The 115,343-nt window shown below is 51.7% G+C and carries 90 protein-coding genes; 60 read left to right on the top strand and 30 right to left on the bottom strand.

Annotated elements, in window-relative coordinates; translation table 11 throughout:
* Positions 1-138: 138 nt before the first annotated feature.
* Both yfhL and RGV86_RS06855 read right to left on the bottom strand, forming a co-directional pair.
* Positions 139-399, bottom strand: coding sequence for a 4Fe-4S dicluster ferredoxin YfhL (yfhL, locus tag RGV86_RS06860; RefSeq protein ID WP_001196294.1), 261 nt, complete (start codon positions 397-399; stop codon positions 139-141).
* Between the two features lie 55 nt (positions 400-454).
* Positions 455-1,303, bottom strand: coding sequence for a MurR/RpiR family transcriptional regulator (locus RGV86_RS06855; RefSeq protein WP_001013782.1), 849 nt, complete (start codon positions 1,301-1,303; stop codon positions 455-457).
* Between the two features lie 208 nt (positions 1,304-1,511).
* On the opposite strand from RGV86_RS06855, the gene yfhb reads away from it, so the two are divergent.
* Positions 1,512-2,147, top strand: a complete 636-nt coding sequence (yfhb, locus tag RGV86_RS06850; protein ID WP_032225975.1) for a phosphatidylglycerophosphatase C — start codon at positions 1,512-1,514, stop codon at positions 2,145-2,147.
* 57 nt (positions 2,148-2,204) lie between these two features.
* The gene (gene tadA / locus RGV86_RS06845; protein ID WP_024165055.1) at positions 2,205-2,708 is read left to right on the top strand and encodes a tRNA adenosine(34) deaminase TadA; all 504 of its coding nucleotides are present in this window, start codon (positions 2,205-2,207) and stop codon (positions 2,706-2,708) included.
* Here tadA and mltF read toward each other — a convergent pair.
* Entirely contained in the window at positions 2,705-4,261 is a 1,557-nt protein-coding gene (mltF, locus tag RGV86_RS06840) for a membrane-bound lytic murein transglycosylase MltF (RefSeq protein WP_085461025.1), read from the bottom strand. The two genes, tadA and mltF, sit on opposite strands and share 4 nt — an antisense overlap.
* Positions 4,262-4,518: 257 nt before the next feature.
* On the opposite strand from mltF, the gene purL reads away from it, so the two are divergent.
* The 5 genes from purL (at position 4,519) to glnB (ending at position 13,085) form a co-directional block, all read left to right on the top strand.
* Complete coding sequence (gene purL / locus RGV86_RS06835; RefSeq protein ID WP_000970149.1) at positions 4,519-8,406, top strand: phosphoribosylformylglycinamidine synthase; 3,888 nt, start codon at positions 4,519-4,521, stop codon at positions 8,404-8,406.
* 650 nt (positions 8,407-9,056) lie between these two features.
* Positions 9,057-10,484, top strand: coding sequence for a two component system sensor histidine kinase QseE/GlrK (gene qseE / locus RGV86_RS06830; RefSeq protein WP_024212405.1), 1,428 nt, complete (start codon positions 9,057-9,059; stop codon positions 10,482-10,484).
* 164 nt (positions 10,485-10,648) lie between these two features.
* Entirely contained in the window at positions 10,649-11,362 is a 714-nt protein-coding gene (qseG, locus tag RGV86_RS06825; RefSeq protein ID WP_085461024.1) for a two-component system QseEF-associated lipoprotein QseG, read from the top strand.
* Positions 11,352-12,686, top strand: coding sequence for a two-component system response regulator GlrR (gene glrR, locus RGV86_RS06820; protein ID WP_000018522.1), 1,335 nt, complete (start codon positions 11,352-11,354; stop codon positions 12,684-12,686). The genes qseG and glrR overlap by 11 nt, the downstream gene beginning before the upstream one ends.
* Before the next feature lie 60 nt (positions 12,687-12,746).
* Positions 12,747-13,085: a nitrogen regulatory protein P-II gene (gene glnB, locus RGV86_RS06815; RefSeq protein WP_000717694.1), complete on the top strand. Its 339-nt coding sequence runs from the start codon at positions 12,747-12,749 to the stop codon at positions 13,083-13,085.
* Between the two features lie 43 nt (positions 13,086-13,128).
* On the opposite strand, the gene hmpA is transcribed toward glnB, so the two are convergent.
* Positions 13,129-14,319: an NO-inducible flavohemoprotein gene (hmpA, locus tag RGV86_RS06810; protein WP_085461022.1), complete on the bottom strand. Its 1,191-nt coding sequence runs from the start codon at positions 14,317-14,319 to the stop codon at positions 13,129-13,131.
* A 327-nt stretch (positions 14,320-14,646) separates the two neighbouring features.
* Between hmpA and glyA the strand changes: the two genes are divergently transcribed.
* Positions 14,647-15,900, top strand: coding sequence for a serine hydroxymethyltransferase (gene glyA, locus RGV86_RS06805; RefSeq protein ID WP_000919159.1), 1,254 nt, complete (start codon positions 14,647-14,649; stop codon positions 15,898-15,900).
* Positions 15,901-15,963: 63 nt separating this feature from the next.
* Here glyA and RGV86_RS06800 read toward each other — a convergent pair whose 3' ends face one another.
* A complete protein-coding gene (locus RGV86_RS06800; protein WP_010344299.1) occupies positions 15,964-17,157 on the bottom strand; it encodes an ROK family protein in 1,194 nt (397 codons plus the stop codon).
* A 117-nt stretch (positions 17,158-17,274) separates the two neighbouring features.
* Here RGV86_RS06800 and RGV86_RS06795 point away from each other — a divergent pair, with 117 nt between their 5' ends.
* The 6 genes from RGV86_RS06795 (at position 17,275) to RGV86_RS06770 (ending at position 26,204) form a co-directional block, all read left to right on the top strand.
* Positions 17,275-20,556, top strand: a complete 3,282-nt coding sequence (locus RGV86_RS06795) for a tetratricopeptide repeat protein (RefSeq protein WP_085461021.1) — start codon at positions 17,275-17,277, stop codon at positions 20,554-20,556.
* A 96-nt stretch (positions 20,557-20,652) separates the two neighbouring features.
* Positions 20,653-21,636: a substrate-binding domain-containing protein gene (locus tag RGV86_RS06790; RefSeq protein ID WP_001124876.1), complete on the top strand. Its 984-nt coding sequence runs from the start codon at positions 20,653-20,655 to the stop codon at positions 21,634-21,636.
* Between the two features lie 22 nt (positions 21,637-21,658).
* The gene (locus tag RGV86_RS06785) at positions 21,659-23,170 is read left to right on the top strand and encodes a sugar ABC transporter ATP-binding protein (RefSeq protein WP_000493438.1); all 1,512 of its coding nucleotides are present in this window, start codon (positions 21,659-21,661) and stop codon (positions 23,168-23,170) included.
* Between the two features lie 24 nt (positions 23,171-23,194).
* Complete coding sequence (locus tag RGV86_RS06780) at positions 23,195-24,193, top strand: ABC transporter permease (RefSeq protein WP_001276660.1); 999 nt, start codon at positions 23,195-23,197, stop codon at positions 24,191-24,193.
* Positions 24,194-24,225: 32 nt separating this feature from the next.
* Entirely contained in the window at positions 24,226-25,320 is a 1,095-nt protein-coding gene (locus RGV86_RS06775; RefSeq protein WP_179143915.1) for a zinc-dependent alcohol dehydrogenase family protein, read from the top strand.
* Positions 25,321-25,331: 11 nt separating this feature from the next.
* Positions 25,332-26,204 carry an aldose 1-epimerase gene (locus tag RGV86_RS06770; RefSeq protein ID WP_085461020.1) on the top strand — a complete coding sequence of 291 codons (873 nt, stop codon included), beginning with the start codon at positions 25,332-25,334 and terminating at the stop codon, positions 26,202-26,204.
* 47 nt (positions 26,205-26,251) lie between these two features.
* Here the strand turns inward: RGV86_RS06770 and RGV86_RS06765 are convergent, their stop codons facing one another.
* The gene (locus tag RGV86_RS06765) at positions 26,252-26,674 is read right to left on the bottom strand and encodes a DoxX family protein (protein ID WP_085461019.1); all 423 of its coding nucleotides are present in this window, start codon (positions 26,672-26,674) and stop codon (positions 26,252-26,254) included.
* 256 nt (positions 26,675-26,930) lie between these two features.
* Between RGV86_RS06765 and RGV86_RS06760 the strand changes: the two genes are divergently transcribed.
* Positions 26,931-28,070 (top strand): 3-phenylpropionate MFS transporter, encoded by a 1,140-nt coding sequence (locus tag RGV86_RS06760; protein ID WP_000244206.1) that lies wholly within the window; start codon positions 26,931-26,933, stop codon positions 28,068-28,070.
* Here the strand turns inward: RGV86_RS06760 and csiE are convergent, their stop codons facing one another.
* The 3 genes from csiE to suhB form a co-directional block, all read right to left on the bottom strand.
* Positions 28,071-29,345, bottom strand: a complete 1,275-nt coding sequence (gene csiE / locus RGV86_RS06755; RefSeq protein WP_000983033.1) for a stationary phase inducible protein CsiE — start codon at positions 29,343-29,345, stop codon at positions 28,071-28,073. It lies immediately after the preceding gene.
* A 190-nt stretch (positions 29,346-29,535) separates the two neighbouring features.
* Positions 29,536-30,390, bottom strand: coding sequence for an alpha/beta hydrolase (locus RGV86_RS06750; protein WP_085461018.1), 855 nt, complete (start codon positions 30,388-30,390; stop codon positions 29,536-29,538).
* 144 nt (positions 30,391-30,534) lie between these two features.
* Positions 30,535-31,338 (bottom strand): inositol-1-monophosphatase, encoded by an 804-nt coding sequence (gene suhB / locus RGV86_RS06745; RefSeq protein WP_000553455.1) that lies wholly within the window; start codon positions 31,336-31,338, stop codon positions 30,535-30,537.
* A 118-nt stretch (positions 31,339-31,456) separates the two neighbouring features.
* Between suhB and trmJ the strand changes: the two genes are divergently transcribed.
* The 11 genes from trmJ (at position 31,457) to sseB (ending at position 40,450) form a co-directional block, all read left to right on the top strand.
* Positions 31,457-32,197: a tRNA (cytosine(32)/uridine(32)-2'-O)-methyltransferase TrmJ gene (gene trmJ, locus RGV86_RS06740; protein ID WP_000940019.1), complete on the top strand. Its 741-nt coding sequence runs from the start codon at positions 31,457-31,459 to the stop codon at positions 32,195-32,197.
* A gap of 270 nt (positions 32,198-32,467) precedes the next feature.
* Positions 32,468-32,956 carry a Fe-S cluster assembly transcriptional regulator IscR gene (gene iscR, locus RGV86_RS06735; RefSeq protein WP_001241355.1) on the top strand — a complete coding sequence of 163 codons (489 nt, stop codon included), beginning with the start codon at positions 32,468-32,470 and terminating at the stop codon, positions 32,954-32,956.
* Positions 32,957-33,196: 240 nt separating this feature from the next.
* Positions 33,197-34,411, top strand: a complete 1,215-nt coding sequence (gene iscS, locus RGV86_RS06730) for a cysteine desulfurase (RefSeq protein WP_001295373.1) — start codon at positions 33,197-33,199, stop codon at positions 34,409-34,411.
* A 27-nt stretch (positions 34,412-34,438) separates the two neighbouring features.
* Positions 34,439-34,825: a Fe-S cluster assembly scaffold IscU gene (gene iscU, locus RGV86_RS06725; protein WP_000331707.1), complete on the top strand. Its 387-nt coding sequence runs from the start codon at positions 34,439-34,441 to the stop codon at positions 34,823-34,825.
* Positions 34,826-34,841: 16 nt separating this feature from the next.
* A complete protein-coding gene (gene iscA / locus RGV86_RS06720) occupies positions 34,842-35,165 on the top strand; it encodes an iron-sulfur cluster assembly protein IscA (RefSeq protein WP_000028953.1) in 324 nt (107 codons plus the stop codon).
* Positions 35,166-35,260: 95 nt separating this feature from the next.
* A complete protein-coding gene (hscB, locus tag RGV86_RS06715) occupies positions 35,261-35,776 on the top strand; it encodes a co-chaperone HscB (RefSeq protein WP_085461017.1) in 516 nt (171 codons plus the stop codon).
* A gap of 16 nt (positions 35,777-35,792) precedes the next feature.
* Positions 35,793-37,643: a Fe-S protein assembly chaperone HscA gene (hscA, locus tag RGV86_RS06710; RefSeq protein ID WP_001196584.1), complete on the top strand. Its 1,851-nt coding sequence runs from the start codon at positions 35,793-35,795 to the stop codon at positions 37,641-37,643.
* 1 nt (position 37,644) lies between these two features.
* A complete protein-coding gene (gene fdx / locus RGV86_RS06705; RefSeq protein ID WP_001124469.1) occupies positions 37,645-37,980 on the top strand; it encodes an ISC system 2Fe-2S type ferredoxin in 336 nt (111 codons plus the stop codon).
* Positions 37,981-37,991: 11 nt separating this feature from the next.
* Positions 37,992-38,192 carry a Fe-S cluster assembly protein IscX gene (iscX, locus tag RGV86_RS06700; RefSeq protein WP_085461016.1) on the top strand — a complete coding sequence of 67 codons (201 nt, stop codon included), beginning with the start codon at positions 37,992-37,994 and terminating at the stop codon, positions 38,190-38,192.
* Positions 38,193-38,249: 57 nt separating this feature from the next.
* Positions 38,250-39,533 carry an aminopeptidase PepB gene (gene pepB / locus RGV86_RS06695; protein WP_032225961.1) on the top strand — a complete coding sequence of 428 codons (1,284 nt, stop codon included), beginning with the start codon at positions 38,250-38,252 and terminating at the stop codon, positions 39,531-39,533.
* A gap of 140 nt (positions 39,534-39,673) precedes the next feature.
* Complete coding sequence (gene sseB, locus RGV86_RS06690) at positions 39,674-40,450, top strand: enhanced serine sensitivity protein SseB (RefSeq protein WP_032225987.1); 777 nt, start codon at positions 39,674-39,676, stop codon at positions 40,448-40,450.
* A 31-nt stretch (positions 40,451-40,481) separates the two neighbouring features.
* Here sseB and timP read toward each other — a convergent pair whose 3' ends face one another.
* Both timP and sseA read right to left on the bottom strand, forming a co-directional pair.
* A complete protein-coding gene (gene timP, locus RGV86_RS06685) occupies positions 40,482-40,607 on the bottom strand; it encodes a small toxic inner membrane protein TimP (RefSeq protein WP_249940739.1) in 126 nt (41 codons plus the stop codon).
* Between the two features lie 602 nt (positions 40,608-41,209).
* Positions 41,210-42,055, bottom strand: a complete 846-nt coding sequence (gene sseA / locus RGV86_RS06680) for a 3-mercaptopyruvate sulfurtransferase (protein WP_000108601.1) — start codon at positions 42,053-42,055, stop codon at positions 41,210-41,212.
* A gap of 205 nt (positions 42,056-42,260) precedes the next feature.
* On the opposite strand from sseA, the gene yfhM reads away from it, so the two are divergent.
* The 14 genes from yfhM to RGV86_RS06610 all read left to right on the top strand — a co-directional run bounded on the left by yfhM (position 42,261) and on the right by RGV86_RS06610 (position 68,910).
* The gene (yfhM, locus tag RGV86_RS06675; RefSeq protein WP_085461015.1) at positions 42,261-47,219 is read left to right on the top strand and encodes an alpha2-macroglobulin; all 4,959 of its coding nucleotides are present in this window, start codon (positions 42,261-42,263) and stop codon (positions 47,217-47,219) included.
* Positions 47,220-49,532, top strand: coding sequence for a peptidoglycan glycosyltransferase PbpC (pbpC, locus tag RGV86_RS06670; protein WP_085461014.1), 2,313 nt, complete (start codon positions 47,220-47,222; stop codon positions 49,530-49,532).
* A 148-nt stretch (positions 49,533-49,680) separates the two neighbouring features.
* On the top strand, positions 49,681-50,112 hold the full coding sequence (gene ndk, locus RGV86_RS06665; RefSeq protein WP_000963837.1) for a nucleoside-diphosphate kinase: 432 nt from the start codon (positions 49,681-49,683) through the stop codon (positions 50,110-50,112).
* A 149-nt stretch (positions 50,113-50,261) separates the two neighbouring features.
* The gene (rlmN, locus tag RGV86_RS06660) at positions 50,262-51,416 is read left to right on the top strand and encodes a dual-specificity RNA methyltransferase RlmN (RefSeq protein ID WP_000003318.1); all 1,155 of its coding nucleotides are present in this window, start codon (positions 50,262-50,264) and stop codon (positions 51,414-51,416) included.
* A gap of 284 nt (positions 51,417-51,700) precedes the next feature.
* Positions 51,701-52,708, top strand: coding sequence for a cytoskeleton protein RodZ (rodZ, locus tag RGV86_RS06655; protein ID WP_085461013.1), 1,008 nt, complete (start codon positions 51,701-51,703; stop codon positions 52,706-52,708).
* A 26-nt stretch (positions 52,709-52,734) separates the two neighbouring features.
* Positions 52,735-53,853, top strand: a complete 1,119-nt coding sequence (gene ispG / locus RGV86_RS06650; RefSeq protein ID WP_000551807.1) for a flavodoxin-dependent (E)-4-hydroxy-3-methylbut-2-enyl-diphosphate synthase — start codon at positions 52,735-52,737, stop codon at positions 53,851-53,853.
* 110 nt (positions 53,854-53,963) lie between these two features.
* Positions 53,964-55,238 carry a histidine--tRNA ligase gene (gene hisS, locus RGV86_RS06645; protein WP_032225951.1) on the top strand — a complete coding sequence of 425 codons (1,275 nt, stop codon included), beginning with the start codon at positions 53,964-53,966 and terminating at the stop codon, positions 55,236-55,238.
* Between the two features lie 17 nt (positions 55,239-55,255).
* Positions 55,256-55,876: an ancillary SecYEG translocon subunit YfgM gene (yfgM, locus tag RGV86_RS06640; protein ID WP_000409213.1), complete on the top strand. Its 621-nt coding sequence runs from the start codon at positions 55,256-55,258 to the stop codon at positions 55,874-55,876.
* 10 nt (positions 55,877-55,886) lie between these two features.
* Complete coding sequence (gene bamB / locus RGV86_RS06635) at positions 55,887-57,065, top strand: outer membrane protein assembly factor BamB (protein ID WP_001177079.1); 1,179 nt, start codon at positions 55,887-55,889, stop codon at positions 57,063-57,065.
* A gap of 117 nt (positions 57,066-57,182) precedes the next feature.
* Positions 57,183-58,655, top strand: coding sequence for a ribosome biogenesis GTPase Der (gene der, locus RGV86_RS06630; RefSeq protein WP_024165069.1), 1,473 nt, complete (start codon positions 57,183-57,185; stop codon positions 58,653-58,655).
* Positions 58,656-58,717: 62 nt separating this feature from the next.
* Positions 58,718-58,933, top strand: a complete 216-nt coding sequence (locus RGV86_RS06625) for a zinc ribbon domain-containing protein (RefSeq protein WP_000422358.1) — start codon at positions 58,718-58,720, stop codon at positions 58,931-58,933.
* 210 nt (positions 58,934-59,143) lie between these two features.
* Positions 59,144-61,324, top strand: coding sequence for an intimin-like inverse autotransporter SinH (gene sinH / locus RGV86_RS06620; protein WP_032225949.1), 2,181 nt, complete (start codon positions 59,144-59,146; stop codon positions 61,322-61,324).
* 55 nt (positions 61,325-61,379) lie between these two features.
* Positions 61,380-62,345 (top strand): SinI family autotransporter-associated protein, encoded by a 966-nt coding sequence (locus RGV86_RS06615; protein ID WP_000683616.1) that lies wholly within the window; start codon positions 61,380-61,382, stop codon positions 62,343-62,345.
* A 115-nt stretch (positions 62,346-62,460) separates the two neighbouring features.
* A complete protein-coding gene (locus RGV86_RS06610) occupies positions 62,461-68,910 on the top strand; it encodes an adhesion domain-containing protein (protein WP_309508395.1) in 6,450 nt (2,149 codons plus the stop codon).
* A gap of 69 nt (positions 68,911-68,979) precedes the next feature.
* Here the strand turns inward: RGV86_RS06610 and xseA are convergent, their stop codons facing one another.
* Positions 68,980-70,356, bottom strand: a complete 1,377-nt coding sequence (gene xseA / locus RGV86_RS06605) for an exodeoxyribonuclease VII large subunit (RefSeq protein WP_000937959.1) — start codon at positions 70,354-70,356, stop codon at positions 68,980-68,982.
* A 161-nt stretch (positions 70,357-70,517) separates the two neighbouring features.
* Here xseA and guaB point away from each other — a divergent pair, with 161 nt between their 5' ends.
* Positions 70,518-71,984: an IMP dehydrogenase gene (guaB, locus tag RGV86_RS06600; protein WP_001299507.1), complete on the top strand. Its 1,467-nt coding sequence runs from the start codon at positions 70,518-70,520 to the stop codon at positions 71,982-71,984.
* Positions 71,985-72,052: 68 nt separating this feature from the next.
* On the top strand, positions 72,053-73,630 hold the full coding sequence (gene guaA / locus RGV86_RS06595) for a glutamine-hydrolyzing GMP synthase (protein WP_000138300.1): 1,578 nt from the start codon (positions 72,053-72,055) through the stop codon (positions 73,628-73,630).
* 92 nt (positions 73,631-73,722) lie between these two features.
* On the opposite strand, the gene RGV86_RS06590 is transcribed toward guaA, so the two are convergent.
* The 3 genes from RGV86_RS06590 to RGV86_RS06580 all read right to left on the bottom strand — a co-directional run bounded on the left by RGV86_RS06590 (position 73,723) and on the right by RGV86_RS06580 (position 75,297).
* A complete protein-coding gene (locus tag RGV86_RS06590; RefSeq protein ID WP_309508396.1) occupies positions 73,723-74,262 on the bottom strand; it encodes a DUF5384 family protein in 540 nt (179 codons plus the stop codon).
* 15 nt (positions 74,263-74,277) lie between these two features.
* Positions 74,278-74,796 (bottom strand): outer membrane lipoprotein, encoded by a 519-nt coding sequence (locus tag RGV86_RS06585; protein WP_010344568.1) that lies wholly within the window; start codon positions 74,794-74,796, stop codon positions 74,278-74,280.
* A 309-nt stretch (positions 74,797-75,105) separates the two neighbouring features.
* Positions 75,106-75,297 (bottom strand): YfgG family protein, encoded by a 192-nt coding sequence (locus RGV86_RS06580; protein WP_000075999.1) that lies wholly within the window; start codon positions 75,295-75,297, stop codon positions 75,106-75,108.
* A gap of 17 nt (positions 75,298-75,314) precedes the next feature.
* Here RGV86_RS06580 and RGV86_RS06575 point away from each other — a divergent pair, with 17 nt between their 5' ends.
* Entirely contained in the window at positions 75,315-75,467 is a 153-nt protein-coding gene (locus RGV86_RS06575; RefSeq protein WP_000019880.1) for a hypothetical protein, read from the top strand.
* Between the two features lie 181 nt (positions 75,468-75,648).
* On the top strand, positions 75,649-77,892 hold the full coding sequence (locus tag RGV86_RS06570; RefSeq protein WP_085461011.1) for a bifunctional diguanylate cyclase/phosphodiesterase: 2,244 nt from the start codon (positions 75,649-75,651) through the stop codon (positions 77,890-77,892).
* Positions 77,893-77,936: 44 nt separating this feature from the next.
* Here RGV86_RS06570 and ppx read toward each other — a convergent pair whose 3' ends face one another.
* The 4 genes from ppx to purM form a co-directional block, all read right to left on the bottom strand.
* Complete coding sequence (ppx, locus tag RGV86_RS06565) at positions 77,937-79,478, bottom strand: exopolyphosphatase (RefSeq protein WP_001121374.1); 1,542 nt, start codon at positions 79,476-79,478, stop codon at positions 77,937-77,939.
* Between the two features lie 4 nt (positions 79,479-79,482).
* Positions 79,483-81,549 (bottom strand): polyphosphate kinase 1, encoded by a 2,067-nt coding sequence (ppk1, locus tag RGV86_RS06560; protein ID WP_010344570.1) that lies wholly within the window; start codon positions 81,547-81,549, stop codon positions 79,483-79,485.
* 170 nt (positions 81,550-81,719) lie between these two features.
* On the bottom strand, positions 81,720-82,358 hold the full coding sequence (gene purN, locus RGV86_RS06555; protein WP_001028605.1) for a phosphoribosylglycinamide formyltransferase: 639 nt from the start codon (positions 82,356-82,358) through the stop codon (positions 81,720-81,722).
* Positions 82,358-83,395 carry a phosphoribosylformylglycinamidine cyclo-ligase gene (gene purM, locus RGV86_RS06550; protein ID WP_010344571.1) on the bottom strand — a complete coding sequence of 346 codons (1,038 nt, stop codon included), beginning with the start codon at positions 83,393-83,395 and terminating at the stop codon, positions 82,358-82,360. Before purM ends, purN begins: the two co-directional genes overlap by 1 nt.
* A 323-nt stretch (positions 83,396-83,718) precedes the next feature.
* Between purM and upp the strand changes: the two genes are divergently transcribed.
* The 3 genes from upp to RGV86_RS06535 all read left to right on the top strand — a co-directional run bounded on the left by upp (position 83,719) and on the right by RGV86_RS06535 (position 86,516).
* Positions 83,719-84,345 (top strand): uracil phosphoribosyltransferase, encoded by a 627-nt coding sequence (gene upp, locus RGV86_RS06545; RefSeq protein ID WP_001295473.1) that lies wholly within the window; start codon positions 83,719-83,721, stop codon positions 84,343-84,345.
* A gap of 85 nt (positions 84,346-84,430) precedes the next feature.
* The gene (uraA, locus tag RGV86_RS06540; RefSeq protein WP_000198328.1) at positions 84,431-85,720 is read left to right on the top strand and encodes a uracil permease; all 1,290 of its coding nucleotides are present in this window, start codon (positions 84,431-84,433) and stop codon (positions 85,718-85,720) included.
* Positions 85,721-85,814: 94 nt separating this feature from the next.
* The gene (locus RGV86_RS06535; protein ID WP_071599018.1) at positions 85,815-86,516 is read left to right on the top strand and encodes a DnaA inactivator Hda; all 702 of its coding nucleotides are present in this window, start codon (positions 85,815-85,817) and stop codon (positions 86,514-86,516) included.
* A 137-nt stretch (positions 86,517-86,653) separates the two neighbouring features.
* On the opposite strand, the gene arsC is transcribed toward RGV86_RS06535, so the two are convergent.
* Complete coding sequence (gene arsC / locus RGV86_RS06530; RefSeq protein WP_000166470.1) at positions 86,654-87,013, bottom strand: arsenate reductase (glutaredoxin); 360 nt, start codon at positions 87,011-87,013, stop codon at positions 86,654-86,656.
* A 20-nt stretch (positions 87,014-87,033) separates the two neighbouring features.
* A complete protein-coding gene (bepA, locus tag RGV86_RS06525) occupies positions 87,034-88,497 on the bottom strand; it encodes a beta-barrel assembly-enhancing protease (RefSeq protein ID WP_085461010.1) in 1,464 nt (487 codons plus the stop codon).
* A gap of 212 nt (positions 88,498-88,709) precedes the next feature.
* Here bepA and RGV86_RS06520 point away from each other — a divergent pair, with 212 nt between their 5' ends.
* Positions 88,710-89,771: an AI-2E family transporter gene (locus RGV86_RS06520; RefSeq protein WP_000892038.1), complete on the top strand. Its 1,062-nt coding sequence runs from the start codon at positions 88,710-88,712 to the stop codon at positions 89,769-89,771.
* A 75-nt stretch (positions 89,772-89,846) separates the two neighbouring features.
* Here the strand turns inward: RGV86_RS06520 and bcp are convergent, their stop codons facing one another.
* Both bcp and RGV86_RS06510 read right to left on the bottom strand, forming a co-directional pair.
* Complete coding sequence (gene bcp, locus RGV86_RS06515) at positions 89,847-90,317, bottom strand: thioredoxin-dependent thiol peroxidase (protein ID WP_309508397.1); 471 nt, start codon at positions 90,315-90,317, stop codon at positions 89,847-89,849.
* Positions 90,317-90,889 (bottom strand): glycine cleavage system transcriptional repressor, encoded by a 573-nt coding sequence (locus tag RGV86_RS06510; RefSeq protein WP_000176182.1) that lies wholly within the window; start codon positions 90,887-90,889, stop codon positions 90,317-90,319. The genes bcp and RGV86_RS06510 overlap by 1 nt, the downstream gene beginning before the upstream one ends.
* Positions 90,890-91,035: 146 nt before the next feature.
* On the opposite strand from RGV86_RS06510, the gene dapA reads away from it, so the two are divergent.
* From dapA to ypfH, 6 genes are all read left to right on the top strand, one after another.
* Positions 91,036-91,914 (top strand): 4-hydroxy-tetrahydrodipicolinate synthase, encoded by an 879-nt coding sequence (gene dapA, locus RGV86_RS06505; RefSeq protein WP_010344577.1) that lies wholly within the window; start codon positions 91,036-91,038, stop codon positions 91,912-91,914.
* Between the two features lie 16 nt (positions 91,915-91,930).
* On the top strand, positions 91,931-92,965 hold the full coding sequence (bamC, locus tag RGV86_RS06500; protein WP_010344578.1) for an outer membrane protein assembly factor BamC: 1,035 nt from the start codon (positions 91,931-91,933) through the stop codon (positions 92,963-92,965).
* Between the two features lie 212 nt (positions 92,966-93,177).
* Positions 93,178-93,891 (top strand): phosphoribosylaminoimidazolesuccinocarboxamide synthase, encoded by a 714-nt coding sequence (purC, locus tag RGV86_RS06495; RefSeq protein ID WP_001295467.1) that lies wholly within the window; start codon positions 93,178-93,180, stop codon positions 93,889-93,891.
* Positions 93,892-94,058: 167 nt separating this feature from the next.
* On the top strand, positions 94,059-94,922 hold the full coding sequence (gene ypfJ / locus RGV86_RS06490) for a KPN_02809 family neutral zinc metallopeptidase (protein ID WP_001267512.1): 864 nt from the start codon (positions 94,059-94,061) through the stop codon (positions 94,920-94,922).
* Between the two features lie 14 nt (positions 94,923-94,936).
* Entirely contained in the window at positions 94,937-96,952 is a 2,016-nt protein-coding gene (gene tmcA, locus RGV86_RS06485) for a tRNA cytosine(34) acetyltransferase TmcA (protein WP_085461009.1), read from the top strand.
* 73 nt (positions 96,953-97,025) lie between these two features.
* Positions 97,026-97,724 carry an esterase gene (gene ypfH / locus RGV86_RS06480; protein WP_085461008.1) on the top strand — a complete coding sequence of 233 codons (699 nt, stop codon included), beginning with the start codon at positions 97,026-97,028 and terminating at the stop codon, positions 97,722-97,724.
* 128 nt (positions 97,725-97,852) lie between these two features.
* Here the strand turns inward: ypfH and RGV86_RS06475 are convergent, their stop codons facing one another.
* From RGV86_RS06475 to RGV86_RS06465, 3 genes are read right to left on the bottom strand one after another with little or no spacing between them, the layout of a single operon-like run.
* On the bottom strand, positions 97,853-98,053 hold the full coding sequence (locus RGV86_RS06475; RefSeq protein WP_000383836.1) for a YpfN family protein: 201 nt from the start codon (positions 98,051-98,053) through the stop codon (positions 97,853-97,855).
* A 27-nt stretch (positions 98,054-98,080) separates the two neighbouring features.
* Positions 98,081-99,208: a succinyl-diaminopimelate desuccinylase gene (dapE, locus tag RGV86_RS06470; protein ID WP_001277782.1), complete on the bottom strand. Its 1,128-nt coding sequence runs from the start codon at positions 99,206-99,208 to the stop codon at positions 98,081-98,083.
* 3 nt (positions 99,209-99,211) lie between these two features.
* Positions 99,212-99,568 (bottom strand): ArsC family reductase, encoded by a 357-nt coding sequence (locus tag RGV86_RS06465; protein WP_032225932.1) that lies wholly within the window; start codon positions 99,566-99,568, stop codon positions 99,212-99,214.
* Positions 99,569-99,946: 378 nt separating this feature from the next.
* Between RGV86_RS06465 and ypfM the strand changes: the two genes are divergently transcribed.
* A complete protein-coding gene (gene ypfM / locus RGV86_RS06460; protein ID WP_001386977.1) occupies positions 99,947-100,006 on the top strand; it encodes a protein YpfM in 60 nt (19 codons plus the stop codon).
* 98 nt (positions 100,007-100,104) lie between these two features.
* Here ypfM and acrD read toward each other — a convergent pair whose 3' ends face one another.
* The gene (acrD, locus tag RGV86_RS06455; protein WP_001263108.1) at positions 100,105-103,218 is read right to left on the bottom strand and encodes a multidrug efflux RND transporter permease AcrD; all 3,114 of its coding nucleotides are present in this window, start codon (positions 103,216-103,218) and stop codon (positions 100,105-100,107) included.
* Between the two features lie 163 nt (positions 103,219-103,381).
* Positions 103,382-105,082 carry a nitrate/nitrite two-component system sensor histidine kinase NarQ gene (gene narQ, locus RGV86_RS06450; RefSeq protein ID WP_024212552.1) on the bottom strand — a complete coding sequence of 567 codons (1,701 nt, stop codon included), beginning with the start codon at positions 105,080-105,082 and terminating at the stop codon, positions 103,382-103,384.
* 205 nt (positions 105,083-105,287) lie between these two features.
* Here narQ and aegA point away from each other — a divergent pair, with 205 nt between their 5' ends.
* The 3 genes from aegA to RGV86_RS06435 all read left to right on the top strand — a co-directional run bounded on the left by aegA (position 105,288) and on the right by RGV86_RS06435 (position 109,079).
* On the top strand, positions 105,288-107,267 hold the full coding sequence (gene aegA / locus RGV86_RS06445) for a formate-dependent uric acid utilization protein AegA (RefSeq protein WP_001078905.1): 1,980 nt from the start codon (positions 105,288-105,290) through the stop codon (positions 107,265-107,267).
* A 67-nt stretch (positions 107,268-107,334) separates the two neighbouring features.
* Positions 107,335-107,910, top strand: coding sequence for a GDP-mannose pyrophosphatase NudK (gene nudK, locus RGV86_RS06440; protein WP_010344584.1), 576 nt, complete (start codon positions 107,335-107,337; stop codon positions 107,908-107,910).
* 125 nt (positions 107,911-108,035) lie between these two features.
* Positions 108,036-109,079, top strand: coding sequence for a DUF1176 domain-containing protein (locus RGV86_RS06435; RefSeq protein WP_085461007.1), 1,044 nt, complete (start codon positions 108,036-108,038; stop codon positions 109,077-109,079).
* An 89-nt stretch (positions 109,080-109,168) separates the two neighbouring features.
* Here the strand turns inward: RGV86_RS06435 and tkt are convergent, their stop codons facing one another.
* Complete coding sequence (gene tkt / locus RGV86_RS06430; RefSeq protein ID WP_000087340.1) at positions 109,169-111,178, bottom strand: transketolase; 2,010 nt, start codon at positions 111,176-111,178, stop codon at positions 109,169-109,171.
* Between the two features lie 19 nt (positions 111,179-111,197).
* Positions 111,198-112,148, bottom strand: coding sequence for a transaldolase (tal, locus tag RGV86_RS06425; protein ID WP_001003728.1), 951 nt, complete (start codon positions 112,146-112,148; stop codon positions 111,198-111,200).
* Between the two features lie 285 nt (positions 112,149-112,433).
* On the opposite strand from tal, the gene maeB reads away from it, so the two are divergent.
* Together maeB and eutS are read left to right on the top strand one after the other, a co-directional pair.
* The gene (gene maeB, locus RGV86_RS06420) at positions 112,434-114,713 is read left to right on the top strand and encodes an NADP-dependent oxaloacetate-decarboxylating malate dehydrogenase (RefSeq protein ID WP_085461006.1); all 2,280 of its coding nucleotides are present in this window, start codon (positions 112,434-112,436) and stop codon (positions 114,711-114,713) included.
* Between the two features lie 290 nt (positions 114,714-115,003).
* Positions 115,004-115,339, top strand: coding sequence for an ethanolamine utilization microcompartment protein EutS (gene eutS, locus RGV86_RS06415; RefSeq protein ID WP_000356956.1), 336 nt, complete (start codon positions 115,004-115,006; stop codon positions 115,337-115,339).
* Positions 115,340-115,343: the final 4 nt, after the last annotated feature.

Here is a 115,343-nt window from a genome sequence, read left to right as displayed (position 1 = left end):
AATGATAATTAAGTGTCTGCGCAGATATTATAGAAATTCATTCAACGAATGTTTTTATTAATGACATCATGAAAATAAATATAATAATTTCGTTTTTACACGAGTGAATAAGTAATATCCTGCTCCAGAGGCAAAATACTAAATCTTATCCGCATGATGCATCAGCACAAATTTGTCCCACAACTGTTCTTCTGTTTCAACATGCGCCGGATCTTTCACAATAGTATTGGGGATCGGGCACACTTTCTGGCAGGTTGGCGTCTCGTAGTGACCTACGCATTCGGTACACTTATCGCTGTTAATCTCGTAGATATGTTCACCCATCGAAATCGCCTCATTCGGGCATTCGGGTTCACACATATCACAATTGATGCATTTTTTAGTGATTAACAGCGCCATAAGGAAACTCTCAAAACAACACAAACCGGGCGGGCATTATACGCGCATTCTTTACTCAAACCAGTTTTTTCACCAGCGCCTCACTATGACGAATACGTTCAGGTGCCAGTTCCAGATCCTGCTGGATCAGCGCAATGAACAGCAAATCCGTTAACATTCCCTGAGCATGACATGCGGAGATCGAAGCACTGTTTGTCGCTTGTTCTTCGGCAATGGTATACAGGCAATGAGAAGCGCGCTGTTGCAGGGCATTGGGGGTAAAACCGGTGATTGCCAGCACTTTTCCACCCACTCGTAGCATTTCATCTGCTGCCAGGTTTAACTCCCGCCGTACACCTGTGTATGAGATGGCTAATAACAAATCGTCCGGTGACGAAGCTTGCACTGTAGCAAGCAACGCGTGCATATCACGCTCAGCGGCAGCATTAAAACCAATCTTCATCAGCTTCCAGGCAAAATTCTGCGCCACCAGACCGGAAGCGCCGATACCAGTCAGAATAACCCGTCGCGCAGAACGAAGCATCGACACGCATTCATGTAGCTTCTCCTCACTATTGACGTTCAGTGTTGCGTACATGGCAGCCGTGTTTTCTTTAATCAGTTTTTCGCCAACCAGTCGTAACGGATCATTACCGCGAATTTGGTTATGAATGGGTACGGAAGGTGATTCCGGTTGGCTTGCCAGAGCTTCGCTTAACGCCAATTTAAGTGCCGGAAAACCTTTATAGCCAAGTTTTTGCGCGAACTTCACTACGCTTGACTGACTGACTCCGGCTTCGTTGGCCAGTTGTTGGGAACTAAGGTGGCGGGCAGTGTCCGGTTGTAGCAGGAGATAATCCGCCAGCTTTTTATCACTCTGGGCAAGCCCCTGGTAACGCTGACGGATACGAAGTAGGCCGTTCATATCTTTCCTCGCGATGAATTAATGGCGACAACAGGCAATATGAGACACAAGCGAGAGAATATTATATTCCATCAAAGTTAATTGCCATGAATTAAAAATTCCAGTCAACCATTATGCGATAGATTGTTGCCGGAAAAGTGATGATCTATCTGTTAGGCTATCTGGTAGTGAAAATTAATCAGGATGTATCAGTCCAGAGGGGTGTGGTTTGGCAACTCACGAGCGTCGTGTGGTGTTTTTTGACTTAGATGGAACATTGCATCAACAGGATATGTTTGGCAGTTTTCTGCGCTACTTACTGCGCCGACAGCCGCTGAATGCGTTACTTGTTCTGCCGCTGTTGCCGGTCATTGTCATTGCATTATTAATCAAGGGGCGAGCGGCACGTTGGCCGATGAGTCTGCTGCTATGGGGTTGTACCTTTGGTCATAGCGAAGCACGTTTACAGGCGTTACAAGCCGATTTCGTGCATTGGTTTCGCGACAATGTCACTGCTTTCCCGCTAGTGCAGGAACGTCTGACCAGCTATCTGCTAAGCTCCGATGCTGATATTTGGTTGATTACCGGTTCCCCTCAGGCTTTGGTCGAAGCGGTTTATTTCGATACGCCGTGGCTGCCACGCGTTAATCTTATCGCCAGTCAGATCCAGCGCGGCTATGGTGGCTGGGTGCTGACCATGCGCTGTCTCGGTTATGAAAAAGTCGCGCAACTGGAACGCAAAATCGGCACACCGCTGCGGCTGTACAGTGGCTATAGCGACAGTAATCAGGACAATCCGCTACTCTATTTTTGTCAGCATCGCTGGCGGGTAACGCCTCGCGGTGAACTCCAGCAACTGGAATAGAGTAAAGCATAGCGTCCGTGTATAATGCGCCGCGCTTTTATAACCGGAGTTTTCTTTTTGTCTGAAGTCGAATTTAGCCACGAATACTGGATGCGTCATGCGCTGACGCTGGCGAAACGTGCCTGGGACGAGCGAGAAGTGCCGGTCGGCGCGGTATTAGTGCATAACAATCGCGTAATCGGCGAAGGATGGAATCGTCCGATTGGCCGTCATGATCCTACTGCACATGCAGAAATCATGGCGCTGCGGCAAGGAGGGCTGGTGTTGCAGAATTATCGCCTGATCGACGCCACGTTGTATGTCACGCTGGAGCCATGCGTGATGTGCGCCGGAGCGATGATTCACAGCCGCATTGGTCGCGTAGTCTTTGGCGCTCGTGATGCGAAAACTGGTGCCGCCGGATCATTAATGGATGTGCTGCACCATCCTGGTATGAATCATCGAGTGGAAATTACGGAAGGAATACTGGCAGATGAGTGCGCGGCGCTACTCAGCGATTTTTTCCGAATGCGCCGCCAGGAAATCAAAGCGCAGAAAAAAGCGCAACCTGCTACAGATTAATTTCGTTTCTCTTCACTTCCCTTCCTGGAAAACAGTAGAGAAGGGGAGTGTGTCAGATAATTAGATGACGACTGCGAAAGAAACGAGAGAAAGGGAAATTTTCCCTTTCCTAATTCAGCAGGTGATACCGCCGGATAATCCTGCGCCAGTTGCATCGCCGCTTCTGTAGCCTGCTTCTCTTTCTCTTGCAGATAACCCACCAGGCTAATCTGATACTTACGAATATTTTCGACATAAGCATAGGCTTCATGCCCACGCGCGTAGCCGTAAGTCAGCTTGCTGTAATAGGGTTTCTGGCTAAGTAAAGGCAGACGCTGTTTGACATCGGCCCAACTGTCAGGATTGCCTTTGGTTTTTGCCGTCAGGGCGCGGGCGTCCAGCATATGTGCATAGCCCATATTATAGGCGGCGAGCGCAAACCAGATCCGCTCATTTTCTGGCACGCTCTCTGGCACTTTACTCATCATATTCTGTAAGTAACGCGCGCCGCCGCTGATGCTTTGTTCGGCATCAGTGCGGTCGGTAATGCCCAGGCTTTGCGCGGTATTTTTGGTTAACATCATCATGCCGCGTACACCGGTCGGCGAAGTGGCCTGTGCATCCCAGTGCGATTCCTGATAAGCAATCGCGGCCAGCAAACGCCAGTCAATTTCTTCGGCGTATTTCTCAAACAGCGGCTTTAACTGCGGCAGTACTGCATCAACGGCGCGTAAAAATGTGCGCGTATCAACGTAATCAAAATCATCGCCATGTCCGAGATATTTCTCTTCAATACGCGCCAGTGTGCCGTCCTCATTCATTTCATTGAAGAAGTCGAGCAGAGCCGCAGAAAGCGTATTATCGTTATCTAATTGACTAAACCAGGTTACCGGTTGTTCATCGGTGATATCCAGTGCCACAGCAAGTTCCGGGTGAACGCGCTGAAACAGGCTGATAGCGACAGAATCGGCAATGGTGTAATCCAGCTTACCTTCGATAACATCTTCCATTAACTCCACAGAACCTTTTCTGTCGTCCACTTTCCAGCTTAATTCCGGGAACTTAGTCTCTTTCAGTTTTTGCAGATCGTTAATGACAACATGCCCGGGAGCGACGGACAACTGTTCCGCCGTCAGATTGCCCAGCGTCCGTGGTCGATACTGACCTACTTTATAGACCAGTTGTTGTGAAACGGAATAATAGGTTGGGCCAGGCTGATAATTTTTAACCCTTTCGCTGTTATAGACCAGTCCCGCCGCCAGCAGATCGGCATCACCGTTATCGAGATCGTCAAACAACTGGCTGATGTTCTGCCGTACGGTGACTTTCAGTTTTACGCCGAGGTAATCGGCAAACTGTTTTGCCAGTTCGTAATCCAGGCCAAAAGGTTTACCGTTGATTTCGTTATATGTCAGGGGAGTATGAATGGTGCTCACGCGCAACTCTCCCCGCGCTTGAATGGCGGCGATACGATTGTCGGCTTTACCAAACCAGGGAATGGATGGCCAGAGAGCGACCGCGAGAAGCAGTGCCAGAATGCCGATGAACAGATAATTAATCTTTAATTTTTTCAATTAGTTAATTCTCTGTGTCGTGCGCGTCCCAGCCTGAAAGATCGTAATGCTATTGAAAGGTTTACTCATAAATGAGCGGCATTTTGCGTAAACTTGCGCCAGTTGGCAACTTATTACAGAGATTGGCGGCACGCGTTGCTAATTCATGAGGGCGATTTTATTTCCACGCAAACGGTTTCGTCAGCGCATCAGATTCTTTATAATGACGCCCGTTTCCCCCCCTTGGGTACACCGAAAGCTTAGAAGACGAGAGACTTATGATGGAAATTCTGCGTGGTTCGCCTGCATTGTCGGCATTCCGAATCAACAAACTGCTGGCACGTTTTCAGGCTGCCAGGCTCCCGGTTCACAACATTTACGCCGAGTATGTCCATTTTGCTGACCTCAATGCGCCGTTAAACGATGATGAGCACGCACAACTTGAACGCCTGCTGAAATATGGCCCGGCACTCGCCAGCCACGCCCCGCAAGGTAAACTCCTGCTGGTGACCCCGCGTCCAGGCACCATCTCTCCCTGGTCTTCGAAAGCGACCGATATCGCCCATAACTGCGGGCTGCAACAGGTAAACCGCCTTGAGCGCGGCGTTGCTTACTATGTAGAAGCCGGTACGCTGACCAATGACCAATGGCAGCAGGTTACCGCTGAACTGCACGACCGCATGATGGAAACGGTCTTTTTCGCTTTAGATGATGCAGAGCAGCTGTTTGCTCATCATCAACCGACTCCGGTTACCAGCGTTGATTTGCTGGGGCAGGGGCGTCAGGCGCTAATCGACGCTAACCTGCGTCTTGGCCTGGCACTGGCGGAAGATGAAATTGACTATCTGCAGGATGCTTTCACGAAGCTTGGTCGTAACCCGAACGACATAGAGCTTTATATGTTCGCCCAGGCGAACTCTGAGCACTGCCGTCATAAGATTTTTAACGCAGACTGGATTATTGACGGTGAACAGCAGCCGAAATCGCTGTTCAAGATGATCAAAAACACCTTCGAAACCACGCCGGATCACGTTCTCTCTGCTTATAAAGATAACGCCGCCGTAATGGAAGGTTCTGAAGTGGGCCGCTACTTTGCTGACCACGAAACAGGTCGCTACGACTATCATCAGGAACCGGCGCACATCCTGATGAAAGTAGAAACCCACAACCACCCGACGGCGATTTCTCCGTGGCCGGGCGCGGCGACTGGTTCCGGCGGCGAAATCCGTGATGAAGGCGCAACCGGACGCGGCGCGAAGCCGAAAGCCGGCCTGGTCGGTTTCTCCGTATCCAACCTGCGTATCCCTGGCTTTGAACAGCCGTGGGAAGAAGATTTCGGTAAGCCTGAACGTATTGTTACTGCACTGGATATCATGACCGAAGGCCCGCTGGGCGGCGCGGCGTTTAACAATGAATTTGGTCGTCCGGCACTGAACGGCTATTTCCGTACGTATGAAGAAAAAGTGAACAGCCACAACGGCGAAGAGCTGCGCGGTTATCACAAACCGATCATGCTGGCGGGCGGGATCGGCAATATTCGCGCCGATCACGTACAAAAAGGTGAGATCAACGTCGGCGCGAAGCTGGTCGTTCTCGGCGGCCCGGCAATGAACATCGGCCTTGGCGGCGGCGCGGCGTCTTCCATGGCGTCTGGTCAGTCTGATGCCGACCTCGATTTTGCTTCCGTACAGCGCGATAACCCGGAGATGGAGCGTCGTTGCCAGGAAGTGATCGACCGTTGCTGGCAGTTGGGTGATGCCAACCCAATTCTGTTTATCCATGACGTTGGCGCGGGCGGTCTTTCTAACGCTATGCCGGAACTGGTGAGCGACGGCGGACGCGGTGGTAAATTCGAACTGCGCGATATTCTGAGCGATGAACCGGGCATGAGCCCGCTGGAAATCTGGTGTAACGAATCCCAGGAACGCTACGTGCTGGCGGTTGCAGCCGATCAGTTACCGCTGTTTGACGAATTGTGTAAACGTGAACGTGCGCCATACGCGGTGATTGGTGAAGCGACCGAAGAACTGCATCTTTCTCTGCACGATCGTCATTTTGATAATCAGCCAATCGATCTGCCGCTGGACGTGCTGCTTGGCAAAACGCCGAAGATGACCCGCGATGTACAAACGCTGAAAGCGAAGGGCGATGCGCTGGCTCGTGAAGGGATCACCATTGCTGACGCGGTGAAACGCGTGCTGCATCTGCCGACTGTGGCAGAGAAAACCTTCCTTGTGACCATTGGCGACCGCAGCGTAACCGGCATGGTGGCGCGCGATCAGATGGTGGGTCCGTGGCAGGTGCCGGTCGCTAACTGCGCGGTCACTACCGCCAGCCTCGACAGCTACTACGGTGAAGCGATGGCAATTGGCGAACGTGCGCCGGTTGCGCTGCTGGATTTCGCCGCCTCTGCCCGTCTGGCAGTTGGTGAAGCGTTAACCAACATCGCCGCTACGCAGATTGGCGATATCAAACGCATCAAACTTTCCGCCAACTGGATGGCGGCTGCAGGTCATCCTGGCGAAGATGCGGGTCTGTATGAAGCCGTAAAAGCGGTGGGTGAAGAGCTTTGCCCGGCGCTGGGCCTGACGATCCCGGTGGGTAAAGACTCCATGTCGATGAAAACCCGCTGGCAGGAAGGTAACGAAGAACGCGAAATGACGTCGCCGCTGTCACTGGTCATTTCTGCATTTGCCCGCGTGGAAGATGTGCGTCACACCATCACGCCGCAGCTTTCTACCGAAGATAACGCACTGCTGCTGATTGATTTGGGCAAAGGCAATAACGCGCTGGGCGCAACGGCGCTGGCGCAGGTTTATCGTCAGCTTGGCGACAAACCGGCAGATGTGCGTGACGTCGCGCAACTGAAAGGCTTCTATGACGCGATTCAGGCGCTGGTTGCACAGCGTAAACTGCTTGCGTACCACGACCGCTCTGACGGTGGCCTGCTGGTGACGCTGGCGGAAATGGCGTTTGCCGGTCATTGCGGTATTGAAGCGGATATCGCCACTCTGGGTGACGATCGCCTGGCGGCGTTGTTTAACGAAGAGCTGGGGGCAGTGATTCAGGTACGTGCCGCTGACCGTGAAGCGGTCGAAGCCGTACTGGCACAGTATGGCCTTGCTGATTGCGTCCATTATGTCGGCCAGGCGGTATCTGGAGACCGTTTTGTGATTACCGCCAACGGGCAGGCTGTATTCAGCGAAAGCCGTACTACGTTGCGTGTCTGGTGGGCAGAAACCACCTGGCAGATGCAGCGCCTGCGTGACAACCCGGAGTGTGCCGATCAGGAGCATCAGGCGAAATCTAATGACGCCGATCCGGGGCTGAATGTGAAATTGTCGTTCGATATCAACGAAGATGTGGCAGCACCGTTTATTGCCACTGGTGCGCGCCCGAAAGTTGCCGTACTGCGTGAGCAGGGCGTGAACTCGCATGTGGAAATGGCGGCAGCGTTCCACCGTGCGGGCTTCGATGCTATCGACGTGCATATGAGCGACCTGCTGGCTGGACGCACTGGCCTGGAGGATTTCCACGCCCTGGTCGCGTGCGGTGGTTTCTCCTACGGTGATGTGCTGGGTGCCGGTGAAGGTTGGGCGAAATCAATCCTGTTCAATAATCGTGTACGCGATGAGTTTGCAACCTTCTTCCACCGTCCGCAAACGCTGGCGCTGGGGGTATGTAACGGTTGCCAAATGATGTCTAATCTGCGTGAACTGATCCCGGGTAGCGAGTTGTGGCCACGTTTTGTGCGTAACACCTCCGATCGCTTTGAAGCGCGTTTCAGCCTGGTAGAAGTAACCCAAAGCCCGTCGCTGCTGTTGCAGGGGATGGTGGGTTCACAGATGCCGATTGCCGTTTCTCACGGTGAAGGGCGTGTTGAAGTACGCGATGCGGCGCATCTGGCAGCACTGGAAAGTAAAGGGCTGGTGGCACTGCGCTATGTCGATAACTTCGGCAAGGTCACCGAAACTTACCCGGCTAACCCGAACGGTTCCCCGAACGGTATTACGGCGGTTACGACTGAAAGCGGTCGAGTTACCATTATGATGCCGCACCCGGAACGTGTTTTCCGTACTGTCAGCAACTCCTGGCATCCTGAAAACTGGGGCGAGGATGGTCCATGGATGCGCATTTTCCGCAATGCACGTAAGCAGTTGGGTTAAGGTATCGGGCAATATGCGCATCGCCTGATGCGCTATGCTTACCTGGTTGGCTCGGTTAGTTTTGCAATATATTGAATTCGCAAGATTTTGTAGGCCGGATAAAGCGTTTACGCCGCATCCGGCATTACACAACCACTTAGCCAACAGTTATAAGCTCCCAGCTCCGGGAGCTTTTTTGTGTCTGTAAATCACGACAATGTGTGAGTTATCGTGTCGCTTATAGGTGACACTTAACTTATTGATTTAATTTAAAACGAATAATTTTAGCTTCAGATGTCTCTTTTAAGCGACACAGTGGCTGATTTATAGCCAAACAGTGGGGCAGCCATTAATCCATCAAACTCACGCTTTATCAGTACGTTATCAAACCATTTTATTTATTGGCACAGTTACTGCATAATAATAACCAGTGGCTCATTCATCCGCTTATGTCAGCCCCTTCGGGACGTGCTACATAAAATTAGAATGACGCACAACAAGGTGCCTGCCGTCCAACTTCTGATATCAGCTTAGCTATATCAACCATCGGGCGAAACGTCGAGTTAGGCACCGCCTTATTCCACAACAAAGCCGGGTAATTCCCGGCTTTGTTGTATCTGAACGTCCCCTCGGTTAGCATCACTCTATTCGCGTCTGACGAGAGTAACACCTTGAAACGCTGGCCCGTTTTTCCCCGCTCATTACGACAACTGGTAATGCTGGCATTCTTGCTCATTTTGCTCCCTCTGTTGGTACTGGCATGGCAAGCCTGGCAAAGCCTGAATGCGCTTAGCGATCAGGCGGCGCTGGTTAACCGCACTACGCTTATCGATGCCCGGCGCAGTGAAGCGATGACCAACGCGGCGCTGGAGATGGAGCGTAGCTACCGTCAGTATTGCGTGCTGGACGACCCTACGCTTGCGAAGGTTTATCAAAGCCAGCGCAAGCGTTACAGCGAAATGCTCGATGCCCACGCAGGTGTGCTGCCGGACGATAAACTTTACCAGGCATTGCGTCAGGATTTGAATAATCTGGCTCAACTTCAGTGTAACAACAGCGGTCCTGATGCTGCCGCCGCCGCGCGTCTGGAAGCCTTCGCCAATGCCAATACCGAAATGGTACAAGCCACTCGCACTGTGGTGTTCTCTCGCGGGCAGCAGTTACAACGCGAAATCGCCGAACGTGGGCAATATTTTGGTTGGCAGTCGCTGGTGCTATTTCTGGTGAGTCTGGTGATGGTGTTGCTTTTCACGCGGATGATTATCGGCCCGGTGAAAAATATTGAACGGATGATCAACCGTCTGGGGGAGGGGCGCTCACTGGGCAATAGCGTTTCGTTCAGTGGACCGAGTGAATTACGCTCGGTTGGGCAACGTATTCTTTGGTTAAGCGAGCGCCTGTCATGGCTGGAATCCCAGCGGCACCAGTTCTTACGTCATTTATCTCATGAATTAAAAACGCCGCTGGCGAGTATGCGCGAGGGCACGGAATTACTGGCTGACCAGGTTGTCGGGCCGCTTACGCCAGAGCAAAAAGAGGTGGTGAGCATTCTTGATAGCAGTAGCCGCAATTTGCAAAAACTGATCGAACAACTGCTTGATTACAACCGTAAACAGGCGGACGGCGCGGTGGAGCTGGAGAACGTAGAGCTGGCACCGCTGGTAGAGATGGTGGTTTCCGCTCACAGCTTGCCAGCACGGGCTAAAATGATGCATACCGACGTCGATCTCAAAGCAACAACTTGCCTGGCGGCGCCAATGTTGCTGATGAGCGTACTGGATAATCTTTACTCCAATGCGGTGCACTACGGGGCTGAATCCGGTAACATTTGCCTTCGCAGTAGTTTACATGGTGCGCGGGTTTATATTGATGTCATCAATACAGGCACGCCCATTCCGCAAGAGGAGCGCGCCATGATCTTCGAACCCTTTTTTCAGGGAAGCCACCAGCGAAAAGGGGCGGTGAAGGGCAGCGGTCTGGGATTAAGCATTGCCAGGGATTGTATTCGCCGTATGCAGGGGGAACTGTATCTGGTCGACGAGAGCGGGCAAGATGTTTGTTTCCGCATTGAATTACCGTCGTCGAAAAACACGAAATAATGTTAAGAGCCTATCCCATCAGGCTATTTTATTTGCCAGTTTGGCTCCGGGCGGTGCTCGAAATCCTCACGTACTACGTGTACGCTCCGGTTTCTCCGCGCTGTCCGTGTCCAAACTGCCTGCAACGATTACGCCTACTGGGAAAGGCTCTAAGTCTGGTGAATATGCGACACATTTTTCAACGATTATTGCCCCGACGGCTGTGGCTGGCGGGGTTGCCTTGTCTGGCGTTGCTGGGTTGTGTGCAGAGTCACGATAAGCCAGCCATAGATACGTCAGCACAAGAAAAAATTCCGGTTTATCAACTGGCTGATTATCTTTCTACCGAATGTAGCGACATCTGGGCGCTGCAAGGTAAATCAACCGAAACTAATCCTCTTTACTGGCTACGGGCGATGGATTGCGCCAACCGTTTAATGCCAGCGCAGTCGCGCCAGCAAGCCCGTAAGTATGGCGATGGCAGCTGGCAAAATACCTTTAAACAGGGGATTTTGCTGGCCGACGCTAAAATCACGCCGTATGAGCGTCGCCAGATGGTCGCGCGCATAGACGCGTTAAGCACCGAGATCCCGGCGCAGGTTCGCCCGCTGTATCAACTCTGGCGCGACGATCAGGCGTTACAATTGCAACTGGCACAAGAGCGCCAACGCTACAGTAAACTCCAGCAGTCCAGCGACAGCGAGCTGGATACTTTGCGCCAGCAGCATCACTTTCTACAGCAACAACTGGAACTCACCACTCGCAAGCTGGAAAACCTGACCGATATTGAACGTCAGCTCTCGACCCGCAAACCGACCGGAAATTTCGCGCCGGACACACCGCACGAGAGCGAAACGCCCGCACCATCTACCAGTGAGGTCACCCCTGATGAGCCATAAACCTGCGCATTTATTATTGGTCGATGACGATCCGGGATTGCTGAAACTGCTTGGCCTGCGCTTGACCAGCGAAGGCTACAGCGTGGTCACGGCGGAAAGTGGCGCTGAAGGATTACGGGTACTGAATCGCGAAAAAGTAGATTTAGTCATCAGCGACCTGCGGATGGATGAAATGGACGGTATGCAACTGTTTGCTGAAATCCAGAAAGTGCAGCCGGGAATGCCAGTAATTATTCTTACCGCGCATGGTTCCATTCCCGATGCCGTTGCCGCGACACAGCAGGGCGTGTTCAGTTTCCTCACCAAACCTGTTGATAAAGACGCGTTGTATCAGGCAATTGACGATGCACTGGAACAATCCGCGCCAGCCACAGACGAACGCTGGAGTGAGGCGATTGTTACCCGCAGTCCACTGATGTTGCGTTTGCTGGAACAGGCGCGGCTGGTGGCGCAATCAGATGTTAGCGTTTTGATTAACGGTCAGAGCGGCACCGGGAAAGAGATTTTCGCCCAGGCTATCCACAACGCCAGCCCGCGCAACAGCAAACCATTTATTGCTATTAACTGTGGCGCATTGCCCGAGCAGTTGCTGGAGTCGGAGCTGTTTGGTCATGCACGCGGCGCGTTTACCGGCGCTGTCAGCAATCGCGAGGGCTTATTCCAGGCGGCGGAAGGCGGTACGTTATTTCTCGATGAGATTGGCGATATGCCCGCGCCTTTGCAGGTCAAACTGCTGCGCGTGTTGCAGGAGCGCAAAGTACGCCCGCTGGGCAGCAACCGCGATATTGATATCGACGTGCGGATTATTTCCGCCACTCACCGCGACCTGCCAAAAGCGATGGCGCGCGGGGAGTTCCGCGAAGATCTCTATTACCGCCTCAACGTTGTCAGCCTGAAAATTCCGGCACTGGCGGAGCGCACGGAAGATATTCCGCTACTGGCAAATCACTTGTTGCGCCAGGCGGCAGAGCGACATAAACCCTTTGTCCGCGCGTTCTCCACTGATGCAATGAAACGCCTGATGACCGCGAGCTGGCCAGGCAATGTGCGTCAGTTGGTCAACGTGATTGAACAGTGCGTGGCGCTGACCTCATCCCCGGTAATTAGTGATGCGCTGGTGGAACAGGCGCTGGAGGGCGAAAACACGGCGCTGCCCACCTTTGTTGAGGCGCGTAATCAGTTTGAACTCAACTATTTGCGCAAGCTGCTGCAAATCACTAAAGGCAACGTCACCCACGCGGCGAGAATGGCGGGGCGCAACCGGACAGAATTTTATAAACTGCTTTCCCGACACGAGCTGGATGCAAACGATTTCAAGGAATGAATCGGCGTAATGTGTTACGTTTAGCAGATCAGAAGACAGGCGACCTTTTCAAGGAATAGCATGAAAAAGATTGATGCGATTATTAAACCCTTCAAGCTGGACGATGTCCGCGAGGCACTGGCTGAAGTCGGCATTACCGGCATGACGGTCACCGAGGTGAAAGGTTTTGGCCGCCAGAAAGGCCATACCGAGCTGTATCGCGGCGCGGAATATATGGTGGATTTTCTGCCGAAGGTGAAAATTGAGATTGTCGTACCAGACGACATTGTCGATACCTGTGTAGATACCATTATTCGCACTGCGCAAACCGGCAAAATCGGTGACGGTAAAATTTTCGTCTTTGACGTGGCACGGGTTATTCGTATCCGTACCGGTGAAGAGGACGACGCGGCGATTTAAACCGCGTCAGGGTTGCCGGATGTTTCCATCCGGCAATATCAAATCACAGCACCTTATGCGGGCCAAAGCATTCGTAATGAATGTTTTCCTGCTTCACGCCCAGATCCACTAACTGTTTCGCGGCAAACTGCATGAAAACCACCGGACCGCAGAGATAGAACTGCATGGACGGATCGCTGAACGCACCTTCCAGTTTGCTCAAATCCATCAGACCTTCGCTATCAAACTGACATTTCGCGCGATCGGCCTCACTCGGCTGACGATACCAGGTGTGTGCGGTAAAGCGCGGCAGTGATTGCCCCAGCTCCTTAACTTCATCAGCAAAGGCGTGAACATCGCCATTTTCTGCCGCATGGAACCAGTTCACTTGTGCTGTGTGGCCTGCTTTTGCCAGCGTATCGAGCATAGCCAGCATTGGCGTTTGACCGACACCGGCAGAGATTAAGGTTACCGGTGTGTCGTTTGTCACATCCATAAAGAAATCACCCGCCGGAGCCACCAGCTTCACGACATCGCCAACATTGGCGTGATTGTGCAGCCAGTTGGATACCTGCCCACCCTCTTCGCGTTTCACCGCAATACGATAGCCTTTGCCATCCGGCTTGCGGGTCAAAGAGTATTGGCGAATTTCCTGATGCGGGAAACCTTCCGGTTTCAGCCAGACACCGAGATATTGCCCCGGACGGTATTCTGCCACTGCGCCACCGTCGACCGGTTCCAGTTCGAAGCTGGTGATAAGCGCACTGCGCGGCGTTTTAGCCACAATGCGGAAATCGCGTGTACCTTCCCAGCCACCGGCTTTGCTGGCGTTTTCGTTATAGATTTCCGCCTCGCGATTGATAAATACATTTGCCAGCACGCCATAGGCTTTCCCCCACGCGTTCAGCACTTCCTGACCCGGGCTGAACATTTCGTCCAGCGTCGCCAACAGGTGTTCGCCAACGATGTTGTATTGTTCCGGTTTGATCTGGAAGCTGGTGTGTTTCTGCGCGATTTTTTCTACCGCTGGCAGCAGCGCAGGCAGGTTTTCAATATTACTGGCGTAGGCGGCAATGGCGTTAAACAGGGCTTCACGTTGATCGCCATTACGCTGGTTACTCATGTTAAAAATTTCTTTGAGTTCTGGGTTATGAGTAAACATACGGTCGTAGAAATGGGCGGTTAACTTTGGCCCCGTTTCCACCAGTAAAGGGATGGTGGCTTTTACTGTAGCGATGGTTTGAGCGTCAAGCATATGGTCTTCCTTTTTTTGCATCTTAATTGATGTATCTCAAATGCATCTTATAAAAAATAGCCCTGCAATGTAAATGGTTCTTTGGGGTTTTTCATTAAGAATGTGATGAAGTGAAAAATTTGCATCACAAACCTGAAAAGAAATCCGTTTCCGGTTGCAAGCTCTTTATTCTCCAAAGCCTTGCGCAGCCTGAAGGTAATCGTTTGCGTAAATTCCTTTGTCAAGACCTGTTATCGCACAATGATTCGGTTATACTGTTCGCCGTTGTCCAACAGGACCGCCTATAAAGGCCAAAAATTTTATTGTTAGCTGAGTCAGGAGATGCGGATGTTAAAGCGTGAAATGAACATTGCCGATTATGATGCCGAACTGTGGCAGGCTATGGAGCAGGAAAAAGTACGTCAGGAAGAGCACATCGAACTGATCGCCTCCGAAAACTACACCAGCCCGCGCGTAATGCAGGCGCAGGGTTCTCAGCTGACCAACAAATATGCTGAAGGTTATCCGGGCAAACGCTACTACGGCGGTTGCGAGTATGTTGATATCGTTGAACAACTGGCGATCGATCGTGCGAAAGAACTGTTCGGCGCTGACTACGCTAACGTCCAGCCGCACTCCGGCTCCCAGGCTAACTTTGCGGTCTACACCGCGCTGCTGGAACCAGGTGATACCGTTCTGGGTATGAACCTGGCGCATGGCGGTCACCTGACTCACGGTTCTCCGGTTAACTTCTCCGGTAAACTGTACAACATCGTTCCTTACGGTATCGATGCTACCGGTCATATCGACTACGCCGATCTGGAAAAACAAGCCAAAGAACACAAACCGAAAATGATTATCGGTGGCTTCTCTGCATATTCCGGCGTGGTGGACTGGGCGAAAATGCGTGAAATCGCTGACAGCATCGGTGCTTACCTGTTCGTTGATATGGCGCACGTTGCGGGCCTGGTTGCTGCTGGCGTCTACCCGAACCCAGTTCCTCATGCTCACGTTGTTACTACCACCACTCACAAAACCCTGGCGGGTCCGCGCGGCGGTCTGATCCTGGCGAAAGGTGGTAGCGAAGAGCTGTACAAAAAACTGAACTCTGCCGTTTTCCCTGGTGGTCAGGGCGGTCCGTTGATGCACGTAATCGCCGGTAAAGCGGTTGCTCTGAAAGAAGCGATGGAGCCTGAGTTCAAAACTTACCAGCAGCAGGTCGCTAAAAACGCTAAAGCGATGGTAGAAGTGTTCCTGGAACGCGGCTACAAAGTGGTTTCCGGCGGCACTGATAACCACCTGTTCCTGGTTGATCTGGTTGATAAAAACCTGACCGGTAAAGAAGCAGACGCCGCTCTGGGCCGTGCTAACATCACCGTCAACAAAAACAGCGTACCGAACGATCCGAAGAGCCCGTTTGTGACCTCCGGTATTCGCGTGGGTACCCCGGCGATTACGCGTCGCGGCTTCAAAGAAGCAGAAGCGAAAGAACTGGCTGGCTGGATGTGTGACGTGCTGGACAGCATCAATGATGAAGCCGTTATCGAGCGTATCAAAGGTAAAGTTCTCGACATCTGCGCACGTTACCCGGTTTACGCATAAGCGAAACGGTTAATCTGTTGAAAAAAGGCTTCCTCCGGGAAGCCTTTTTACGTTATCACACCATCAAATCTGTCGTAACTGCGCCTCAACATACAAATAGCCAATCCCCAGCACCTGTTGTGCGCGGCTTAATTGCCCGAAGCCAATCTGTGTCGCTTTTACGCTCGGCCCTTCGTCGCGGTCGAACGGGTTAAATCCCGTCTGGCGAATTATGGTATTAAGCCAGTTCTCGCCAAAGGCGCAACTGCGACCATACAACCAAATCTGATTAATATTGAGGATGTTGAGGAAGTTATACAGACTCAATCCTATAGCGTTGGCAGAGCGGTCAACCCAACTGGTGACCCACGGTTCTCCGCTCTGCCAGGCAGCGATTAATTGCGCGGTAGTCAGTTTTTCGGGATCAAGCTGAGTATTAACCGGTTGTGATTTTAGCCATACCCGCGCCTGCTTTTTAAATGCGCTTAACGAGGCGACGGTTTCCAGACAGCCATAACGCCCGCAGTCGCAGGCGACGCCATCCGGGTTAACGATGGTGTGACCAATCTGTCCGCTGCCATACAGACTGCCGCGATAAATTTGCTCGTTAATCACGAACGACGAGCCAATGCCGTAATCAACGTTGATTACGCAGAAATCCCGTCCCTGCGAATTATTTTGCCATTTCTCCGCCAGCGCCAGCATCACACAGTCATTATCGACCATCACCCGAATGCCGAGCTTCTCTTCCAGCAGATACTTCACCTCAACCGGCGTAGTCCACGGCGCTTGCGGCATGGTTTGCGACACACCGGTCACTGGATCAACCTGACCGTGGATTGCCAGCGCCAGATTGATGGTACGACCCGGCCACAATTTACGGTGGCGATGCCAGCATTTTTCGATTTCGGACAGCAGAGCCTGCGGCGTCGGTGCATCAATCTGTAAATATTCAAATACACCTTTCGGACTTAAACAGGCATTAGCGACCTGGCACTCAATGCTGGTGGGCGTAACGTTCAGGCACAGCGTCCAGTCGCCATCCGGCGCAATCAGCCATGTGCCGCTACTATGCCCGCGCGTCTGGCTTTCATCGTCGATATTCACCACCCGCTTTTCGTTTTCCAGCTCCTGCAAAATGTTACTGACCGCCGGAATCGAAATTTGCGCCAGCCGGGCGAGCGTCGATTTATTGGCGCGTTTTTGCCGGTACAGCAGTTCCAGAATCACGCATTTGTTATGGTGGCGGATCTGTTGATTGTTAATGCAGGCTCTCATCTTCACTAAACCTTGTTTAGTTAATTGCGTGATTATTCCGCGAAAACATTGCCAGATTGTTCAATACACTGCCACAAATCTTTTAATTCAGTATGTCTTGTTAATATTGAGGGCACCATGACTCCAGTAAAAGTGTGGCAAGAGCGCGTTGAGATCCCGACCTATGAAACCGGGCCGCAGGATATACATCCCATGTTCCTGGAAAATCGCGTTTATCAGGGATCGTCCGGCGCGGTTTATCCCTACGGCGTGACCGATACGTTGAATGAGCAGAAAACCCTGAAATCCTGGCAGGCAGTGTGGCTGGAAAACGACTACATCAAAGTGATGATCCTGCCGGAGCTGGGCGGTCGGGTGCATCGCGCGTGGGATAAAGTGAAACAGCGCGATTTTGTCTATCACAATGAAGTCATTAAACCTGCGCTGGTGGGGCTGCTAGGGCCGTGGATTTCCGGCGGGATTGAGTTTAACTGGCCGCAACATCATCGCCCGACGACCTTTATGCCCGTCGATTTCACCATTGAAGCCCATGAAGACGGCGCACAGACTGTATGGGTTGGCGAAACGGAGCCGATGCACGGTCTACAGGTGATGACCGGCTTCACGCTGCGCCCTGACCGTGCGGCGCTGGAAATCGCCAGCCGCGTCTATAACGGCAACGCCACGCCGCGTCATTTCTTGTGGTGGGCCAACCCGGCAGTGAAAGGGGGGGAAGGGCATCAGAGCGTTTTCCCGCCCGATGTGACTGCGGTGTTTGATCACGGCAAACGGGCAGTGTCTGCTTTTCCCATCGCCACCGGCACCTACTACAAAGTGGACTACTCCGCCGGCGTGGACATTTCGCGTTATAAAAACGTGCCTGTTCCTACCTCATATATGGCAGAAAAATCGCAGTACGATTTTGTTGGTGCGTGGTGTCACGATGAAGATGGCGGTTTATTACACGTTGCCAACCACCACATTGCGCCGGGTAAAAAACAGTGGAGCTGGGGACACAGTGAATTTGGTCAGGCATGGGATAAGAGTCTGACCGACAATAACGGTCCGTATATCGAGCTGATGACCGGCATTTTTGCCGATAACCAGCCCGATTTTACCTGGCTTGATGCTTACGAAGAGAAGCGTTTTGAGCAGTATTTCCTGCCTTACCATTCTCTGGGCATGGTGCAAAACGCCTCCCGCGATGCGGTAATTAAATTACAGCGTAGCGAGCGGGGGATTGAGTGGGGGCTGTATGCCATCTCCCCGTTGAACGGATACCGACTGGCGATCCGTGAAATAGGCAAGCGCGAAGCGTTACTTGATGATGCCGTTGCCCTGACGCCAGCGACCGCCATCCAGGGTGTGTTGCACGGTATTGATCCGGACAGAATGACCATCGAACTTTCCGATGCGGATGGCAATATTGTACTGAGTTATCAGGAACATCAGCCACAAGAGTTGCCGCTGCCGGACGTCGCCAAAGCACCACTGGCAGCACAAGGCATTACCAGTACAGATGAAGCCTGGTTTATCGGTCAGCATCTGGAGCAATATCATCACGCCAGCCGTTCACCGTTCGATTACTACCTGCGCGGCGTGGCGCTGGACCCGCTGGATTATCGCTGTAACCTGGCGCTGGCGATGCTGGAATATAACCGTGCCGATTTCCTGCAAGCGGTGGCGTATGCCACTCAGGCGCTGAAACGCGCACATGCGCTGAACAAAAACCCGCAGTGTGGGCAAGCCAGTTTGATCCGCGCCAGTGCGTATGAGCGTCAGGGACAATATCAACAAGCCGAAGAGGATTTCTGGCGAGCGGTCTGGAGCGGCAACAGTAAAGCGGGGGGCTATTACGGTCTGGCACGGCTGGCGGCGCGTAATGGCAACTTCGATGCAGGGCTGGATTTTTGCCAACAAAGTCTGCGCGCCTGCCCAACCAATCAACAAGTGCTGTGCCTCCATAATCTGCTGCTGGTGTTAAGCGGTCGTCAGGACAATGCGCGTTTACAGCGTGAGAAACTGCTGCGCGATTACCCGCTGAACACCACCTTGTGGTGGCTGAACTGGTTCGATGGTCGTACCGAGTCTGCCCTCACGCAGTGGCGTGGTCTGTGTCAGGGGCGTGACGTTAACGCCCTGATGACCGCCGGGCAACTGATTAACTGGGGAATGCCCGCTCTGGCGGCAGAGATGCTGAACGCTCTGGACTGCCAGCGAACGCTGCCGCTTTATCTGCAAGCCAGTTTGTTGCCGAAAGCTGAGCGCGGCGAATTGATTGCGAAAGCCATTGACGTGTTCCCGAAGTTTGTTCGTTTCCCTAATACGCTGGAAGAAGTCGCGGCACTGGAGAGTATTGAAGAGTGCTGGTTCGCCCGTCATTTACTGGCCTGTTTCCACTACAACAAGTGCAGTTATGGCAAAGCGATAGCGTTATGGCAACGTTGCGTAGAGATGACGCCGGAGTTTGCCGACGGCTGGCGCGGGTTAGCGATCCATGCGTGGAATAAGCAGCATGATTATGAACAGGCCGCCCGTTATCTTGATAATGCTTATCAACTTGCGCCGCAGGATGCACGTCTGCTTTTCGAACGGGATTTGCTGGATAAGTTAATCGGAGCCGCACCGGAGAAACGGCTGGCGCGTCTGGAAAATAATCTGGCAATTGCCCTGAAACGCGACGACATGACCGCAGAACTGCTCAATTTGTGGCATCTCACCGGTCAGGCAAACAAAGCGGCGGACATTCTCGCCACGCGCAAATTCCACCCGTGGGAAGGCGGGGAAGGGAAGGTGACCAGTCAGTTTATCCTCAACCAGTTGTTACGCGCCTGGCAACATCTTGATGCCAGAGAGCCGCAGCAGGCCAGCGAACTGCTTCATGCCGCGCTGCATTATCCGGAGAATTTGAGCGAAGGCCGACTACCGGGGCAGACTGATAACGACATCTGGTTCTGGCAGGCAGTATGCGCCAAAGCACAGGGTGATGAAGTTGAGGCGACGTGTTGTTTACGCCTGGCGGCGACCGGCGATCGCACCATCAATATCCACAGTTATTACAACGATCAGCCAGTTGATTATCTCTTCTGGCAAGGGATGGCGCTGCGACTGCTGGGTGAAAAGCAAACTGCACAGCAACTGTTTACTGAAATGAAACAGTGGGCGCAAGAGATGGCGAAAACCAGTATCGAAGCGGATTTCTTCGCTGTTTCACAACCTGATTTATTGTCGCTGTATGGCGATTTACAACAGCAGCATAAAGAAAAATGCCTGATGGTGGCGATGCTGGCGGCAGCGGGATTAGGGGAGATTGCGCAATATGAATCTGTTCGCGCTGAATTGACGGCGATTAATCCGGCCTGGCCGAAAGCAGCATTATTCACTACCGTGATGCCTTTTATTTTTAACTACGTTCACTAAACCCTATTAACTGTAATCTTTGAGCGGCACGCGCTGCCGCTCATCACTAAATAATTAAAATAAGCTGTTGTAAATAAAAACCCTACAGGAGGCTCTATGCCTAAAAAAATGAGAACAACCCGTAATATAATTTTAATGGCTACGCTATTAGGTAGCGCCCTATTTGCCAGGGCTGCGGAAAAAGAAATGACCATTGGCGCAATATATCTTGATACTCAGGGATATTATGCCGGTGTGCGTCAGGGTGTTCAGGATGCAGCAAAAGATTCTTCAGTACAGGTTCAGTTAATAGAAACTAACGCCCAGGGCGATATTTCGAAAGAAAGTACATTTGTTGATACGCTTGTGGCGCGTAATGTCGATGCCATTATTTTGTCTGCTGTTTCTGAAAATGGCAGCAGTCGCACCGTTCGTCGCGCCAGTGAGGCGGGTATTCCGGTGATTTGCTACAACACCTGTATTAATCAAAAAGGTGTCGATAAATATGTCTCGGCGTATCTGGTCGGTGATCCGCTGGAATTTGGTAAAAAACTGGGTAACGCTGCCGCCGATTATTTTATTGCCAATAAAATTGACCAGCCAAAAATTGCCGTCATCAATTGCGAAGCCTTTGAAGTTTGTGTGCAACGTCGTAAAGGATTTGAAGAAGTATTAAAAGCCCGGGTTCCCGGCGCACAAATTGTCGCTAATCAGGAAGGGACTGTTTTAGATAAAGCGATTTCCGTTGGTGAAAAACTGATTATCTCCACGCCGGATCTCAACGCCATTATGGGGGAATCGGGCGGTGCGACACTCGGTGCGGTAAAAGCGGTACGTAATCAAAATCAGACCGGAAAAATTGCTGTTTTCGGTTCGGATATGACCACTGAAATTGCTCAGGAACTGGAAAACAACCAGGTGCTGAAAGCGGTGGTGGATATTTCCGGTAAGAAAATGGGCAATGCTGTTTTCGCGCAAACATTGAAAGTTATCAATAAACAAGCCGACGGTGAAAAAGTGATTCAGGTGCCTATCGACCTCTATACCAAAACGGAAGACGGTAAACAGTGGCTGGCAACGCACGTTGATGGTCTGCCCTAATAGCTGATTCGCAGAGGTTCCTATGTTCACGGCAACAGAGGCAGTTCCGGTAGCAAAAATGGTGGCAGGAAATAAGCGTTATCCCGGCGTCGTTGCGTTGGATAACGTTAACTTCACGCTCAATAAAGGCGAAGTTCGCGCGTTGTTAGGTAAAAACGGCGCGGGCAAATCGACCCTCATTCGAATGCTTACCGGCAGCGAACGTCCGGACAGCGGTGATATCTGGATTGGCGAGACGCGACTGGCAGGTGACGAAGCTACGCTGACTCGCCGTGCCGCTGAACTGGGGGTACGTGCGGTTTATCAGGAATTAAGTCTGGTGGAAGGGCTGACGGTGGCGGAAAACCTCTGTCTCGGTCAGTGGCCCCGCCGCAACGGCATGATTGATTATCCGCAAATGGCGCAGGATGCCCAACGTTGCTTACAGGCGCTGGGTGTTGATGTTAGCCCTGAACAACTTGTTTCAACGCTAAGCCCGGCGCAAAAGCAACTGGTGGAAATTGCGCGGGTGATGAAGGGCGAGCCGCGCGTGGTCATTCTTGATGAACCTACCAGTTCACTTGCCAGTGCGGAAGTTGAACTGGTGATCAGCGCCGTGAAAAAGATGTCGGCACTGGGCGTGGCGGTGATTTATGTCAGCCACCGGATGGAAGAAATTCGCCGCATCGCTTCCTGTGCCACAGTCATGCGCGATGGTCAGGTGGCGGGCGATGTAATGCTCGAAAATACCTCCACGCGTCATATTGTGTCGCTGATGCTCGGGCGCGATCACGTTGATATTGCGCCGGTTGTCGCTCAGGACATTGCAGAGCAGGCCGTGCTGGAAGTCCGCGCGTTACGCCACAGACCCAAACTTACGGAGATCAGTTTTTCCCTGCGTCGTGGCGAAGTGCTTGGCATTGCTGGCCTGCTGGGGGCTGGGCGCAGTGAGTTGCTGAAAGCGATTGTTGGGCTGGAAGCGTATGAGCAGGGCGAAATTGTTATCAACGGCGAGAAAATCACGCGCCCCGATTACGGTGACATGCTGAAACGCGGCATTGGCTATACCCCAGAAAATCGCAAAGAAGCGGGGATCATTCCCTGGCTGGGCGTTGATGAAAATACGGTGCTGACCAATCGGCAAAAAATCAGCGCGAACGGCGTGCTGCAATGGTCCACCATCCGTCGCCTGACCGAAGAGGTGATGCAGCGGATGACGGTCAAGGCTGCCAGTAGCGAAACGCCTATTGGCACGCTTTCTGGCGGCAATCAGCAAAAAGTGGTGATTGGTCGTTGGGTCTATGCCGCCAGCCAGATTTTATTGCTCGACGAGCCAACGCGCGGCGTCGATATCGAAGCCAAACAGCAGATCTACCGGATTGTCCGCGAGCTGGCCGCCGAAGGGAAAAGCGTGGTGTTTATCTCCAGTGAAGTGGAGGAATTGCCGCTGGTGTGCGACCGCATCTTGTTATTACAGCACGGTACGTTCTCGCAGGAGTTTCACTCGCCGGTCAATGTGGATGAGCTGATGTCCGCCATTCTGTCTGTGCACTGATGAATTTTACCGAGGAACCTGAAGATGTCTGCTTCGTCATTACCATTGCCGCAGGGCAAGAGCGTCTCGCTCAAACAATTTGTCAGTCGCCATATTAATGAGATCGGTTTGCTGGTGGTGATTGCCATTCTTTATCTGGTCTTCTCCCTGAACGCGCCTGGCTTTATCTCATTGAATAACCAAATGAACGTGCTGCGTGATGCCGCCACCATCGGGATCGCCGCCTGGGCGATGACGCTGATTATTATCTCCGGTGAAATTGATGTCAGCGTTGGGCCAATGGTGGCCTTTGTCTCGGTGTGCCTGGCATTTTTGCTGCAATTTGACGTTCCGCTGGCGGTGGCGTGTCTGCTGGTGTTGCTGTTAGGCGCGCTGATGGGAACGCTGGCCGGGGTGCTACGCGGCGTGTTTAACGTGCCAAGTTTCGTTGCCACGCTGGGGCTGTGGAGCGCCCTGCGCGGAATGGGCTTGTTTATGACGAACGCCCTGCCCGTGCCAATTGACGAAAACGAGGTGCTGGACTGGCTGGGCGGGCAATTTCTCGGCGTGCCGGTATCCGCGCTGATCATGATGGTGTTGTTTGCGCTGTTTGTGTTCATCAGCCGTAAAACCGCTTTCGGACGCTCGGTGTTTGCTGTTGGCGGTAATGCCACAGCGGCACAGTTGTGCGGCATTAACGTTCGTCGGGTGCGCATTCTTATCTTTACTCTTTCGGGAGTATTGGCGGCAGTCACCGGGATTTTGTTGGCAGCCCGCCTCGGTTCCGGTAACGCAGGCGCCGCAAACGGTCTGGAGTTTGATGTCATTGCTGCGGTCGTGGTCGGCGGTACGGCACTTTCCGGCGGTCGTGGCTCGCTGTTCGGTACGCTGCTTGGCGTACTGGTGATTACGCTAATCGGTAACGGTCTGGTGCTGCTCGGGATTAACTCCTTTTTCCAGCAGGTGGTGCGCGGCGTCATCATCGTGGTGGCGGTGCTGGCGAATATCTTGCTGACCCAGCGAAGCACTAAAGCGAAACGCTAAACCTTAACGCCCCTGGCGCGGGTGCGGCAGGGATGAAAATTAATCGTATTGTTAATGAGGGATTTATGAAAACGATGCTGGCAGCTTATTTACCAGGAAATTCCACCGTCGATCTGCGGGAAGTTGCGGTGCCAACGCCGGGGATTAACCAGGTACTGCTCAAAATGAAATCCTCCGGAATTTGCGGGAGCGATGTCCACTATATCTATCATCAACACCGCGCCACGGCGGCGGCGCCCGATAAACCGTTATACCAGGGATTTATCAACGGTCATGAACCGTGCGGGCAGATTGTAGCGATGGGGCAGGGTTGCCGCCATTTTAAAGAGGGCGACCGTGTGCTGGTGTATCACATTTCTGGCTGTGGTTTTTGCCCGAACTGCCGTCGCGGTTTTCCTATTTCTTGTACTGGCGAAGGAAAAGCCGCTTACGGCTGGCAGCGTGATGGTGGTCATGCCGAATATCTGTTGGCGGAAGAAAAAGACCTGATTCTCCTGCCGGACGCGTTGAGCTACGAAGATGGTGCGTTTATCAGTTGCGGCGTTGGCACGGCGTATGAAGGGATCTTGCGCGGCGAAGTCTCTGGCAGCGATAACGTGCTGGTGGTCGGTCTGGGGCCTGTCGGCATGATGGCGATGATGCTGGCGAAAGGTCGTGGTGCGAAACGGATCATCGGCGTTGATATGCTGCTGGAACGTCTGGCGATGGCGAAACAGTTAGGCGTGATGGATCATGGTTATTTAGCAACCACCGAAGGTCTGCCGCAGATTATTGCTGAACTCACCCACGGCGGCGCAGATGTTGCGCTCGATTGTTCCGGTAATGCCGCAGGTCGTTTGCTGGCATTGCAATCCACTGCCGACTGGGGACGCGTGGTCTACATCGGAGAAACCGGAAAAGTGGAGTTCGAGGTTAGCGCCGACCTGATGCATCATCAACGGCGGATTATTGGCTCCTGGGTAACCAGTTTATTCCATATGGAAAAATGCGCCCACGATTTGACCGACTGGAAACTATGGCCGCGTAACGCCATTACCCACCGCTTCTCGCTGGAACAGGCTGGTGATGCCTATGCGCTGATGGCAAGCGGCAAATGCGGCAAAGTCGTGATTAACTTCCCGGATTAAGGAGTTAGCGAATGGCCATCTATACCTTATCTCACGGGGCGCTAAAGCTGGACGTTTCTGACCAGGGTGGTGTCATTGAAGGTTTCTGGCGCGATACGACGCCACTGCTACGTCCCGGTAAAAAAAACGGTGTGGCAACTGATGCCTCCTGTTTTCCGCTGGTGCCGTTTGCAAACCGGGTGAGCGGCAACCGTTTTGTCTGGCAGGGGCGTGAGTATCAACTGCAACCGAATGTTGAGTGGGATGCGCACTATCTGCACGGCGATGGTTGGCTGGGTCAGTGGCAATGCGCATCGCGCAGCGATGATAGCTTGTGCCTGGTGTATGAACATCGCAGTGGTGTTTATCACTATCGGGCAAGTCAGGCGTTTCATTTGACGGCAGATGCATTGACGGTCACGCTCTCTGTCACCAATCAAGGGGCAGAATCTTTGCCGTTTGGTACGGGCTGGCATCCTTATTTTCCGTTGTCGCCGCAAACGCGGATTCAGGCACAGGCGAGCGGTTATTGGCTGGAGCGGGAACAGTGGCTGGCGGGCGAGTTTTGTGCGCAGTTACCGCAGGAACTGGATTTCAACCAGCTCGCGCCGCTGCCGCGCCAGTGGGTGAACAATGGTTTTGCCGGCTGGAATGGTCAGGCACGCATTGAGCAGCCGCAGGAGGGTTACGCCATCATCATGGAAACGACGCCACCCGCGCCATGCTATTTCATCTTTGTTTCCGACCCGGCGTTTGATAAAGGTTATGCGTTTAATTTCTTCTGTCTGGAACCAATGAGTCATGCGCCAGATGACCATCATCGCCAGGAAGGTGGTGACCTCATTGCGCTTGCACCGGGGGAATCGACAACCTCAGCGATGTCGTTGCGGGTGGCGTTGCTGTAATTTATAAAATGCCGGATAAGGCGTTCACGCCGCATCCGGCATCTTTCCTAACGGCGATCGAGAGAAATTGCCCCCGGCCCGGTAATTGCCAGCAGCAGGAATGCGCCAGCGATACTGATATTCTTCCAGAAATTAATCATATTTGGTCCGACCGCATCTCCGGTCATATCCCAGTAATGGTGACCAATCACCGCCGTGCCCAGCGTGTAGAAAATAAACAGTACCGCCAGCGGACGGGTGAAAAAGCCAAGCACGATTAATATCGCGGCAGGCACTTCCATAATTACCGCAATAAGGGCCGCAAGCGTTGGCATCGGCGCACCCAGCGAGGCCATATATTGTACCGTACCGTCAAAGCCCATCATTTTGGGAAAACCAAAAATAATGAAAATTAAGATGACGGCAATACGAGCAATTAATAACAACACGGGGCGGGCGGCGCCAAAATCAAAATAACGTAGTGTGTTCATAACCAATCCCTTTGCAAGATAATGTGATTTAAACGTAATACACACACTCGCACCTCGCCACGCCTCAGCAGATGAGAAATTTGGTAATTATCCAGGTCAGCATCCAGCGCATTTTCTGTAGGTGATATTTTGTTAGCGGTATTAACGATAATTTTTTCCAGAATGGTGTACTGGAAGTGGCCCTGATTTTCTTATTTTTCAACTTGCAACAACATTCGATTAACCTCAGACTTACGCCTCCTGACGGGAGGGACTCATGGTTTTGCAATCCACGCGCTGGCTGGCGCTCGGTTATTTCACATACTTTTTTAGCTACGGTATTTTTCTACCTTTCTGGAGCGTCTGGCTTAAGGGGATTGGCTTAACGCCAGAAACTATCGGCCTGTTGTTGGGGGCAGGGCTGGTTGCCCGTTTTCTCGGTAGTTTGCTCATCGCGCCCCGCGTCAGCGATCCTTCTCGCCTGATTTCTGCACTTCGTGTACTGGCGTTGTTGACACTGCTGTTCGCCGTCGCCTTCTGGGCTGGCGCACATGTGGCGTGGCTGATGCTTGTGATGGTCGGTTTTAACCTCTTTTTCTCACCGCTGGTGCCGTTAACTGACGCGCTGGCGAATACCTGGCAAAAGCAGTTTCCGCTTGATTACGGCAAAGTGCGACTTTGGGGCTCAGTGGCGTTTGTCATTGGTTCGGCGCTGACGGGCAAACTGGTCAGCGTGTTTGATTATCGGGTGATTCTCGCGATGTTGACGCTGGGCGTGGCATCCATGCTACTTGGTTTTCTGATTCGCCCGACCATTCAACCGGAAGGGGAGAGCCGCCAGCAGGAGAGCACGGGGGGGCCGGCCTGGCTGGCGCTGGTTCGCCAGAACTGGCGCTTTCTGGCCTGCGTTTGTCTATTGCAGGGGGCGCACGCAGCATATTACGGTTTTAGCGCCATATACTGGCAGGCGGCGGGTTACTCGGCTTCGGCGGTGGGCTATTTATGGTCGCTTGGTGTGGTGGCGGAAGTCATTATCTTTGCGCTGAGTAACAAACTTTTCCGTCGCTGTAGCGCCCGCGATATGTTGTTGATTTCGGCGATTTGCGGGGTAGTACGTTGGGGCATTATGGGGGCAAGCACTGAGCTACCGTGGCTGATAGTGGTGCAAATTCTGCATTGCGGCACCTTTACCGTGTGCCACCTGGCCGCCATGCGCTACATTGCCGCTCGTCAGGGAAGCGAGGTTATCCGTTTACAGGCGGTTTATTCTGCCGTCGCGATGGGCGGCAGTATCGCTATCATGACCGTTTTCGCCGGTTTCCTGTATCAATATCTCGGACATGGCGTGTTTTGGGTGATGGCGCTGGTGGCGCTTCCGGCAATTTTTTTGCGCCCGAAAGTAGTTCCCTCATGCTGATTATTCCAGCATTTTACGGATCTGCTCCTGTTGGTGTGCGGTCAGGATCTGATTCGTATGAATCAGCGGCGGCGAAAAGAGCGGCAAAGGGATGGTATAAGGGGTAATAATCAGCACCGTATTTTTCGGGGCGCCATTTCGTAAAAATGTCTTCACCGATATATGCTTAATATTGAGTGGCAATAGTGTAAGTTCGCGCAATTGCTGCTCAATATTCGCTTCTCTTTCACTGTCATTGCCCGTCAACAAAATAATCTTTTTTTCGTTAATTTCATTTGCTTGCATCAGCCATGCGCCGAAAATCACCGCTACCAGGCCACTTTCCTCATCGGAAAAACGGACATTGTATTCATTTTCAAACCCGGTTAGCGCCGCGCGAGTTGTACGAACCAGGCGTGGGTAAAGTCGGCTGAACTCTTCTGGCAAGGTGTTATCAATACCGATGGCAAACAAACTACGACGTAATGCCTGAGCGAGATGAGTATAAAGCTGATCGCATAACCCCTGTTCATCATAGAAACGAACATTTCCCTGCTCACGAAAACGTTGTACCAAACGAACAATGGCCAGACGTAATTGCCGATCGCGCTGATGAGCATCCTGCAGCGGGTTGGGAACTTGCAACATGGAAAAGAGCAACGCCATAAACAACGGTTCATCTGGTGGAACAGGCTGGCGTGCCCGGCGTTGCCAGTGGCGACCAATTTCCTGTGCTACCTGAAACTCAAGACAGGACTCAGCCCATCGACGTTGCAGCGGGTTAAAATGTGGCGAGATCCCGGCGTGATGTTGTAGCAGGCAATATTGCAGATACAGGCACAGAAAATGAACATCACGTGCTTCAAAGCATTTTTGCAACCGTCGTGCACAGAGATTAACTAAAGCTTGTAGGTTGGTATCGTCGTAAAAGTTACGAGCAATCCCACGGCGCTTCAGTTCTTCCTTTAAGGCCGGAGTGAAACGGTTAGTGATGAATGATGGACATAAACGGAAACCGCGTCGTAGCCAGTGAAATAAACATAAACGTTGGTTAAGTACTGTACCTTCGACCCGGTAGCTACCGTCATAGCCAGTGGTGAGCGTGAGCTGGTGATAGCGGAGGATTTCCCGTCCTGTTTCGCTGATATCGCGAACCGCAATATTATCATCCACACCATTAAGCTCGCTGAGAGTGGCCGTGGTGGCGGTCAACCACGGCTGAAATAGTGTCAGCAAGATCTGGCAGCGGCGCTGGGGAGCAGAAAGGACAGATGGTGGAGCAAGTGTAGGCATCATCTGTAGATCTCCCATAAGCATAATTGATAAGAATAGCTAAAGTTTGCTTAGGGAAATGGTGAATGGAATGCTAATTATCAGAAATGCTGGCAGACATCACAGAATTTTTATCGATTTAAACCGATATGATCAGTTTAATACCATGTGTTAATGTGATTTATTGCTGTTTTATCTTGTTTTATTCTTGAGGTTAATTTTCCGGATTCAATGTACTGAGGATAAAATCCACCATCTGCTCGCGGTAAACATCACCATGACGTTCCGAAAAGGCATCAATGTGTTCGCCGTCAGGGATTAGAATCAGGCGTTTTGGCTCTTTCGCCAGGCCATACAATTTTTCACTGTGCTGCCACGGGATAACATGATCGGCTTTACCGTGAATCAGTAAAAGCGGGATCGGGCTGACGCTGGCGATGTAATTTTCGCCGCTATAACTCTCATCAAGTAAATAGCCACTGCCAGGGATCATTTGGTTGGCGATGGTCGAATAAGAGGCAAACGTGGAGTCGAGGATCACCGCACGTATGCCCTCACGTTCTCCCTGACCAATAACATCAAGAATATTTGCCCCGCCAATACTCTGCCCGAACAGCACCAGCCGTTGTGGGTTTACATCACTGCGATGGCGCACCACGCTGATGGCGCTTAGCGTATCGTCCAGTAATCCAGCCTGGGACGGCGTGCCTTTTGATTTACCAAACCCGCGATAGTCAAACATAAAAACATTGAAATTGCGCTCGGGTAACCAACTGACTAGCGGCCAGTGGGCGGACATGTTTCCGGCATTGCCGTGAGCATGAATGATGGTTGCGATGGCGTTGTCAGCGGAACCCGTCGAAGAGGGGATAAACCAGCCTTGCAGACGAGTACCGTCCTTAGCCGTAAATTCGACGGATTCTGCAGACCAGGGTTCAGGGCCGTAAATTTTGTCGTCAGGATAATAGAAGAAGTTGATGGCTACGCGTGGTACTAAATAAATACAGAAGGCAACAACAAAGAGGATAAACAGAATTTTGAGAACGCGTTTGTTCACGGGCAGTGCCATAACCTTTCCTTGCAACTTCTTTATAATCCATTAATCGGCGAAAGATGGTGGGAGAGTGGCGAAAGAAAGTAAAGTGGTGAGGAAGTATTTCGGAATAGCGCCTGAAAGGCGAGGGCGGGTGAGTGATACCACCCGCCAGAGTCATTAACGCTTCAGAGCGTCGCTTAACTCGTCACGCATATTTGACAGCATGGCTTTTACTACGCGCGGGTTACCTGCAACGATGTTACCGGTCAGCATGTAGTTATGACCACCGGTGAAATCGCTAACGATCCCGCCTGCTTCACGAACCAGCAGTTCGCCTGCGGCGAAGTCCCACGGGCGCAGACCAATTTCGAAGAAACCGTCAACGCGACCAGCGGCTACGTAAGCCAGATCCAGCGCCGCAGAACCGGTACGACGGAAGTCAGCGCATTCGCTAAACAGTTTGCCAACGATATTGATGTAGGTGGTTGCGTACTGTTTCGCTTTGAAAGGGAAGCCGGTTGCCAGAATAGTACCGTCGAGATCGCGAGCGGTGCTGCCGCGCAGACGATAGCCGTTTAACTGTGCGCCCTGACCGCGAGTCGCGGTGAACAGTTCGTTACGCATAGGATCATAAACCACAGCAACTTCGGTGCGGCCTTTGATACGAACAGCGATAGATACCGCGAAGTGCGGCAGACGTTTGATAAAGTTGGTGGTGCCATCCAGTGGATCGATAACCCATTGAACATCCTGATCAGTACCCTCAAGTTCACCGCTTTCTTCGGTGATGATGGTGTGCTGTGGGTAAGATTTACGAATCGTGTCGATAATCACCGCTTCGGCAGCTTTATCTACGTTGGTCACGAAATCGTTACTGCCTTTCTGGCTCGCTTCTACAGCGTCCGGGGTTTCATAGTTTTTGGCAATTAAATTACCCGCCTTGCGCGCTGCGCGCACGGCGATGTTCAGCATCGGATGCATCGGTCTCTCTCACTGGATGTTAAAGAACGGGAAAACGGCGCAGAGTATAGCAGCGAGATCGGCATCTGTCTTCGTTTTATGATAAGATGCGCAAATAATCTTTAGACGAAGAAAGACAATGCTGCAAAATATTCGAATTGTGCTGGTGGAGACGTCACACACCGGCAATATGGGTTCCGTTGCCCGTGCCATGAAAACAATGGGATTAACCAATCTGTGGTTGGTTAATCCACTGGTGAAACCTGACTCTCAGGCCATCGCGCTGGCAGCGGGTGCCAGTGATGTGATTGGTAATGCTCACATCGTCGATACGCTCGACGAAGCGTTAGCCGGTTGTAGCCTGGTGGTTGGCACCAGCGCACGTTCCCGCACGCTGCCGTGGCCGATGCTCGACCCGCGCGAATGTGGTCTGAAAAGCGTCGCTGAAGCGGCAAATACGCCGGTGGCGCTGGTTTTTGGTCGCGAGCGTGTCGGTTTGACCAATGAAGAGTTGCAGAAATGCCATTATCATGTCGCCATTGCCGCGAACCCGGAATACAGTTCGCTGAACCTGGCGATGGCGGTTCAGGTTATCGCCTATGAAGTGCGTATGGCCTGGCTGGCGACTCAGGAAAACGGTGAGCAAGTTGAGCATGAAGAGACGCCGTATCCGCTGGTCGATGATCTGGAGCGTTTTTATGGTCATCTGGAACAAACGCTGTTGGCAACTGGTTTTATCCGTGAAAACCATCCGGGACAGGTGATGAATAAGCTGCGCCGTCTGTTTACCCGTGCGCGCCCGGAGAGTCAGGAGTTGAATATCCTGCGCGGGATTCTGGCTTCTATTGAGCAGCAGAATAAAGGTAACAAGGCCGAATAACAGCCGTCGCCTGATGCGACGTTTAACGCGTCTTATCAGTCCTGGAAGTGTACAGAACCGTAGGTCGGATAAGGCGTTCACGCCGCATCCGACAATGGGTACAAATACCGCGATAGTAAAATGGCACTGAAGGTTAAATACCTGACTAAATCAGTCAAGTAAATAGTTGACCAAATTACTCGGGAATGTCAGACTTGACCCTGCTATGCAATACCCCCACTTTTACAATAAAAAACCCCGGGCAGGGGCGAGTTTGAGGTGAAGTAAGACATGAGACTGACATCTAAAGGGCGCTATGCCGTGACCGCAATGCTGGACGTTGCGCTCAACTCCGAAGCAGGCCCGGTACCGTTGGCTGATATTTCCGAACGTCAGGGAATTTCCCTTTCTTATCTGGAACAACTGTTTTCCCGTCTGCGTAAAAATGGTCTGGTTTCCAGCGTACGTGGACCAGGCGGTGGTTATCTGTTAGGCAAAGATGCCAGCAGCATCGCCGTTGGCGAAGTGATTAGCGCCGTTGACGAATCTGTAGATGCTACCCGTTGTCAGGGTAAAGGCGGCTGCCAGGGCGGCGATAAATGCCTGACCCACGCGCTGTGGCGTGATTTGAGCGACCGTCTCACCGGTTTTCTCAACAACATTACTTTAGGCGAACTGGTTAATAACCAGGAAGTGCTGGATGTGTCTGGTCGTCAGCATACTCACGACGCGCCACGCAGCCGCACACAAGACGCGATCGACGTTAAGTTACGCGCTTAATTTAACCGTCCTGTTTCGTGTTGCATCTGCGTTGACTGCACATACTCACTCCGGTCACTTACTTATGTAAGCTCCCGGAGATTCGTAAGTTTGTCAACTTGCTGAAACCCGAAACAGTTAGGTTAAAGATAACAAGATATTAGAATCAGGCCGGGGCGTATCGCGCTCCGTAAACACGGTCGTACATCCAGCCGGTAGCCTGATTCCTTGCATTGAGTGATGTACGGAGTTTATAGAGCAATGAAATTACCGATTTATCTCGACTACTCCGCAACCACGCCGGTGGACCCGCGTGTTGCCGAGAAAATGATGCAGTTTATGACGATGGACGGAACCTTTGGTAACCCGGCCTCCCGTTCTCACCGTTTCGGCTGGCAGGCTGAAGAAGCCGTAGATATCGCCCGTAATCAGATTGCCGATCTGGTCGGCGCTGACCCGCGTGAAATCGTCTTTACCTCTGGTGCAACCGAATCTGACAACCTGGCGATCAAAGGTGCAGCCAACTTTTATCAGAAAAAAGGCAAGCACATCATCACCAGTAAAACTGAACATAAAGCGGTACTGGATACTTGTCGTCAGCTGGAGCGCGAAGGTTTCGAAGTCACCTACCTGGCACCGCAGCGTAACGGTATTATCGACCTGAAAGAACTCGAAGCGGCGATGCGTGACGACACTATTCTCGTTTCCATCATGCACGTAAATAACGAAATCGGCGTGGTGCAGGATATCGCGGCTATCGGCGAAATGTGCCGTGCTCGTGGCATTATCTATCACGTTGATGCAACCCAGAGCGTGGGCAAACTGCCTATCGACCTGAGCCAGTTGAAAGTTGACCTGATGTCATTCTCCGGTCACAAAATCTATGGCCCGAAAGGTATCGGTGCGCTGTATGTGCGTCGTAAACCGCGCGTACGCATCGAAGCGCAAATGCACGGCGGTGGTCACGAGCGTGGTATGCGTTCCGGTACACTGCCTGTTCATCAGATCGTCGGTATGGGCGAAGCCTATCGCATCGCAAAAGAAGAGATGGCGACCGAGATGGAACGTCTGCGCGGTCTGCGTAACCGTCTGTGGAACGGCATCAAAGATATCGAAGAAGTTTACCTGAACGGTGACCTGGAACACGGCGCGCCGAACATTCTCAATGTCAGCTTTAACTACGTTGAAGGTGAGTCGCTGATTATGGCGCTGAAAGACCTCGCGGTTTCTTCAGGTTCCGCCTGTACGTCGGCAAGCCTCGAACCGTCCTACGTGCTGCGCGCGCTGGGGCTGAACGACGAGCTGGCACATAGCTCTATCCGTTTCTCTTTAGGTCGTTTTACTACTGAAGAAGAGATCGACTACACCATCGAGTTAGTTCGTAAATCCATCGGTCGTCTGCGTGACCTTTCTCCGCTGTGGGAAATGTACAAACAGGGCGTGGATCTGAACAGCATCGAATGGGCTCATCATTAATCGGTATCGGAATCAGGAGAATTTATAATGGCTTACAGCGAAAAAGTTATCGACCATTACGAGAATCCGCGTAACGTGGGTTCCTTTGACAACAACGACGAGAACGTGGGCAGCGGCATGGTGGGTGCACCGGCCTGTGGCGACGTGATGAAGTTGCAGATTAAAGTCAACGATGAAGGTATCATTGAGGACGCGCGTTTTAAAACTTATGGCTGCGGTTCCGCTATCGCTTCCAGCTCCCTGGTGACCGAATGGGTGAAAGGGAAGTCTCTCGACGAAGCACAGGCGATCAAAAACACCGATATTGCAGAAGAACTTGAACTGCCACCGGTGAAAATTCACTGTTCTATTCTGGCAGAAGACGCGATCAAAGCCGCCATTGCGGACTATAAAAGCAAACGTGAAGCAAAATAAGAGTTGAGGTTTGGTTATGTCGATTACACTGAGCGACAGTGCAGCAGCGCGAGTAAATACCTTTCTGGCTAACCGTGGTAAAGGGTTTGGCCTGCGTCTGGGCGTGAGAACCTCCGGGTGTTCAGGTATGGCTTATGTACTGGAATTTGTTGACGAACCGACGCCGGAAGACATCGTGTTTGAAGACAAAGGCGTGAAAGTTGTGGTCGATGGCAAAAGCCTGCAATTTCTGGACGGTACGCAACTGGACTTCGTAAAAGAAGGCCTGAACGAAGGGTTTAAATTCACCAACCCGAACGTAAAAGATGAATGTGGTTGCGGCGAAAGCTTCCACGTCTGATGCGCATACCGATAACCCCACCGTGGTCGCCTGCGCGTGGGGTTTGTTTTACCTGATTCGCCGCCATCGCGGCGGATCGCAGCCCTGAGAATGTTATGGATTACTTCACCCTCTTTGGCTTGCCTGCCCGTTATCAACTCGATACCCAGGCACTGAGCCTGCGTTTTCAGGATCTACAACGTCAGTATCATCCTGATAAATTCGCCAGCGGAAGCCAGGCGGAACAACTCGCCGCCGTACAGCAATCCGCAACCATTAACCAGGCATGGCAAACGCTGCGTCATCCATTGGTGCGGGCAGAATACCTGCTTTCATTGCACGGTTTTGATCTCGCCAGCGAGCAGCATACTGTGCGCGACACCGCGTTCCTGATGGAACAGTTGGAACTGCGTGAAGAACTGGACGAGATCGAACAGGCGAAAGACGAAGCGCGGCTGGAAAGCTTTATCAAACGCGTTAAAAAGATGTTTGATACGCGCCATCAGTTGATGGTTGAACAGTTAGACAACGAGACGTGGGACGCGGCGGCGGATACCGTGCGTAAGCTGCGTTTTCTCGATAAACTGCGAAGCAGTGCCGAACAACTCGAAGAAAAACTGCTCGATTTTTAATTTCTGGAAGCTAAACATGGCCTTATTACAAATTAGTGAACCTGGTTTGAGTGCTGCGCCGCATCAGCGTCGTCTGGCGGCTGGTATCGACCTGGGCACAACCAACTCGCTGGTGGCGACAGTACGCAGCGGTCAGGCCGAAACGTTAGCCGACCATGAAGGCCGTCACCTGCTGCCGTCTGTTGTTCACTATCAACAGCAAGGGCATTCGGTGGGTTATGACGCGCGTACTAACGCAGCGTGTGACACCGCCAACACCATTAGTTCTGTTAAACGCCTGATGGGGCGCTCGCTGGCTGATATCCAGCAACGCTATCCACATCTGCCTTATCAATTCCAGGCCAGCGAAAACGGCCTGCCGATGATTGAAACGGCGGCGGGGCTGCTGAACCCGGTGCGCGTTTCTGCGGACATCCTCAAAGCACTGGCGGCGCGGGCAACTGAAGCCCTGGCAGGCGAGCTGGATGGTGTAGTTATCACCGTTCCGGCGTACTTTGACGATGCCCAGCGTCAGGGCACCAAAGACGCGGCGCGTCTGGCAGGGTTGCATGTTCTGCGCTTACTTAACGAACCGACCGCTGCGGCTATCGCCTACGGGCTGGATTCCGGTCAGGAAGGCGTGATCGCCGTTTATGACCTTGGCGGCGGGACGTTTGATATTTCCATTCTGCGCTTAAGTCGCGGCGTGTTTGAAGTGCTGGCGACCGGCGGTGATTCCGCGCTCGGCGGCGATGATTTCGACCATCTGCTGGCGGATTACATTCGCGAGCAAGCGGGCATTCCTGATCGTAGCGATAACCGCGTTCAGCGTGAACTGCTGGATGCCGCCATTGCAGCCAAAATCGCGCTGAGCGATGCGGACTCTGTGACCGTTAACGTCGCGGGCTGGCAGGGCGAAATCAGCCGTGAACAATTCAACGAACTTATCGCACCGCTGGTAAAACGTACCTTGTTGGCCTGTCGTCGGGCACTGAAAGATGCAGGTGTTGAAGCTGATGAAGTGCTGGAAGTGGTGATGGTTGGCGGTTCTACTCGCGTGCCGCTGGTGCGTGAACGGGTAGGCGAATTTTTCGGTCGTCCGCCGCTGACTTCCATCGATCCGGATAAAGTCGTCGCCATTGGTGCGGCGATTCAGGCGGATATTCTGGTGGGTAACAAGCCGGATAGCGAAATGCTGCTGCTCGACGTAATTCCACTGTCGCTGGGGCTTGAAACCATGGGCGGCCTGGTGGAGAAAGTGATCCCGCGTAATACCACTATTCCGGTGGCTCGCGCACAGGATTTCACCACCTTTAAAGATGGCCAGACCGCGATGTCTATCCATGTGATGCAGGGTGAGCGTGAACTGGTGCAGGACTGCCGTTCACTGGCGCGTTTTGCGCTGCGTGGTATCCCGGCGTTACCGGCTGGCGGCGCGCATATTCGCGTGACTTTCCAGGTCGATGCCGACGGTCTTTTAAGCGTGACGGCGATGGAGAAATCGACCGGCGTTGAGGCGTCTATTCAGGTCAAACCGTCTTATGGTCTGACCGACAGTGAAATCGCCTCGATGATCAAAGACTCAATGAGCTATGCCGAGCAGGACGTAAAGGCCCGTATGCTGGCAGAACAAAAAGTCGAAGCGGCGCGCGTGCTGGAAAGCCTGAACGGCGCGCTGGCTGCTGATGCCGCGCTGTTAAGCGCCGCAGAGCGTCAGGTCATTGACGATGCTGCCGCTCACCTGAGTGAAGTGGCGCAGGGCGATGACGTTGACGCCATCGAACAAGCGATTAAAAACGTAGACAAACAAACCCAGGATTTCGCCGCTCGCCGCATGGACCAGTCGGTTCGTCGTGCGCTGAAAGGCCATTCCGTGGACGAGGTTTAATATGCCAAAGATTGTTATTTTGCCTCATCAGGATCTCTGCCCTGATGGCGCTGTTCTGGAAGCGAATAGCGGTGAAACTATTCTTGATGCTGCGTTGCGTAACGGTATCGAGATTGAACACGCCTGTGAAAAATCCTGCGCTTGCACCACCTGCCACTGCATCGTTCGTGAAGGTTTTGACTCGCTGCCGGAAAGTTCTGAGCAGGAAGACGACATGCTGGACAAAGCCTGGGGACTGGAGCCGGAAAGCCGTTTAAGCTGCCAGGCGCGTGTCACTGACGAAGATTTAGTGGTCGAAATTCCGCGTTACACTATCAACCATGCGCGTGAGCATTAACAGAGGTTAGTATGGGACTTAAGTGGATCGATAGCCGCGAAATTGGCGAAGCACTGTACGATGCGTATCCCGATCTCGACCCGAAAACGGTTCGATTCACCGATATGCATCAGTGGATTTGCGAGCTGGAAGATTTCGACGACGACCCGCAGGCATCTAACGAGAAAATCCTCGAAGCGATTTTGTTAGTCTGGCTGGACGAAGCTGAGTGAATAAACGGGCTGCCTGGGGTAGCCCGTTTTGCTGTTAAACAAATAAGGATAACTAAAATGACAGAAGCGATGAAAATTACCCTCTCTACCCAACCTGCCGACGCGCGCTGGGGAGAAAAAGCGACTTACAGCATTAATAATGATGGCATTACCCTGCATTTGAACGGGGCTGACGATCCGGGCCTTATCCAACGTGCAGCGCGCAAAATTGACGGTCTGGGCATCAAACATGTTCAGCTAAGCGGTGAAGGCTGGGATGCGGATCGTTGTTGGGCATTCTGGCAAGGTTACAAAGCTCCGAAAGGCACGCGTAAAGTAGAGTGGCCGGATCTGGACGATGCCCAACGCCAGGAACTGGATAACCGCCTGATGATCATCGATTGGGTGCGTGACACCATCAACGCACCGGCGGAAGAACTGGGGCCATCACAACTGGCACAGCGTGCTGTTGATCTGATCAGCAACGTCGCAGGCGATCGTGTGACTTATCGGATCACCAAAGGCGAAGATCTACGCGAACAAGGCTATATGGGGCTGCACACCGTCGGACGCGGTTCAGAACGTTCGCCGGTATTGCTGGCGCTGGATTACAACCCGACTGGCGATAAAGAAGCGCCGGTGTACGCGTGCCTGGTAGGCAAGGGCATCACCTTTGATTCCGGTGGCTACAGCATCAAACAAACCGCGTTTATGGACTCAATGAAGTCAGACATGGGCGGTGCGGCAACGGTTTCTGGGGCACTGGCATTTGCCATTACGCGTGGTCTGAACAAGCGTGTGAAACTGTTCCTCTGTTGTGCGGATAACCTGATCAGCGGCAACGCGTTCAAGCTGGGCGATATCATTACCTATCGCAACGGTAAAAAAGTCGAAGTAATGAACACCGATGCGGAAGGGCGCCTGGTGCTGGCAGATGGCCTGATTGACGCCAGTGCGCAGAAACCGGAACTGATTATTGATGCCGCGACCCTGACCGGAGCGGCGAAAACCGCGCTGGGTAATGATTATCACGCGCTGTTCAGTTTCGACGATGCGCTTGCCGCTCGCTTGCTGGCGAGTGCCTCACAAGAGAACGAACCGTTCTGGCGTCTGCCGTTGGCAGAATTCCACCGCAGCCAGTTGCCGTCAAACTTTGCTGAACTGAACAATACCGGCAGCGCGGCGTATCCGGCAGGTGCAAGCACGGCGGCGGGCTTCCTGTCGCACTTTGTTGAGAACTATCAGCAAGGTTGGTTGCATATCGACTGTTCGGCGACTTACCGTAAAGCGCCGGTTGAACAGTGGTCTGCGGGCGCAACAGGGCTGGGTGTACGCACGATTGCTAATCTGTTAACGGCGTAATCGTTTATGCCGGATGCGGCGTAAACGCCTTATCCGGCCTACAAAATACCGAAAATTCAATAAATTGTGATGCCTTGTAGGCCTGATAAGCGTAGCGCATCAGGCATTTTTGCCCCGAACGTTGAATGATTGTGGTTCTTATGTCCGAAATTAAAAACGAACTTGAAGACCTGCTGGAAAAAGCAGCAACCGAACCGGCACACCGCCCGGCTTTTTTCCGTACTCTACTGGAATCCACCGTCTGGGTGCCAGGTACAGCGGCGCAGGGCGAGGCTGTGGTGGAAGATAGCGCGCTTGATTTACAACATTGGGAAAAAGAAGACGGCACCAGCGTCATTCCTTTTTTCACCTCGTTAGAAGCACTTCAACAGGCGGTTGACGGCGAACAGGCATTTGTCGTAATGCCCGTTCGCACGCTGTTTGAGATGACCCTTGGTGAAACGCTCTTTCTCAATGCCAAACTGCCTACCGGTAAAGAATTTATGCCGCGTGAAATCAGTTTGTTGATCGGTGAAGAAGGGAATCCGCTGAGCAGTCAGGAAGTACTGGAAGGTGGTGAATCGCTGATATTATCGGAAGTCGCAGAGCCGCCAGCACAAATGATTGATTCACTCACTACCTTATTTAAAACCATTAAGCCGGTGAAGCGCGCTTTCATTTGTTCAATTAAAGAGAGCGAAGAGGCACAGCCTAATTTGCTTATTGGCATTGAAGCCGATGGTGATATCGAAGAAATTATTCAGGCGGCGGGAAGTGTAGCGACCGATACATTACCTGGCGATGAACCTATTGATATTTGCCAGGTGAAAAAAGGGGAAAAAGGAATTAGCCACTTTATTACCGAACATATTGCGCCATTCTATGAACGTCGCTGGGGTGGATTTCTGCGTGATTTTAAACAGAATCGGATAATCTAAAATATGCCGCCCAAAAGGGCGGCATTCGGGCTTACTTGCTGCTCTGAAGGATGTTAGCCACCAGTAAATTATTACCAGAGAGACTCCGGTTATTATTTACTTCGGAAAACAGCGCACCAGAAACAATAAGTACGATACAAAAGCACCGTATCTTCATTGTGCGGTCCATGCGAAGACCGCATCACGACAGCACCACTGGCGATATTGCCGCGATAGCAAGCACTGAGACGCGCTTGCCTTAACGGTCGCGGAACATCCTTTCCTTAAGCCAGCGCCCGCTTGCGAGACGGCGGAAAGGGCCGCAGTGGATAATACACTAACAGAACAATAATAACTCTCTTTTGCTTGACAAAAAGAGAGTTACTGGCGAGTATTGTCTCCGCTGAGACGCGCTTGCATTACTACGGTAATACAACCTGCTGGAAAGGCCGCGAACCAAACCGGCAACAAATAACCGCCTGATTTTGGCGGTTTTTTGTTTTTTTAAGAAAAGTGAATTTACACGTTTAAGTAATATCTTTTACCGGTTAGTATTTTAAATATTGAGCGGGATTTGTTTATATTTGTCTGAATTCGGACTAATAAGCCAAATGAATTCAAAACCTATCCTTTTTTATCTACTTGACATCGTTGAAGCTTAACGCGAGTATTAAGTAGACGAGATACACTTGCAGTAATACAACCTGCTGGAAAGGCCGCGAACCAGACCAGCAACAAAAAACCGCCAAATTCGGCGGTTTTTTGTTGCCTGTAGAAAGCTTATTTCACTGGCTCGACCGGTAAATCTGCTCGCGCCCCCCATTCACTCCATGCGCCGTCGTACAGTTTCACGTTTGGCACATCCAGCGTAGCAAGTGCCAGCAACACAACGGCGGCCGTTACACCAGAGCCGCAGCTGACAATAATCGGTTTGTCATAGCTGATACCGTAACCAAAAAATATCGCATCGAGTTCATCTGTCGTCTTCAGTTCACCTTCACGCACCAGCTCCGTCCAGGGAACATTTAGCGCACCAGGAATATGCCCGCGACGTAAACCAGGGCGAGGTTCATCAATTTCAGCGTTAAAACGCGCAGCTGGACGGGCATCAATAATTTGTGCCGTTTTTTCATGGCTTGCCAGCAATACATCGGTTACTTTCACCACGGCTTCCGGGTTAAAGGCGGTGTTAAACTCTCCTTCTGGCAGTTCTACTTCGCCTTCTTCTAACAGCAGGTCATCACGCTGCCAGCCCGCCAGTCCACCACCAAGAATCGACACTTTCTCCACGCCAAAGGTGCGCAGCATCCACCATGCTCGCGGGGCTGAGAAAAGATTACCTTCGTCATAGACAATCAGATGTTTGTCCTGATTAACACCTAACTCACGCATCGCTACGGCGAACGTTTCCGGGCGCGGCAGCATGTGCGGAAACGGGGAGGTGTGATCGGAAAGAGCTTCGATATCGAAAAATACTGCGCCGGGGATATGCCCATTGAGATACTCCTGGGCAACGTTACGATCTTCCTGTCCGGGCGGTGCCATGCGGGCATCAATAATCTGAATTTCAGGATCATCAATATGTTCGGCGAGCCAGTCGGCTCCTACAAACCATGTCGTGGACATAGGCATCTCCATTTTTGCCGGGGTAGGCTAAATTGTCGGACGTTTAGTGAAAAGCGACAAGCAAAAGAGGCTGATTTGGCTGCCTGAGCCACATTTATCACCAAAATTCAGATTCTGTGGACGTGATACTGAATTACATAACGCTAATTCTCACGCATAATAATTATTCGACGTTGCTAACGGGCCATTGTGGCAGGGATGATAAATGAAAAAGTTACGCATAGCCGCCTGCATGTTAATGCTGGCGCTGGCAGGGTGCGACAACAACGATAACGCGCCAACAGCGGTGAAAAAAGATACCCCTTCTGAAGCTGCTAAAGGTACATCTTCGGAAAACGCGAGTTCTGCAAAACTCTCTGCACCGGAGAGGCAAAAGCTGGCACAACAGAGTGCCGGTAAGACACTGACATTGCTTGATCTCTCTGAGGTTCAACTCGATGGTGCAGCCACGCTGGTGCTGACTTTCTCTATCCCCCTCGACCCGGATCAGGATTTCTCGCGTGTTGTTCATGTCGTCGATAAAAAGAGCGGTAAAGTGGATGGTGCCTGGGAGCTGTCAGATAATCTTAAAGAGCTGCGTTTACGCCACCTCGAACCTAAACGTGATTTGATCGTGACTATTGGGCAGGAAATGAAGGCGCTCAATAACGCAACCTTCAGTAAAGATTACGAAAAAACGATCACCACCCGCGATATTCAACCCAGCGTCGGTTTTGCCAGCCGTGGTTCGCTGCTGCCTGGAAAAGTCGTTGAAGGACTGCCGGTAATGGCGCTCAACGTTAACAATGTCGATGTTAACTTCTTCCGTGTTAAACCCGAATCTCTGCCAGCATTCATTAGCCAATGGGAATACCGCAATTCGCTGGCGAACTGGCAATCTGACAAATTGCTGCAGATGGCGGATCTTGTTTACACCGGACGTTTTGATCTCAATCCTGCGCGTAATACCCGTGAAAAATTATTGCTGCCGCTGGGTGATATCAAACCGCTTCAGCAGGCGGGCGTGTATCTGGCTGTGATGAATCAGGCCGGACGTTACGATTACAGCAATCCTGCAACGCTATTTACGTTAAGCGACATTGGCGTATCGGCTCACCGGTATCACAATCGTCTGGATATCTTTACCCAAAGCCTGGAAAACGGCGCGGCTCAGCAAGGAATTGAAGTTTCGTTATTAAATGAGAAAGGGCAGATTCTGACTCAGGCGACCAGTGATGCACAGGGTCATGTACAGCTGGAAAACGATAAAAACGCTGCATTACTGCTGGCGCGTAAAGACGGTCAGACAACTCTGCTCGATTTAAAACTTCCGGCGCTGGACTTAGCGGAATTTAACATTGCTGGTGCACCGGGTTATAGCAAACAGTTCTTTATGTTTGGTCCGCGCGATCTTTATCGCCCGGGTGAAACAGTAATCCTCAACGGCTTACTGCGTGATGCAGACGGTAAAGCTCTGCCGGATCAACCCATCAAGTTAGACGTGATTAAACCTGACGGGCAGGTACTGCGTAGTGTCGTTAGTCAGCCGGAGAATGGCCTCTATCACTTTACCTGGCAACTGGATAGCAGTGCGGCAACCGGCATGTGGCATATTCGCGCTAACACTGGCGATAACCAGTATCGGATGTGGGATTTCCACGTCGAAGATTTTATGCCAGAGCGCATGGCGTTGAATCTGACTGGCGAGAAAACCCCGTTAGCGCCGAAAGATGAAGTGAAATTCTCCGTAGTGGGTTACTACCTTTATGGTGCGCCCGCGAACGGCAATACATTACAAGGGCAGCTTTTCCTGCGCCCTCTGCGTGAAGCGGTTTCTGCATTACCCGGCTTCGAATTTGGCGATATCGCTGCCGAAAACCTTTCCCGCACGCTGGATGAAGTTCAGTTGACGCTGGATGATAAAGGGCGCGGCGAAGTATCTACAGAAAGCCAGTGGAAGGAAACGCATTCCCCATTGCAGGTTATTCTCCAGGGGAGTTTGCTGGAATCGGGTGGTCGCCCGGTGACGCGCCGTGCTGAACAGGCTATTTGGCCTGCCGATGCATTGCCGGGGATCCGCCCGCAGTTCGCCTCGAAATCGGTTTACAATTACCGTACTGACACGACTGTAAAACAACCCATTGTTGATGAAGGCAGCAACGCCGCTTTTGATATCGTTTATAGCGATGCGCAGGGCGTGAAAAAAGCCGTGTCGGGCTTGCAGGTGCGTCTGATTCGCGAACGCCGTGATTACTTCTGGAACTGGTCAGAAGATGAAGGCTGGCAGTCTCAGTTTGATCAAAAAGATCTGATCGAAAATGAACAAACGCTGGATCTTCAGGCGGATGAAACCGGTAAGGTCAGTTTTCCGGTAGAGTGGGGCGCTTATCGTCTGGAAGTCAAAGCGCCGAATGAAGCGGTCAGTAGTGTGCGTTTCTGGGCTGGCTATAGCTGGCAGGACAACAGCGACGGTGGCGGTGCGGTGCGTCCAGATCGCGTCACGATGAAACTGGATAAAGCCAGTTATCGCCCTGGCGATACCATTAAGTTGCATATTGCCGCGCCAACGGCGGGTAAAGGCTACGCGATGGTTGAGTCCAGTGAAGGGCCGCTGTGGTGGCAAGAGATTGATGTTCCGGCACAAGGGCTGGATCTGACGATTCCGGTCGATAAAACCTGGAATCGTCATGATCTTTATTTGAGTACGCTGGTGGTGCGTCCTGGCGATAAATCTCGCTCCGCGACGCCAAAACGTGCGGTTGGTGTGTTGCATTTGCCGCTTGGCGATGAAAACCGTCGTCTTGATCTGGCGCTGGAAACACCGGCAAAAATGCGCCCCAATCAGCCATTAACTGTGAAAATCAAAGCCAGCAATAAAAATGGTGAGATGCCAAAACAGGTGAATGTGCTGGTGTCTGCCGTTGATAGCGGTGTGTTGAATATTACTGATTACGTTACGCCAGATCCGTGGCAGGGGTTCTTCGGTCAGAAACGCTATGGCGCAGACATATACGATATTTACGGTCAGGTCATTGAAGGACAGGGACGCCTGGCAGCACTGCGTTTTGGTGGCGATGGCGATGAACTGAAACGTGGTGGTAAGCCACCGGTCAATCACGTCAATATTGTCGCGCAACAGGCACAGCCGGTAACGCTCAACGAACAGGGCGAAGGTACGGTTACACTGCCGATTGGCGATTTTAACGGTGAATTGCGCGTCATGGCGCAAGCCTGGACGGCAGATGACTTCGGCAGCAACGAAAGCAAAGTGATTGTTGCTGCACCGGTGATAGCCGAACTGAACATGCCGCGCTTTATGGCGAGTGGCGACACTTCGCGTCTGACGCTGGATATCACTAATCTTACTGATAAACCGCAAAAAATGAACGTTGCCCTGACCGCCAGCGGCTTGGTTGAACTGGTAAGCGATTCACCCGCACCTGTTGAATTAGCGCCAGGCGTGCGAACCACGCTGTTTATCCCGGTGCGAGCATTGCCGGGTTATGGCGATGGTGAAATTCAGGCGACTATCAGTGGCCTGAATTTGCCAGGAGAAACCGTTGCCGATCAGCATAAGCAGTGGAAAATTGGCGTCCGTCCGGCATTCCCGGCACAAACAGTCAATTATGGTACGGTGTTGCAGCCTGGTGAAACATGGGCGATTCCGGCTGGCGGACTGCAAAACTTCTCGCCTGTTACGCTGGAAGGGCAATTGTTGTTGAGCGGCAAGCCACCGCTGAACATTGCACGTTATATCAAAGAGTTAAAAGCATATCCGTACGGCTGTCTGGAGCAAACCACCAGCGGTCTGTTCCCGTCGCTCTATACCAATGCAGCCCAGCTACAGGCGTTGGGCATCAAAGGCGACAGTGATGATAAACGCCGTGCGGCAGTTGATATTGGCATTTCCCGCTTGCTGCAAATGCAACGCGATAATGGCGGTTTTGCGCTATGGGATAAATACAGCGACGAAGAGTACTGGCTGACGGCTTATGTGATGGATTTCCTGGTTCGCGCAGGTGAGCAGGGTTACAGCGTGCCGACAGAAGCCATTAACCAAGGGAATGAGCGTCTGCTGCGCTATTTACAAGATCCGGGCATGATGTCGATCCCTTACGCCGATAATCTCAAAGCCAGTAAATTCGCCGTACAGTCTTACGCTGCGCTGGTGTTGTCCCGTCAGCAAAAGGCTCCGCTGGGTGCGCTGCGTGAAATCTGGGAGCATCGTGCAGATGCCGCTTCTGGTTTACCGCTGCTGCAACTTGGCGTTGCGCTGAAAACCATGGGTGATGCGACGCGTGGTGAAGAAGCGATTGCGCTGGCGCTGAAAACGCCGCGTAATGATGAGCGGAAATGGCTGGGCGATTACGGTAGCCCACTGCGCGACAACGCGTTAATGCTCTCCTTGCTGGAAGAAAATAAACTGCTACCCGATGAGCAGTACACTTTGCTGAACACGCTTTCGCAGCAGGCGTTTGGTGAACGCTGGCTATCGACGCAGGAAAGTAACTCGTTGTTCCTGGCTGCCCGTTCGATACAGGATTTACCGGGTAAATGGCAGGTGCAAACCTCTTTCTCTGCCGAGCCGCTGACTGGCGAGAAAACGCAAAACAGCAATCTGCATAGCGATCAACTTGCAACTTTGCAGGTGACCAACAGTGGCGACCAGCCGTTATGGCTGCGTGTGGATGCCAGCGGTTATCCGCAATCCGCACCTTTACCTGCGAGTAATGTGCTGCAAATCGAGCGCCATATTCTTGGTACTGACGGTAAGAGCAAATCGCTGGACTCGTTACGTAGCGGTGATTTGGTACTGGTCTGGTTGCAGGTAAAAGCCAGTAACAGCGTGCCAGATGCGCTGGTGGTTGATTTGCTGCCAGCGGGTCTGGAGCTGGAAAACCAGAACCTGGCTAACGGCAACGCCAGTCTGGAGCAAAGTGGTAGCGAAGTGCAAAACCTGCTTAATCAAATGCAGCAGGCGAGCATTAAGCACATTGAGTTTCGTGATGATCGCTTTGTGGCGGCGGTTGCCGTTGATGAATACCAGCCGGTTACACTGGTATATCTGGCGCGGGCGGTGACGCCGGGAACGTATCAGGTGCCGCAGCCGATGGTGGAATCGATGTATGTTCCTCAATGGCGGGCGACCGGCGCGGCTGAAGATCTGTTGATTGTCAGACCGTAAATGCCTCGTCTGTTAAGTAAACGCGGCTGCTGGATAACGCTGGCAGCCGCGCCCTTTATTATCATTCTGGCGGCGTGGGGAGCAGATAAACTCTGGCCTCTGCCGCTGCATGAAGTCAATCCCGCACGTGTGGTCGTGGCGCAGGATGGTACGCCGCTCTGGCGTTTCGCCGATGCTGACGGTATCTGGCGTTATCCCGTGACTATCGAAGATGTTTCTCCGCGTTACCTTGAAGCACTGATCAATTACGAAGATCGCTGGTTCTGGAAGCATCCAGGCGTAAACCCGTTCTCGGTGGCGCGCGCTGCCTGGCAGGATCTGACTTCTGGTCGAGTTATCTCCGGCGGGAGCACGCTCACTATGCAGGTTGCTCGTCTGCTTGATCCTCACCCCAAAACGTTTGGCGGTAAAATTCGCCAGCTCTGGCGCGCGTTTCAACTGGAATGGCATCTGTCTAAACGTGACATTCTGACCCTGTATCTTAACCGCGCTCCGTTTGGCGGTACGTTGCAGGGGATAGGTGCGGCAAGCTGGGCTTACCTCGGAAAAGCGCCTGCGAATTTAAGCTATTCCGAGGCGGCGATGCTGGCTGTGTTGCCGCAAGCACCCAGCCGTCTTCGTCCGGATCGCTGGCCGGAGCGTGCCGAAGCCGCGCGTAATAAAGTGCTCGAACGGATGGCTGCGCAAGGTGTGTGGTCCCGTGAGCAGGTAAAAGAGTCAAGGGAAGAACCCATCTGGCTGGCACCCCGACAAATGCCGCAACTGGCACCGCTGTTTTCGCGCATGATGCTCGGTAAAAGCAAAAGCGACAAAATCGTTACTACGCTGAATGCCGGTCTTCAACGACGTCTGGAAGAACTGGCGCAAAACTGGAAAGGACGATTACCACCGCGCAGCTCACTGGCGATGATCGTGGTTGATCATACCGATATGCGTGTTCGCGGCTGGGTGGGATCGGTTGATCTCAACGATGATTCACGCTTTGGTCATGTCGATATGGTCAATGCGATCCGATCGCCAGGATCGGTGCTCAAACCGTTTGTTTATGGACTGGCGCTGGATGAAGGCTTGATCCACCCGGCATCACTGTTGCAAGACGTCCCCCGGCGCACCGGTGATTACCGACCAGGTAACTTTGATAGCGGTTTTCATGGCCCGATCAGCATGAGTGAGGCGCTGGTGCGATCGCTGAACTTACCTGCCGTGCAGGTGCTGGAAGCCTATGGCCCGAAACGGTTTGCGGCAAAATTACGCAATGTTGGATTGCCGTTGTACCTGCCCAACGGTGCTGCGCCGAACCTTTCGCTGATCCTCGGCGGCGCAGGTGCAAAACTGGAAGATATGGCGGCAGCGTATACCGCGTTTGCTCGCCACGGCAAGGCAGGCAAATTGCGCTTACAGCCTGACGATCCCCTGCTTGAACGCCCCTTAATGTCGCCGGGCGCCGCGTGGATCATTCGCCGGATCATGGCTGATGAAGCGCAGCCCCTGCCGGACGGCGCCTTGCCGCGCGTTGTACCACTGGCGTGGAAAACAGGAACCAGTTATGGCTATCGCGATGCATGGGCGATAGGTGTAAATGCTCGCTATGTGATAGGAATATGGACTGGCAGGCCGGATGGCACGCCCGTTGTCGGTCAGTTTGGTTTTGCCAGCGCCGTACCGTTGATGAATCAGGTCAATAATATCTTACTGTCACGCAGTGCAAATCTGCCGGAAGATCCGCGCCCGAACTCCGTCACTCGTGGTGTTATCTGTTGGCCAGGTGGGCAGTCTTTGCCCGTGGGTGACAGTAATTGCCGTCGTCGTCTGGCAACCTGGTTATTGGATGGAAGCCAGCCGCCAACCCTGTTACTGCCAGAGCAAGAAGGGATTAATGGCATCCGCTTTCCCATCTGGCTGGATGAAAATGGCAAACGCGTCGCCGCCGATTGCCCACAGGCGCGACAAGAAATGATGAATGTCTGGCCACTACCGCTGGAACCCTGGCTGCCCGCATCGGAACGCCGTGCCGCACGCTTGCCAGCGGTCTCGACAATTTGCCCACCGTATGGTCACGACGCCCAACTCCCGCTGCAACTGACTGGCATCCGTGATGGCGCCATTATCAAGCGTTTACCTGGTGCGGCGGAAGCGACTTTGCCGGTGCAATCCAGCGGTGGTGCCGGAGAACGCTGGTGGTTTCTGAATGGCAAACCGTTAGCTGAACGTGGGCGCAGTGTGACTCTGCATTTAACGGAAAAAGGCAATTATCAATTGCTGGTAATGGATGAAGTGGGGCAGGTAGCGACAGTGAGATTTGTTATGCAATAGTCTGTTTTCACCATGTTTGTTGCTTAAACTAGGTTTATTTTAAAAAAATGTTACCTTCGTCAATGGTCAACGGCTCTGTTGCTCATTATAATCCGCGCCATCTCGTACGCTGGTACAGACAACAACAGAATAATTTACAGAGGTAAAAATGGCTATTGAACGTACTTTTTCCATCATCAAACCGAACGCGGTAGCAAAAAACGTCATTGGTAATATCTTTGCGCGCTTTGAAGCTGCAGGGTTCAAAATTGTCGGCACCAAAATGCTGCACCTGACCGTTGAACAGGCTCGTGGCTTTTATGCTGAACACGATGGGAAACCGTTCTTTGATGGTCTGGTTGAGTTCATGACCTCTGGTCCGATCGTCGTTTCCGTGCTGGAAGGTGAAAACGCCGTTCAGCGTCACCGCGATCTGCTGGGCGCGACCAACCCGGCGAACGCTCTGGCGGGAACTTTGCGCGCAGACTACGCTGACAGCCTGACCGAAAACGGCACACATGGCTCTGATTCTGTAGAATCTGCCGCTCGCGAAATCGCCTACTTCTTCGGTGAAGGCGAAGTGTGCCCGCGCACTCGTTAATAATTTCGTAAATGCCGCGTGCAAACGTGGCATCCGTGCGCCAGAATTTGTACAATGCAGCGCCCCCGGACGAGCAGCCGCTCACCGGGGCGTTTCTTTTTTCAACCCTCCAGGGGCCATAACGTGTAATAACGAGGCCGGAATAGCATATGTCTGAACAATTAGTCACACCTGAAAACGTCACCACGAAAGATGGAAAAATCAACCTGCTGGATCTCAACCGTCAGCAGATGCGGGAGTTTTTTAAAGATTTAGGTGAAAAACCCTTCCGCGCCGATCAGGTGATGAAGTGGATGTATCACTATTGCTGCGACAACTTTGATGAGATGACCGACATCAACAAAGTGTTGCGTGGCAAACTGAAAGAGGTGGCGGAAATCCGCGCACCGGAAGTGGTTGAAGAACAGCGTTCATCTGACGGCACCATTAAATGGGCGATTGCCGTTGGCGATCAGCGCGTCGAAACGGTGTATATCCCGGAAGACGACCGCGCCACGCTTTGCGTCTCCTCGCAGGTGGGGTGTGCGCTGGAGTGTAAATTCTGTTCCACCGCCCAGCAGGGCTTTAACCGCAACCTGCGGGTGTCGGAAATTATCGGCCAGGTGTGGCGTGCGGCGAAAATCGTCGGCGCAGCAAAAGTCACCGGTCAGCGTCCGATCACTAACGTAGTGATGATGGGTATGGGCGAGCCGCTGCTCAACCTGAACAATGTCGTTCCGGCGATGGAAATCATGCTTGATGATTTCGGTTTTGGCCTGTCTAAACGTCGCGTGACGCTTTCCACTTCCGGTGTAGTTCCGGCGCTGGATAAACTGGGCGATATGATTGACGTTGCACTGGCAATTTCCCTGCACGCGCCGAACGACGAAATTCGTGACGAAATTGTACCAATCAACAAAAAGTACAATATCGAAACGTTCCTTGCTGCAGTGCGCCGTTATCTGGAGAAATCCAATGCGAACCAGGGGCGCGTCACTATCGAGTACGTGATGCTTGACCACGTTAACGATGGCACTGAACATGCGCACCAACTGGCTGAACTGCTGAAAGATACGCCGTGTAAGATTAACCTGATCCCATGGAACCCGTTCCCCGGCGCGCCGTATGGACGCAGTTCGAACAGCCGTATCGACCGTTTCTCAAAAGTGCTGATGAGCTACGGCTTCACCACCATTGTGCGTAAAACTCGTGGTGATGATATCGACGCCGCCTGTGGTCAGCTGGCAGGTGATGTCATTGACCGTACTAAACGTACTCTGCGTAAACGGATGCAGGGTGAAGCTATCGACATTAAAACGGTCTGATAGTTATTACGCCACGGTTACTTTATGTACCGTGGCGTAATGTTTTATGAATGTAGCATTAAGTTGCAATTGTCTGATCAATATTAACGGTGCGTTTTTGCTGACTTTAAGGCAGTATGTAACGATGCAACAGTAAGTTAGCTTTGATTCATGTGGGCTTTGTCACGAGCACACAGACAGTCTTATACTGTATGATAAAGGTTAACTTTACGGATGTTTCGCGGTGTGGGTGGGCGTGATGGTTCACCGGCATCCCAATTCTCTTTTAAACGTACCTGCAGCGAATGAATACTGAAGCCACGCACGACCAAAATGAAGCACTTACCACCGGCGCTCGCTTGCGTAATGCCCGTGAACAACTTGGACTTAGCCAGCAAGCCGTTGCCGAACGACTTTGTTTGAAGGTTTCCACGGTACGCGACATTGAAGAAGATAAGGCGCCAGCCGATCTTGCTTCAACATTCTTGCGCGGGTATATCCGCTCTTATGCGCGTCTGGTTCATATTCCGGAAGAAGAACTGCTGCCGGGACTGGAAAAGCAGGCACCACTGCGGGCGGCAAAAGTTGCGCCAATGCAGAGTTTTTCCCTCGGCAAACGCCGCAAAAAACGCGATGGCTGGCTGATGACTTTCACCTGGCTGGTGCTGTTTGTGGTGATTGGCCTGAGCGGCGCCTGGTGGTGGCAGGATCACAAAGCCCAGCAGGAAGAGATCAGCACTATGGCTGATCAATCCACTGCGGAGCTGAATAATAACCAGAGCCAGAGTGTACCGTTAGATACGTCTGCTACCGAAACCCAGACGACTACATCGCCTGCGGCTGTAGATTCCACCGCCACGAACACGCAAACGCCAGCCGTGACGACGCCAGCACCCGCTGTAGCGCCGCAGCAGGACGCAGTTGTTCCTCCTTCACAGGCAAATGTTGATATCGCGGCTACTACACCAGCGGCTCCGGTCGCAACAACAACGCCAGATGGCGCAGCGCCGTTGCCAATCGATCAGGCTGGCGTGACCACTCCAGCGGCTGATCCTAATGCGCTGGTTATGAACTTTACTGCTGATTGCTGGCTGGAAGTCACCGATTCTACCGGCAAAAAACTGTTTAGCGGGATGCAGCGTAAAGGCGGTAATTTGAATTTAAGCGGTCAGGCACCGTATAAACTGAAAATTGGTGCCCCAGCTGCAGTGCAGATCCAGTATCAAGGGAAACCTGTCGATCTGAGTCGTTTTATCAGAACTAACCAGGTTGCGCGTCTGACCCTCAATGCCGAACAATCACCGGCGCAGTAACAGACGGGTAACGCGGGAGATTTTTCATGCATAACCAGGCTCCAATTCAACGTAGAAAATCAACACGTATTTACGTTGGGAATGTGCCGATTGGCGATGGTGCACCCATCGCCGTACAGTCCATGACCAATACGCGTACGACAGACGTCGAAGCTACGGTCAATCAAATTAAGGCGCTGGAACGTGTCGGCGCTGATATCGTTCGCGTCTCTGTACCGACGATGGACGCGGCAGAAGCGTTCAAGCTCATCAAGCAGCAGGTTAACGTGCCGCTGGTAGCCGACATCCACTTTGACTATCGCATTGCGCTGAAAGTAGCGGAATACGGTGTTGACTGTCTGCGCATTAACCCTGGCAATATCGGTAATGAAGAACGCATTCGCATGGTGGTTGACTGTGCGCGCGATAAAAACATTCCGATTCGTATTGGTGTTAACGCCGGATCGCTGGAAAAAGATTTGCAAGAAAAGTATGGCGAACCGACGCCGCAGGCGCTGCTGGAATCTGCCATGCGCCATGTTGATCATCTCGATCGTCTGAACTTTGATCAATTCAAGGTCAGCGTGAAAGCGTCTGACGTTTTCCTCGCCGTTGAGTCTTATCGTCTGCTGGCAAAACAGATCGATCAGCCGCTGCACCTGGGGATCACCGAAGCCGGTGGCGCACGCAGCGGGGCGGTGAAATCGGCTATTGGTTTAGGTCTGCTGTTGTCGGAAGGCATTGGCGACACGCTGCGCGTCTCGCTGGCGGCTGATCCGGTCGAAGAGATCAAAGTCGGTTTTGATATTTTGAAATCGCTGCGCATCCGTTCGCGCGGCATCAACTTCATCGCCTGCCCGACCTGCTCGCGTCAGGAATTTGACGTTATCGGTACGGTTAACGCGCTGGAGCAACGTCTGGAAGATATCATTACCCCGATGGACGTTTCGATTATTGGCTGCGTGGTGAATGGCCCGGGCGAGGCGCTGGTTTCTACGCTTGGCGTTACGGGCGGCAACAAGAAAAGTGGCCTCTATGAAGATGGCGTGCGCAAAGACCGTCTGGACAACAACGACATGATCGACCAGCTGGAAGCACGCATTCGTGCGAAAGCCAGCCAACTGGACGAAGCGCGTCGAATTGACGTTCAGCAGGTTGAAAAATAATAACGTGATGGGAAGCGCCTCGCTTCCCGTGTATGATTGAACCCGCATGGCTCCCGAAACATTGAGGGAAGCGTTGAGGGTTCATTTTTATATTCAGAAAGAGAATAAACGTGGCAAAAAACATTCAAGCCATTCGCGGCATGAACGATTACCTGCCTGGCGAAACGGCCATCTGGCAGCGCATTGAAGGCACACTGAAAAACGTGCTCGGCAGCTACGGTTACAGTGAAATCCGCTTGCCGATTGTAGAGCAGACCCCGCTATTCAAACGTGCGATTGGTGAAGTCACCGACGTGGTTGAAAAAGAGATGTACACCTTTGAGGATCGCAATGGCGACAGCCTGACTTTGCGCCCTGAAGGGACGGCGGGCTGTGTACGCGCCGGCATCGAGCATGGTCTTCTGTACAATCAGGAACAGCGTCTGTGGTATATCGGGCCGATGTTCCGTCACGAGCGTCCGCAGAAAGGGCGTTATCGTCAGTTCCATCAGTTGGGGTGCGAAGTTTTCGGTCTGCAAGGCCCCGATATCGACGCCGAACTGATTATGCTCACTGCCCGCTGGTGGCGCGCGCTGGGTATCTCCGAACACGTAACTCTTGAGCTGAACTCTATCGGTTCGCTGGAAGCACGTGCCAATTACCGCGATGCGCTGGTTGCGTTCCTTGAACAGCATAAAGAAAAACTGGACGAAGACTGCAAACGTCGCATGTATACCAACCCGCTGCGTGTGCTGGATTCTAAAAATCCGGAAGTGCAGGCGCTTCTCAACGACGCTCCGGCGTTGGGCGATTATCTGGATGAGGAGTCTCGCGAGCATTTTGACGGTTTGTGCAAACTGCTTGAGAGCGCAGGTATTGCCTATACCGTAAACCAGCGTCTGGTGCGTGGTCTGGATTACTACAATCGTACCGTTTTCGAATGGGTCACTAACAGCCTCGGTTCCCAGGGCACCGTGTGCGCAGGCGGTCGTTATGACGGTCTTGTGGAGCAACTGGGCGGTCGCGCCACACCGGCAGTCGGTTTTGCGATGGGCCTGGAACGTTTGGTGTTGTTAGTTCAGGCAGTTAATCCGGAATTTAAAGCCGATCCTGTTGTCGATATATACCTGGTGGCTTCGGGTACTGATACACAATCTGCGGCTATGGCATTAGCAGAGCGTCTGCGTGATGAATTACCGGGCGTGAAACTGATGACCAACCACGGCGGCGGCAACTTTAAGAAACAGTTTGCCCGCGCTGATAAATGGGGTGCCCGCGTTGCTGTGGTGCTGGGTGAGTCCGAAGTGGCTAATGGTACGGCAGTAGTGAAGGATTTGCGCTCTGGTGAGCAAACGGCAGTTGCGCAGGATAGCGTAGCCGCGCATTTGCACACGTTACTGGGTTAAGGAAGGAGAAGGACAGCGTGGAAATTTACGAGAACGAAAACGACCAGGTTGAAGCGGTTAAACGCTTTTTTGCTGAAAATGGCAAGGCACTGGCTGTTGGGGTGATTTTAGGCGTTGGCGCACTGATTGGCTGGCGCTACTGGAACAGCCATCAGGTTGAGTCTGCACGCTCCGCTTCTCTTGCCTATCAAAATGCGGTTACCGCAGTTAGCGAAGGCAAACCTGACAGCATCCCGGCGGCGGAAAAATTCGCTGCTGAAAATAAAAATACTTACGGCGCGCTGGCTTCTTTGGAACTTGCGCAGCAATTTGTTGACAAAAATGAACTAGAGAAAGCCGCCGCTCAATTGCAACAAGGGTTGGCGGACACGAGCGATGAAAATCTCAAAGCCGTGATAAATCTGCGTCTTGCCCGAGTTCAGGTGCAGCTCAAGCAGACTGATGCCGCGCTGAAAACCCTCGATACCATTAAAGGTGAAGGTTGGGCTGCTATTGTTGCCGACTTGCGTGGTGAAGCATTACTGAGCAAAGGTGATAAGCAAGGTGCGCGTAGTGCGTGGGAAGCAGGCGTGAAAAGCGATGTGACCCCGGCACTGAGTGAAATGATGCAGATGAAAATTAATAATTTGTCCATCTGAGAGGGACCCGATGCAATTGCGTAAATTACTGCTGCCAGGAGTGCTTTCCGTTACCCTTTTAAGCGGCTGTTCGCTGTTTAACAGTGAAGAAGATGTGGTCAAGATGTCCCCATTGCCGACCGTTGAAAACCAGTTTACGCCGACCACGGCGTGGAGCACTTCCGTTGGTAGCGGCATTGGTAACTTCTACTCTAATCTTCATCCGGCACTGGCGGATAACGTTGTCTATGCAGCCGATCGCGCTGGTTTGGTAAAGGCGATGAATGCGGATGACGGTAAAGAAATCTGGTCTGTCAGCCTGGCTGAAAAAGATGGCTGGTTATCTAAAGAGCCGGCATTACTTTCCGGCGGCGTGACCGTCGCAGGTGGTCATGTCTATATTGGCAGCGAAAAAGCGCAGGTTTACGCGCTGAACACCAGCGATGGTACTGTGGCATGGCAAACCAAAGTAGCGGGTGAAGCACTTTCTCGCCCGGTGGTCAGCGATGGTCTGGTGTTGATTCACACCAGCAACGGCCAGTTGCAGGCGCTGAACGAAGCTGATGGCGCTGTTAAATGGACCGTTAACCTTGATATGCCTTCGCTCTCTCTACGTGGCGAGTCTGCGCCAGCAACCGCATTTGGTGCGGCAGTCGTTGGTGGCGATAATGGTCGCGTCAGTGCTGTGTTGATGCAGCAGGGACAGATGATTTGGCAACAGCGTATCTCCCAGGCGACGGGTTCTACCGAAATTGACCGTCTGAGCGATGTTGATACTACGCCTGTAGTTGTGAACGGTGTTGTTTTCGCGCTGGCCTATAATGGTAACCTGACGGCGCTTGATTTGCGCAGTGGTCAGATTATGTGGAAACGCGAACTGGGCTCGGTGAATGATTTCATCGTTGACGGTAACCGTATCTATCTGGTTGATCAAAATGACCGGGTAATGGCGTTGACCATCGATGGTGGCGTGACGCTGTGGACACAAAGCGATCTGCTGCACCGCCTGCTGACTTCCCCGGTGTTGTATAATGGCAACCTGGTGGTGGGTGATAGCGAAGGTTATCTGCACTGGATTAATGTGGAAGATGGACGTTTCGTTGCCCAACAAAAAGTTGATAGCTCTGGTTTCCAGACTGACCCGGTTGCCGCTGATGGCAAACTGCTGATCCAGGCAAAAGACGGAACCGTGTACTCCATTACACGTTAATCGTCTCTGTCGTTCACTTTGAAAACGGCTCCTGGACAGGAGCCGTTTTCCTGTTTTTAACAACGACGCGAAAATAGCGTGCGTTGTCTGATGATTTATAAAAATGAGGCTTTAAACATGGTACCTGTGGTCGCGCTTGTCGGGCGCCCTAACGTAGGAAAATCCACGTTATTTAACCGTCTAACTCGCACCCGAGATGCGCTGGTTGCGGATTTCCCGGGTCTGACTCGTGACCGTAAGTACGGTCGTGCGGAAATTGAAGGCCGCGAGTTTATCTGTATTGATACCGGCGGGATTGATGGCACAGAAGACGGTGTAGAAACCCGCATGGCGGAACAATCGCTGCTGGCGATTGAAGAGGCGGACGTCGTACTGTTTATGGTCGATGCGCGCGCGGGTCTGATGCCTGCAGATGAAGCCATTGCCAAACATTTGCGTTCCCGTGAAAAGCCAACCTTCCTGGTGGCGAACAAAACCGATGGACTGGACCCGGATCAAGCAATTGTTGATTTTTATTCACTTGGTTTAGGTGAAATTTACCCAATTGCCGCTTCGCATGGTCGTGGTGTTTTGAGTCTGCTTGAGCATGTGCTGCTGCCGTGGATGGAAGATCTCGCACCGCAAGAGGAAGTCGACGAAGACGCTGAATACTGGGCGCAATTTGAAGCGGAAGAGAACGGTGAAGAAGAAGAGGAAGACGACTTCGACCCGCAAAGTCTGCCGATCAAACTGGCGATTGTTGGTCGTCCAAACGTCGGTAAGTCTACACTCACTAACCGTATCCTGGGTGAAGAGCGCGTCGTGGTTTACGACATGCCAGGCACGACGCGTGACAGTATCTACATTCCGATGGAACGTGACGGACGTGAGTATGTACTCATTGATACTGCGGGCGTGCGTAAACGCGGAAAAATTACTGATGCGGTAGAGAAGTTCTCGGTAATCAAAACATTGCAGGCGATTGAAGATGCCAACGTTGTGATGTTAGTGATTGACGCACGCGAAGGTATTTCCGATCAGGATCTCTCCCTGCTTGGCTTTATTCTCAATAGTGGGCGCTCACTTGTGATTGTGGTGAACAAGTGGGACGGCCTGAGCCAGGAAGTGAAGGAGCAGGTGAAAGAGACGCTGGACTTCCGTCTGGGCTTTATCGACTTCGCCCGTGTGCATTTTATTTCTGCATTGCACGGTAGCGGTGTTGGTAACCTGTTTGAATCAGTACGTGAAGCATATGACAGCTCTACCCGTCGCGTGGGGACATCTATGCTGACGCGTATCATGACCATGGCTGTTGAAGATCACCAGCCGCCGCTGGTTCGCGGGCGTCGTGTGAAACTGAAATATGCCCACGCCGGTGGTTACAACCCGCCGATTGTGGTGATTCACGGCAACCAGGTGAAAGACCTGCCTGACTCGTACAAACGTTACCTGATGAACTACTTCCGCAAATCTCTGGACGTGATGGGTACGCCGATTCGTATTCAGTTCAAGGAAGGGGAAAACCCGTATGCGAACAAGCGTAACACTCTGACGCCGACCCAGATGCGTAAACGTAAGCGTCTGATGAAGCACATTAAGAAAAGTAAGTAATTACTTATTGGGTTTCTCTTGCCATCCAGGAAGAGAAACCCAACCAATCGCGAGGAACAAATATGGAACTCAACTGCCCTGTCTGCCAAAACCCTCTCGAACGCAATGGCGAGACGGCTCACTGCACAACTTGCGATAAAGATTTCACTGTTCAGGCGCTTTGCCCTGACTGTCATCAGCCGTTACAGGTATTAAAAGCCTGTGGCGCGGTGGATTATTTCTGCCAGAATGGACACGGTTTAATTTCTAAAAAGCGCGTTGAATTTACCACTGCTTAATATCACGGGAATATATGTTTTCTTTTATATATTCCCGGTATAAATATAATGAGCTAATTTCTATTAGCTTAACACGTAATTAGAGTGAACAAACTCCCATTGTTATAACTTTAAGAATATATTTAGCATTTCTGGTGTGTAATATCTGAACTATCTGGAATACAATGCCGAAGCTGATTTCAGATTATAAAATCGTTACAGGGAAAAGGCATGTTGCGATGGATACGCTATTTTATGCTAATTTTTATCTCTGGTGCTGCTTATGCGACACCAGAGATAAATGTTAAGCAAAGTGACTCTTCATTACCGGATTTGGGAAGCGAAGCTGCCTTACAAGAAGAACAAAATAATAAAGGTAAATCCTTGAAAGAGCGAGGTGTCAATTACGTCGCCGAATCCGCCCAGCAGGGATTTGAGAACCTGACCCCAGAAGCTCTGGAATCTCAAGCAAGAAGCTATCTGCAAGGGCAAATCACCTCATCTGCACAGTCTTATATCGAAGGTGCGCTTTCTCCATACGGTAAAGTCCGTTCGAATCTTTCTATCGGTCAGGATGGCTCGCTGGACGGCAGTTCAATCGACTATTTTGTTCCTTTATATGATTCTCAAAAAAGTGTTTATTTCAGCCAGTTATCCGCTCAACGTAAAGAGGAACGCACGATAGGTAATATTGGCTTCGGCGTTAGACATAATTTAGATAAATGGTTATTGGGTGGAAATATATTTTATGATTATGATTTCACTCGTGGACATCGCCGTTTAGGGTTAGGGACTGAAGCCTGGACGGATTATTTAAAACTTTCTGGTAACTATTATCATCCACTTTCTGACTGGAAAGATTCAAAAGATTTCGACTTCTATTTAGAACGACCTGCGCGTGGTTGGGATGTTCGTGCGGAAGCCTGGCTACCTTCTTATCCACAGTTGGGGGGCAAAGTTGTTTTCGAGCAATATTATGGTGACGAAGTTGCGTTGTTCGGCACCGATAATTTAGAAAAAGATCCCTATGCAGTGACGCTCGGCATGAACTATCAACCAGTTCCGTTATTGACAGTCGGGGCGGACTATAAAGCAGGCACTGGAGATAACAGTGATCTTAGTGTTAACGCCACGATTAATTATCAGTTCGGTGTTCCGCTAAAAGATCAACTGAATAGCGATAACGTCAAAGTCGCTCACTCGCTGATGGGGAGCCGCCATGACTTCGTCGAACGTAATAACTTTATCGTGCTGGAATACAAAGAAAAAGACCCACTTGATGTCACCTTGTGGCTTAAAGCGGACGCCACCAATGAGCACCCGGAATGTGTGATTAAAGACACGCCAGAAGAAGCGGTTGGACTGGAAAAATGTAAATGGACCATCAACGCGCTGATCAACCATCATTACAAAATTATTTCCGCCTCGTGGCAGGCGAAAAATAACGCTGCCCGCACGCTGGTCATGCCTGTTGTTAAAGCGAATACCATCACTGAAGGTAACAACAACCACTGGAATCTGGTGCTGCCCGCCTGGCAGTACAGTTCCGATAAAGCAGAGCAGGAAAAGCTGAATACCTGGCGGGTACGGTTGGCGCTGGAGGATGAAAAGGGTAATCGGCAGAATTCCGGTGTGGTGGAAATCACCGTGCAGCAAGACCGTAAAATTGAGCTGATCGTCAACAATATTGCGGATGTACCTGAAGAGAACAATCACAGCCACGAAGCCAGCGCCCAGGCAGACGGCGTTGATGGCGTGGTGATGGATCTCGACGTCACTGACAGCTTCGGTGATGACACTGACCGCAACGGCAATACACTGCCAGAAGATAACCTTTCCCCGCAGCTTTACGATGCGCAGGATAAAAAAGTCACGCTCACCAATAAACCCTGTTCAACCGAGAATCCCTGCGTCTTTATCGCCAAACAAGATAAAGAAAAAGGAACTGTCACACTCTCCAGTACGTTACCCGGCACTTTCCGTTGGAAAGCAAAAGCTGCTCCGTATGACGACAGCAACTATGTGGATGTGACATTCCTTGGTGCGGGAGGGAATGATGTTAATGCGTTTATCTACCGTGTATCTGCGACTAATCCCGTCAATCTTATCGACAATGAGAAAGAGCATTTGCCTGTGGATAACGCCTACCGCTTTGTTTTGTGGCGCGATGCCAACAAAGATGGCGTTTTCCAGCAGTCGGAAAAACTGACGGAAGAGGAAATGACGCAATACGACTACCAGTGGGAATTTACCGGGCAAAGCGTTAACGGCTACACCGGCGCCCAAACAAATACCAGCAATGAAGATATTGTCATCCCTGCCACTAACGAAGAAGCCGTGCAGAAATTTGGTGCCCAAAAACAAGATGGCGTGCAAGGGTATGGATTACGTGTGGTTTACAGCAAGCACTAGATCGGCGTAATGGCCGATCGGCCAGTCACTGGATATTAATCAAGGAGAGAGTTGAATGAAACATTATTTAAAGCGACCGATGACCAAAGTTGCGCTGGCGCTGGCTTTAGCAGGGTACTGCGCAGTGCCAGCAGCCATGGCAGAAGGGCAGGGTAATCTAAGAGCTGGTCAGTGGCAATCAGAGACGCAATCAACCGGAACGATTCAGGGTACAGTGCCGTGGATAACTCGTAGCGCGACAGAAACGAGCGATGCTGATAAATCTCATGTGACTATTACTATTGATCGCGGTGCGCGAACTGCTTCAACGGATGGCGAAAAGCAATTTCATGTTGGCGATAAGTTAACGGCAAACTGGGCCATTGGTGATACCCAGGGCGATCTTGATGACAACAACACAGCGACAAAAGCCACGCTGCAATGGATGAGCTACAAAGATCAAGCGGGTGGTGACCCAAGAGAGATTGGTACAGTTGGCAGTGACACTTACACCATCGCTGCAGCAGATGCGGATCGATACATCGGCTTGAAGATCACACCAACCACCACAACCGGTGACCCTAACGTCGCAGAACAGTTGGTGATGCTTGACCTCTCGACAAATGCTGGTGGTGGTTCTGATAGCGATGATATTCCTGAAGGTCCGGTATTTGATGATGCGGTTAAAGTGGTCATTCATGAACAGGGCGTTAATACCAACCTGCTGGGCAAAGCAACCAAACTCAAAACCAATACCACCTACCAGGTCATGCTGTGGAAAGATGGAAACAGCAATGGAACCTATGATACGGGTGAAGAAGTTACCAACCAGTACAACTACCGCTGGCGCTTTACAGGCACCAGTTTGCAGTTGGGTACTAACGGCGGGATTGTCAACCCGAGCCACAACAACAACGACCTGGTCATCCCGGTTACCAACGCCGAAGCGAAGACCTCTTTCGACTATTCCGAAGGCGGCCTCACTATTGGCGCAGACGGTGTTCAGGGCTACGGTTTGTCTATCGACTACCAGAGAAAATAATCTTTACCGGCACCATTCCCGTATGGGAATGGTGCTTTTCCGCACACTTTGCTTAGCCAACGTTAAGCAAAGTGGGTTGAGGTAAGAAAGTAACGTTAACGGGCAGGTTTCACTCATGGACGGGAAATTGAAACGCGTAAAAATGGTGATGGCATGTTTAATGCTTACTCTGGCTACGCCAGCAGTAGCAGCATTGAAAGGGAGCCAGTGGCAACATACCGCCGTTTCAACGGATGCCATAAATGGCACCCCTCCCATAGCAGACAGCGCCAGCGTGCCCGTTTATCAGGGCAGTGTCCAGCTTGATCCCGCCAAAGAGCATAATGTCGCCAGTACGGCCACGCCGGGGAACTTCAGCGTGGATGCCAGCGCAACCAGTATGATTTTAATTAACCCGGGCGATACCGAAGGTGACATGTTCAGCACTCCGCCGCTGCTGCGCTGGCAAAACCAAACGCTACCTGACGTTTCGCTGGTATGGGCGGAGGCTGCCACGTCTGATGTGCCGCTCGATCCGCAGCCTCGCGCCGATCGCTCCTTCTGCGCGCAAAACCTGGCGGGGCATAAGCTGGTAGTCATTCCACAGTTTGACCCTAAAGAAACGCTTCCGACGTTGAATCTTTTTACCCTGACCGGCGTGCCAAATCAGGGGGCGGTGTTGTTGAACGAAAAGCAGGTGACGCTCAATATTGCCGCAGCCCAGGGTGATTTAGTGAGTGCAAGCGTCAGCGGTTATGACGATACGCTAAAGGCAGCGAAAACCACCGTCGGCAGTACGATAACCTTAACGGTGACCACCAAAAACTGCGAGGGTAACCCAACAGGAAATCTTCCCTTTGTTATCAAACGGAAAGACGCAAGGAATCGCCAGGATGTTGTCAATAACACCGGCCCGGTGAGCATCGATAGCACGGAACTTACCACGACCACAACAGAGTATCACGGCACAACCGATGCCAACGGCACCGCGACCGTCACCGTCACGCAGCCTGCCGGACCAGGCGTAAAAACTCCGCTGGTTGTCAGTCTGCCAGGCATTACACAAACCAGCGAAACGGCAGTGATTTTTACTGTTCTGACCAGCCCGGACGTTGCGGTCGCCAGTATGTGGGGTCACATGCCGGATACGCTGAAAGCGCAGCAGTACACCTTCAGCCGACCAAAACTGGCGGCGGAAGTCAGCAATGAGGATGGCACCGCAGACGATCACAATGAAACCTGGTCCACGTTTGTCTGGAGTGGGGCTGATAACCACTGTGACATTTTGCCGGGTATGCGTCAGTTCGGCGCGTTGGCAACAGTCATTCCCACCTCGATTCAGGAAGTGGCGGGATGGCCAATGCAGGGAAACTATTACTGGTCTTCGCTGGCGGGGGCAAGTGGAATGCACCACGCGGCTGACGTTTCTAACCGTGGCGAGGCGCAAAAACCAGATGCGACGAAATTCCTGGTCAGTTGTGTCGATAAAGAAGCTCCGGACGTCGAACCGAAAATTGTTCTCACGCCCGCGAGTTTTAATGATACGGCGCAGGCGATGAAAGCGAAGGTTGGGGAAGACGCCATCATGCGTCTGACTATTACTGACAACAAAAATAACGATCAGCCGTTAGCGTATTACTATTTCTCTTTGCATCTGGACGACGGCGTTAACCGTAAAAATCAATCCAATCCCACCTGGGAGACGCACCCGGTTCAAATCAGTGGTGGCACCAACCTACAACAGGTAGATGCGCATAATTACGAAGGGATTACTGACGCTAATGGCCAGGCCACGCTGACGTTAAGTCAGCCAGACGGCGTTGGTGTGAAAACACACATCACGGCGGCGATGCGTAGTAACTATAACGCATCGGATGCCAAAGACGTCATCTTCACCGTGGTCACCAGCCCGGACAGCGAATATGCCCGCATGTGGGGCCATATGGGCAGTGGGATTATGGCGGAGGGGAATCTCTATAAACGCCCACGCCTGGCGGATGAAACGACGCATGAAGTAGGGATGATGCGTGAAAATAATGAAGACTGGGCATTGTTTGACCAGAATACCAGTATGCAGGCGGAATGCGGTGTGGGGCATATTCCCCCGCAAAGTTCTCTGGAGATTTTATTTGCGGGTCATCAGGGAAATACGATAGGCACTGAACATGGCTGGCCGACGGCAAACTATGATTATCTTACCGCCGCCCAGCAAGCCGAATTGCATTCGTCTGTAGACCTGGGAACGGGGGGAGTGGATACCTATTCCGGTTTTAAACCCAACTATCTCTCCTGTTCTGCCAACGAACTGATTGCGCGGGTGGTGGTGGAAACCGATAAAGATGTTTCACCCACCTCTAAACAGGCAAGAGCAAAAGTTGGCGAAAAAATCACCATGACGGTGCGTACAGTCAATGGTCAAAATAATGCGCCCATCCCTTATGCTGACTTTACTATCACGAAAGATATCAGCCTTGATAGAGAAGGAAAGGCAACCGACTATAGCGATCCCAGCAATGGTGCGATAACCCTGAACGGCACGCAATATGGCACCTCACAGCCTTCGATGGTCTACTCTGGCACCACGGACGCGCAGGGCATGGCGACCGTCGTTATCGAGCAGCCGCAGGGGGTAGGTTTAAGAACCAAACTTATCGTCACACCGACCAATTCCGTGCTGCCGAACACAATCAACTACTACGTGATCTTTACCGTTCCCACCAGCCCGGATGTGACCGGTGCGAAAATGTGGGGTCACATGGATAACACCATCACCGTTGGGTCGCTAACCTTTGAACGCCCAAAACTGATTAATGAAGTCAGTGGTGAAACCAGTCAACTGGCTGAAAATAACGAAACCTGGGTACGCGTGGCGCAGGCGGATATTGAAAATACGGCGGCGGGCGGTTGCGGAGTCAATAAAGTGCCGCGCAAAGAACAGCTAAATATGCTTTATGCCGCCAACGACAATAATACTATCCAGACGGTTCACGGTTGGCCAACCCAGCGTGAAGAGTACTGGAGCAGCACACCTGTCGATAAAGTGCCGCATCTGGCGGCGGTCTGGTTGAATAACGGCAGTATAGAGAGTGCGAATACCACGCCAACGTATATGACGTGTTTAGCTACCGCTAATCCGCCTGCAAGTATCATCATGCTTGAAGTTGTGAACCAGGCGCAGTGGAACAGTTCGCTTAACGCAGCGAAGCTGAAAAAGGGCGAGACGTTGCAGGTGAAAGTGACGGTAAAAGACGCTGCTGGTAACCCGATGGCAGATATGCCGTTTACCCTGAAACGCGGTGATGGCTATACCCGCCCAGGTGAGCGTCATACGGCAGGCAGCAGCGATGGGGTTGTCTCATCGGTGGTGGTTGATGCTGGTCTGCCAGATGAAATGGCGCTCAATGATACCGCTACGGCGTATGCCGCCCTGACAGGTAGCGATGGCAGTAAAATACTCAACATTACGCGCCCGGATACCTACGGCACGAAAACGGCACTCACCGCTGCGCTCTATTCCGATCCAACAAAAAATGCATCGATGGATACCATTTTCACCGTCGTCACCAGCCCGGATAGTGCAAAAGCAAAAATGTGGGGGCACATGCCGGAAACGCTAACGGCAGGTGGTCTGACGTTTAAGCGCCCGATCCTGTTTTCAGAGTTGACCGGTAGCCCCGGCAATAAACGCAAGGGGCCGGAAGAAGATAACGAAATCTGGGCGCTGTTTACAGAAGCGCAGGCAGCGAAGAACAGTAATGGCGGCTGTGGTACGGATTATGTCCCCTCCATGAACTCGCTGGTCGCGCTCTCTGGCGCCTGGCACGGGCACTCGGTTGACGGCTGGCCGATACTGAAACCCTATGACTCCAGTACGCCGGACCAGAACAGTATTGACGATCGTAAATACAAAGGCGTGCAGCTTAACGGCGGCACCAGCAGTAGTCTGGCGGCAACGGACAACGGGTATTTGACCTGTCAGACAACGGCAAACCCGTCGGTTAGCACCATTGAGTTGAGGTCAGCCCAGGCGGCTAAATATGATGGTAACGATGCGGTAAAAGTCAGAACGGATTACAACAAAGTCGGGGATCAAATCACTATGGTGGTGACGACCCGAGATGCGCAGGGTAACCCGCTGGGCTATGTACCGTTTACGCTGAATCATGGTATCACACTGCCCCGTAACCCGAATTCGATTAGCATGGATAACCAGTCACGGTTGTTACATGTAGGGGACAGCTACAGTAACAGTAGCGACTACCTTGATGATGGCAATAAATATTACAGCGTGACTGGGGCTGATGGTTCGACGACATTTACGCTATATCAGCCCAATAATGGGAAGGGGACGCGTATTCCACTGACGGCGGAAATCGATGACGGTAGCGCAATAACGTCGAATACCCTGAGTGCTATTTTCACTGCCATCACCAGCCCGGATACGCCAAAAGCGAATTTCTGGGGGCATATGCCGGAAACCTTAACAGCACATAACGGCAAGGTATTTAAACGTCCATTGTTAAAAGTGGAGGCAGGTTCTTCAAACGGGCTTATTGTCAACAATGAGAACTGGCAGCGACTGACTATCGCTAATGCGCTGAGTGGTATGCAGGGAGGTTGTAAAGATAAACTGCCGTCTATTAACGATTTGCAATCGTTATATGAAGCGTATCCTTCGGGAACCATTGAAACGGCACAGGGCTGGCCGCTCGATAAGTCAACATTGCCAAGACCGTACTTCTGGTCGCGAAGCGTAGTCACCAGTCCAGGCACAGCGAAGATCAGTTATCAGTACATTAATCTCAAATCGGGAACGACTGGGCAGGCAGCTTCAGATGCTACAGATCTCAACTTCCAGACCTGCCTGGAGAGTGCGGAGTCGGTAGGCAAAATTACCCTGACCACGGCGGTGGAAAACTGGGATAGTTCGTTGCTGGCCGGAAAAGCGCATAAAGGCTCACCGCTGCCGCTGACGATTACGGTGACCCGACCAGATGGCTCTCCTGCGGCATTTGAGTCGGTGGGGATTTTGCGTGCCGCCAGTTACAATCGTGCGGGCACATCGCTCAGCGAAACGGTAACGACGGATGATTTGGTGGCCGATACGTTCAACCCAGCACAAACCATACAAAGCGCCAGCATGAATGGTCGGAGTAATACCAGTTATCTGGTTATTCAGACCGATGCTCAGGGTAAAGCGACGCTGAATCTTCACCAGGATAGCTCGACCGGTCTTAGAACACCGATAACCGCATCAGCACTTGGCAGTAGCCCTATGCTAACCGACTCGCTGGACGCAATTTTCACGGTTCTCACCAGCCCGGACGTTAGCGTAGCCAACATGTGGGGGCATATGGCGGAAACGGTGACGGCGGCAGATGGCACCGTTTTTGTGCGGCCTAAAATAAAGGCTGAGTTAACGAACACCTCAGGCGTTCACGTTAAGGATTTAAATAGTGAAAGTTGGCTTGTGCCTACTGTTCAGGAAAGGGAACGTAGCGGCACGGCGGCGTGTGAGGCCGCGCGCTGGCCGACCAACGAGCAACTTATATCGCTGTATAACCGTCATCCCAATGGAACATTGATGGCTGATACCGGCTGGCCGGTGGAGTCATCGGGGTATGCCTGGTGGGCAGTGGACTCGACGTGTGATACCAGCGGAGCCAACAGATGCGCGACTGTCGATTTGTATAATGGCCAGGCTGAGGCGGCGAGCAGAAGCCGCGCATTGCAGGCCTGCTTGCTGAACCCTAACGTTTCGGTGTCTACCGTAACGCTCACCTCAACGGTATTTGACGCTACCACTCAGGCTGCGAAGGTGAAGAAAGGGGAATCTATGCCGGTGACGGTCACAGTGAAAGACAGCGCCGGGAAACCGGTGCCGAACGTGGCCTTTACACTGACGCGCGGTGATGCCGTGCCACGCAACCCAGGGGCGACTTTGTATGGCGACGTGGCGGCGATGGATGACCTGCGCGTTCAGCCGTTCACTGGCGCGATGGTCACGTTATCCGATAGCGGTAATACACTTCAGGGAACCACCGGTTCTGACGGTACGGCGACGTTTATGATTAAACAGGATAATACGCCTGGATATAAAACGCCGCTGACGGTGACGCTGACCGATAACACCAGCATCACCGCGACGATGGATGCCATTTTCACAGTAGTGACCAGCCCGAACGTGGCAAGTGCCTACTTCTGGGGGCATATGAGCGACACCGAGACGGTAAGCGGCAAAACATTGCACCGTCCGTTGCTGAAGTCAGAACTGCCGTCGAATGCTGTCGCAGCGGTAACGCCGGTCGTCAATAATGAAATCTGGGCGCTGGCGCATACGGTTGACAGCAGTAAATGGGATCTGGCGAAACAGTGCGGCAGACTGGGGAATGCACCGGAATACAGCGAACTGCAAACGCTGCATTCCAGCTTTAGCGCGTTGGGATGGCCGTCATCGCCCAGCTTCCCGTATTTATCGCAAAGCCGCTCTGGCAGCCTCTATTGCGGTATCATTGAACCGGCGGGCTCATTGGACTGTGCAATCTCCCCGGCGACGACATCAGGGTTTGCCACCTGCTTCCAGTAACACTTACGCCGCATCCGGCATGAGCGGGGAGCCTGTGCCGGATGCGATGCTTGGCGCATCTTATCCGGCCTACGGATTAGCCGCTTTCTTACGCGGTTTACGCGTTTTTGTTACAGCACTGACTTCGCTAATCACCACGCCATCACCTAACCGCGTGGTCAACGTATCGCCCGTTTTCACCTGCTTAACTTGCTTCAGCACTGTCCCATCGGCGGCGCTGGTGACGCTATAGCCACGCGCCAGCGTGGATAGTGGACTCACGGCTTCCAGATGTGTCACTGCATTACCAAAGCGTTCACGCGTGGCACTAAGCTGTGCTCGCAGAGTTTCTGCCAGGCGATATTCCAGTTGTTGAATGCGAGTCTGCGCGCGATGAATGCGTGGTTGAGGATTTTGCTGATTCAGACGCTGTTCAAGCCGTTGCTGTTGCTGCACGACTCGTTTGAGTTGATTTTCCAGCGCATAGCTCATCCGCTTTTGCAGCCGCTCCAGCATGGTTTGCTGGCGCGCCAGACGTAACTGCGGATGTTGCTGCTGTAAACGATGGTGGATCTGCGTAAAGCGCCTGGTACGGTTGGCGAGATAATAATCCATCGCCATTTCCAGCCGCTGGCGGGAAGATTGCACCTGGCGCAGTAACTCCTGCTGATTGCGGCTCACCACTTCGGCGGCGGCAGAGGGGGTTGGTGCGCGTAGGTCGGCAACAAAGTCGGCGATAGTCACATCGGTTTCATGACCGACGGCGCTGACAATCGGAATACGGCTGGCAAAAATCGCCCTCGCCACGCGCTCGTCGTTAAAACTCCACAAATCTTCCAGCGAACCGCCGCCGCGACCGACGATCAAGACGTCGCATTCGTTGCGCAGGTTCGCCAGTTCAATTGCGCGAACGATTTGCCCCGGCGCATCATCGCCCTGTACGGCGGTAGGGTAAATAATCACCGGCAGAGAAGGATCTCGACGTTTTAACACATGCAAAATATCGTGCAGCGCCGCGCCGGTTTTGGATGTAATCACACCGACACAGTGCGCGGGGGAGGGGAGAGGTTTTTTTAGTTGCTGATCGAACAAACCTTCAGCCTGCAACTTCGCTTTTAGCTGTTCGTATTTCTGTTGCAACAAGCCTTCACCGGCTGGCTGCATACTCTCGACGATAATCTGATAATCACCGCGCGGCTCATACAGCGTAATGTTGGCGCGAACCAGAACCTGTTGCCCGTGCTGTGGGCGAAAGGTAACCCGGCGGTTGCTGTTGCGGAACATCGCGCAGCGAACCTGGGCGGTATCGTCTTTGAGCGTAAAGTACCAGTGACCGGAGGCCGGTTGTGTGAAGTTCGAGATTTCACCGCTGATCCACACCTGTCCCATCTCCTGCTCAAGCAGCAGACGAACCGTTTGATTCAGGCGGCTAACGGTAAAAATTGCAGGGGATTGAGACGGTAACATGTGAGCGAGATCAAATTCTAAATCAGCAAGTTATTCAATCGATAGTAACCCGCCTTCTGGGGATAGCAAGCATTATTTGCAAAAAGGGGTAGATGCAATCGGTTACGCTCTGTATAATGCCACGGCAATATTTATTAACCACTCTGGTCGAGATATTGCCCATGCTACGTATCGCTAAAGAAGCTCTCACATTTGACGACGTTCTCCTCGTTCCTGCTCATTCTACCGTTCTGCCGAATACTGCTGACCTCAGCACCCAGCTGACGAAAACTATTCGTCTGAATATCCCTATGCTCTCCGCAGCAATGGATACCGTAACGGAAGCGCGCCTGGCTATTGCTCTGGCTCAGGAAGGCGGTATCGGCTTTATCCACAAAAACATGTCTATTGAACGCCAGGCTGAAGAAGTTCGCCGTGTGAAAAAACACGAATCTGGCGTGGTGACTGACCCACAGACGGTTCTTCCAACCACGACGCTGCGCGAAGTGAAAGAACTGACTGAACGTAATGGCTTTGCGGGCTACCCGGTCGTTACTGAAGAAAACGAACTGGTCGGCATCATCACCGGTCGTGACGTGCGTTTTGTGACCGATCTGAACCAACCGGTTAGCGTTTACATGACGCCGAAAGAACGTCTGGTAACCGTGCGTGAAGGTGAAGCCCGCGAAGTTGTGCTGGCAAAAATGCACGAAAAACGCGTTGAGAAGGCGCTGGTGGTTGATGATGAATTCCACCTGATCGGCATGATCACCGTGAAAGACTTCCAGAAAGCGGAACGTAAACCGAACGCGTGTAAAGATGAACAAGGTCGTCTGCGTGTTGGCGCAGCGGTTGGCGCGGGTGCTGGAAACGAAGAGCGTGTTGATGCGCTGGTTGCCGCAGGCGTTGACGTTCTGCTGATCGACTCCTCTCACGGCCATTCTGAAGGCGTTCTGCAGCGTATCCGTGAAACCCGTGCTAAATATCCGGATCTGCAAATCATCGGCGGCAACGTGGCAACGGCTGCTGGTGCTCGCGCGCTGGCAGAAGCAGGTTGCAGCGCGGTTAAAGTCGGTATCGGTCCTGGCTCTATTTGTACGACTCGTATCGTTACTGGTGTAGGTGTTCCGCAGATCACTGCCGTTGCTGATGCAGTAGAAGCCCTGGAAGGCACCGGTATTCCGGTTATCGCTGATGGTGGTATTCGTTTCTCTGGCGATATTGCGAAAGCTATCGCTGCTGGTGCAAGCGCGGTGATGGTAGGTTCCATGCTGGCAGGTACTGAAGAATCTCCGGGTGAAATCGAACTCTACCAGGGGCGTTCTTACAAATCTTACCGTGGGATGGGCTCTCTGGGCGCAATGTCCAAAGGTTCTTCTGACCGTTATTTCCAGAGCGACAACGCCGCTGACAAACTGGTGCCGGAAGGTATCGAAGGTCGCGTAGCGTACAAAGGCCGCCTGAAAGAGATCATCCACCAGCAGATGGGCGGTCTGCGCTCCTGTATGGGGCTGACCGGCTGTGGTACTATCGACGAACTGCGTACTAAAGCGGAGTTTGTACGTATCAGCGGTGCGGGCATTCAGGAAAGCCACGTTCACGACGTGACCATCACCAAAGAGTCCCCGAACTACCGTCTGGGCTCCTGATTCTCTTCGCCCGACTTCATGTCGGGCGATTTATATTATCTGTTTCACTTGCCTCGGAATAAGCGTCAATGACGGAAAACATTCATAAGCATCGCATCCTCATTCTGGACTTCGGTTCTCAGTACACTCAACTGGTTGCGCGCCGCGTGCGTGAACTGGGTGTTTACTGCGAACTGTGGGCGTGGGATGTGACAGAATCACAAATTCGTGACTTCAATCCAAGCGGCATTATTCTTTCCGGCGGCCCGGAAAGTACCACCGAAGAAAACAGCCCGCGTGCGCCGCAGTATGTCTTTGAAGCAGGCGTACCGGTATTTGGCGTTTGCTATGGTATGCAGACTATGGCGATGCAGTTAGGTGGTCATGTTGAAGCCTCTAACGAACGTGAATTTGGTTATGCGCAGGTTGAAGTACAAACTGATAGCGCGCTGATTCATGGTATCGAAGATGCATTAAGCGCAGATGGCAAACCGCTGCTTGACGTGTGGATGAGCCACGGTGATAAGGTAACTGCGATTCCTCAAGATTTCGTCACCGTAGCCAGCACCGAAAGCTGCCCGTTTGCCATTATGGCTAACGAAGAAAAACGCTTCTATGGTGTGCAGTTCCACCCGGAAGTGACTCACACCCGTCAGGGTATGCGTATGCTGGAGCGTTTTGTGCGTGATATCTGCCAGTGTGAAGCCCTGTGGACACCGGCGAAAATTATCGACGACGCGGTAGCCCGCATCCGCGAGCAGGTGGGCGACGATAAAGTGATCCTTGGCCTCTCTGGTGGCGTGGACTCTTCCGTTACTGCGATGCTGCTGCACCGTGCAATTGGTAAAAACCTGACCTGCGTATTTGTCGACAACGGCCTGCTGCGTCTCAACGAAGCAGAGCAGGTTCTGGATATGTTTGGCGATCGCTTCGGCCTGAACATTGTTCACGTTCCGGCAGAAGATCGCTTCCTGTCAGCACTGGCTGGCGAAAACGATCCGGAAGCAAAACGTAAAATCATCGGTCGTGTCTTTGTTGAAGTCTTCGATGAAGAAGCCCTGAAACTGGAAGATGTGAAGTGGCTGGCGCAGGGAACTATCTATCCTGACGTTATTGAATCTGCCGCGTCTGCAACCGGTAAAGCGCACGTTATCAAATCTCACCACAACGTTGGCGGCCTGCCGAAAGAGATGAAGATGGGCCTGGTTGAACCGCTGAAAGAGCTGTTCAAAGACGAAGTGCGTAAGATTGGTCTGGAGCTGGGCCTGCCGTACGACATGCTGTACCGTCATCCGTTCCCGGGGCCGGGTCTCGGCGTTCGTGTTCTGGGCGAAGTGAAGAAAGAGTACTGCGACCTGCTGCGCCGTGCGGATGCCATCTTCATTGAAGAGCTGCGTAAAGCGGATTTGTACGACAAAGTCAGCCAGGCGTTCACTGTCTTCCTGCCAGTTCGTTCCGTTGGCGTAATGGGCGATGGTCGTAAGTATGATTGGGTTGTTTCTCTGCGTGCTGTCGAAACTATCGACTTTATGACCGCACACTGGGCGCACCTGCCGTACGATTTCCTCGGTCGTGTTTCCAATCGCATTATCAATGAAGTGAACGGTATTTCCCGCGTGGTGTATGACATCAGCGGCAAGCCGCCTGCGACTATTGAGTGGGAATGATTTGACCCTGCACTATGAATGAACAAAACCCTCTGTTACTACAGAGGGTTTTTTATCCTCAAGAATTATAGGATTGAAGTTACTAACATCGATTAATTAAACCAACTGTCCGATTTATTCTCTTCTGCTTTACCTACGCTCTTCATTAAATCGCGACCGCCTTCAGTCATATTCCTGTTAGCATCAGCTTCTGATTGCACAACATCGGTTTGCGCGGCTTTGTGCTTCAGTTCCTGATCGATAAATTCGTTTTCTCGCTTAACGCGGGCTTCTTCTTTCGCCAGCGCCAGTTTTTGTTTCTGAATCTCTAAGCTGCGCAGCTCATCCTCATAACTTTGATCGCGCTTTTTGTCCGCAGTGGCTTCGGCGTCCAGTTTATCCTGACGAGCTTTCTTATTTGTCGCTGCCGTTGCCGCTCTTTTGTTAGCGGCGGCCTGGGCATTTGCACGCCGTTGCTTCTCTTGCTGGATTTCCCTGTTGCGCTCCGCTACCCATTCGTCATGCTGCCTTTGCTCTTCATTTTTACCTTGCTGTTCCGCTTCTGCGACAGCAGAGAGTTGATCCTGTAATGAAGAGGCGAAAGTTGAACTACTTAAGGCAGCTAAGATGGCGCAAAGTAAAACCTTCTTCATGAATCCTCCTGATTATTAGCTTTTTTCAGGACATTTTGTATTTGGCTGAATACGCGTTTCGTTATACGTAGTGGTAATAACAACGGCTAACCCCGTCGTGAACTGGCACTCTTTACCCACCTGGGTGGAGGTATACACTTTGGTGCCTTCTTTGTATGTTAAAGAAACACCTTCCACTAAGGTTTTATCATTCACCATAGAACCTGCCGCCGCACCTACGGCTCCGCCGCCAACTGCACCTGCCGTCGTTCCAGAGTTACTGCCGGAGCCGACGTTATGGCCAATAACGCCGCCAGCGACTGCGCCAATAAGTGCGCCGAAGGCTTGTGCATTCCGTTTATTTTGTGAGTTGTCTACGGCAACTTTGGCAGGAAGAATAGAAATAATATTAACAGTTTTGGTTTCTTGTTTTGTATTCAGTTGATCGGTTTGATAAACATCGGCGGCATGATCGTCAGCGTTTGACTGGCATCCAGCCAGGGTGAATGACGCTAAAATTGCCACAGGCAGAAGACATTTTTTAAATTTCATCACTATTCCTTGTTATACACATTACGAAAAATAAGATATTTAAGATCATCAAAAGAGCAAAGTAAATGTATTGCGTATAAAGTAATAGATTAAATTTATGAAAATTCATGCGAGAAATAAATTATTAAATAAATATAATTTAAATATATGTATTAATTTAGAGCTTATGCCTTCTAAGGCAGGATCTACGTCAGTCGGGACAATGGGTGAAATTTAAGGTGAAAGAATGCCTGCCGCTTTGTTAACTACAAAGAGCAAAAACATCGGGCAGCAATGCGCCGTCTTGTTAAGTTAAAATGGAGAAGGTAACCGCTAACGTTGTACCGGGGATTCGATAGAGAGAGTGGATTGCTGCGCTTCTTTTTTGCTTTGATGATGCTGCCAGGCACCCACGGACGAGTAGATAAAGCGACCAAAGAAGAAGATAAAGCTGATGAGCAGTACGATACGGGTCATGCGACTGTTAAATCGGTGTCGTTTTCGCATACTGGTTGCCTGACTCACAAAAGGTTCCTTGAAGTATGTCCCACTCTGTGGACGGTACTTACATTAAGGCACACCTGGGCAAAATGGTCAATTCTCTATTATGTAAAAAAGCGTCAGCGGATACATATTCTAATGTTATGGAAATTGATTTAATTATTTACAACAATGATGTAATAATGATGGCTTAACATGATAAACGTAATAATTCATTAATCATGGTTATTTTGTTTGATATATATCAATTGGAACTTTCATATGACACTTAGAATCGATACTCTCTATAGTGATGAATAATCATCCGTCGAATTCAGGTGGGATGCCTGTCTGAATACACCCCTTTCAGGATGTGGGGAATTCTGTTGAGCATCTATGAAACTGAATGCAACTTATATAAAAATACGTGATAAATGGTGGGGGCTTCCGCTGATCCTGCCTTCTTTAATCTTGCCCATTTTCGCACAAATAAATACTTTTGCGCATATTTCCTCCGGTGAAGTCTTTCTCTTTTATCTGCCCCTGGCTCTGATGATCAGCATGATGATGTTTTTTAGCTGGGCTGCATTACCGGGTATAGCATTAGGCATTTTTGTTCGTAAGTATGCGGAGCTTGGCCTTTATGAAACGCTTTCGTTAACAGCTAATTTTATTATCATTATTATTATTTGTTGGGGCGGTTACAGGGTCTTTTCTCCCCGGCGTAACAACGTTTCACATGGTGATATCCGCTTAATTTCCCAGCGAATTTTCTGGCAGATTGTTTTTCCTGCAACGTTGTTTCTGGTACTTTTCCAGTTTGCGGCATTTGTAGGGTTACTGGCGAGCAGAGATAATTTGGTAGGGGTTATGCCCTTTAACCTCGGGACATTAATCAATTACCAGGCCTTGCTGGTAGGTAATCTTATCGGCGTCCCACTGTGCTACTTCATCATTCGGGTGGTGCGGAATCCGTTTTATTTACGTAGCTATTATTCGCAATTAAAACAGCAGGTTGACAAAAAGGTTACCAAAAAAGAATTTGCGATCTGGTTGCTTGCATTGGGTGCGTTGTTGTTGTTGCTATGTATGCCATTAAATGAAAAAAGCACAATTTTTAGCACCAACTATACGTTATCGTTATTGCTACCGCTGATGATGTGGGGAGCAATGCGCTATGGCTATAAGTTTATATCACTGCTCTGGGCGGTAGTGCTGATGATCAGCATTCACAGCTATCAGAATTACATTCCCCTTTATCCTGGATATACCACGCAACTGACCATAACTTCCTCCAGTTATCTGGTATTTTCTTTTATTGTGAATTATATGGCTGTTCTGGCAACCCGTCAGCGAGCGGTGGTCAGACGCATTCAACGGCTTGCATATGTGGATCCGGTTGTTCATCTGCCAAACATTCGTGCCCTGAATCGCGCATTGCGTGATGCTCCCTGGTCCGCGCTATGTTATTTACGCATCCCCGGCATGGAAATGCTGGTAAAGAACTATGGCATCATGCTACGCATTCAATATAAACAAAAACTTTCACACTGGCTGACACCGTTGCTGGAACCGGGCGAAGCTGTTTATCAGCTTTCCGGTAACGACCTTGCGTTGCGACTGAATACAGAATCATACCAGGAGCGCATTACCACGCTGGATAATCATCTGAAGCAGTTTCGTTTCTTTTGGGATGGAATGCCGTTACAGCCTCAGATTGGCGTCAGTTATTGCTATGTCCGCTCACCGGTTAATCATATATATCTGCTGCTGGGAGAGCTAAATACGGTTGCCGAACTTTCTATCGTGACCAATACCCCGGAAAATATGCAGCGTCGCGGGGCAATGTATTTACAACGTGAATTGAAAGACAAGGTGGCGATGATGAATCGGCTACAACAGGCGCTTGAGCATAACGATTTTTGCCTGATGGCTCAGCCGATTACAGGGGTGCGCGGTGATGTTTATCATGAAATTCTGCTGCGCATGAAAGGAGATAATGGCGAACTCATCAATCCTGACAATTTCTTACCGGTCGCGCATGAGTTTGGTTTATCGTCCAGTATCGACATGTGGGTTATCGAGCATACACTGCAATTTATGGCAGAAAATAGAGAAAAAATGCCAGCTCGTCGGTTTGCTATTAACCTGTCGCCAACTTCCGTTTGTCAGGCGAGTTTCCCTTTAGATATCAGTAAATTTTTAAGTAAATATCAAATAGAAGCGTGGCAGCTTATCTTTGAGGTAACCGAGAGTAATACCCTGACTAATGTTAAGCAGGCGCAGAATACGTTGCTGCATCTTCAGGAGTTAGGATGTCAAATTGCAATTGATGATTTCGGCACCGGCTACGCCAGTTATGCGCGGCTAAAAAATGTGAATGCCAATTTATTAAAAATTGATGGCAGCTTCATACGCAATATTGCCTCGAATAGTCTGGATTACCAGATAGTGGCGTCAATTTGTCATCTGGCGCGAATGAAGAAAATGCAAGTGGTTGCGGAATATGTTGAAAATGAAGAGATTCGCAAAGCGGTGCATTCTTTAGGTATTGATTATCTGCAAGGATTTTTGATTGGTGAACCTCAGCCGTTAGTGGCGATACTGGGTGAAAGAGAGCCAGTCCGGGAAAGCGCGTAATTTATTTGGGCCAACATAACATGTTGGCCCGTTTTCATTTCATATTAAGCCGCAATTTCAGGTGTGCTTTCTTCTTCAATTTTTAGTCGCCAGCCAGCCACGCCTTCCCAGTATTCTTGTTCCTTTTCCAGATCAAGCAATACCAGCGCGTTCTGGCTAAACCAGTCATGCGGAAAACGCAGGGTCCAGTGGCTGTCATCGGTAATCAGCGTCAATGTTGGCGGCGTGGTGGTAGCCTGACGTTGATTATTGAGTAATACGCCAAGGCGTAATAGCTGAATCAGTGGCAGGAACTGTTTCTTCTTAAACAAGGTAAAGCGCGGCAGATCGTCGAGCTTAATCGCTTTACGGTGATAGCGCACCAGTGTCGCCATCATCAACTGCTGTTCCTGATTAAAACCCGGCAAGTCGCTGTTTTGCAGAATATAAGCGGAGTGGCGATGCAAACCGCTATGGTTGATATTCAACCCGACCTCATGCAGCATGGCGGCCCATCGCAGTAGCGCCTCCAGTTGCGGATGCGCCAGCTTCGGTTGTTGTTCTCGCCACTGTCCGTACATTTGCATAGTGGTATCCAGCACCCGTCGTGCCTGTTCACTGTCGATATGATACTGGTTAGCCAGACTACTGGCGGTGCGGCTACGCACATCCTGATGGCGAAAACGTCCTTCCATCTCATACAGTACGCCTTCACGAAGCGCCCCGTCAGAAAGTCGCAGTTCACGGATGGCTAAGGCATCAAACACACCGCATAAAATCGCCAGTCCAGGAACGAAGACAGTTTTCCGCTCTTCGGAAAGACCCGGTAAACTCAGCGATGCGAAATTACGGTGCCGTAAAACCTCTTTTACCAGTTTTTCCAGACGTTCCGGGGTAATTATCCCGTCTTTCTCGCCCATTTCCATCAACACTTCATGAGCAGCTTTAATGGTGCCGGAAGCGCCCATTGCCACATTCCAGCCCTGGATACGGAATTGCCAGGTTAAGGTTTCAAGTTTTTGCGCTGCTGCCATGCGTGCGCGCTGAAAATTTTCTTTATTGATGACGCCGCCCTGGAAATAAAGCTGGGCAAAGCTGACACAACCCATCCGGCGACTTTCCACGAGAATAGGTTCGAAATTTTCACCAATCACCAGTTCTGTTGAGCCGCCACCAATATCAATAACCAGTTTACGGCCTTTTTCCGGCTGGGTATGCTCCACGCCCATAAAAATCAGACGCGCTTCTTCGTTGCCGGAAATAATTTCAATTGGGTAGGGGATAACCTTTTCTGCTCGCTTCAGAAAGTCAGTGGCATTCAGCGCCTGACGTAGAGTATGGGTTCCGACAATACAGACGCTGGAAGGAGAAAAACCCTGCAGGCGTTCGGCAAACAGCGACAGGCAGTTTAAGCCACGCGTCATCGCTTCCTCACTCAACATATTATCTGGCCCCAGGCCGTCCGCCAGATGTACCCGTTGTTTCAGGCGACCAATAATCTGCATTGCGCCATCAACCACACGGGCAATGACCATGTGGAAACTGTTTGAACCAAGATCGACCGCAGCAAACTCCTGTGGGCGAGGGGATTTGTCGTGTATTGGCATAGGGTTATTCAGATTGTTCGAGTGATTTGATGTAGTCGTAGATCGCCAATTGCGCCCGTACTTTGCGGCGGTTACCACGGGGGACGTAGCGATTACTGAGTTCTTTATCGATATAACGCGCTTTGACCGTGTCGCTGAACAGAATTTCGATGATGTCCAGCACCCGCTGCTTCAGTCGGGGATCGAGTAGCGGTGTAGCCACTTCAATACGATAATCAATATTGCGTGTCATCCAGTCGGCGGAAGAAAGGTAAACTTTTTTATCGCCGCCGTTTTCAAAAATATAAACCCGATCATGTTCAAGGTAACGATCGACAATACTAATAGCACGAATATTGTCGCTAATACCTTCCAGATTGGGGATCAGCGAACACATTCCGCGTACCAGTAGATTCACCGGCACGCCGGAACTGGAGGCCGCATACAGTCGATCGACCAGACCTTTATCGACCAGGTTATTCAGTTTCAGGGTAATACCGCAAGGCAGCCCTTGTTGAGCGTTGGCTATCTCACGGTCCACCATTTCATACAGCAAACGACGGGAGTTTTGCGGCGACACCATTAAATAATCGAAAGTCACCGGACGGTATGGATTTTCAATAAAGTTGAACACCCGCCGTACTTCGTTGGTGATGCGCGCATCGGCGGTCAGCAGTGAGTAGTCGGTATAAAGACGCGCGGTTTTTTCATTAAAGTTCCCGGTTCCGATATGCGCGTAACGCACGACTTCGCCGTTTTCTTTACGTGAAATCAGGAACAGTTTGGCGTGAATTTTCAGCCCCGGCGCAGAGAAAATCACGTGTACGCCCGCTTCAGTCAGCCGTTTTGCCCAGTGAATGTTGGCTTCTTCATCGAAACGCGCCTGTAACTCAACCACCACGGTGACTTTCTTACCGTTGTGAGCGGCGTGGATCATCGAGTCGATGATGCGCGAATCTTTCGCTACGCGGTAAATGTTAATTTTAATCGCCAGTACGCTTGGGTCGAACGAGGCCTGGCGTAGCAGTTCCAGCACATGTTCAAAAGTGTGATAAGGATAATAGAGCAGCACATCGTGTTCGCGAATGGCATCAAAACCGTTACGGAACTGGGCTTTATCAAACCAAATGTGGCGTAAACGTGGCAGTGGCTTATTCACCAGATTCGCTTTGCCGACATTGGGGAAATTAATAAAGTCTTTAAAATTATGATAACGACCACCGGGTACGATGGAGTCGTAGCGGGAAATCGTCAGTTTTTCGCGCAACACCTCAACCAGAGCACTGGGCATATCGCGCTGATAAACAAAACGCACCGGTTCTGCGGTTAAACGCTGCTTCAGACTGGAAGACATCAGCTCCATCAGGCTGGCTTCCATCTCGTGCACTAAATCGTATTCAGCATCGCGGGTCATCTTCATTGAATAGGCATTCAGCGCGTCATAATCAAAGAAGCCTTTGAAAATATCATCAAGGCAGTAACGCAGAATGTTATCCAGAAGAATCATAGGCTTGCGTCTGCGCGGTGCTTCCGGTGGCAAATTCACAAAGCGCGGCACTTTATCTGAGGGGATCTCCAGCAGCGCGTAACGAATAGTGTCGCCACGGATAATTTCTACCGCCAGATAGGTGTAGTCATCTTTCAGGAACTGCACTAAGTCAGTGTCAGGGTTGATTAGAATCGGCGTAATGTGCTGACGCAGATACTGCTTAAAATAATGACGCAGCCAGTTTTGTTGATTGACAGAGAGCTGGCGTTCATTAATCAGGAAAATCTGGTTGCGCGCCATCTCCAGCAACAGTTCGTTGTAGAGGCCGTCGAATTCCTGATCGGCTTTCAGCACGCGGGATTGAATTTTGCCCAGCAAATGGCGGGAATGAGAATTAGAACCTTGTTCTTCGCTAATAATGATGCGTCGCTTCAGTTCAGCGAAGCGGACTTTATAGAACTCATCAAGGTTATTGGAATAGATCCCCAGGAAACGCATCCTTTCAATCAGCGGGTTAGATTTGTCCGCCGCTTCCTGAAGCACGCGTTCATTGAACGATAACCAACTGAGCTCTTTTTCGATGTATAGCTTTTCCTGACCCATTACCACTTTTACTCCGTTTTATTCACGGGACACTGCCTGGATATTATGGCGAGCAATATTGGCAGATGTCCAACTATGCCAGAAAAGGGAGAAAAAAACTGCTGGAGCCTGCGATTTACAGGTGAATTGAAAAACGCCAACGCAGGGCTGGCGCTTTAACTACGGCGGCGTTACTCGTCGGCAGCGTAGCCCTGCGGCGGCAGACGCTGACCATCCAGCCACGCGGCGTTTTCGTGCATCTTCAGACGACCATCGGCAAACCAGCTAATCACCAGCGGATAAATAGCGTGCTCCTGGGTTTGTACGCGGGCGGTGATTTCATCTTCTGTATCACCGGCAAATACAGGGACTTTTGCCTGTAAAATAACCGGCCCACCGTCCAGTTCATCGGTAACGAAATGCACCGATGTACCGTGTTCCTCGTCGCCATTTTCCAGCGCCTGACGATGGGTGTGCAAACCGGGATATTTTGGCAGCAGGGAAGGGTGAATGTTCAGCAAACGACCAGCATAGTGGGAGACAAACGCCGGGCTGAGAATGCGCATAAAACCGGCCAGTACAACCACGTCGGGAGCGTACATATCGATCTCGTGAATCAACTCCCGGTCATAGGCTTCACGACTGTCAAACGCGCTGGCGATGAGCGTATGCGTTGCAATACCGGCTTTGCGGGCGCGTTCAAGGCCGAACGCGTCGGCCTTATTACTGAAAACTGCCCGTAGGGTGCCTTTAATTTTGTTGGTTTTGCAGGCGTCTATAATTGCCTGCAAGTTACTTCCGTTGCCGGAAATAAGCACCACAATATTCATTATTCGATAACCACGCGTTGTTCGGAATCAGAGGCTTTGATGATACCGATTTTCCACGCGTTTTCACCGTTGGCATTAAGCAGAGTGAGAGCTTTGTCCACTTCCGGAGCAGGCAGGGCGATAATCATCCCGACGCCGCAGTTGAAGGTGCGATACATTTCATGGCGCTCGACATTACCCGCCGTTTGCAGCCAGTTGAACACTTCCGGCCACTGCCAGGAGGATTCATCAATGACTGCCTGAGTGTTTTCCGGCAATACGCGCGGAATATTTTCCCAGAAGCCGCCACCGGTCAGGTGCGCAATAGCGTGCACGTCGACCTTTTCGATCAACTCCAGCACTGACTTCACGTAAATGCGGGTCGGTGCCAACAGATGATCGGCTAATGGCTTACCATCAAGTTCGGTAGTTTGTGGATCACAACCGCTGACTTCGAGAATTTTGCGCACCAGCGAATAGCCGTTCGAATGCGGGCCGCTGGAGCCAAGCGCAATCAGCACATCACCGTCGCTGACTTTAGAACCGTCGATGATTTCTGATTTTTCTACCACGCCAACGCAGAAACCCGCAACGTCATAATCTTCACCGTGATACATCCCCGGCATTTCCGCCGTTTCGCCACCTACCAGCGAACACCCGGATTGCAGACAACCTTCGGCGATGCCGCTGATCACTGATGAAGCAGTATCGACATCTAATTTTCCGGTTGCGTAATAGTCGAGGAAAAACAGCGGCTCAGCGCCTTGCACCACCAGGTCATTAACGCACATGGCGACCAGATCGATACCAATGGTGTCGTGACGTTTTAAGTCCATTGCCAGGCGCAGCTTGGTGCCTACACCGTCAGTGCCGGAAACCAGCACGGGTTCACGATATTTTTGCGGCAACGCACACAGCGCACCGAAGCCGCCCAGACCGCCCATCACTTCCGGGCGACGCGTTTTCTTCACTACGCCTTTGATTCTTCCAACCAGAGCATTACCTGCGTCTATATCAACACCGGCATCTTTGTAGCTAAGAGAGGTTTTATCGGTCACTGCTTGGGTCCCCACGCGTTACTTGCGGTAGAAAAATAAAATTCGGCGCAATTCTAACAGGGAAAGCAAACGTTTGCGAGACTGCTTTACATAACCTTTTTTAACCTCTTTTTACCGAGAGAGTGACAAAAAAATGTGTACATAGAGAGGATGAATGATTTTTTGCCAGGATAATTACCACTATTAACTATTTGATTATAAAATAACTTTATCTAAAATCTTTATGATCTTGACTGAAGTCAACGAAAATAATATTGCCGCCTTGAAGAAAGGCGGTATAATCCGTCGATTTTTTTTGTGGCTGCCCTCAAAGGAGAAAGAGTATGAAGATCGTGGAAGTCAAACACCCACTCGTCAAACACAAGCTGGGACTGATGCGTGAGCAAGATATCAGCACCAAGCGCTTTCGCGAACTCGCTTCCGAAGTGGGTAGCCTGCTGACTTACGAAGCGACCGCTGACCTCGAAACTGAAAAAGTAACCATCGAAGGCTGGAACGGCCCGGTGGAAATCGACCAGATTAAAGGTAAGAAAATTACCGTGGTGCCGATTCTGCGCGCTGGTCTGGGGATGATGGATGGCGTGCTGGAAAACGTTCCGAGCGCGCGCATCAGCGTAGTCGGTATGTACCGTAATGAAGAAACGCTGGAACCAGTACCGTACTTCCAGAAACTGGTTTCTAACATCGATGAGCGTATGGCGCTGATCGTTGACCCAATGCTGGCAACCGGTGGTTCCGTTATCGCGACTATCGACCTGTTGAAAAAAGCGGGCTGCAGCAGCATCAAAGTTCTGGTGCTGGTCGCTGCACCAGAAGGTATCGCTGCGCTGGAAAAAGCGCACCCGGACGTCGAGCTATATACTGCATCGATTGACCAGGGATTGAACGAGCACGGATACATTATTCCGGGTCTTGGCGATGCCGGTGACAAAATCTTTGGTACAAAATAAAGAATAAAAATAATTAAAGCCGACTTTAAGAGTCGGCTTTTTTTTGAGTAAAGCGCCTATAACACATAATACAGAGGAATATACTATGACGCGCCGTGCTATCGGGGTGAGTGAAAGACCGCCACTTTTACAGACAATCCCGCTTAGTTTGCAACATTTGTTCGCCATGTTTGGTGCAACCGTCCTGGTGCCCGTCTTATTTCATATTAACCCGGCGACTGTACTGTTATTTAACGGTATCGGGACGCTGCTGTATCTCTTTATCTGTAAAGGGAAAATCCCGGCTTATCTTGGTTCCAGCTTTGCCTTTATTTCACCGGTATTGTTACTGTTGCCATTGGGATATGAAGTCGCGCTGGGCGGCTTTATTATGTGCGGCGTGCTGTTCTGCCTGGTCTCTTTCATCGTGAAGAAAGCGGGAACCGGCTGGCTGGACGTGCTGTTTCCACCTGCGGCAATGGGCGCAATCGTTGCCGTTATCGGTCTGGAGCTGGCGGGCGTAGCTGCCGGTATGGCGGGTTTACTCCCGGCTGAAGGGCAAACGCCAGACTCCAAAACCATCATCATCTCTATTACCACCCTGGCGGTCACGGTTTTAGGTTCCGTGCTGTTCCGTGGTTTCCTGGCAATTATCCCGATTTTAATTGGCGTGCTGGTGGGTTACGCGCTCTCCTTCGCCATGGGAATTGTCGATACCACGCCGATTATTAATGCTCACTGGTTTGCGCTGCCAACCCTCTATACGCCGCGCTTCGAGTGGTTCGCTATTCTGACTATTCTGCCAGCGGCATTAGTGGTTATTGCCGAACACGTAGGTCACCTGGTAGTAACGGCTAATATCGTCAAAAAAGATCTGCTGCGCGATCCGGGTCTGCACCGTTCGATGTTCGCTAACGGCCTGTCGACTGTGATCTCCGGCTTCTTTGGCTCCACGCCAAACACCACCTACGGGGAAAACATTGGCGTGATGGCGATCACCCGTGTTTACAGTACCTGGGTTATCGGCGGGGCGGCGATTTTTGCTATCCTGCTTTCCTGCGTCGGTAAACTGGCGGCTGCTATCCAGATGATTCCATTGCCGGTGATGGGCGGCGTTTCGCTGCTGCTTTATGGTGTCATCGGTGCTTCCGGTATTCGTGTTTTGATCGAATCGAAAGTGGATTACAACAAAGCACAGAACCTGATCCTGACTTCCGTGATTTTGATCATCGGCGTCAGTGGTGCCAAGGTAAACATCGGCGCGGCGGAGCTGAAAGGCATGGCGCTGGCGACTATCGTCGGTATCGGCTTAAGCCTGATCTTCAAACTGATTAGCGTGCTGCGCCCTGAAGAAGTGGTGCTGGACGCAGAAGACGCAGATATAACAGACAAATAATGTACCGACCGGGCAGTGCTGCTGCCCGGTTCAAACATCATGGGATTCTGTGGTAAACTTCTCGCGATTTTGTGAAATCCTGGTTGAGGTATCTCTGAACACACCGGCACAGCTCTCTTTGCCACTTTATCTTCCTGACGACGAAACCTTTGCAAGTTTCTGGCCGGGGGATAACTCCTCTCTACTGGCCGCGCTGCAAAACGTGCTGCGTCAGGAACATAGCGGTTACATCTATCTCTGGGCACGCGAAGGCGCGGGGCGCAGCCATCTGCTGCACGCGGCTTGCGCGGAATTGTCGCAGCGTGGTGATGCGGTGGGCTATGTCCCGCTGGATAAACGCACCTGGTTTGTACCTGAAGTGCTCGACGGTATGGAGCATTTGTCGCTGGTTTGCATCGACAATATCGAGTGTATTGCCGGCGATGAGTTGTGGGAGATGGCGATTTTCGATCTCTACAATCGGATTCTGGAGTCGGGCAAAACACGGTTGTTGATCACCGGCGATCGCCCACCGCGTCAGTTGAATCTGGGATTACCGGATCTCGCGTCGCGTCTTGACTGGGGGCAGATCTACAAATTGCAGCCACTTTCTGATGAAGATAAGTTGCAGGCGCTACAGTTACGCGCGCGTTTGCGTGGTTTTGAACTACCGGAAGATGTGGGACGCTTCTTGCTGAAGCGGCTCGACAGAGAGATGCGCACGCTATTTATGACGCTGGATCAGCTGGATCATGCGTCGATTACCGCACAGCGTAAGCTGACCATTCCGTTTGTGAAAGAAATTCTGAAGTTGTAGATAAGGTGTTTATTGTCGGATGCGGCGCGAGCGCCTTATCCGACCTACGCGAAGTTAATCCATAGTATTCCTGGGCCGGACAAGACGCGGCAAGCGTCGCATCCGGCAATGTGCCTTAACTAGCGATGGGGCACATCTTAATCCACGATTTCCAGCACTTGCTCCGGTGGACGTCCAATCCGCGCTTTGCCATTGGCGACCACAATCGGGCGCTCCATCAGCTTCGGATTATCCACCATCGCCTGAATCAGCGCCTCTTCGCTAAGCGAACTGTCAGCCAGGTTCAGCTCTTTATAAAGATCTTCTTTCTGGCGCATCAATTCACGGGCGCTATTCATCCCCAGCATTTTCAGCAAATCGCGCAGCGTTGCCGCATCGGCGGGAGTCTCAAGATAGAGCACCACTTCTGGCTCCACGCCGTTTTCTTTCAGCAGGGTCAGCGTTTCCCGGCTCTTTGAACAGCGTGGGTTATGGTAGATTTTTACCTGTTTGGTCATTGTTCTTCCTTTAATGCAAATTACATCTTGGTATAAGGCTTAAAGCGTTCCTGTAACTGGCGCAACTGGTCGATGCGCGCATCGTAACGCGCTTGTTGCAGGCTGCCTAATTTCACCTGCGAACTGGCGCTACTCAACAAGGAAATTGCCTGATCGAGTCGCCCGGCGAGCGCATAACCTTCTGCTCGCGCTGCCAGTTCCTGATCGCGATTATTTAGCGCGGCCTCCGCCTGTGCCAGTAAATCCCAGCCATTGCTGTCATCTTTATTGTTAAAGGTGTAGCGGTTCAGAATATTGGCGGCTTCCTGTGGTTGCCCCCCTTGCAGATAAGCGTTCGCCAGGTTGAGCTGCAACACAGGATTGGTGCGCAAATCACGGGCATTTTTCAGGCGATTGATCGCGTCATTGGCTTTGTTTTGCCCAAGATCGATATCGGTAGCCAGATCGAGATACCACGCGTTGCCGGGTTCTGCCGCCAGTAACGGTTGCAGCGTTTTCCGTGCCTCGTCGTATTTATTGGTTTCCATCGCCTGCAAAGCGCGACCATATTGCGCTGCCCGTTGCTGACGAACGTTACCTTTTGCCCATTCATCCAGCAAATCACTGGTGAGCTGATTACGTCCGGAATTGTACATCCCCAGTGTGCGCGCTTTCGCCAGATAGAAATCTTCCGACGACTGCACCACCATTGGGCGCATCTGATTGGCACGGTTACGGGCATCAGCCAGACGGCTTTCCGGCAGCGGGTGAGTCAGCAAAATTTCCGGCGGACGCGAAGAGTAACGCGCCTGATCGAGCAGTTTTTCGAGGAAGGTCGGCATCGCCTGCGGATCGAACCCCGAGCGTTGCAGCACTTGAATACCAATGCGATCCGCTTCCTGTTCATTTTGCTGGGTGAAGCTGATCATCCCCTGGCGCGTTCCCGCCAGTGTACCGGTCAGCGCCGCCATCCCCGCCTGCGGGCTGGCCATTGCCAGTAAAATAGAACCTAACGCCCCGACCCAGGTCAGTGGCGCGCTGCGCTGCTGATCTTCCATCGCTCGCGCCAGGTGACGTTGGGTGACGTGGGAGATTTCGTGTGCCATAACTGAAGCCAGTTGACTTTCGTTATCGGAATAACGGAACAGGGCAGAGTGCAGTACCACGTTGCCGCCAAAGAAAGCAAAGGCGTTGATTTCGTCGTTATTGATCAGAAAGAAATGGAACGGCGTCTTAACTGAGTTGGCATGTGAAACCAGGCGCATCCCCAGCGAATTAATATATTGCGTTAATAGCGGGTCATTAATTAACGGTGCGCTGCCGCGTAGCTGGCGGACATAATAGTCGCCCATCTGCATTTCCTGACCAATGGAAAGCGTGCTTCCTGCGGAGGTTCCCATATCCGGCAAGGTGTCTGCGCTATCGGCAAACGCCGGGGCTACCTGACCGATGGTCATAGCAGCAATGAGGGTTGCAACCAGGTTTTTTTTCAACTGCCTGAACATAACCTCTGTCCTGTATTTCTGGAGATAGTCATTTGACCGATACTGTAAAATATCGTTCCCACCGCGCCGCCTTTGAGTGTAACGGCGAAGATTAACCCACTCAAATGACTTTTCAGTTTCCTGAATCCGTCATAAAAAGCGAAGTCTTTTTTGTGACATTTCGATACAATTGCGGATCGCAATCCCGCTCTTGAGGTTCAGGGAAGGTCTTTATGCTCGAAATGTTGATGCAATGGTATCGCCGCCGTTTTAGCGACCCGGAAGCGATTGCCTTGCTGGTTATTTTAGTTGCCGGATTTGGCATTATCTTTTTCTTTAGTGGCCTACTCGCACCGTTGCTGGTGGCTATTGTGCTGGCCTATTTGCTTGAATGGCCAACCGTGCGCCTGCAATCTATTGGCTGTTCCCGCCGTTGGGCGACGTCGATTGTATTGGTGGTTTTCGTTGGAATTTTGCTGCTGATGGCATTCGTGGTACTGCCTATCGCCTGGCAGCAGGGCATCTATTTAATCCGCGATATGCCGGGGATGCTCAATAAGCTATCTGATTTTGCCGCCACGTTGCCGCGCCGTTATCCGGCGTTAATGGATGCGGGCATTATTGATGCGATGGCCGACAATATGCGCAGCCGGATGCTCACCATGGGCGATTCGGTGGTGAAAATCTCTCTCGCCTCGCTGGTGGGCCTGCTGACCATTGCCGTCTATCTTGTTCTGGTGCCGCTGATGGTCTTTTTCCTTCTGAAAGATAAAGAGCAAATGTTGAATGCCGTCCGCCGGGTGCTTCCGCGTAACCGTGGGCTGGCAGGTCAGGTCTGGAAGGAGATGAACCAGCAAATCACCAACTACATCCGTGGCAAGGTACTGGAGATGATTGTGGTGGGGATAGCCACCTGGCTGGGGTTCTTGCTTTTCGGGTTGAACTATTCACTGCTGCTGGCGGTGCTGGTCGGTTTCTCTGTGCTTATTCCGTACATTGGCGCATTTGTGGTGACCATTCCGGTGGTCGGCGTGGCGCTATTCCAGTTTGGCGCTGGCACTGAATTCTGGAGCTGCTTCGCGGTATATCTGATTATTCAGGCGCTGGATGGCAACCTGTTAGTACCGGTGTTGTTCTCCGAAGCGGTTAACCTGCATCCGCTGGTGATTATTTTATCGGTGGTGATCTTCGGTGGTTTGTGGGGATTCTGGGGGGTGTTCTTTGCCATTCCTCTGGCGACGCTAATTAAAGCGGTAATCCATGCCTGGCCCGATGGTCAAATTGCGCAAGATTAACCTTCATTCCGCTATATCGCCGGAGGTGAGGAGTGCTGGCCGCAAGCGCAGCCAGCACGGAATGGAGCAAAGTAATCAGGCGTGTTCTTTCAGCCAGTTAATCACTACGTCGTGGTGATTGCTGGTTTTGAAATCGTCAAAGACATGTTCGATTTTGCCGTCAGCATCGAGCAAGAAGCTGATGCGGTGAATACCATCGTAGGTTTTGCCCATGAAGGACTTCTCTCCCCAGACGCCGAATTGTTCGCACACCTGGTGGTCTTCATCAGACAGAAGCGTAAAGTTGAGCAGCTCTTTTTCCGCAAAACGGAAGAGTTTTTCGGGTTTATCGGTGCTAATACCCAGTACATCAACACCGGCTTTTTTCAACTCATCCATGTTATCGCGTAAGCCACAAGCTTGTACGGTACAGCCGGGGGTCATGGCTTTCGGGTAGAAATAAACCAGAACACGCTGTCCCTGGAAGTCGGTCAAATTAACTTGTTCTCCGTCTTGATCCGGCAAGCTAAATTTCGGTGCGATGTCACCGGCTTTCAGTGGATTCATTACTTAACTCCATCCTGTTCATCATGTTGGGAATAATTGACGACGCTAATACTGCCTTGCGCATTGAGTTCTGTACATAGTGCTTTGAAAGCTTGTTCAATATTTGCTGAATCCGCAGACGCCGGGCTGTGGGCGGTTATCTGAATATGCAGTTGCGCAGCTCGTTCATTTTCAGCAGGTTGCGTGCGAGACACTAGCTCCGCAATGTTCATATGGTGCGCGTCAAAAAGTGCGGTAAAGCGTTCAATTAAATGCGGTGAATCTGCCACATCGATCTGAACCCAGACAGATGCTGGCATCGGCGGACGCGGACGAGCCGTCGTGCGCTTCATCACGATTAAAAGATCCAGTTCGGCACCTTTCAACGGTAACGTTGATTCGATCAAGGTGATTGCATTCCATGAACCGGAAAGCAGCATGATAAAGGTGAACTCTTCTCCCAGCATCGCCAGGCGACTGTCTTCAATATTACAGCCGCAACTACTGACATGACGGGTGATAGTGTTCACAATTCCTGGGCGATCGGCACCCAGCGCAGTGATCACCAGATAATGTTGCGATGACAGTGTCAAACCGGTTATTCCTTCAAGGGGGAGAGTAGCTCTTAAGGAAAGCATAAAAAAAACATGCATACAACAATCAGAACGGTTCTGTTTGCTTGCTTTTAATGCCATACCAAACGTACCATTGAGACACTTGTTTGCACAGAGGATGGCCCATGTTCACGGGAAGTATTGTCGCGATTGTTACTCCGATGGATGAAAAAGGTAATGTCTGTCGGGCTAGCTTAAAAAAACTGATTGATTATCATGTCGCCAGCGGTACTTCGGCGATTGTTTCTGTTGGCACCACTGGTGAGTCCGCTACCCTGAATCATGACGAACATGTTGATGTGGTGATGATGACCCTGGAGCTGGCTGACGGGCGTATTCCGGTGATTGCCGGAACCGGCGCTAACGCTACTGCGGAAGCCATTAGCCTGACACAGCGTTTCAATGACAGTGGCATTGCTGGCTGCCTGACGGTGACCCCTTATTACAACCGCCCGTCGCAGGAAGGTCTGTATCAGCATTTCAAAGCCATCGCTGAACATACTGACCTGCCGCAAATCCTGTATAATGTGCCGTCCCGTACTGGCTGCGATCTGCTACCAGAAACGGTGGGCCGTCTGGCGAAAGTAAAAAATATTATCGGAATCAAAGAGGCAACAGGGAACTTAACGCGTGTTAACCAGATCAAAGAGCTGGTTTCAGACGATTTTGTTCTGCTGAGCGGCGATGATGCGAGCACGCTGGACTTCATGCAGTTAGGTGGTCATGGCGTTATTTCCGTTACTGCTAACGTCGCAGCGCGTGATATGGCTCAGATGTGCAAACTGGCGGCAGAAGGGCATTTTGCCGAGGCACGCGTTATTAACCAGCGTCTGATGCCATTACACAACAAACTATTTGTCGAACCCAATCCAATCCCGGTGAAATGGGCATGTAAGGAACTGGGTCTTGTGGCGACCGATACGCTGCGCCTGCCAATGACACCAATCACCGACAGTGGTCGTGAGACGGTCAGAGCGGCGCTTAAGTATGCCGGTTTGCTGTAAAGTTTAGGGAGATTTGATGGCTTACTCTGTTCAAAAGTCGCGCCTGGCAAAGGTTGCGGGTGTATCGCTTGTTCTGTTACTCGCAGCCTGTAGTTCTGACTCACGCTATAAGCGTCAGGTGAGTGGTGATGAAGCCTATCTGGAAGCGGCACCGCTTGCGGAGCTTCATGCCCCGGCAGGAATGATTTTGCCGGTGACTTCCGGTGATTATGCAATACCGGTGACCAACGGTAGCGGTGCTGTCGGTAAGGCGCTGGACATTCGTCCACCTGCCCAGCCGTTGGCGCTGATTTCCGGCGCACGTACCCAGTTTACGGGCGACACCGCCTCGCTGCTGGTAGAAAATGGTCGTGGTAATACTTTGTGGCCGCAGGTTGTTAGCGTGCTGCAGGCGAAAAACTACACCATTACCCAACGCGATGATGCTGGTCAGACGCTGACTACCGATTGGGTGCAATGGAATCGTCTGGACGAAGACGAGCAGTATCGCGGTCGTTATCAAATCTCTGTTAAACCGCAGGGTTATCAGCAGGCGGTAACGGTGAAACTGCTGAACCTGGAGCAGGCGGGCAAACCGGTTGCAGACGCGGCTTCCATGCAGCGTTACAGCACGGAGATGATGAACGTCATTTCCGCCGGTCTGGATAAATCCGTGACCGATGCGGCTAATGCGGCGCAAAACCGTGCTTCCACCACCATGGACGTACAAAGTGCTGCTGATGACACAGGCTTACCAATGCTGGTCGTTCGCGGGCCGTTCAACGTGGTTTGGCAACGTCTGCCAGCGGCGCTGGAAAAAGTGGGCATGAAAGTGACCGACAGCACCCGTTCGCAGGGCAGCATGGCCGTGACCTATAAGCCGTTGTCTGACAGCGACTGGCAGGAACTGGGCGCGAGCGATCCAGGCCTGGCATCCGGTGACTATAAACTGCAAGTCGGTGATTTAGATAACCGCAGCAGCTTGCAGTTCATCGATCCGAAAGGCCATACGCTGACTCAAAGCCAAAACGACGCACTGGTATCTGTCTTCCAGGCAGCGTTTAGCAAGTAAAAATACAGGGCTGGAGTAATCCGGCCCTTTTTTCTGTTATGATACGCAAACGTGTGCGTCGGCAGAAAAACGCGATTTTAGCGTTAATTCGCACGAAATTTGTTTGTCGGACACAGGTCAGATAAGGCGTTCACGCCGCATCCGACAAAATATCCGGCACACCAGACAGCAAAAGATTTTAAAACGTTAATTCACACCCAGGAGTGATAAAGATGCAAAAGCAAGCTGAGTTGTATCGTGGTAAAGCGAAAACCGTATACAGCACGGAAAACCCGGATCTGTTGGTGCTCGAATTCCGCAATGATACGTCAGCAGGTGATGGTGCGCGCATTGAGCAGTTTGATCGCAAAGGTATGGTGAACAACAAGTTCAACTACTTCATTATGAGCAAACTGGCTGAAGCGGGTATCCCGACTCAAATGGAGCGTCTGCTCTCCGATACTGAATGTCTGGTGAAAAAGCTGGATATGGTGCCGGTTGAGTGTGTCGTACGTAACCGTGCTGCTGGCTCTCTGGTGAAACGTCTTGGAATTGAAGAAGGTATTGAGCTGAACCCGCCGCTGTTCGATCTGTTCCTGAAAAACGATGCCATGCATGACCCGATGGTTAACGAATCTTATTGCGAAACCTTTGGCTGGGTAAGCAAAGAGAACCTGGCGCGTATGAAAGAACTGACCTACAAAGCGAACGACGTGCTGAAAAAACTGTTTGATGATGCCGGTCTGATTCTGGTCGACTTTAAGCTGGAGTTTGGCCTGTACAAAGGCGAAGTGGTACTGGGCGATGAGTTCTCCCCGGACGGTAGCCGCCTGTGGGACAAAGAAACGCTGGAGAAAATGGACAAAGACCGTTTCCGCCAGAGCCTCGGTGGCCTGATTGAAGCTTATGAAGCCGTCGCCCGCCGCCTGGGTGTACAGCTGGACTGATTTTTCTGTTCATCATCTTGCCGTGCTGCTGGCACGGCAAGATGACTGCTCTTGTAATACGTGAATTGAACGCTCATTCCTCCATCATTTCCTCCCGTTTTTCTGTGGTAATCTTCCTCTGAAGCACCTACGATCATCACTATAATGAATATATTGTTGAGGTATCTATGCGCTGGCAAGGGCGTCGTGAAAGTGACAATGTTGAAGACAGGCGAAACAGCTCTGGTGGCCCGTCAATGGGCGGTCCCGGTTTCCGTCTGCCAAGCGGTAAAGGTGGGCTGATTTTACTGGTAGTGGTGCTGGTTGCTGGCTACTATGGTGTTGATTTAACTGGGTTGATGACCGGACAGCCGATTTCTCAACAGCAATCAACGCGCTCAATTAGCCCAAATGAAGATGAAGCAGCAAAATTCACCTCGGTAATTCTGGCAACCACGGAAGACACCTGGGGACAGCAATTCGAGAAGATGGGTAAGACTTATCAGCAACCGAAGCTGGTGATGTATCGCGGAATGACACGCACCGGTTGCGGCGCCGGACAGTCCATTATGGGGCCGTTCTATTGCCCGGCGGATGGTACGGTCTATATCGATCTCTCTTTCTATGATGACATGAAAGACAAACTGGGCGCGGATGGTGATTTCGCTCAGGGATACGTTATCGCCCATGAAGTCGGTCATCATGTGCAGAAACTGTTAGGCATTGAACCGAAAGTCCGTCAATTGCAACAAAACGCGACGCAGGCGGAAGTGAACCGCTTATCTGTGCGTATGGAACTCCAGGCCGACTGTTTTGCCGGTGTCTGGGGGCACAGTATGCAGCAACAAGGCGTTCTGGAAACTGGCGATCTGGAAGAGGCGCTGAATGCGGCGCAAGCCATCGGCGATGACCGCTTACAGCAGCAAAGTCAGGGGCGGGTAGTGCCGGACAGCTTTACTCATGGTACATCCCAACAACGCTATAGCTGGTTTAAACGTGGTTTCGACAGCGGCGATCCGGCACAATGCAATACTTTCGGTAAAAGCATTTAACTTTCGGGGCAGGGATGGCTGAACTGACCGCGCTACACACATTAACAGCGCAAATGAAACGTGAAGGGATCCGCCGCTTGCTGGTGTTGAGCGGGGAAGGGGGTTGGTGTTTTGATCATGCGCTTAAGTTGCGTGATGCCTTACCTGGCGACTGGCTGTGGATTTCGCCGCAGCCAGTCGCTGAAAACCACTGTTCTCCCTCGGCGCTACAGACTTTACTTGGGCGCGAGTTCCGGCATGCGGTATTCGACGCCCGCCACGGTTTTGATGCCGCTGCCTTTGCCGCACTTAGCGGAACGTTGAAAGCGGGAAGCTGGCTGGTTTTGTTACTCCCTGTATGGGAAGAGTGGGAAAACCAACCTGATGCCGACTCGCTACGCTGGAGTGATTGCCCTGACCCTATTGCGACGCCGCATTTTGTCCAGCATTTCAAACGCGTACTTACGGCGGATAACGACGCTATCCTCTGGCGGCAAAACCAGCCGTTCTCGTTGGCGCATTTTACTCCCCGTACTGACTGGCAATCCGCTACCGGCGCACCGCAACCAGAACAACAACAGATACTACAACAGCTTCTGACTATGCCACCGGGCGTGGCAGCGGTAACTGCTGCGCGCGGACGCGGTAAGTCGGCGCTGGCAGGGCAACTCATTTCCCGTATCGCTGGCAGTGCGATAGTCACTGCGCCTGCGAGAGCCGCAACGAATGTGCTGGCACAATTTGCCGGAGAGAAGTTTCGTTTTGTTGCGCCGGATGCATTGCTGTCCAGTGATGAAAAAGCTGATTGGCTGGTTGTCGATGAAGCTGCTGCAATACCCGCCCCACTATTACATCAACTGGTATCACGCTTTCCGCGTACTTTGTTAACCACTACGGTGCAGGGCTATGAAGGCACCGGGCGTGGCTTTTTGCTGAAATTTTGCGCCCGCTTCCCGCATTTGCAGCGTTTTGAATTGCAACAGCCGATCCGCTGGGCGCAGGGATGCCCGCTGGAAAAAATGGTTAGCGAGGCACTGGTTTTTGACGATGAAACCTTCACGCGCGTACCACAAGGCAAGATCACCATTTCTGCATTTGAACAGACTTCATGGCGAAGCAAGCCAGAAACGCCGTTAAAGGTTTACCAGTTATTGTCTGGTGCGCACTATCGGACTTCACCGCTGGATTTACGCCGGATGATGGACGCGCCTGGACAACATTTTTTACAAGCTGCTTGCGAAAACGAGATTGCCGGGGCGCTGTGGCTGGTGGATGAGGGGGGATTATCTGAAGAGCTCAGTCAGGCGGTATGGGCGGGTTTTCGTCGCCCGCGTGGCAACCTGGTGGCTCAGTCGCTGGCGGCACACGGTAGCAATCCACTGGCAGCAACGTTACGCGGACGGCGTGTCAGCCGCATTGCCGTCCATCCGGCGCGTCAGCGGGAAGGTACAGGGCAGCAACTTATTGCTGACGCTGTGCAATATATGCATGGCCTCGACTATCTTTCGGTGAGTTTTGGCTACACCGAGGAATTATGGCGTTTCTGGCAACGCTGCGGTTTTGTGCTGGTACGGATGGGTAATCATCGCGAAGCCAGTAGCGGCTGTTATACGGCGATGGCACTATTACCCATTAGCGAAGCGGGTAAACAATTGGCAGAATGTGAGCATTATCGTTTACGCCGCGACGCACAAATTCTCTCGCAATGGAATGGTGAAAGCATCTCGGTTGATCCGTTAAACGACATCATGCTTTCTGATAATGACTGGCTTGAACTGACCGGTTTTGCTTTCGCCCATCGTCCCCTTTTAACGTCGTTAGGTTGTTTAACACGCCTGCTGCAAACCAGTGAACGGGCATTACCGGCGCTGCGAGGACGGTTGCAGAAAAACGTCAGCGACGCGCAGTTATGTACCACACTTAAACTTTTAGGCCGTAAGGCATTGCTGGTTTGCCAACGCGAAGAAGCCGCGCAGGCGCTATTCGCACTTGATGATGTCCGCACTGAACGCCTGCGCAATCGCATAACACAATGGCAATTTTTTCACTGACTCCTTCAATTTTCTCCCACGGTCATTGTGAGTCAGCGGCGTAAAATTAATGACATCAGTTAAGGAGTTCGCCATGAAACATGACCATTTTGTTGTTCAAAGCCCGGATAAACCTGCCCAACAGTTGTTACTGCTTTTCCACGGTGTCGGGGATAACCCGGTGGCAATGGGGGAAATCGGTAGCTGGTTTGCACCGTTGTTTCCAGATGCGCTGGTGGTAAGTGTCGGTGGTGCTGAGCCGAGCGGTAATCCGGCAGGGCGTCAATGGTTTTCGGTGCAGGGCGTAACGGAAGAGAATCGCCAGGCGCGGGTGGATGCCATCATGCCGACGTTTATTGAGACAGTACGCTACTGGCAGAAACAGAGCGGAGTAGGGGCTAACGCCACGGCGCTGATCGGGTTCTCACAAGGGGCCATTATGGCGCTGGAGAGTATTAAAGCCGAACCGGGACTTGCCTCACGCGTCATCGCCTTTAACGGACGCTATGCCAGCCTGCCGAAAACGGCTTCTACTGCTACAACAATTCACCTGATCCACGGTGGTGAAGATCCGGTTATCGATCTGGCTCACGCGGTTGCGGCGCAGGAAGCGTTAATTAACGCCGGTGGAGATGTGACGCTGGATATCGTGGAGGATTTAGGTCATGCGATCGATAATCGCAGTATGCAATTTGCCCTGGATCACTTGCGTTATACCATTCCGAAACATTACTTCGACGAGGCGTTAAGCGGCGGTAAGCCTGGCGATGATGATGTGATTGAAATGATGTAAAAGACAGGTGCCGGACGCGTAGGCCGGATAAGGCGTTCACGCCGCATCCGGCTATGATGCCTGATGCGACGCTGACGCGTCTTATCAGGCCTACGGTTGAGCGCCAGACATTATCCGGCCCCTCCAGCTTACTTCTTCGGTTGATCCTTCTTCGGCCAGTCGTCATCATCGTCCCATTTATCGTTGAAATCACGATGCGGGGGAAGCTCCGGCTTGTTGGCGAGAAATTTCTTATGGTCGACGCGCTTGAGATCTTTGATAACATTCAGCAGGACGCCCACCAAAAAGACAATTACCAGAATCCACCAATATTTAGCCAGCCAGTCCATGCTTTTTTCCTCTTGCAGAACCACTCATCAGGCGACGAGCTGTTCCATGATACGTTGATACATACGGGCAAGTAGCTGCAGGTCGGCAGCGTTCACACATTCATTAATTTTATGAATGGTGGCATTGACCGGCCCAAGTTCCACCACCTGCGCCCCCATGCGGGCAATAAAGCGCCCATCGGACGTTCCGCCTGTGGTCAGTAGCTGCGGTTTAATTTCATTATAGTGCTCAACCGCGTTGACGACCGCATCTACCAGTTTACCGCGCGCAGTCAAAAATGGCTGCCCGGAAAGCCACCAATCGACCGTATAACGCAGTTGATGTTTTTCAAGCAGGGTAAGCACCTGTGCTTTGATCATTTCATCAGTAAGTTCGGTGCTAAAGCGGAAGTTAAACTGTACAAACAGCTCACCCGGAATGACATTATTACTGCCAGTACCCGCCTGAATATTGGCTATTTGCATACTGGTTGCCGGGAAAAATTCATTGCCCTGATCCCACTCGATAGCCACTAACTCATTGAGGAAAGGGGCTGCACGATGTACAGGGTTATCTGCAAGGTGTGGGTAGGCCACATGTCCCTGCACGCCATGAATAGTAAGGTTACAGGTCAACGATCCGCGACGGCCATTTTTCACTACATCACCGACCACTTCGATACTCGACGGTTCACCAACCAGGCAGTAATCCAGCCGTTCACGGCGTGCCATTAAGGTTTCGACCACTTTGACCGTGCCGTTGTGGGCGCTGGCTTCTTCGTCTGAGGTGATCAGAAACGCCAGTCGACCTTTATGGTTGGGATGTTGAGCGACAAAGCGTTCTGCTGCTACCACCATCGCCGCCAGCGACCCTTTCATATCTGCCGCGCCGCGCCCAAATAACATACCGTCGCGAATGGTCGGTTCAAATGGTGGATTGATCCAACGGTCGGCATCGCCAGGCGGTACAACGTCGGTATGTCCGGCAAAGGCTAACGTTTCTCCCTGTCCACGCCACGCCCAAAAATTCTGCGTATCCGCAAAGTCCATGCGTTCGATGGTAAAACCGATCGCCTGTAAACGTTCGGTAATGATTGCCTGACATCCTGCGTCATCAGGACTTAAGGATGGGCGGCGAATAAGCTGCTGTGTCAGCTCAATAACCGGACACGACATAGACTACACCTCATGGAAAAATTGCTGATAACTGGATTCACTGAAACCCAGCAGCATAGGCTTCTCTGGCGTGCAGAGCAATGGGCGTTTGATAATTGCAGGCATTTCAGTCATTAATGCCGCCGCAGAAGCCGCATCGGTGATTTTATTGCGCGTGGTTTCGTCCAGTTTACGCCAGGTAGTACCACGGGTGTTGAGTAACGCTTCCCAGCCTAATTCGTTGATAAAACCGTTCAATAATTCGCTGTCCAGCCCATCAACGCGATAATCATGAAAACGATAGTCGATGTTATTGGCTTCCAGCCAACGGCGAGCCTTTTTAATGGTGTCACAATTTTTAATGCCGTAAAGTGTAACCATAATGAATCCTTTTTCGATTTATAAGAATAAATACTCATTTAACGGTCAATACATTTCCCCGACAAATGAATACCAGGGAATATAACATTATTAAGGTGTTTCACTTAACAATTATTAAATAATTGTGAGCATTTTGAATGTAATTATTAAGAATATTCCCCTAGGTATCTGTATGTATTTCAAACAGAATTAAGCAAGTATTAGAATCCGTATGAATCTGTTGAAATGTTGCTTTGCATCACATAAAAATCCCTGTCTCAGGGCCATAGTATTTACATAGGTTTTGCCCCGGAGGTAGTAATCACTGCAATCGAATAAATTAGCTTCACCACGGTATATTGTTTCCGTAGAATACCCATAATTATAAGAGAGGTTGTTATGATTGAACGTGAACTGGGGAACTGGAAAGACTTTATCGAAGTTATGCTTCGCAAGTAATTACCAGGACAGAAGGTAAAATGAAAGAACCTGATGAACAGGTTCTTTATCAGAAAGTTGAAAAAGGCGACACGTTGGCATGTCGCCTTTTTTATTGCTTATTCCGGGCGTGGCTTCAGAGGGAAACGACGGCGTACCAGCACAAAGAACAGCGGCACGAAGTAAATCGCCAGAATGGTGGCGGAGATCATTCCCCCCATTACGCCAGTACCCACCGCATGTTGACCACCGGAACCGGCACCGCTGCTGATTGCCATCGGCAGTACGCCGAAGATAAACGCCAGCGAGGTCATCAGTATCGGGCGTAAACGCTGGCGGCAGGCATAAAGAGTCGCTTCAAACAGGTCGTGACCTTTTTGGTTCATCTCGTTAGCGAACTCGACAATGAGGATGGCGTTTTTCGCCGATAAACCAATGACCGTTAATAAACCCACCTGGAAGTAAACGTCGTTTTCCAGCCCACGCATCCAGGTTGCCAGCAGCGCGCCGATAACTCCCAGCGGTACAACCAGCATTACCGAGAACGGTACTGACCAACTTTCATAAAGTGCAGCCAGACACAGGAATACCACCAGCAATGAAATGGCATACAGCGCCGGAGCTTGCGCACCGGAAAGTCGTTCCTGGTACGACATCGCCGTCCACTCCAGTCCAAAGCCGTTCGGCAACTGCTTCACTAACGATTCCATAATATCCATCGCTGTACCCGTACTGACGCCCGGTGCGGCTTCCCCGACAATCTCTACCGCAGAATAGCCGTTATAGCGTTCCAGACGCGGCGAACCTGTCTCCCAGCGAGAGGTCGCGAAGGCAGAGAAGGGCACCATCCCACCGTCTTTGTTACGCACATACCACAGGTTGATATCATCCGGCAGCATCCGATACGGCGCGGCGGCCTGCACATAGACTTTCTTCACGCGACCGCGATCCATAAAGTCATTTACATAGCTTGAACCCCACGCGGTTTGCAGCGTGTCGTTAATATCGTCAATGGCAACGCCCAGCGCCTGAGCTTTACGTTGGTCGATATCAATCTGCAACTGCGGACTGTCATCAAGACCGTTATGGCGCACGCGGGTTAATTCCGGATTTTCCGCTGCCAGCGCCAGCAACTGGTTACGTGCAGCCATCAGCGCATCGTGACCCGCTCCGGCGTGATCCTGCAACTCCATATCAAAACCCGCAGAACTGCCAAGACCGCTAATTGCCGGCGGGCTGCTGGCGATAACGCGGGCTTCTTTAATCTTATTAAATTCTTTCGTTGCACGTTCGATAATGGCAAACGAAGTGCCGGTCTTACTGTCGCGCTCACTCCAGTCTTTCAGGCGGATAAACATACGCGCCACGTTTTGCCCGTTGCCGCCAGGGCCTGAACCGACCGTGGCAAATACCGACGTGATATTGTCTTTCTCATGAGTGAAGTAATACTTCTCGATCTGTTCCACCACTTTCAGCGTCTGTTGCTGGGTCGAACCGCTGGGTAGCTGCACCGACGTGGTGAACATGCCACGGTCTTCCAGTGGCAGGAATGACGTCGGCAGACGCAGGAACAGAAACACCATACCGCCTAACAGCAGGACGTAAATCAAAATCCAGCGCAGGCTGCGGTGGAGAATTTTCGCCACCCCTTTCTCGTAGCGTTCGGCGTTACGGTTGAACATCTGGTTAAACCAGGCAAAAAAGCCTTTCTGCCCGTGATGCTCACCTTTTTTCAGTGGCTTAAGTAGCGTGGCACACAGCGCCGGAGTGAGGATCATCGCCACCAGCACCGACAGCACCATCGCCGCAACAATGGTAATAGAGAACTGGCGATAGATAGCTCCGGTCGTGCCGCCAAAGAAGGCCATTGGCACAAATACCGCCGACAGCACCATCGCAATCCCGACCAGTGCCCCCTGGATCTGCCCCATCGATTTACGTGTAGCTTCGCGAGGAGTGAGTCCTTCCTCACTCATAATACGTTCGACGTTTTCCACTACCACGATGGCGTCATCCACCAGCAGACCGATCGCCAGCACCATCGCAAACATGGTTAAGGTGTTGACGCTGTAACCGAAGGCGTAAAGCACGGAGAAAGTGCCCATCAACACCACCGGCACGGCGATAGTTGGAATCAATGTAGCGCGGAAGTTTTGCAGGAACAGATACATGACGAGGAAAACCAGCGCGATAGCTTCTAACAGGGTTTTCACCACGTCTTCAATGGAGGCTTTAACAAACGAGGTGGTTTCATACGCCACCTTATATTCCAGACCGGGAGGGAAGTATTGCGCCAGTTCGTCGAGCCGGTTCAGTACCAGCTTCGCCGTGGCCATTTCGTTCGCGCCGGAAGCCAGTTTTACTCCCAGACCGGAGGCAGGCTTACCATTAAAGCGGCTAAGATAATCGTATTTCTCCGCCCCCATTTCGACGGTGGCAACATCGCCCAGTTTCACTTCCGAACCATCCTGATTTACCCGCAAGGTGATATCGCGGAACTGTTCAGGCGTTTGCAACAGCGACTGGGCGTTAATGGTAGCGTTCAATGCTTGTTTATCTACAGAAGGTGTACCGCCAAGCTGTCCGACCGCAATCTGCGCGTTCTGTGACTCAATGGCGTCGGTTACATCTTTAGCCGTCATCTGGAAGCTGTTCAGTTTTGCCGGATCAAGCCAGATACGCATCGAGTACTGTGAACCATAGGCGTCGATATCACCAACGCCGTTAACGCGGCTTAACGGATCCTGAATATTACTGGCAACGTAATCGGCAATATCTTGTTTATCCATCGAACCATCGGTAGAGACGAAAGCAATGGTCAGGATGTTAGTATCGCCGGTTTTACGTACTGTCACGCCCTGGTTTTGTACCGCCTGTGGGAGTTTACGCATGGCCGATTGCAGCTGGTTTTGCACCTGTTGCACCGCCTCGTCCGGGTCGGTTCCGGCTTTAAAACTTAAGGTGACAGATGCCTGACCGGTGCCACTGCTTTGTGACGACATATACATCAGGTTATCGAGGCCAGTCATATTCTGCTCGATAACCTGGGTTACGGTGTTTTCCAGCGTCTGAGCCGAAGCGCCTGGATAGTTAGCGGTCACTCGCACGTTCGGCGGCGCGAGATCCGGGTATTGTTCAACGGGCAATGAGAAAATCGCCAGGGTTCCTGTCAGACACAACAGGATTGCCAGTACCCAGGCAAAAATGGGGCGATCAATAAAGAAATTCGCCATTAAAAGAGGACCTCGTGTTTCTGCGTATCGTTGTAGGCTTGACTTGCTTCACTGTAGCGGCAAGGTACGAGCCAATCGTGGAGAAAAAAAGGAGATAATGTAAATTATCATGCCCTTTTATACTGAACCTTAAGTGCCCGTATTCTTTGGTCAACAAGAGGTATTACATCAGTTGACTTTCCTCACCCGCCGCAGAGCGAAAGCTAATACTCACTAACGTGCCGCCGCCGGAAGGTTGCGAAAATGTCAGCGTTCCGCCCAGTCGTTCCGCGCGTTCGCGCATAATATTCAGACCATAATGGCCTTCAGGTTCTTTCGGTTCACCGATGCCAATCCCGTTGTCACGGATATAGACCGTGTGGTTGCCGTCCGGTGCGGTGACGCAGCTAACAGCGATTTCGCTGGCGTTGGCGTGCTTCATCGCATTCAGCACCGCTTCACGAATAATTTGCAACAGATGCACCTGCATTTGCGCATCCAGCGCCAGGGTTGGCAAGCGGCAGTCGAGGGTCAGTTTGGCGCTGGTTTGATTTTGTAATGTATCCAGCATTTCCCGCAGCGCGGAAGGGAGATCCGCCTGCTGCAGCGTGAGGCGGAAAGTGGTCAGCAGCTCGCGTAACTGCCGATACGCATCATTCAATGCCTGGGAAAAATCGGCCATGATACTTTGTGCGGTGGCGTTATCTTCCGGTATCGAACGCTTCAGTAATGTTAACTGGATACGCAAATAAGAAAGCACCTGAGCCAGCGAGTCGTGCAATTCGCGGGCGATGGTCGCGCGTTCCTCCATCAACAGCAATTGCTGAAAATGTTTCTGTGCCTGGTTAAAGTACAAACCGCGCCCCAGCATCGATGAAACGCTATTAAGCAGCGGTTCGGAGGCCGACACGTTGCTGTTTTGCCAGTGCAGCTCGCCGTAAACCGTCTCTTGCATGGTCACCGGTAAAATCTGCATCGGCAGTTGCGGGTTGGGCTTTCCTTCGCTAATCCGCCAGTTTTCACCGACATTTAACTCCAGATATTCAGCCGCTTCATTGTCGCGAACAATCTGCAAAATGTGGCGGAAACAATGCACATCAATCTGGCTGGTGTTCAGCGCCTGCGAACACTGATACAACACCTCCAGACGGCGCTTGGCCTCGTGGAGATCGCGGGTTTTTTCTTCTACTGACGCTTCCAGCGAACGGTACAATTTATGCAGTTCGCTCGACATCTGGTTAAAGGTTTTGGCCAGCAGTCCCAGCTCATTGGGCAGGCTGGTATCCAGCGGCGGTGAGTCGAACTGACCGTGTTCAATACGCTGACTGGCGGTAACCAGTTGATTCAGTGGGGCAACGACCTGATGGCGTATGCGGCGCAGAGTAAAAAAGACCAGCGTGAAAATACCGATGCCGCCAGCCAGCGAAATCGCCACCACCAGCAGCATTTTGCGTTCAGCGTAGTGCTGTAAAGCCAGCACGAACAGGTCTATCTGATTGACATAATTATCGATATTGGCCTGATACCACGGCAAATCCCCCTTGCTGAGCCGATTATTCATCTCCAGCCAGTTGGCATTCAGATGCGCATAGCGGGTTTTTACTGCCTCTGGCACATACCAGACGTTGAGATTGGTTAATACCGGTGAATGCAGCGCCTGCTGGAACAACTGGCGATGCGCATTGAGTTGTGGACTGCCACTTTGCAAGTCGTAGCCCAGGCGGTAACTCTGCATACGCAGCGATCCGGCAATATTGATCGCCTCAGCGTCGCGCAAACTGCTCGCCAGAGTTAGCAGGGCGATACCCGTGGAAAGAATCGACAGCAGCACAATGTAAAAAAAGGCCCTGGCCAGACTGGCCGAGACGGGTCGTTTAACAATCACACGCGTCTTCTCCACATAAAATCATTAATGTTCCAGGTTGTTGAAACGCAATTTAGTCAGTGATGGGATTATTTGATCTGCCACAGTTTATAGCGAAATAGTTACTTGTTCTGGGCACATGGACATTGCCGATTCCCCTGCAAGTCGGGTAATAACAACACTCATATAAAGAATAAGGTTTTTACAACCAAAAAAGAAGGTCGTTATGAATCGTTTTATTATGGCCAACAGTCAGCAATGTCTGGGTTGTCATGCTTGTGAAATTGCCTGTGTCATGGCTCACAATGATGAGCAACATGTCCTGAGCCAACACCATTTTCATCCCCGAATTACGGTTATCAAACATCAGCAGCAACGTAGTGCAGTGACCTGTCACCATTGCGAAGATGCGCCCTGTGCCCGTAGCTGCCCCAATGGCGCAATCAGCCATGTTGATGACAGCATTCAGGTCAATCAGCAAAAGTGTATTGGCTGTAAATCCTGTGTGGTGGCCTGTCCGTTTGGCACCATGCAGATTGTCCTGACACCCGTCACAGCGGGTAAAGTGAAAGCCACGGCACATAAATGCGACCTGTGCGCAGGGCGAGAAAACGGCCCCGCCTGTGTCGAAAACTGCCCGGCGGATGCGCTGCAACTGGTCACCGACGCCGCACTCTCCGGCATAGCGAAATCTCGCCGCTTGCGCACTGCACGTCAGGAACATCAACCGTGGCATACCAGTACAGCGGCACAAGAAATGCCGGTAATGAGTAAAGTCGAGCAAATGCAGGCAACGCCCGCGCGCGGCGAGCCGGATAAACTGGCAATTGAAGCGCGCAAAACCGGCTTTGATGAAATTTATCTGCCATTCCGCACCGACCAGGCACAACGGGAAGCCTCGCGCTGCCTGAAGTGCGGCGAGCATAGCGTCTGTGAATGGACCTGCCCGCTGCATAACCATATTCCGCAGTGGATTGAACTGGTGAAAGCCGGAAATATCGACGCCGCCGTCGAGCTTTCTCACCAGACCAACACCCTGCCAGAAATTACCGGACGCGTCTGTCCGCAAGATCGCTTGTGTGAAGGCGCCTGCACCATTCGCGATGAGCACGGCGCGGTGACTATCGGCAACATTGAACGCTACATTTCAGATCAGGCGTTGGCGAAAGGTTGGCGTCCTGACTTAAGCCATGTCACGAAAGTGGACAAGCGAGTGGCGATTATCGGTGCGGGGCCTGCGGGGCTGGCCTGTGCGGACGTCCTGACCCGCAGCGGCGTGGAGGTGACGGTATACGATCGCCATCCAGAAATCGGTGGCTTGCTCACCTTTGGCATTCCTTCTTTCAAATTGGATAAATCGCTGATGGCGCGCCGTCGGGAAATCTTCAGCGCAATGGGGATTCACTTCAAACTCAATTGTGAAGTGGGTAAAGATGTCTCTTTGGATTCGCTGCTCGAACAATACGACGCAGTCTTCGTTGGCGTCGGCACTTACCGTTCCATGAAAGCGGGCTTACCCAATGAAGATGCGCCGGGCGTTTATGACGCTCTGCCGTTCCTTATTGCCAACACCAAACAGGTGATGGGGCTTGAAGAGCTACCGGAAGAGCCGTTTATCAATACAGCCGGGCTAAATGTCGTTGTACTGGGCGGCGGCGACACTGCGATGGACTGTGTGCGCACCGCGCTGCGCCACGGCGCAAGTAACGTCACCTGCGCCTATCGTCGTGATGAAGCTAACATGCCCGGTTCGAAAAAAGAGGTGAAGAACGCCCGCGAAGAGGGGGCTAACTTCGAATTTAACGTCCAGCCAGTGGCGCTTGAATTGAATGAGCAAGGTCACGTCTGCGGGATTCGTTTCCTGCGCACGCGACTTGGCGAGCCGGATGCACAAGGGCGTCGGCGTCCGGTGCCGGTGGAAGGCAGTGAATTTGTCATGCCAGCCGACGCGGTGATTATGGCGTTTGGTTTTAATCCGCATGATATGCCGTGGCTTCAGTCACATGGTGTAACGGTGGATAAATGGGGGCGCATCGTGGCTGATGTTGAAAGTCAGTACCGTTACCAGACGACGAACCCGAAAATCTTCGCTGGTGGCGATGCCGTGCGCGGTGCGGATCTCGTGGTGACTGCAATGGCGGAAGGGCGCCATGCGGCGCAGGGAATTATTGACTGGCTGGGGATAAAATCAGTCAAATCTCACTAATTCCATCCGCAGACAAACCCGACTTCACAGCGTAAGATACTTGTTCATTTCGCGCTGTGGAGTCGGTATGACGCAACAAATCACCCTCATCAAAGACCAAATTCTCTCCGATAACTATTTCACCCTGCACAACATTACCTACGATCTCACCCGCAAAGATGGCGAAGTTATCCGCCATAAACGTGAAGTTTACGATCGCGGCAATGGCGCGACGATCCTCCTGTACAACGCGAAGAAAAAGACCGTAGTTCTGATTCGTCAGTTCCGCGTCGCAACCTGGGTTAATGGCAATGAAAGCGGGCAGTTGATTGAAACCTGTGCCGGGCTGCTGGACAACGACGAACCCGAAGTGTGCATTCGCAAAGAAGCGATTGAAGAGACGGGTTATGAGGTTGGCGAAGTACGCAAATTATTTGAACTGTATATGTCGCCTGGCGGTGTGACCGAGCTAATCCACTTTTTTATCGCCGAATACAGTGACAGTCAGCGTGCTAACGCGGGGGGCGGCGTCGAAGATGAAGATATTGAGGTGCTTGAGCTGCCGTTCAGCCAGGCGCTTGAGATGATTAATACCGGCGAGATACGTGACGGTAAGACGGTGTTATTGCTTAACTATTTACAAACGTCACATTTAATGGACTGAAAAATAACAATAATATTTCGTTGTTTATTATTGGCTCAATCCGATAAATCCGATTGAGCCGCGCTACCTGCGCAACGAAGATACGACTTGTGCTGTTTGTTTGAACTTCTGGGGTCGTACCGTCCATGCGCTATCGCATTTTCCTTCTCTTTTTTTTCGCTTTGTTGCCGACGTCTTTCGCGTGGGCAGCACCAGCGCAGCGGACGTTTTCCGACTGGCAGGTCACCTGTAACAACCAAAATTTCTGCGTAGCGCGCAACACTGGCAATCATAATGGACTGGTGATGACTCTCAGTCGCAGTGCCGGGGCGCATACCGATGCCGTTTTACGTATTGAGCGCGGCGGGTTGAAGTCGCCGGATGCGTCGGAAGAGGCGATAGCGCCACGACTGCTGTTAGATGGCGAGCCGCTGGCGTTAAGCGGGGACAAGTGGCGGATTTCGCCGTGGTTATTAGTGACCGATGATACGGCGACCATCACCGCGTTTTTGCAAATGATTCAGGAAGGGAAGGCAATTACCTTACGCGACGGCGATCAGACCATTTCTCTTAATGGATTAAAAGCGGCGTTGTTGTTTATTGATGCCCAGCAAAAGCGCGTTGGCAGTGAAACTGCGTGGATCAAGAAAGGAGACGAGCCGCCACTCAGCGTACCGCCTGCGCCTGCGCTGAAAGAGGTCGCTGTGGTAAACCCAACGCCGACGCCACTCTCACTCGAAGAACGCAACGATTTGCTGGATTATGGAAACTGGCGGATGAATGGTCTGCGCTGCTCGCTTGATCCATTGCGTCGTGAGGTGAATGTCACTGCGCTGACTGATGATAAAGCGCTGATGATGATTAGCTGTGAGGCGGGCGCCTATAACACCATTGATCTGGCGTGGATTGTATCGCGTAAAAAGCCACTGGCCTCGCGCCCGGTACGGTTACGTTTGCCGTTCCACAACGGTCAGGAGACGAATGAACTGGAACTGATGAACGCAACATTCGATGAAAAAACGCGTGAACTGGTGACCTTAGCGAAAGGTCGCGGATTAAGCGATTGTGGCATTCAGGCGCGCTGGCGTTTTGACGGCCAGCGTTTTCGCCTGGTGCGTTACGCTGCCGAACCCACCTGCGATAACTGGCATGGGCCAGACGCCTGGCCCACGTTGTGGATCACCCGTTAAACAAAATGGCGGGGACATGTAGACCGGATAAGACGCTGATTGCCGGATAAGACGCGTCAGCGTCGCATCCGGCAATCAGCATCAGGCGATCAGCATCCGGCACCTTTCACTCCCAGCACCTTATGCGCTTTTGCCACAATATTCTCGGCGGTAAAGCCAAAGAACGGGAACAGCTTATCCGCCGGAGCAGATTCCCCATAACCTGTCATCCCGACAATTGCCCCTTTCAGACCAACATACTTGTACCAGTAATCGGCGATGCCTGCTTCCACCGCCACGCGAGCCGCAACGTTAGAAGGCAACACCGACTCCCGATATTCCTCATCCTGGGCGTCGAAAATATCGGTCGAGGGCAGGGAAACCACGCGAACATTGCGACCTTCTCCTGCTAATTTCTCCGCCGCTTGCAGGGTGATTTCCATCTCTGAACCGGTAGCAATCAAAATAATATCTGGCTTACCGCCGCTGTCTTTCAGCACATAACCGCCACGAGCAATCTCTTTTACCTGATCCGGCGTACGTTCCACCTGGGCCAGATTCTGCCTTGAGAGGATCAGCGCCGTCGGCCCGTTGTGGCGCTCAACCGCCAGCTTCCAGCCCACCGCTGCTTCCACCTGATCGCACGGTCGCCAGGTGCTGAAATTCGGGGTTAAGCGCAAACTGGCCAGTTGCTCAACCGCCTGGTGCGTCGGACCATCTTCCCCCAGACCAATCGAGTCATGGGTATAAACCATAATCTGCCGCGCTTTCATCAGCGCCGCCATACGTGCGGCGTTGCGGGCGTATTCAACAAACATCAGGAACGTCGCGGTATACGGTACAAATCCACCGTGGTGCGCGATGCCGTTGGCGATGGCGGTCATACCAAATTCACGCACTCCGTAGTGAATATAATTCCCTGCCAGATCTTCTTTCAGCGACACCGAACCTTTCCAGATGGTTAAGTTACTGGGAGCCAGATCCGCCGAACCGCCGAGCAGTTCCGGCAGCATGGGGCCGTAAGCGTTAAGCGTATTTTGCGACGCCTTACGGGTAGCGATTTTCGCCGGATTCGCCTGCAACTCATTGATATATTTCTGCGTCGTTTTCTCCCAGTCCTTCGGCAAACCTCCGCTCATCCGGCGGGTAAACTCCTCTGCCAGTTGCGGATGGGCTTTTTTATAAGCTGCAAACTTTTCATTCCAGCTCTGCTGCGCTTTTTCGCCTTTTTCGCGGGCATCCCAGGCGTGATAAATCTCTTTAGGGATCTCAAATGGCGGATGGTGCCAGCCCAGTTTTTGCCGTGCCAGCGCCACTTCTTCTTCCCCCAGTGGTGCGCCGTGCGCCTCTTCCTTACCCGCTTTATTAGGCGAACCGAAGCCAATCACCGTGCGGCAGATAATCAACGACGGCTTATCTTTCACGCTTTGCGCTTCGAGAATCGCTTCTTTCACCGCCTGCGGATCGTGACCGTCGATTTCATGGACAACATGCCAGTGATAGGCTTCAAAACGTTTTGCCGTATCGTCGGTAAACCAGCCTTCGGTTTCACCGTCGATGGAAATACCGTTGTGATCGTAAAAACCAATCAGCTTGCCTAGCCCCAGCGTGCCCGCCAGCGAACAGACTTCGTGAGAAATACCTTCCATCAGGCAGCCGTCGCCCATAAACACATAAGTGAAGTGATCGACAATTTCATGATCCGGCTGGTTAAACTGCGCCGCCAGCGTACGTTCTGCTATCGCCAGTCCAACCGCGTTCGCCAGCCCTTGCCCCAGCGGCCCTGTGGTGGTTTCAACGCCTGGCGTATAGCCAAGCTCAGGGTGTCCTGGGGTTTTCGAATGCAACTGACGGAAGTTCTTCAGCTCTTCCAGCGGCAGGTCGTAACCGGTCAGATGCAGCAAACTGTAGAGCAGCATCGAGGCATGACCGTTGGAGAGAATAAAGCGGTCGCGATCATACCAGGTTGGATCGGTGGGGTTATGTTTAAGAAAATCGTTCCACAGCACTTCGGCAATATCGGCCATGCCCATCGGCGCGCCGGGATGACCAGAATTGGCTTTTTGCACCGCATCCATACTGAGCGCGCGAATCGCATTGGCAAGGTCTTTTCGGGACATATAACACTCCGTGGCTGGTTTATAGTTTGGCGGCAAGAAGATCTTCCAGTTTGCGTTGATCGACGGCGAACAGGCGGATGCCTTCAGACAGTTTTTCTACCGCCATCGCATCCTGATTGTGCTCCCAACGGAACTCCGCTTCGCTCATGGGGGCAGGGCGTGGGAACGTCTGAGAAGGCGGGATCAATTTGCGGACGACTGGCGAGACTTTTTCCTGCAACTCTTTCAGCAAGTTCGGCGCGATAGTCAGACGATCGCAACCGGTTAAAGCGAGGATTTGCTCGGTACGGCGGAAACTTGCGCCCATCACAATGGTTTCATAGCGGTGCTGCTTGAAATAGTCGTAGATATTACGCACCGACTTAACGCCCGGATCTTCTTCCACCACATACGGATCCAGCGGCTTGCGCGCCTGATACCAGTCATAAATACGCCCGACAAATGGCGAAATCAGAAAAACGCCCGCTTCTGCACAGGCGCGTGCCTGAGCAAAGGAAAACAGCAGCGTCAGATTGCAATTAATGCCTTCTTTTTCCAGCTCTTCTGCCGCGCGGATCCCTTCCCAGGTTGAAGCTAGCTTGATCAGAATGCGTGATTTCTCAACGCCCTGCTGCTGGTACAAATCCACCAGATGACGCGCTTTCTCAATACTCTTTTCTTTATCAAAAGAGAGGCGTGCGTCAACTTCTGTCGATACACGACCGGGTACGATTTTGAGAATTTCTGTACCGAAATTGACCGCCAGCTTATCGCAGGCAGCTACCACTTGTTGTTCCTGCGTTTGACCATTTTTTTTACCCCAGGCGATAGCATCGTCTATTAAATGCTCATATTGTGATAATCCGGCAGCCTTGAGTAATAACGAAGGATTGGTGGTGGCATCCTGAGGATGATAATGGCGAATGGACTCAATATCGCCGCTGTCTGCCACGACAGTGGTGAACTGTTTGATGCCGTCTAACTCGTTCATAGGAAATACTCCTTGAAAAGTAAAGTGTTAGGTGAGTGCGTTAATTCACACTTCTGAGAAATTTTGCTAATCGCATCAAAAAAGCATAGCAGACAGGCATGGTATTGCCGGATTAAGCAGGTAACATCAGTGTTATAGGATTATTGCCAAAATATTATTTTTATGAGGAGAGTTTGGACTTGCTCAAAGTCTGAAAGCTCCGGCAAGGTAATAATGTGCGCCATGTTGTGGGCTGAGGCAGTTGCCCACGCATTTTTGTGAACGTTACGTGAAAGGAACAACCAAATGGATGACCAGTTAAAACAAAGTGCACTTGATTTCCATGAATTTCCAGTTCCAGGGAAAATCCAGGTTTCTCCCACTAAACCTCTGGCCACGCAGCGCGATCTGGCGCTGGCCTACTCACCTGGCGTCGCCGCGCCTTGTCTTGAAATCGAGAAAGATCCGTTAAAAGCCTACAAATATACTGCGCGCGGTAACCTGGTGGCGGTGATCTCCAACGGTACGGCGGTACTGGGGTTAGGCAACATTGGCGCGCTGGCAGGCAAACCAGTGATGGAAGGCAAGGGCGTTCTGTTTAAGAAATTCGCCGGGATTGATGTGTTTGACATTGAAGTTGATGAACTCGATCCGGACAAATTTATCGAAGTGGTCGCTGCGCTGGAACCGACCTTTGGCGGCATCAACCTCGAAGACATTAAAGCGCCAGAGTGCTTCTATATTGAGCAGAAACTGCGCCAGCGGATGAACATTCCGGTATTCCACGACGACCAGCACGGAACGGCAATCATCAGCACCGCCGCTATCCTTAACGGCTTGCGCGTGGTAGAGAAAAACATCTCCGACGTGCGGATGGTGGTTTCCGGCGCGGGGGCAGCCGCCATCGCCTGTATGAACCTGCTGGTGGCACTGGGGCTGCAAAAACATAACATCGTGGTTTGTGACTCGAAAGGCGTTATCTATCAGGGTCGAGAGCCGAACATGGCGGAAACCAAAGCCGCTTATGCGGTGGTGGATGACGGTAAACGTACTCTCGACGATGTAATTGAAGGCGCGGATATTTTCCTTGGCTGCTCCGGCCCGAAAGTGCTGACCCAGGAAATGGTGAAGAAAATGGCTCGCGCGCCGATGATCCTGGCGCTGGCGAATCCGGAACCGGAAATTCTGCCGCCGCTGGCGAAAGAAGTGCGTCCGGATGCCATCATCTGTACTGGTCGTTCTGACTATCCAAACCAGGTCAACAACGTGCTTTGCTTCCCGTTCATTTTCCGTGGCGCGCTGGACGTTGGTGCAACCGCTATTAATGAAGAGATGAAACTGGCGGCGGTACGTGCGATTGCTGAACTGGCTCATGCGGAACAGAGCGAAGTGGTTGCTTCTGCCTATGGCGATCAGGATCTGAGCTTTGGCCCGGAATACATCATTCCTAAACCGTTCGATCCGCGTCTGATCGTCAAGATCGCGCCAGCGGTGGCAAAAGCGGCAATGGAGTCCGGTGTGGCGACGCGTCCGATTGCTGATTTCGACGTCTACATCGACAAACTGACCGAGTTCGTTTACAAAACCAACCTGTTTATGAAGCCGATCTTCTCTCAGGCTCGCAAAGCGCCGAAGCGCGTTGTTCTGCCGGAAGGGGAAGAGGCGCGCGTTCTGCATGCCACTCAGGAACTGGTAACGCTGGGACTGGCGAAACCGATCCTTATCGGTCGTCCGAACGTGATCGAAATGCGCATTCAGAAACTGGGCTTGCAGATCAAAGCGGGTGTTGATTTTGAGATCGTCAATAACGAATCCGATCCGCGCTTTAAAGAGTACTGGACCGAATACTTCCAGATCATGAAGCGTCGTGGTGTCACCCAGGAGCAGGCGCAGCGTGCGCTGATCAGTAACCCGACAGTGATCGGCGCGATCATGGTTCAGCGTGGCGAAGCCGATGCAATGATTTGCGGTACGGTGGGTGATTACCATGAACACTTTAGCGTGGTAAAAAATGTCTTTGGTTATCGCGATGGCGTTCACACCGCAGGTGCCATGAACGCGCTGCTGCTGCCGAGTGGTAACACCTTTATTGCCGATACATACGTCAATGACGAACCAGACGCAGAAGAGCTGGCGGAGATCACCTTGATGGCGGCAGAAACTGTCCGTCGTTTTGGTATTGAGCCGCGTGTTGCCTTACTCTCGCACTCCAACTTTGGTTCTTCAAATTGCCCGTCGTCCAGCAAAATGCGTAAAGCCCTGGAACTGGTCAGGGAACGTGCGCCAGAACTGATGATTGATGGCGAAATGCACGGTGATGCGGCGCTGGTGGAAGCGATTCGCAACGATCGTATGCCGGACAGCTCTCTGAAAGGTTCCGCTAATATTCTGGTGATGCCGAATATGGAAGCCGCCCGCATTAGTTACAACTTACTACGCGTTTCCAGCTCGGAAGGTGTAACCGTTGGTCCGGTGCTGATGGGCGTGGCGAAACCGGTTCACGTATTAACGCCAATCGCGTCGGTACGTCGTATCGTCAACATGGTGGCGCTGGCCGTGGTTGAAGCGCAAACCCAGCCGCTGTAATTCTTTCTTAACTCTTACGCTTACCCTGAATATTCAGGGTAAGCGGTTTATCGCAATATATCAGAAGGGATTATTACTTGTTTTTCGAATAATAAAGCGCGCCATATAAAAATAAATCAATATCAATTTAATTATATTCATGTGCTGTACATGAAAATTTATGCATTAGATAAAATATCTCTCCATTCTTAGTGATCTACCTCACCTTTTAAACTCCCTTGCCGAATTTTGTTATTTACTCTGACAAAAAATTGTCACGATAGCGCCAGATTTTTCACAGGCGGCGACTCATGGATAAAGAACGCATCATTCAGGAATTTGTGCCCGGTAAACAGGTCACGCTGGCGCATTTAATTGCGCATCCCGGTGAGGAACTGGCGAAGAAAATCGGCGTTCCCGATGCTGGCGCAATCGGCATTATGACGCTAACTCCCGGTGAAACAGCGATGATCGCCGGCGATTTAGCACTGAAAGCCGCCGATGTGCATATCGGTTTTCTTGACCGTTTTAGCGGCGCGCTGGTGATTTATGGCTCGGTGGGCGCGGTAGAAGAAGCGTTATCACAAACCGTCAGCGGTTTAGGGCGCTTATTAAATTATACGCTTTGTGAAATGACCAAAAGTTAATGCG

The organism is Escherichia ruysiae (assembly GCF_031323975.1).
Lineage (GTDB): Bacteria > Pseudomonadota > Gammaproteobacteria > Enterobacterales > Enterobacteriaceae > Escherichia > Escherichia ruysiae.
Note: the sequence above shows the minus strand (reverse complement) of the source record. Positions and strands in the feature narration are given on the sequence as shown.

Bases quoted from the DNA above. Each gene is read 5' to 3' on its own strand.
- purN (WP_001028605.1), bottom strand. From the start codon at position 82,358: ATGAATATTGTGGTGCTTATTTCCGGCAACGGAAGTAACTTGCAGGCA.
- RGV86_RS06575 (WP_000019880.1), top strand. From the start codon at position 75,315: ATGTCCCACTCTGTGGACGGTACTTACATTAAGGCACACCTGGGCAAA.
- guaA (WP_000138300.1), top strand. From the start codon at position 72,053: ATGACGGAAAACATTCATAAGCATCGCATCCTCATTCTGGACTTCGGT.
- tkt (WP_000087340.1), bottom strand. From the start codon at position 111,178: ATGTCCCGAAAAGACCTTGCCAATGCGATTCGCGCGCTCAGTATGGAT.
- RGV86_RS06765 (WP_085461019.1), bottom strand. From the start codon at position 26,674: ATGAACACACTACGTTATTTTGATTTTGGCGCCGCCCGCCCCGTGTTG.
- RGV86_RS06800 (WP_010344299.1), bottom strand. From the start codon at position 17,157: ATGAGAGCCTGCATTAACAATCAACAGATCCGCCACCATAACAAATGC.
- RGV86_RS06610 (WP_309508395.1), top strand. From the start codon at position 62,461: ATGGACGGGAAATTGAAACGCGTAAAAATGGTGATGGCATGTTTAATG.
- ppx (WP_001121374.1), bottom strand. From the start codon at position 79,478: ATGCCAATACACGACAAATCCCCTCGCCCACAGGAGTTTGCTGCGGTC.
- csiE (WP_000983033.1), bottom strand. From the start codon at position 29,345: ATGATGCCTACACTTGCTCCACCATCTGTCCTTTCTGCTCCCCAGCGC.
- ypfJ (WP_001267512.1), top strand. From the start codon at position 94,059: ATGCGCTGGCAAGGGCGTCGTGAAAGTGACAATGTTGAAGACAGGCGA.
- arsC (WP_000166470.1), bottom strand. From the start codon at position 87,013: ATGACCAAACAGGTAAAAATCTACCATAACCCACGCTGTTCAAAGAGC.
- nudK (WP_010344584.1), top strand. From the start codon at position 107,335: ATGACGCAACAAATCACCCTCATCAAAGACCAAATTCTCTCCGATAAC.
- iscS (WP_001295373.1), top strand. From the start codon at position 33,197: ATGAAATTACCGATTTATCTCGACTACTCCGCAACCACGCCGGTGGAC.
- RGV86_RS06750 (WP_085461018.1), bottom strand. From the start codon at position 30,390: ATGGCACTGCCCGTGAACAAACGCGTTCTCAAAATTCTGTTTATCCTC.
- RGV86_RS06590 (WP_309508396.1), bottom strand. From the start codon at position 74,262: ATGAAGAAGGTTTTACTTTGCGCCATCTTAGCTGCCTTAAGTAGTTCA.
- RGV86_RS06775 (WP_179143915.1), top strand. From the start codon at position 24,226: ATGAAAATTAATCGTATTGTTAATGAGGGATTTATGAAAACGATGCTG.
- aegA (WP_001078905.1), top strand. From the start codon at position 105,288: ATGAATCGTTTTATTATGGCCAACAGTCAGCAATGTCTGGGTTGTCAT.
- acrD (WP_001263108.1), bottom strand. From the start codon at position 103,218: ATGGCGAATTTCTTTATTGATCGCCCCATTTTTGCCTGGGTACTGGCA.
- iscR (WP_001241355.1), top strand. From the start codon at position 32,468: ATGAGACTGACATCTAAAGGGCGCTATGCCGTGACCGCAATGCTGGAC.
- RGV86_RS06465 (WP_032225932.1), bottom strand. From the start codon at position 99,568: ATGGTTACACTTTACGGCATTAAAAATTGTGACACCATTAAAAAGGCT.
- RGV86_RS06855 (WP_001013782.1), bottom strand. From the start codon at position 1,303: ATGAACGGCCTACTTCGTATCCGTCAGCGTTACCAGGGGCTTGCCCAG.
- sinH (WP_032225949.1), top strand. From the start codon at position 59,144: ATGTTGCGATGGATACGCTATTTTATGCTAATTTTTATCTCTGGTGCT.
- bamC (WP_010344578.1), top strand. From the start codon at position 91,931: ATGGCTTACTCTGTTCAAAAGTCGCGCCTGGCAAAGGTTGCGGGTGTA.
- maeB (WP_085461006.1), top strand. From the start codon at position 112,434: ATGGATGACCAGTTAAAACAAAGTGCACTTGATTTCCATGAATTTCCA.
- bamB (WP_001177079.1), top strand. From the start codon at position 55,887: ATGCAATTGCGTAAATTACTGCTGCCAGGAGTGCTTTCCGTTACCCTT.
- RGV86_RS06475 (WP_000383836.1), bottom strand. From the start codon at position 98,053: ATGGACTGGCTGGCTAAATATTGGTGGATTCTGGTAATTGTCTTTTTG.
- qseG (WP_085461024.1), top strand. From the start codon at position 10,649: ATGCGACACATTTTTCAACGATTATTGCCCCGACGGCTGTGGCTGGCG.
- RGV86_RS06790 (WP_001124876.1), top strand. From the start codon at position 20,653: ATGCCTAAAAAAATGAGAACAACCCGTAATATAATTTTAATGGCTACG.
- glrR (WP_000018522.1), top strand. From the start codon at position 11,352: ATGAGCCATAAACCTGCGCATTTATTATTGGTCGATGACGATCCGGGA.
- purC (WP_001295467.1), top strand. From the start codon at position 93,178: ATGCAAAAGCAAGCTGAGTTGTATCGTGGTAAAGCGAAAACCGTATAC.
- RGV86_RS06785 (WP_000493438.1), top strand. From the start codon at position 21,659: ATGTTCACGGCAACAGAGGCAGTTCCGGTAGCAAAAATGGTGGCAGGA.
- ispG (WP_000551807.1), top strand. From the start codon at position 52,735: ATGCATAACCAGGCTCCAATTCAACGTAGAAAATCAACACGTATTTAC.
- dapA (WP_010344577.1), top strand. From the start codon at position 91,036: ATGTTCACGGGAAGTATTGTCGCGATTGTTACTCCGATGGATGAAAAA.
- iscA (WP_000028953.1), top strand. From the start codon at position 34,842: ATGTCGATTACACTGAGCGACAGTGCAGCAGCGCGAGTAAATACCTTT.
- RGV86_RS06570 (WP_085461011.1), top strand. From the start codon at position 75,649: ATGAAACTGAATGCAACTTATATAAAAATACGTGATAAATGGTGGGGG.
- dapE (WP_001277782.1), bottom strand. From the start codon at position 99,208: ATGTCGTGTCCGGTTATTGAGCTGACACAGCAGCTTATTCGCCGCCCA.
- uraA (WP_000198328.1), top strand. From the start codon at position 84,431: ATGACGCGCCGTGCTATCGGGGTGAGTGAAAGACCGCCACTTTTACAG.
- yfhM (WP_085461015.1), top strand. From the start codon at position 42,261: ATGAAAAAGTTACGCATAGCCGCCTGCATGTTAATGCTGGCGCTGGCA.
- yfhL (WP_001196294.1), bottom strand. From the start codon at position 399: ATGGCGCTGTTAATCACTAAAAAATGCATCAATTGTGATATGTGTGAA.
- RGV86_RS06780 (WP_001276660.1), top strand. From the start codon at position 23,195: ATGTCTGCTTCGTCATTACCATTGCCGCAGGGCAAGAGCGTCTCGCTC.
- guaB (WP_001299507.1), top strand. From the start codon at position 70,518: ATGCTACGTATCGCTAAAGAAGCTCTCACATTTGACGACGTTCTCCTC.
- upp (WP_001295473.1), top strand. From the start codon at position 83,719: ATGAAGATCGTGGAAGTCAAACACCCACTCGTCAAACACAAGCTGGGA.
- rodZ (WP_085461013.1), top strand. From the start codon at position 51,701: ATGAATACTGAAGCCACGCACGACCAAAATGAAGCACTTACCACCGGC.
- RGV86_RS06770 (WP_085461020.1), top strand. From the start codon at position 25,332: ATGGCCATCTATACCTTATCTCACGGGGCGCTAAAGCTGGACGTTTCT.
- xseA (WP_000937959.1), bottom strand. From the start codon at position 70,356: ATGTTACCGTCTCAATCCCCTGCAATTTTTACCGTTAGCCGCCTGAAT.
- ypfH (WP_085461008.1), top strand. From the start codon at position 97,026: ATGAAACATGACCATTTTGTTGTTCAAAGCCCGGATAAACCTGCCCAA.
- tmcA (WP_085461009.1), top strand. From the start codon at position 94,937: ATGGCTGAACTGACCGCGCTACACACATTAACAGCGCAAATGAAACGT.
- bcp (WP_309508397.1), bottom strand. From the start codon at position 90,317: ATGAATCCACTGAAAGCCGGTGACATCGCACCGAAATTTAGCTTGCCG.
- iscU (WP_000331707.1), top strand. From the start codon at position 34,439: ATGGCTTACAGCGAAAAAGTTATCGACCATTACGAGAATCCGCGTAAC.
- trmJ (WP_000940019.1), top strand. From the start codon at position 31,457: ATGCTGCAAAATATTCGAATTGTGCTGGTGGAGACGTCACACACCGGC.
- sseB (WP_032225987.1), top strand. From the start codon at position 39,674: ATGTCCGAAATTAAAAACGAACTTGAAGACCTGCTGGAAAAAGCAGCA.
- RGV86_RS06625 (WP_000422358.1), top strand. From the start codon at position 58,718: ATGGAACTCAACTGCCCTGTCTGCCAAAACCCTCTCGAACGCAATGGC.
- ppk1 (WP_010344570.1), bottom strand. From the start codon at position 81,549: ATGGGTCAGGAAAAGCTATACATCGAAAAAGAGCTCAGTTGGTTATCG.
- pepB (WP_032225961.1), top strand. From the start codon at position 38,250: ATGACAGAAGCGATGAAAATTACCCTCTCTACCCAACCTGCCGACGCG.
- RGV86_RS06615 (WP_000683616.1), top strand. From the start codon at position 61,380: ATGAAACATTATTTAAAGCGACCGATGACCAAAGTTGCGCTGGCGCTG.
- ndk (WP_000963837.1), top strand. From the start codon at position 49,681: ATGGCTATTGAACGTACTTTTTCCATCATCAAACCGAACGCGGTAGCA.
- bepA (WP_085461010.1), bottom strand. From the start codon at position 88,497: ATGTTCAGGCAGTTGAAAAAAAACCTGGTTGCAACCCTCATTGCTGCT.
- sseA (WP_000108601.1), bottom strand. From the start codon at position 42,055: ATGTCCACGACATGGTTTGTAGGAGCCGACTGGCTCGCCGAACATATT.
- hscA (WP_001196584.1), top strand. From the start codon at position 35,793: ATGGCCTTATTACAAATTAGTGAACCTGGTTTGAGTGCTGCGCCGCAT.
- RGV86_RS06795 (WP_085461021.1), top strand. From the start codon at position 17,275: ATGACTCCAGTAAAAGTGTGGCAAGAGCGCGTTGAGATCCCGACCTAT.
- RGV86_RS06760 (WP_000244206.1), top strand. From the start codon at position 26,931: ATGGTTTTGCAATCCACGCGCTGGCTGGCGCTCGGTTATTTCACATAC.
- RGV86_RS06520 (WP_000892038.1), top strand. From the start codon at position 88,710: ATGCTCGAAATGTTGATGCAATGGTATCGCCGCCGTTTTAGCGACCCG.
- purL (WP_000970149.1), top strand. From the start codon at position 4,519: ATGATGGAAATTCTGCGTGGTTCGCCTGCATTGTCGGCATTCCGAATC.
- RGV86_RS06435 (WP_085461007.1), top strand. From the start codon at position 108,036: ATGCGCTATCGCATTTTCCTTCTCTTTTTTTTCGCTTTGTTGCCGACG.
- hscB (WP_085461017.1), top strand. From the start codon at position 35,261: ATGGATTACTTCACCCTCTTTGGCTTGCCTGCCCGTTATCAACTCGAT.
- glnB (WP_000717694.1), top strand. From the start codon at position 12,747: ATGAAAAAGATTGATGCGATTATTAAACCCTTCAAGCTGGACGATGTC.
- suhB (WP_000553455.1), bottom strand. From the start codon at position 31,338: ATGCATCCGATGCTGAACATCGCCGTGCGCGCAGCGCGCAAGGCGGGT.
- iscX (WP_085461016.1), top strand. From the start codon at position 37,992: ATGGGACTTAAGTGGATCGATAGCCGCGAAATTGGCGAAGCACTGTAC.
- fdx (WP_001124469.1), top strand. From the start codon at position 37,645: ATGCCAAAGATTGTTATTTTGCCTCATCAGGATCTCTGCCCTGATGGC.
- timP (WP_249940739.1), bottom strand. From the start codon at position 40,607: ATGAAGATACGGTGCTTTTGTATCGTACTTATTGTTTCTGGTGCGCTG.
- der (WP_024165069.1), top strand. From the start codon at position 57,183: ATGGTACCTGTGGTCGCGCTTGTCGGGCGCCCTAACGTAGGAAAATCC.
- tal (WP_001003728.1), bottom strand. From the start codon at position 112,148: ATGAACGAGTTAGACGGCATCAAACAGTTCACCACTGTCGTGGCAGAC.
- hmpA (WP_085461022.1), bottom strand. From the start codon at position 14,319: ATGCTTGACGCTCAAACCATCGCTACAGTAAAAGCCACCATCCCTTTA.
- rlmN (WP_000003318.1), top strand. From the start codon at position 50,262: ATGTCTGAACAATTAGTCACACCTGAAAACGTCACCACGAAAGATGGA.
- eutS (WP_000356956.1), top strand. From the start codon at position 115,004: ATGGATAAAGAACGCATCATTCAGGAATTTGTGCCCGGTAAACAGGTC.
- glyA (WP_000919159.1), top strand. From the start codon at position 14,647: ATGTTAAAGCGTGAAATGAACATTGCCGATTATGATGCCGAACTGTGG.
- pbpC (WP_085461014.1), top strand. From the start codon at position 47,220: ATGCCTCGTCTGTTAAGTAAACGCGGCTGCTGGATAACGCTGGCAGCC.